Raw genomic sequence first — 110,190 nt, 5'->3', positions numbered from 1 at the left:
GATCTACCGCAGCACCGACAACGGCAACAGCTGGACCAAGATCTCCGACATCCAGGACACCCAGAACGGCTGGGGCATGCGCTGGGAACCGGAGCTGTACGAACTGCCCACCGCGATCGGCAACTACCCGGCCGGGACCATCATGGCCGCGGGTGCCTCCGTCCCCGCCGACCGATCCGCGATCAAGATCGACATGTACGCCAGCACCGACCACGGTGTGACCTGGAGCTTCGTCAGCAACATCGCCACCGGCGGCGAGGCGCAGAGCAGTAACGGCCACACTCCCGTATGGGAACCGTTCCTTCTGGTCTCCGGCAACAAGCTGATCGCCTACTACTCCGACCAGCGCGACCCCGCCCACGGTCAGAAAGTCGTACACCAGGTCACCACGGACGGCGTCAACTGGGGCCCGGTCGTCGACGACGCCGCGGTGCCCGAGTACAGCAGCCGCCCCGGCATGCCGACCGTCGCGAAACTCCCCAACGGCAAGTACGTCATGACGTACGAGTACGGCGGTGCGCCCGAGGGCGACTTCGCGGTGTACTACAAGATCTCCTCCGACCCGGAGGCGTTCGGGTCCGCCACCGCCATCCCGCTGAAGGCAACCGACGGGACCGTCCCCACCAGCTCGCCCTACATCACCTGGCTGCCCACCGGCGGCGCCAACGGCACCCTGGTGGTCAGCGCCCACAGCAGCGACGACCTGTTCCTGAACACGCAGAACGGAGCTGCCAACACCTGGACGCACATCGGCTCCCAGGTCCCCGGCGGATACAGCCGCGGAATGGTCCCGCTGCCGGACGGCCACAGCTTGCTGGTGCTCAGTGGCGGCCGGCTCACCAGCACCGGTCTCAACCCCGTCACCTACGGCACCATCGACCTGGGCGGTGGCATCTCCGACGGCGCCACCTACACCGTGTCCAACGCGGGCAGCAACCTGAAGCTCACCATCGTGGGCGGCACCACCACCAACGGCACCAACGCCACCCAGCAGAACGCCGACAACGCGAGCGACCAGAAGTGGCGGTTCGTCCAGCAGACGTCCGGCTACTTCAAGATCTTCAATGTGGCCAGTGGCAAGGTCCTGGGCGTCGCAAACCAGTCCACCGCCAACGGCGCCAATGTCCTGCAGTGGGACGACAACGGCACCCTCGACCACGAGTGGGCCGTCGCCCCCAGCCCAGCAGGTGGCTTCACCTTCCTCAACCGGCTCACCGGCAAGTACCTCGAGATCCCCAGCGCCTCCACCACCGTGGGCACCGCCGCCGGGCAGTGGGACAGCACCAGCTGCGCCTGCCAGCGCTGGAACCTCACCCAGACCGCCCTGCCCAACCTCTCCAGCGGCCAGTACTTCCTGGTCAACAAGAACAGCGGCAAGTACCTGGAGATCCCGGGCGCCTCCACCACCGTGGGCACGGCCACCGACCAGTGGCAGGTCTCCGCCTCCGCCTGCCAGCTGTGGACCTTCCAGTCCCAGAGCGGCGGGGCGTGGACCGTGAAGAACGTCAACAGCGGCCTGAACCTGGACATCAGCAACGCTTCGACTTCGCCAGGCGCGGCCCTCGTCCAGAACACGTCCTCCACCGCCAGCTCCCAGAAGTGGACCCTGACCGACGCGGGCGGCGGCTACTACAAACTCGTCAACGCGGGCAGTGGCCTGGTGGCCGGCGTCGCCCAGTCCTCCACGACGAACGGCGCATCCGTCATCCAGTGGAACAACGTCACCGTCGACGACCAACTCTGGAAGATCGTCCGGGTCAACTGACACGCTCGGAATCCTCCGCCCATCCCAGTGCGCCCGCCCCTTGCGGTGAGGGGCGGGCGCCCGTTGCTGAACCCCTTGCGGTCAGCCAACGCAAGCGGCTGCAGCCTGCTGTCGCCCGCCACTCCAGCAGAATGCATTTGTCAGTCGCCGTCACGACCCGAACCGCAATCTGAAACGAACGACGACTCACGTGCCGAGACGAGAGAACGAGCCAGCCCACCAGTCGACAGGCTCCTGCCACCGGAGGTCGGCACATCAAGGACCAACCACTAAGAACTCCTAACGAAATGATCTTCGAGGTGGTTTGATCATTCCGGGACTGTTGATCTGGGGGTGCGGGGTGGCTCGGCCGAAGCCGTGGGATGTCGACGATGAGCTGTGGGCTGTGCTCGAGATGCTGCTGCCCAAGATTGAGCGCAGGATTCGTCATCCAGGGCGGAAGCGGCATCCTGACCGTCTCGTGTTCCAGGGCATTCTGTTCGTGCTGAATACCGGGATCGCCTGGGAACATCTGCCGCAGGAACTTGGCTTCGGCTCGGGCATGACCTGCTGGCGCCGCCTCGCCGAATGGACCGAGGCCGGGGTGTGGCCCCGGCTGCACGAGGTCGTCCTGGCGAGGCTTCGCGCCGTGAACGCCCTGGACTTCTCCCGGGCAGCGGTCGACGGCTCCCACATCCGGGCGTTAAAAGGGGATCCAAGACAGGACGAAGCCCTGTCGACCGGGGCAGAACCGGCAGTAAACATCACCTGATCACCGATGCCACCGGCATCCCACTCGCTGCCACGCTGACCGGTGGCAATCGAAACGACGTCACTCAGCTGATCCCGCTCCTGCAAGCAGTTCCGCCCGTGCGCGGCAAGCGCGGCCGGCCCAGACGTCGCCCGGACGCAGTGCTCGCCGACCGCGGCTACGACCACGACAAATACCGCCGCCTCGTCTGGGACCTCGGCGTGAAGGCCGGTCATCGCCAGGCGCGGCACCGAGCACGGCTCCGGACTCGGGACCCAACGCTGGGTGGTGGAGCGCGCCTTTGCCCACCTGCACTGGTTCCGCCGCCTGCGGATCCGCTGGGAGATCCGCGACGACATCCATGAAGCCTTCCTCACCCTGGCCTGCGCGCTCATATGCTGGCGGCGGCTGACGGCAGTTCAGCGCCGCCACTCATAGGCGCCAGGGGAGGTCTCCACAACCTCCTGGGGCCAGGACGCTCGGACCTGCTGAAGCCGTTCGTAGTGCTCATCAACCCATCCATCGACCAGACGCACCGGGACACGGACCGATGTCCCCGATCCGGCCATGTCCTCCACCACAACCACGGCAACCCCGTCCTGACCGGACGATTCGAATCGGATCTCGGGATTGCGTCCGTCGTCCATCCAAGCGGCGTCCCGACCGGCGGCGAGCGCGCCCAAAACTTGTGACCAGCTGTCCAAATCGTCCGAGGCCAGGCACACCTCCAAGCGTCCGTGGGCGAACCCGCTCGTGACGACGATCTCCGCGTCGAGGAAGTCGTGCCAAGGCATTACCCCGGGCCTGTGGCGGCCCAGAACCTGAACCCCAAGACTGCTCTCCCCATCGGCCAGGCGAATGAGATCCACCTTGCTGCCCTCGGCCATCCCCGCTCCCCACGCTCACATCGACTGCCGTCATGATGCACGCGCATCAGCACTCGGCCCGTACGGGGGCATTGCATTAGGAGTTCTAAGGGCGGCTTCGACCTGTGCTCACCCGCCGACCACCAACGGCCTGACATTGGCGCGAAGAGAGCCGTGGCCCGCTTGGGGGTCTCCGACGTCTTGCGATGCACGGCACCAGACCACGCGACCTCATCGGGCGCTCATAGTGCAAGGACCCCGAAGGTTGTCGTTCGAGGGATGTCGTTCGGGGGTGTCCAGGACATCGATCCCGACAGATTCGCAGGTGTTCCCCTTTCACTCCAGCCGGAAATCCCTACTCCGCAAAGCCTGGCCTGCACTTGCCAAAGCGAATAGGCCGCGGTCGGCGCCTCAGCGACCATGCGCAGACTTCCCCATCTGCGACCTGATGCAGCAATGTGACAGGGGCATTGACAGCACCGCACACCCCGCCTGAGGATGTCGGCCACTCCCCTCCGCTTCTGGCATGGGAGGCTCCTCCCCGCCGATTGAAACGTATCAAAGGATGCGCCCGTGCCGCCTATCACCCCTCTCTCCCGAACAGCCAGAAGACGCCGAAGAGCCGATAGAACCCGAACTCCTCGTGCCCTCCTGCTGGTTGTGCTCACCGCGTGGTTCGCCCTCGTCGGCGGCGTGACCGGACAGTTGCCCCTGGCGAGCGCCGCCCAGGACGCACCTACGGCGCTGACTGTCAACCGTCTGACCACCCCCGTCGACGTGGCCCCCGGCTCCACCCCGCTGCTCGGCTGGCAGATCGGCGGCGACCGGCAGACCGCCTACCAGATCGAGATCGCCACGACCTCCGCTGTCCTGACCGAAACCCCTGACATATGGGACTCGGGCCAGATCACCTCCACAGCCGACAGCAACGTGTCCTACGGTGGCCCGGCCCTGACGGCCTCATCGCGCTATTACTGGCGTATCCGCACCTGGGACTCCCTGGGCGCGGCCTCCCCCTGGTCGGCGCCAGCCTCCTTCGGGACCGGGCCGGGCACCGCCTGGTCGGGGGCCACCCCGATCTGGAGCGGCGCCCCCACCGCGTGGAGTGACTACACGTTCCAGGGCAGCTTCGTCATCAACGCCAAGTACGCCAGCGTCACCTTCCGCGCGCAGAACACCAGCAACTACTACCTGTGGCAGTTCAAAGGCAACGGCGAGAACACCATCGCCCCCCAGATCCAGAAGAACGGCACCTTCACCGCCCTGAAGACCGCCCAGGCCCTCCCCTTCGCTCTCACCACCGGCTCCACCTACGACTTCAAGATCGTCGCCTCCGGATCGACCTTCACCACCTCCCTGAAGGCCCACTCCGACACCACCTGGACCCAGGTCGACACCACCACCGACGCCACCTTCGACTCAGGTGGCATCGGCTTCCGCACCGGAAGCACCGAGCAGGCCACCTTCGACGACATCACCGTCGCCGACCTCAACAACCGATCCCTGTACAGCAACGACTTCAGCGACGCCACCAACGCCGACTTCAGCTGCGGCACCATCACCAATGGCGCCCTGTCGCTCGGCACGAGCAAGAACTGCGGCACCGGGCTGCTGACGGTTCCGAGCTGGACCTTCCTGCGCGGCACCACCACGCCGGCCTCCGGCAAGAGCATCGCCTGGGCCCACCTGTACGCCACGGGCGCCTCGACCACCCCGGCACGGCAGTTCGTTTACAAGCTGTGGGTCAACGGAAGCTTCGTCGGCGTAGGCCCAACCCGCCCGGTCGGCTCCGAGGCCCGCTACGACGGTTACGACGTCACCTCCCTGCTCGACGCAGGCGCCGCCAATACCGTCGGGGCTCTCGCCTACACCACCAGCGACCAGCGCTTCCTTGCCGAACTGGTGATCCGCTACACCGACGGCACCACCAAGACCTTCGGCACCGGTTCCAACTGGAAGTCCCTGGACGGCACCCGCATCCTGCCGAACGTCGGCTCCATCGGCACCAGTTACTACACGGCGCCCAAGGAGAACTTCGACGCCCGCCGCTACCCGTTCGGCTTCGCCACGCCCGGCTTCGACGCCTCCTCCTGGTCCTCAGCGGTCACCAAGAGCGCCTTCAGCGACCTCCAGCCGGCGCCCACCGCGAAGGTCCGGCAGACGTTCAAGACGCCTGTCTCGGTCACCGAGTACTCACCCGGCAACTACTTCATCGACTACGGCCGCACCTGGATCGGCGGTCTGTCCCTGAATTTGAACGGCGCCTCCGGGCAGGCGGTCGACATCCGCTACGGCGAGATCACCTCCGGCACCAACACGGTCAAGTACCAGACCTCGGCCGGCAACACCTACCAGGACAAGTGGGTGCTGAAGTCCGGCAGCCAGCAGCTGGAAACCTGGGGTCTGCGCGTCTTCCGGTACGTCCAGGTCATCGGCGCGCCCACCGGGCTGACCGCGTCCGACCTCAAGGCCGAGGCGTACCTCTACCCGTACGACGAGTCGGCAGGTGCCTTCACCTCCTCCGACAGCACGCTCAACCAGGTCTGGGCGCTGTCCCGCGACACCATCGAGGCAACCAACCTGAACCTGTACGTCGACTCGTGGGAGCGCGAGCGCGACATCTACGAGGCCGACACCTATCTCCAACTCATGGGAAACCTCTACACGGGCGGCGACACGGCACTGGGCGACTACTCGCTGAACTTCTTGAAATCCAACCGCACCTGGCCCACCGAGTGGCCGATGTACGTCATCCTGGCCATGCACGACAGCTACGAGACGACCGGGAGCACCGCGCCGCTGTCCGCCGCGTACACCGCGCTGCAGGGCAAGCTGCCGGACGAGTGGTACGACTCCGCGACCGGCCTGATCCACAAGACCACCGGCAGCTCGGGTGCGAGCAGCTGCACCGACTGCGACATCGTCGACTGGCCCGCTTCCGAGCGCGACGGCTACGTCTTCACCTCCTACAACACCGTCATCAACGCTGTCGCCTACCGCTCCTACACAGACATGGCCGACATCGCCACCGCGCTGGGCAAGAGCTCGGACGCCGCCACGTACACGTCCAAGGCAAACGCCATTAAGGACGCGGTCAACTCGAGGATGTGGGACTCCACCAAGGGCGCCTACCGCGACGGGCTGAACAACGACGGCACAGTGATAAACCACTACGCCGTCCAGGCCAGCGCCTTCGCGACCGCCTTCGGTATCGCCGACTCCGCCCGCGCCTCGCAGGTCGCCTCGTACCTGGGCAGCCGCGGCATGGCGTGCAGCGTGTACTGCGCCCCGTTCGTCATCCAGGCTCTGTACGAGGGCAACCGGCCCGACATCGCCCACACCCTGCTGACGTCGACCGGTACGCGCAGCTGGATGAACATGATCAACGACGGGGCGGGTGCCACGATGGAGGCTTGGGACCTGTCGCTGAAATCCAACACCACTTACTCCCACCCGTGGGCGTCCGCTCCCGCCTTCACCATCCCCCAGAGCATGTTCGGCATCCGGCCCAGCACTCCCGGCTACCAGACCTTCCAGGTCAAACCTCAGCCGACATCGGTCGCCTGGGCGAACGTCACGGTTCCCACCGCGCACGGCACCATCGGCGTCGCTTACGACACAACCAGCGACGGCCGCGTCGACATCAGCGTGAACGTGCCGACCAACACGACCGCCTCGGTGTATCTGCCTGGTGGCACGGCAAGCACGACCAGCGTCTACATGGACGGCAACAGCGTCGCCGCCACCTACGACAACGGCTTCATGCACGTCGCCAACGTCCAGCCGGGCTGCCACGTCGTCACCACGACTTCCGACAGCACTCCCTACAACAACACCAAACTGACTGGCATCTGCTGAGAACCGGTCTTCCCGCACTGAGGCGTCCGGACCTTCCGAGCGCCTCAGTGCCAGTCCGGGGCCGCGGAAGAACGGTTTTCATCACAAGTGTCCTACTAGGACTCCGTTAGGTTGCTCTGCTTCTGGGGTTCTGGCTGGTGGTGGATGTTCTGGGCAGGGGGCGGTGGCAGGTGGTGCAGGTGCCGGTCCAGCAGTCAGCAGGTCCTGGATGGCGTCGAGGGTCTGGTAGAGGGTGAGTCCGCCGTATCGGCTTTTGGGGCCAGGCGCTGTTCGGTGAGGAACGCGTGGGCGGCGGTGACCAGGGTGACGTGGTGATGCCACCCGGTCCAGGAACGTCCCTCGAAGTGGTCCAGGCCGAGACCGTGCTTAAGTTCCCGGTAGTCGTACGGGAAGTGAGCTGCCCTGATACGGCGTTCAGCCCGGCGCCGGTCCCGGTCCTCACACTCGGCCATCTGCAACTCGGCGAGAAAACCCGCATAGGACAGGCCCTCGCGTTCGGCCCGGGCGATGGTGTCGGCGGCCTTGGCTTCGTCACGACGACCTGGGGAAACAGGGCGTTGATGACACGGGTCGGACTGTTCACTGCTGGCCGTTCAGGCGCCGGGACACGGCCGGGAACACGCTGGAGGTATGCACACCAAGGACGTCCAGGTGGGGCAGACGTCCCGCTGCGAGGTGCCGGTCGCGCTTCCCGTGCGGCGGTACCGGCCGACGACCATGGGCGACTCCTGGTGGCCGCTGAGCTGGCTGCGCGGCACGTACTTCCCGCTGGCCGTGGTCGACGTTGACACTGCCGCTCGAACCGCCCAGGGCCTGGTGATGGGCGCGAGCACCCGGGTCACGGTGGAGCTCACCGAGGACCGGGCGGAGGCGGCCCGCCTTCCGCCCGGCCACGGCTACCAGGTCTCCAGGATGCTGCTCGATGCCGACGGCGAGCCCGTCGAACTCCCGCGGGTCACCACACTCACCGTGCCGATCCGCTGGCTGCGCCCGGTGGAGAGACGCCTGTCTCCCCCAGCCACCACGACGCGGCGTTCCGGGGCTTCCACTGACCTATCCCAGATAACTATGGGCAGGGCGAGCTTCTGACCTGCGGTGCCTACGGTTGAGTGGACAGGTCGGCGGTCGGTTTTCCGCTCAACCGGAGGCAGCCGTGCATGAGGGATCTACTCACCCACACCAGCCCCACTACCAGCGAATCAGTCGGCATTGACCAACAAGGCGAAGGCTGTGGGCCTGGCGCTGGTGGAGGACGGTGACCCGACGCTCGTCGCGCCAGGCCACCGTTTCCTGTGGTCAAAGCTGGGTTTACAGGTAGTACCAGTCCACGGCCACGTCCTGGCCGCCGAGGCCGGTCGAGATGATGGACACGGTCATGACCGGGTTGCCCTTCGCCTTGCCACCGACGTAGTAGCACTTGATGTACTGGAAGCCGCGCTTGGGCGGGCAGCTGTGGTCCGAGCGATAGCTGACGCGTCGGCCGTTGATGTTTTGGTTTTCGGAGCCGGCGAGGAGATGCTCGCCGTCCCAGTACGAGTTGGATGCCGCGCCGTCGCAGGCGGTGAGTTTGGCCCCGGTCGAGGCGTCGCCGATCGGATTCGGCTGAGTGCCGTTGTACCAATGGGTGGAGGCGCAGTTCGCCAGCCGCTTCACCTGCGTCGCGCGCCAGCTGAAGTCGCCGGTGTACCTCGGGGTGGACGCCAGGGCTGTTCCGGCGGTGATGCCGAGCGCGAGCGCCACGGCGGTCAGCACCGTGCCGATGCGGGCCGCGGTCTTTGCTCTATGTGAGCGTCTGGAAATCGTTGGTGTCATGGTCCCGTCTTTCGCCCTTGGGGGAAGAGCTGATGGTCGAAAGGGACGATTTCGCGCTCGTGGAGCGTCCGCATGACGTGATCATGGATCTCCTGTTACGAACTGTCCGTTTTCTGGTCGACCCGGGTGTGAGGCGCATTCCCTCGGATCCCCAAGCGGGCGGTCGAGCGCACGCTGGGCCGGCTGATGTTCCACCGCCGCCTGGCCCGTGACTACGAGGCCCTTCCAGCGGCACTGTCACGTTGGCTGACCGGTGGGATGATCTTCGGATCGATCAGGCTGGGAGGGGTGGTCGTCCGTGGGGACTGCGTCGCTGTCGTACAAGGGTCACCGGTACCCGGTCGAGGTCATCTCCCACTGTGTGTGGCTGTACTTCCGCTTCCCGCTGTCGTTCCGCGAGGTCGAGGAGCTGATGCTCGAGCACGGGATCGTCGTCTCCTACGAGACGATCCGCCGCTGGTGCGCCAAGTTCGGGCAGACCTACGCAGGCGCACTGCGCCGCCGGCAGCCCCAGCCCGGGACAAGTGGCACCTGGACGAGGTCTTCATCAAGATCAACGGGCGGTTGCAGTACCTGTGGCGGGCCGCCGACCAGGACGGGCATGTCCTCGACATCCTCGTGCAGAACCGGCGGGACAAGGCCGCCGCCCGACGCTTCTTCCGCAGACTCCTCAAAAAGATTCGCACAGTGCCGCGGGTGATCGTCACCGACAAGCTCCGCTCCTATGGCGCAGCCCACCGGGAGGTCATGCCTTCCGTCGAGCACCGCTCCCACAAGGGCCTGAACAACCGGGCGGAGAACAGCCACCAGCCAACCAGGCAGCGCGAACGGGCGATGAAGGGCTTCCGCGGCACCGGCGCAGCCCAGCGGTTCCTGTCCGCCTTCAGCGGTATCTCACCCCACTTCCGGCCCCGCCGCCATCTGATGCCCGCACACGACTACCGAGCCGAGATGACCGTCCGCTTCGCAATCTGGGAGCAGATCACCGGCGTCGCCGGCCTCTCCACCACGGCCTGAGCACAGCCCGGAACCGGGCTCCACCACGCCGCAACACACCATCAGACACCTACCCACGCAACAACGTGACAGCGCCGGTGATCGACTTCGACGCGGCACTCCGGGATCCGGCCAACCCGGCGCAGTTGCTCCCCGCCTACGACAGCGGCGACCATCTGCACCCCAACAGTGCGGGCATGGAGGCCATCGCCAACGCGGTAAAACTCTCGCCGCTCACCTCCTGAGCGGTGCCGGACCGTGCGGTGCCCCTCGCCACCGGGCACCCACGGGCCCGCCGGTCACGCGCGACCGCGGCGAGCAGCTTCTTCACCTACGAGGTGGCTATTGCGGAGGCGGCGCTCACCGGTGTGCCGGGCTCCGAGAAGGGCTGACGGTCGGCGGTCCGCGGAAAGCCACCGTTCGGAGCCCTCCTCCCGCCGCACAGAGCCTCGTCCGCGACCTCGTCCCATCCCGGGCTGCACGGCTTCTTGACGCCCCTCACAAGTCGACCCTAGAGTCCCGGAGCAGAAATCATCACCCAGTGATGAGAACGTTTCGGATCGGTGTGGTTCATACCTGGCCCGGCTCGACCGCGGGCCGCGCGGGACCCATGCCGGTCGATCTTCGTACCGCTCCCGTCCGGCAAAAAAGGATCGGCGGACCCGTCCGGTGAGAAGTGGGAGCGCTCCCACTCGCCGGTGCCCGTGATCACACAGCCGCGCGCCCGCGCGTGCACATCGCACCTCGCTGTCGCGCCGGGCCACGACACACCAGGCACGACCGCACCGCCGCACCACCGCGAGCCATCCCCTCACGTCAGGCCGTTCGGTGTTCTCCCGCTCGGTGCCATCACCGGGTACGTCGTCGCACGTCCACGTGCGCCGTGCGGCCAACGGGCGAGCACTGCATGGCCGTTGAGAAGGAGACCATGCGTACAGCACTGAGAGCCGCTCTCGCGGCGCTGGCCCTGCTGGTGACCAGCGCCGGCCTGGCCGGTCCCGCGCAAGCGGGCGGGGCCCGACCGGAAGCCGACCAGGCCGCCCGCGCCCGCGCGGTCGCCGCCACCGACGCCGCGGGTCCGGCGATCAGCGTGGACGCCACCACCGGACGACATGCCATCGATCCGCACATCTACGGCATGAACTTCGCCGACGAGGCGCTGGCCCAGGAACTGCGCCTGCCACTCAGCCGCTGGGGCGGCAACGCCACGACGCGGTACAACTACAAACTCGACGCCTACAACGCGGGTTCCGACTGGTACTTCGAGAACCTGCACTACAACAACGACCCGGCGGCTCTGCCCGCCGGGTCCGAGGCCGACAAGTTCGTCGAACAGAACCGCAGGACCGGCACCGACTCGGTGCTCACCGTGCCGCTGATCGGCCGGACGGCGGCAGCCCGCAACGACGCCTGCGGCTTCAGCATCGCCAAGTACGGTCCCCAGCAGGGCAGCGACGCCCAGTGGCGGCCCGACTGCGGCAACGGCAAGAAGCCCGACGGCACCGACATCACCGGGAACAACCCGGCGGACACCAGCATCCCCATCGGCGCGGACTTCACCAAGGGCTGGGTGCAGTACCTTAACGGCGCCTACGGCAAGGCCGGCAACGGCGGAGTGCGCTTCTACAACCTCGACAACGAACCCGACCTATGGCATGCCACCCACCGGGACGTGCACCCGACCGGCGCGAGCTACGACGAATTACGGGACAGCACCTACGCCACAGGCGCCGCCATCAAGGACGCCGACGCCGGCGCGCAGACCCTCGGCCCGGTCGGCTGGGGCTTCAACTCCCTGATCTACTCGGGCCTCGACCAGGACGTCTGCAGCAAGCAGGGCGGCAACTGCTGGTCGGACCCGCCGGACCGGGCGGCGCACGGCGGTGTGCAGTTCGCCCCCTGGTACCTGCAGCAGATGAAGGCGTACGACCAGACTCACGGCCGCCGGATCCTGGACTACTTCGACGAGCACATCTACCCGCAGCAGACGGGGGTGGCGCTGGCCGGCGCAGGTGACTCCGCGACCCAGGCGCTGCGGCTGCGCTCCACCAGGCAGCTGTGGGACCCGTCCTACGTCGACGAGAGCTGGATCAACCAGCCCATCCAGTTCATCCCCCGGATGCGCTCGCTGGTCGGCCAGAACTACCCAGGTACCAAGCTGGCCGTCACCGAGTACAACTGGGGTGCGCTGGACCACATCAACGGCGCTCTGGCGCAGGCCGACGTCCTGGGCATCTTCGGACGCGAGGGCCTGGACCTGGCCACCTTGTGGTCACCGCCGAAGGCGACCGACCCCGGTGCCTACGCCTTCCGGATGTTCCTCAACTACGACGGCAGCGGCGGCACCTTCGGCGACACCGCCGTCCAGGCCGGCAGCGCCGACCAGGACACACTCTCGGTCTACGCTGCCGAGCGCAGCTCCGACCACGCGACGACGGTCATGGTGATCAACAAGACCACTGGCGACCTGACCGCACCGGTCTCCGTCACCGGCCGCACCGCCCTCCCCGCCACCGCGCAGGTTTACCGCTACGGCCAGACCGACCTGACCAAGGTTGAGCACGCCGCCGACCAGCCGCTGTCAGGCGGTGCCTTCACCGGGACCTTCCCTGCGTACTCGATCACCGAGTACGTCATCCCGGCCGGTTCGACCGCCGCCACGCCGCCTTCCGCCCCCGGCACCCCGGCGGCCTCCGCGGTCGGCACCGACCGGGCCACCCTGACCTGGGCCCCCTCGACCACCGAGTCCGCCCCGGTGGCGTCCTACGAGGTGTTCTCCGGCGACCCCGCCGGGTCCGCCCCGATCGCCACGGTGAACGCCCCGGCCACCACCGCCACGATCACCGGACTGAGCCCGGCCACCGCGTATACCTTCCGGGTCGTGGCCAAGGACACCGCCGGCCGCAGCTCGCCGGCGTCGGCCCCGGTGACGCTGACCACCGCGAGCGCGCCTACCACCGGCTGCACCGTCGGCTACAGCGTGAGCACCGACTGGGGCAGCGGCTTCACCGCAAACATCAAGATCACCAACCAGGGCGCTCCGGTCAACGGCTGGCAGCTCGGCTTCTCCTTCACCGGCAACCAGCAGATCACCCAGGGCTGGAACGGCACCTGGTCGCAGAACGCCGCGGCGGTCACCGTCAAGGACACCGGCTGGAACGCGGCCCTGCCCACCGGCGCCTCCACCACGATCGGCTTCAACGCCGCCTACAGCGGCGCCAACCCCGCACCGAAGAGCTTCACCCTCAACGGGAAAACCTGCGGAGTCGTATCCGGCACCGCGGCCCTGGGAGTAGCCCACCGCAGCCGGGCGTCCGCCCTGCCCGGCTGCTGCCGCCGGACGTCAGGCGGCGCTGAACTCGTGGACGGGCCGCCGCGCCATTCCACCCACTGCGGGGCGTCGAGAGTGGCCCCGGGGTCGGCGACGTCGGCGCCTTCGAGGAACACGACCAGGTCGTGGTCGCTGTAGGCGAGCCGAGGATCTCCTCCCGCGCCGCCGCTGTGCACGGTGCCCCTCCGGCCGCCCGAGATGGCCGGCCGGTGCACGACGATCGGCGCGCTGGTCACGCCTTCCAGCCTGCCCCGGCCCGTTTGCGGAGCGAGTCGGCCGTGGCGGTCAGGGTGTCCTGCGACAACGAATCTTGAGCGCGCGCCATCGAAGTCTGAGCGATCGCTCTTGAGGGCTCGTATGGCACCTCAGACGCGGGGCTGAGCGTCCAGGAACCGGTGGAGGGATGCCGCCATGCTCGCCACGAACGCGTCACGGGTCCGGTCGGAGACCAGGTCCAGGGACAGGTACGGGTTGAGGTCCTCCAGCTCTACGAGGAGCAGCTCGCCTTCCTGGGTGCGGCAGGCGTCCACGCGCTGGATGCCGTGGTCGAGGGTGTTCCAGTCGATGAAGCACCGGGCGAAGGCCAGGTCGGCGTCGGTGGGCTCGTAGGGCTCAAGGACCCAACGCCGCTCGGGATCGGGGGCGTGAAGGGCGTACTGGAAGGTGTCGTCGACGTAGTAGAAGGACACCTCGTAGCGGAAGTCGATGCGCGGCTGGACCAGGATGTCGCCGTAGACGAGGTCGCTCAGCTGCTCTCGAAGCACGAAGGCCAGGCCGATGGAGTCCGCGCCCGCTTTCGGCTTGACCGCGTACTGGCCGACCTCGGGCAGCAGGTGCAGGTCCTCGGGCCGGTCGATGGTGGGGATGACCGGGTATCCGGCGGCCGTCAGGTCCAGCAGGTACTGCTTGCCGGCCATGTCGCCCCGGCCGGACAGCGGGTTGTAGACCCGGATGCCACGGGCCACGGCCTGCTCCCGGAAGGCGTCGTACTCCTTCTGGTAGTGCAGCACGGGCCCGCTGTTGCGGACCACGACCACATCGAAGGCGTCCATCAGCGCGGCGGCATCCAGCGGGTGGCACAGGGCGATGTCGAAGCCCTCGCGCAGTCGGGAGGTCAGAAAGATGTCCTCGTCGCAGTAGCGTCGCCCCCGGGCCTGGTAGGCGAGGTCGGTCACGAACAGAACTCTGCGGCGCTCGGGCATCGTGCATCTCCTTATACGGTGCCCCAAACATACCTATCCCGCGGAACACGGCCTCGGGCAGCCGCGTGGTCGTGCGCTGTCAGCGCGCTCACCCCCTGACGCCCCTCGATGTCGTCTACCGCTCAGACTTCGGTGTCACCGACTCGCGCCCGGTCAGGGTTCCCCGTTGTCCTGTCCCAGATAGCTATGGGCAGGGCGATCCTCTGACCTGCGGTGCCTACGGTTGCGTGGGACAGGTCGGCGGTTGGTTTCCCGCTCAACCGTGGGCAGCCGTGCACGAGGGACCTACCCACCCCACACAGCCCCACTACCAGCGAATCAGTCAGCATTGACCCACCAACAAGGCGAAGGCCGTTGGCCTGGCGCTGGTGGAGGACGGTGACCCGACGCTCGTTGCGCAAGGATCTTGTCGTTCCTACCGTCCAGCCTCTCCAGCCAACCGCCGACCCACTGAAGGTACGGAAAACTCATCCTCGCGACGAAGTTCCTGTCGCAGGCGCAGACACGTCAGCGGTCGGCGGCGACGCATTGTGGACGCTCAGCGTGTCGGGGCCCGGGCCGCCAGTGCCTCCAGCAGGAGGTCCACCGCCTCCTCGAAGGAACTGTCCGCCATGCCGGGCAACGCGGGGCGGACTGCGGTGAGCGCCGGATACTCCACCGGGTCCAGGTCCTGGTAGACATTCGGCCACGCCCGGTGGTCGCCCTGGCGCTGCTGTAGCGGGAGCGCCTGGAACGCCGCGTCGGTGGCCGCGTGGCTGGGGACGGTGTCGATGAAGGCCAGGTAGAGCCGTGCGGCGGCGGCCGGCTCGAAGCCCGCGGACAGCAGCAGGCCGATCCCCGTCTCCACCGCCTGGATCTCGCTCTTGCGCCCGGTCACCCGGTGCGCCGCCATGGCCGCCGCCCGCGGATGGGCGAGGTACCCGGTGCGGACCCGCAGGGCCATCTCGCGCAACGAGGCCACCCAGTCGGCCCCGGGGACGAATCCCGCCATCGCGTCGCCGATGATCCGGTCCGCGATGGCGAGCACCAGGTCGTCGGTGCCGTGGACATAGCGGTAGAGAGCGGTCGGATCGCAGCCCAGCGCCGCGCCGAGCCGGCGCACACTCAGCGCTTCGGGACCGTGCTCGCCGATCAGCCGCAGGGCGGTCTCCACGATCAGGTCCTCGGACAGCAGGACCCCGGAGTGAGTGGGTCGCCGGCGTCGGCGCTCCTGCGGGACACGGGTGGACATGACCGGGTTCTTCTCTCCGGGTCGACCAGGCACGCCCAGTGAACGACCCCCGGCGCCTTACGTCAACAGCGTTGACCCAATGTGGATGTCAGCGGTTCCATCACCTCACCGCGCGGCTCTTCCCGTCTGCCGTCCCCGAGGAGCCCTCCATGTCGTCCGCACCGCCCCTGTCCTCCGCGCCGGGCTCGGCTCTGCGCCGTTCCCTCGGCGTCGTCGACGGCGTAGCCATCGCCGCGTCCAGCACCGCGGCCACCACCAGCATCGCCATCGGCATGGGCACGATCGCGACCATCGTGGGCCTGCAGGCCCCGGCACTTCTGCTCCTGGCTTTCCTGCCGGTCCTGGGCATCGCCATCGCCTACGCCCGCCTGAACCGCTCGGAACCGAACTGCGGCAACGGCTACGTCTGGGTCGGCAAGGCCCTCGGCCCCTGGCCCGGCTTCCTGACCGGCTGGGTCACCCTGGTCGGCTCGGTCATCTTCTGCGCCTACACCAGCGCGATCATGGGCTCGGTCGTGCTGATCTTCGCCAACAAGGCGGGCCTGCACAGCCACCGTGCGCGGCGGGCGGATCGCCGCCGTCGGCCACGACGAGGTGCACGAGCTGATCGGCCCGCGCACCGAGGTCGTCGACCTCGCCGGCAAACTGCTGCTGCCCGGCTTCCAGGACGCCCACGTTCACCCGCAGGGCGCGGGCCTCGAACTCGGCCTGTGCCACCTCGCCGACACAGCCGACCCGGCCGCATAACTGCGCAGGATCAAGGCATACGCCGGCCAGTACCCGGACGTCGAGTGGATCACCGGCGGCGGCTGGTCCCTGGAGGCGTTCCCCGGCGGCGCTCCCACCGCCGCGGCTCTCGATGCGATCGTCCCGGACCGGCCCGTCTTCCTGCCCAACCGCGACCACCACGGCGCCTGGGTCAACACCCGGGCCCCGGAGCGCGCGGGGATCGACGCCCGTACGCCCGACCCCACCGACGGCCGTATCGAGCGCGACGCCGACGGCAACCCGACCGGCATGCTCCAGGAGGGAGCCGTCCACCTCGTGGGAAGGCTCGTTCCGGATCCCACGCCGCAGCAGCAACTCGCCGCACTGCTCCGTGCCCAGACCGTCCTGCACTCCTATGGCGTCACCGCCTGGCAGGACGCCATCATCGGCGCGTACGCCACCATGACCGACCCGGAGCCCGCCTATATGGCCGCTGTCGACCGGGGCCTGCTCACCGCCCGTGTCGTCGGCGCTCTGTGGTGGGACCGCGAGCGCGGCGCCGAACAGATCCCCGAACTCATCGCCCGCCGCGAGGAGTTGAACCGGGACCGGTTCCGCGCCACCACCGTGAAGGTCATGCAGGACGGCATCGCGGAGAATTACACCGCCGCCCTGCTCGACCCCTATCTGACCGGTTGCGGCTGCTCCTCGGACAACAGCGGCATCAGCTTCGTCGAGCCGGGCGAGCTGAGGAAGTACGTCACCGAGCTGGACGCGTCCGGCTTCCAGGTCCACTTCCACGCGCTCGGCGACCGCGCGGTGCGCGAGGTGCTCGACGCCGTGGAGCCCGCCCGCGCGGCCAACGGGTGGCGCGACACACGGCACCACCTGGCGCACCTCCAGGTCGAGCACCCGCACGACATTCCGCGCTTCCGCGCACTCGGCGCGAGCACCAACCTGCAGATGTTGTGGGCCGCCCACGAACCGCAGATGGACGAACTGACCCTGCCCTTCCTAGGTGCGGAACGCGGCGCACGGCAGTACCCCTTCGGTGATCTGCTGCGCGCAGGCGCGACCCGGGCCGCCGGCAGCGACTGGCCGGTCAGCAGCCCCGACCCGCTCCAGGCCATCCATGTCGCCGTCAACCGGATCGCCCCCGGCGCGCCCGAGGACACCCCGGCCTTCCTCCCGGAACAGCGCCTCGACCTGGGCACCGCGCTCGCCGCGTACACGGCGGGCAGTGCCCATGTGAACCACCTCGACGACATCACCGGCAGCATCACCGTCGGCAAGTCGGCCGATCTCGTCGTCCTCGACCGTGACCCGTTCGCGGGTCCACCCGAGGAGATCGCCGCCACCCGCGTCCTTGAGACCTTCGTCGAAGGGCAGCGAGTCCACGCGGCCCAGGGCGCCTGAGTTGGCCATTGCTCTGCGCACGAGTGACCAGATGACCTCGACAGGGTTGAGGTCGGGTGCATACGGCGGGAGGCGGATGGGGGCGAGCCACTTGAGTTCCTCCTCGATCACCAGGAACTGGGCATCGGTGACGGTCGGAGAAGTTCGCAGGCCCTGCCGAGCGCAGGGCCTCCACCCCGCCCTCACGCCCGGCCCGCCGCCAGCGTTCCACCGACCGCACACTCACCCGCGATCCTTACGACCTGGTCCGCGATATAGGACCGGGGGCAGGACGGGTTTCTGGTGCGAACTGACAGCCTGGGCTCATGGACGATGCAGTAGACCTCGGCGAGTTCGTTGTGCGCCGCGGGAGTGAGCCAGAGTCGAGAGGCGGAACGGGCAGTTCAGTGGGCGGCGTGGGCCGCCACGGCATCCGCGATAGGGGTGTCGCCGCCGATGACCTCGACGGTCCGGCCGGTCAGCCGCGGTTCGTCGAGCAGCGCCAGCAGGACGGCGGCGGCATCGGCCCGGGAGATGGGGCCCGGACCCGCTCGGCGAGCGTGACCCGGCCGGTGCCGGGGGTGTCGTTGAGCAGACCGGGGCAGACGTTCGTCGCCCGGAGCGCGGACCGGGACCGCATCGCGTTCTCGGCCGGGAGCTTGGCCCGCAGATAGGTACGGAAGACCGGGTCGAGGCTCTCGTCGTCGACGGCCCGCAGATCGGCGCCCATGGCGGAGAGCAGCAGGTAGCGTCCGACTCTGGCGCTCTCGGCGGCGTCCGCCAGCAGGATCGCCGCGCCGCGGTCCACGCTGTCCTTACGGCCCACCGAACTCCCGGGAGCCGCCCCGGCGGCGAAAACCACCGCGTCGGCACCCGTCAGATGCCGGGCGACCTCGTCGCCGGAGGCCTTCTCCAGATCCACGAGCCGTGCCTGGGCCCCGGCCTCCTCCAACGCCTCGGCCTGGGCCGGGTTGCGGATGAGGCCGGTGACCGCATCGCCGCGCCGGGACAGCAGCTGCTCCAGGAGAAGGGCGATCTTGCCGTGCCCTCCGGCGAACAGAACCTTCATGATCAGGCCGGCAGGCGAGTGTCGAGGACGAAGTTGACCTCAATGAGCTGGCCCGGGAAGAACAGCGACGCGACGCCGATGGTGGAGCTGGTGGGGCGGTGGTCACCGAAGTAGGCCAGGTTCGCCGCGGCCATCGCCATATTGTGCCGCGGCAGGTCCACGATGAACTGGGTCTCGGAGACGACCTGGTTGCGGGTGGCGCCGTAGTGGGCGAGCACCTTCTCGAAGTTGGCGTAGGACTGCTTCAGCTGGGCGTCGAAGTCGCCCGGGTAGAGGAAGTTGCCCTGCTCGTCGTGCGAGAGCTGCCCGGAGACGTAGATCGTGTCGCCGACCTTGATGGCCTGGGCGAAACCGAACTCCTTCTCACCGGAGACGTCGTGACTGTAGGAATCGATGGCGGTCATGGTGCTCCTCCTTGCTGATGGTGCTGTGGTTGAGGTGCAGGTGTGAGCTCAGGCGGCCGCGAGGCGGGTGACGGCGTCCGTGACGGGGGTGTCACCGGAGGTGAGTTCGACGATCACGCGGCTGAGGGCAGGCGCGTGCAGGGCGGCGTCGAGGAACGCGGCGACGTCGTCGCGGTGCACGTCGCCGTACTCGACGGCGGGACCGGCGGTGACCCGGCCGGTGCCGGGGGTGTCCAGAAGGGTTCCGGGACGGACGATCAGCCAGTCCAGATCGGTGCGCGTCAGATAGACGTCGGCGGTTTTCTTGACCTTGATGTAGTGCTCGAAGCCCTCACTACGTGTCCCGTCGCGCAGCGCGTCGGGGAACACCGAGACGAGGACGAACCGCGCCGCCCCGGCCAGCGCGGCCGCATCGGCGGCCTTTTGAAGGCCACGGCCGTCGATGAGGGTCGTCTTGTCCTGACCGGTGCCGTGTGCGCCGGCCGAGAAGACCACGGCGTCATGGCCGCGCATCTTGCCGACCAGATCCTCGACCGAGTCGGCGATGAGATCACCGACCACCGGAGTCCCGCCGGCCGCCCGCACCGTCTCACCCTGAGCGGGCCCGCGGTGCATGCCGGTCACAAAGTCACCGCGTGCGGTGAGGAGTTGAGTAAGGCGGCGGCCGACTCCTCCGGCGGCGCCGATCTGGAACACCTTCATGAGCTCGTCCCGTCTTTCGCGTGTGGGGGTGGGTGGTACCGGCCGCCGGTCAGGCGGCGAACACCTGCGAGTCGTCGGCGAACGCCTTGAACTCCAGCGCGTTGCCGGCCGGGTCGAGGAGGAACATCGTCCACTGCTCGCCCTTCTGGCCCGCGAAACGCACGTACGGCTCGATGACGAACTCGGTGCCCGCCGCCCGCAGCCGCTCGGCAAACTCCTGGAAGGCCTCGACCGTCAGAACCAGACCGAAGTGCGGCACGGGTACGTCGTGGCCGTCGACCGGGTTGTGTATGCGCTGCGCGCGCTCCGGCGCGAGGTGCGTGACGAACTGATGGCCGTGCAGATTCCAATCCACCCACGTCTCCGCACTGCGGCCCTGCTCCAGGCCCAGGACGTCGCCGTAGAAGCGGCGCGCGGCAGCCAGGTCGTCGACCGGCACGGCCAGGTGGAATCGGGGGATCGGGGAGTCGAGAACGGTCAAGGCACTGCCTTCCTGCCGGGGAGCGGAGCGGCCCATGGGCGATCCTGCTCGACTTGTCCTAATGTTGACATCACGACAACGTCTGAATGTTAACATTAGGTCATTGGGGAGGAGGTGTAATTCGGGCATGAGTGATCAGGGCAAGGTGGCCCCGGCTCGCCGCCGGGGTCTGGCCGACGAGGTTGCGGACCGTATCCGCGAGGCCATCTTCAACGGGGCCTACGCCCCGGGCGAGCAGCTGCGCGAGGTGGAGCTGTCCGGCGAGATGGACGTCAGCCGCGGCCCGGTGCGCGAGGCGCTGCGGCTGCTCGAGCGCGAGGGCCTGGTGCACTGTGCGTGGCACCGGGGCACGACGGTGACGACGCTGTCCGCCGAGGACGTGGCTGAGCTCGACAGCCTGCGCGGCGCGCTGGAGGACCTCGCCGTCCGCCAGGTGATCGCCCAAGCCTCGGACGAGGACCTCGCGTCCATCGCGAAGACGGCCGACATGATGGAGCGGGCCGGCGATGCGCACGAGATGGTGCGCCTGGACATCGCCTTCCACGACGCGGTGTTCGCCGCCGCAGGGCACCAGCGCCTCGCCGACGCCTGGGACGGCATACGGTGCCAGGTCCACCTGTTCCTGCTGACCCGGATCAGCCGCAGCACCGCCGGCTACCTCGACCGCATCCCGCGCGAGCACCACGGACTCGTCACCGCACTGCGCGCCCGGGACACCAACACCGCCCTCGACCTCTTCGCAGCACACCGGCGCCACGCCGTCGACGTGGTCGCCGGCACCACCGCCTGAGTGTCGGCAAACGATCGAATGACGACAGGCACGGCAGGCGTCCAATGAACCCGGACTTTCCGGGGCCCGACAGCGGCGCCGATCCAATCGGCGCTGTCACGTTGTTGGGTGGGTAGGTGTCTAATGGCGCGTCGTGGTGTGGTGGAGCCCGGTTCCGGGCTGTGGTCAGGGGCTGGCGACGCCGGTGATCCGGTCCCAGATTGCGAAGCGGACGGTCATCTCGGCGCGGTAGTCGTGTGCGGACATCAGATGGCGGCAGGCCCGGAAGTGGGGTGAGATGCCGCTGAACGCGGACAGAAACCGCTGCGCTCCGCCCACCGAGCGGAAGCCTTTCATCGCCCGTTCGCGCTGCCTGGTTGGCTGGTGGCTGTTCTCCGCTCGGTTGTTCAGGTACTTCGACTGCCGGTGCTCGACGCAGGGCATGACCTCGCGGTGGGCCGCGCCGTAGGAGCGGAGCTTGTCGGTGACGATCACCCGCGCCACAACACCGGTCCTCTTCAAAAGTCTGCGGAAGAAGCGTCTGGCCGCGGCCTTGCCCCGGCGATCCTGCACCAGGATGTCCAGGACGTTGCCATCCTGGTCGACGGCCCGCCACAGATACTTCTGTTCCCCATTGATCTTGATGAAGACCTCGTCAAGGTGCCACTTGTCTCCGGGCTGGGGCTGTCGGCGGCGGAGCGCGTTGGCGTAGGTCTGCCCGAACTTGGCGCACCAGCGGCGGATCGTCTCGTAGGAGACGGCGATCCCGCGCTCGAGCATGAGCTCCTGGACCTCGCGGAACGACAGCGGGAAGCGGTGGTACAGCCACACACAGTGGGAGATGACCTCGACCGGGTACCGGTGCCCCTTGTACGACAGCGACGCACTCCCCACGGACGACCCCTCCCAGCCTGATCGACGCGAAGATCATCCCACCGGTCAGCCAACGTGACAGTGCCCGGCGAAAGGCTCTGCGGGGCTTCAGCCGGACGATCGTCCCCGCAGGCTATAGGTGAGGCCCGGGGACACTGTCCCCTCCACAACCCCTGGGCTGTCGGCATGTCCTATAGCCTCCCCGTGCCGAGATCATCGGGCTCGGTGCCGTGGTCGGCCGAGGGGACAGGGCTGCGTGTGGCAGCCCGGCTCGCACCGCCTCAGGAAGTGGAGAACGCCGTGCCCCAGTGGGTCGTCCTGAAAGCTGAAGGCGAGGCAGAAGTCTTCCGTGACACCGTCCACCGTGAACTCGAAGGAACCGAAGCTGAAGCGCTGGCCGCGATGCTGCGTATGGTCGATACCTTCGCAGAGGCCGTCTCCGAACGTGGGCGCCGACGCCAGAGGAGACAGGTCTTCCGGGTTTCCGAGCGCAGATATTTCGTGCGCGTCCACAACCGGATTTCCCGCAACGAGGAAGCCCACTTCACCCTCGCCGAACTCATAGCCGACAGTCATGACGATGACCTGACCGACGCTGTGGGCGGTTAGGACGCTTCTTCTGGATCACCTCGCTGACCAGACACGGACCCGCTACGAACAAGTTGCCACCATCTACCACGCCGCTCTCCACGCCGCGCCATCTTCATCTGGGTGCGGCGGCTGGTCCAGAGAGCGGCCCAGGGTGAGCAGGACGGCGCGGCGGCCCGGCAGCGCCGTGGTCTCGCCCCGCTCGCGCCGCAGTTCGCCGGCGTGGGAGATCCACAGCCGGTAAAGGCGGTCCCCCGTGGCGGGTTCGGCGGGGCGCCCGTCCCCATTGCTCCACGGTGAGGCCTGCGGCGCGGGCCTGCTCCCCCAGGCGGGGTGCGTGCCCTGCCGCGAGGCCTGTGTGAGGACCACCAGCGGTCCGCCTATGGCCAGGACGCGGAGATCTGACGATGCGGCAGTCTGCGGCCGGACGGCCGCCCGGCGCGCGGGTACGGACGACCCGTACGGCGTACCCGCGAGACACTGAGCCGCGTCGCCCAGCTCGCTGTTGCAGCGGTCCCGCTTCGGCAGGAAGCGCTACTGTGACGGCTCGTCTGATGCCCGCCGAATCTTGGAGCAGTCCCGATGAGCAGCGCCGCATTCCGTCTCGTCGTCACCGGCGGCGGGACGGGAGGACACACGTATCCCGCCCTCACCGCGGTGGGTACTTTGCGAGCGAGACTCGCGGCTGAGGGGCGGTCGCTTGACGCCCTGTGGATCGGGACGGCTGAGGGCCTGGAGGCGCGTGTGGCGCCGGCCGAGGGCATTCCGTTCGTCAGCGTCGTGACAGGCAAGATCCGCCGCTCCAAGAACCCGCTGAAACTCGTGTCCCCGGCGAACGTGCGGGACATGGCGCGGGTGCCTCTCGGTGTCCTCCAGGCGCGCAGGGCGATCGAGCAGTTCCAGCCGGACGTGGTGCTGGCGACAGGCGGCTATGTTGCGGTGCCGGCCGGGCTGGCGGCGCGGATGTGCCGCCGTCCGCTGGTGCTGCACGAGCAGACGGTGCGCCTTGGGCTGGCGAACCGGAAGCTGGCGTCGGCGGCTGCCCGGATCTGTGTGTCCTCGGAGTCGACGCTGGCGTTGCTGTCGGAGTCGGCACGGCAGATCGCTGTGGTGACGGGCAACCCGGTGCGGCCGGAGGTCCTGTCGGGGCACGCGGCTAAAGCGGTTGAGGCGTTGGGGCTGTGGGGCTTCGCCGGGCAGTTGCCGACGGTGTACGTCACGGGGGGTGCGCAGGGCTCGCAGCAGATCAACGAGCTGGTGGGCGAGGTGCTGCCGTGGCTGCTGCAACAGGCGAATGTGGTCCATCAGTGCGGCCCGGCTCATGTGGAGGGTCTGCGGGCACGGGCGGCCGGGCTGCCCGGCGAGCTGGCCGGACGGTACTACTTGGCCGGGTACGTCGGTGCGGAGCTGCCGGACGTGCTTGCGCTGGCCGATGTGGTGATCTCGCGCAGCGGTGCGGGGACGCTGGCGGAGCTGACGGCGCTGGGCAAGCCAGCGGTGTTCGTGCCGCTGGCGTCGGCGGCGGGCAACGAGCAGGCGCACAACGCGCGCCATTTGCAGGAGGCCGGGGCCGCGGTCGCGCTCGAAGGCGAGGTGACGGGGGCCCGGGTGCGGGACGCGTTGGGCCCGCTCCTGGCCGATGCCCACCTGCGGCAGGCGATGGCGGAGCGGGCCCGTGCGCAAGGCCGTCCGGACGCGGCCGACCGGCTCGTCGACGAGATCCTGGCCGCCGCCGCGTCCGGTTGAGCGGCGTCAGCCGATGTGCAGCGCCGTCCCCGCCGCGATGAGGACGGCGCACTCGTTGAACGTCTCTTGGTTCTGGCCCATCGGGTCGAGGACGTCCCGATCGCGCAGGTAGAGGGCGAGCTTGGACTGGTTGCTCTCGCCGCAGACATCGATGAGGTCATCGCGCACGTGGGTGTCCATCGCCACGATGGTGTCGGCCCAGTCCTGCGCTCCACCTGCGCAACGGAATATCTCACCGGCGTCGTAAGGGCCATGGCGCCCTGGCACCGCGACCCCAGAGTCGCCGACCTCTTCCACCACACCCACCAGGCCATCGCCCTCAGCACAACCGGGACGCCCTGAGCCCCCAATGCACGAACGGCGGCAGCCGCAAGCTCGCGCTACGGACGACGACGGCCCCGAACCGCGCCGCACCGGACCGCCTGACACAAACCCGGCGGCTGCTGGAGCGCCTTCAGCGGCGCGATAGGCGAATCACCGTCGACTGGCGGCCGTCACGACAGCCTCGACCTCCCGCCGACTGTGCTTCACTCACCTGTGCCGACGACTACACCGACACCAAGTTCACGGCCTGCGTCAACAATTGCCGCTGTCTCGCGGTCGTCGGCGCGCAGTGGGCCGACCTCAAGGTCTGCCTGCGTGAGATCGGCTTCCGCCGCAGCGCGTCAGGACCTCCGCCATCCGACAGTTCGTCCTCCAAACCCCGGCCCCCGTCATCACGAAACCTGCGCCGACGGCCGCTTCGTCGCCGTCGGGGCGATCGAACCGCAGTTCTGGGCCCAGATGCTGGCCGGACTGGGACTGACCACACAAGACCTGCCGCACCAGCACGACCGTGCTGCCTGGCCCGCCGTCAAGGATCGTCTGGCCGCGATCTTCGCCACCCGCACACGGGACGAGTGGGCCGCGGTCTTCGACGACACGGACGCCTGCGTGAGCCCCGTCCTCAGCCCGTTCGAGGCGCATCGGCACCCGCACAACGCCGCCCGAGCCGCCTTCACCGAGGTCGGCGGCCGGCTCCAGCCGTCCCCCGCCCCGAGCCTTCGCGCACCCCCGCCTCCGTAGCCTTCCCCTCGCCCCGGCCCGGTGAGCACACCGACACCGCGCTCGCGGACTGTGGCCTGACCACCGATGAGATCACCAACCTGAGAAAGGACGGCGCCCTGCGATGACCGTCATCGAGGTCTGGGCCCAGCACCCCACCCTGCGTTTCATCCAGCACGAGATGTTCGCCTCCCTGCGCCGCTGGACCGGCGCCGACGAGCTCACCGAGGAACTCCCCGTCGACCTCACCATCGCCATGATGGACGCGGGCGGCGTCGACGTCTCCCTGCTCAGCGCCTGGTACGGCCCGGAAGGCGCCCTCATCTCCAACGACGAGGTCGCCGCCTTCGTCACCCACGCCCCCGACCGCCTGGCCGGCATGGCCTCCGTCGACCTGCGCAAGCCATGGAAGCAGTACGCGAACTGCGCCGCTGTGTCCGCGAATCTGGCTTCAAGGCGCTGCGGGTCGTGCCGTGGCTGTGGGGATGGCCGCCGGACGACCGCCGCTACTACCCGCTGTACGCCGAGTGCGTCGAACTCGGCATCCCCTTCTGTACCCAGGTCGGCCACACCGGCCCGCTGCGGACCTCCGAGACCGGCCGCCCGATCCCGTACCTGGACACCGTCGCGCTCGACTTCCCCGAATTGACCATCGTCGCCGGGCACATCGGCTACCCATGGACGGAGGAAATGATCGCCGTGGCCCGCAAACACGAGAACGTGTACATCGACACCTCCGCCTACACCAGCAAGCGGATCCCGCCCGAGCTGATCTCCTACATGCGCAGCGCCCGCCACAAGGTCCTGTTCGGCACCAACTACCCCATGATCACAGCCGACAAGGCACTCGCCGACCTCGATCAACTCGCACTGGGTGACACAGCCAAGGACCTCTACCTCCACCGCCACGCCGAGCGGATCTTCGGCCTCGGCGGGACGGCCGAGAAGTGACCACGGCCGGCTACGCGCTGGAGACCGCCCAATGGCGCTGGCCTCACAGCCGTTCACCCGGCTCATCGGGGCACGCCTCACCGCCTACACGGAGTCCGACGTCGAGGTCACCATCGACATCACCGAGTGCCTGCACCGCAGCACGGATCGGTCCACGGAGGAGTCGTCGCCTACGCAGCGGACAACGCCCTCGCCTTCGCGGCCACCACCAAGTTGGGCAAGGGCATGGTCACGGCAGGGCTGAACATCAACTTCCTGCGTCCGGCACGCGGCAGCCTGGTCATCGCCCAGGCCACCGTGCTCCACGCCCACCGGCCGCCAAGCCGTCTGCCGGTTTCCGCCACGGAGCGAGTGCTGCGGATATGGCCCGGTCCAGGCCGGTCTTGCGGGCCGTTTCGACCAGCAGGACCGAACCGGCCTGCGAGACCACGGCCCCGCCGTCATCCCGGACAAGGTCACCGGCAGCCGATGGAGCGTCCCTGGCGCCGAAGCCGTCCTGACCCTCCGGGTCCTCATCAGCAACGGCGACTTCCCCCAGTACTGGACCTTCCACACGCGCAGAGAACGCGAACGTCTCTACCCCCGGGCCAACCAGCACAACTACGAACTCCTGGCCTGAGCATCAAGGCCTGTGGAGGGGAGCCGCACCGACCCAGCGGCGATAGGCGTCTACGTCGACGTTGCTGCCGCACACAATGGTGACTATGTGTCGGCCGGCGAAGCGGTCACGGTCTTCGAGGACCGCTGCGATGCCGAGCGCGGCCGAAGGTTCGACGACGAGGCCGGCGTGGTCGAGGAGCATCCGCATGGCGGTGATGATCGACGCCTCCTGGACCAGGACGGCGTCGTCAGCCACCAAGAGGAGGTCGTCCAAGACGGCCGGAATCGGGTACCGGCCGGCGACGCCGTCGGCGATGGTGTCGGTCGAGTCGGTGGTGATGACACGCCGCCTGCGCCACGAGTGTGTCAGCGCCGGTGCGCCCAGCGGCTGGACGCAGATCACCTCGACTTCGGGTGCCAGGTCCTTCACCACATGACCCACGCCGGTGGCCAGCGCCCCGCCTCCGAGAGCGATCAGGACGGTGTCGAACGACGGCGCTGTGTCCACCAGCTCCAGGCCGATGGTCGCCGCGCCCTCGCAGGTCTCGATGTCCAGGCTGTCTTCGAGCAGCCGGATGCCGTCGTACCGGGCGATGGCCGCCGCCCGCTCGCGAGCCATCTCGTGGTCGCCGTCCACCAGTTCCAGCCTGGCGTCCAAGGCGCGGATACGGTCAAGCTTGGCCACGGTCGCAAAGCGGGAAGCCACGACGGTCACGTCGAGCCCCCGGTCGCGACCGGACCAGGCGAGGGCCTGGCCAAGGTTGCCCGCGCTGGCGCACACCACGGCTCGCGAGCCATTGTCGGCAAGCAGGCTCGCGGCTATCTCCGTGCCGCGGGCCTTGAAGCTGCGGACTGGGTTCGCCGTTTCGAGCTTGATGCTCACCGTGCACCCGAGGTCGGGCTCCAGCGCCTCGCAGCGGTACAGCGGAGTGTCGAGAAAAATCGGGTCGATTACCTGGCGAGCTTCCTGGATCCGAGCAGTGTCGAGGCGCGTCTCCTGCATGACGCAGCAGCGTAGCGCCGTCGGTGTCGTCCTGGCCTGACCGGCAAGCTCACTTCAGAAGAGCCGCACCCGACTGACTTGGACTGACCGCAGGAAGGGGGACGACAGCTCCGCGCCGTGGGCGCCAAGGAGGTCCACGGAGTTGCGCCGTGAGGCTGCTATATCGCGTCAAGCGGTTCGCAGGAGATCCTCGTCGTCCGGCCTGAGCGTTCGAGAATCTTGAATGGCTGACGGCAGACGGATCAGCATGCGCGCTCTGGACGTACGTCCGTAGCGCGCATGGGGTGCGGAAGCTCAATGTGCGCCCTGCCGAGATGCCGTTCTCGGCATCCCGGCAGGGGAGTTGACACGCCGTCGGTGCTCAATTTATGTTCTGTCTGTGTAGCCGCTTGGCTGCATGTTTTCGGGGGGCGGGCTTCATCGCGCAAGCGATGGGAGCCGGGGAATTAACCCCAGGAGACATGCGGCGTAAAGCGGCTTGTTGTTTATCTGGGGCCCAGTTCCTCACGGGCCCGCCCTTCCCCGTACTGGGAAGGAGCGGCGGTGTCATCGCAGGTTGAGCCACCGGAAGAAAGTCCTGCTGAGCCGAGTAACGCCCTTGAGCCCCCGGCAGATCCCGATCACCGCAGAGTCGACTTGATCGCGCTCGTCTGCATACTGGCCGCCTGTACAGCTGTCTGCCTGTCAGTCGGTGTGGTGGCGCTTCAGGCAGTAATCGGCGCGGCCGGTATTTTGTTCGCCGCGTGGCGGACGCCGCCACGGGCCAGGCGGGAGCCACGATCAGCCTCGGCCCGACGGCGGCCGCCCCCTCCCCCGGAACGCCAAGTCGACACGCGGTGACCGCACCCTGCTCGCCGCCGCGGACGCCCTTGTGCACGGCGACGGCTTCCGCGTCGTCAGCCGGGTGACCGGGCGCCTCCGGTGCTGTCGGTGCGGATGAGGATGTCGGTGCCGTGGCGATGGGTATCGGGGATCTGGGTGAGCGCGGCGTCCAAGACCGTAATGTGGTCGCTCGCGGTGTTCGCGCCGGCGTTGCCCGGCCGCAGCAGCCGGCCAGGGCCTCGCCTGTGTTGTCCAGGAAGCACAGCAGCGGATGGAAGCCGAAGCCGTGTTTGTAAGTGGCGGCTGCCTGTTCCTTCTCGGAGTGGCAGGTGACGAGGGTGGCGTCGAGGTCCACGACCAGGCCAGGCAGGGCGCGTCCGCCCGCGCGGGAGACCGGTGGCGCGCATCGGGTCTCCGCGGCCTGCAGCCAGGCGGTCTCCCGGGCAGCGGCACGGGCCGTGCGCAGTGCCGCGAGTGCAGTGGTTTCGATGTCGGCCAGGACGCGCCAGGCGGTGGGGGTGGAGGCGACCGGGCCGCATACCTCGCGCTGGTCGCGCAGGAGGGCCAGGTCGGCGATTGCCTCGCCGCCCTCGGCGAGCATCACGCCCAGGTCGACCGCTACCCGGCCGGGATCGTCGGTGCCGCGCGGCCGCAACCGGTGCAGCGCGTTGGTGAAGGCGTCGGTCAGGCCCGTGGCGTCGGCGAGATCGGCCAGCAGGCGGGATCCGGCGTGGCTGACCACTCCGCGACCGTCGGCCGAGACGACAAGCTTGGGACGCGACCCGGTCGTGTGCACGCAGAGAGTGCCTTCCTGCTGTGATGACAGAGACCTTCGACAAGCCTCATCACCCCAGTTCAGAGGGCACTTCGCTTTCCGGGTCAAGATCGGGACACAGCAGCAAATGAAACGCGGGCTAGCTGCCCAGGAATCTCTCGACCACTGTCGCCAGAGCCTGTGGGCTCTCATCCGGGGCGAAGTGGCCGACGTCGTTGAAGATCTCGAGCTCAGCGTTCGGATACCACTGCAGCCAGGTGGACCGCATGGTGTCAGGGCCCATCGCCGGGTCGTTCGCACCAGCCACGACAAGCACCGGGGTCGGATTTCCCTCGAGCCGCTCGTGGATGTCGGAGCCGCGAGTCCAAGATTCGAGGTACGAGCGCAGAGCCGCCGACGAGGAGCGTTCCGAGCCGCTCACCCTGGCATCCAGCCACGCATCGTCGTGCCGACCGCCGGTGGTGACGTCAAAGATCGTCCTGCGGTTGCCGGAATCCTCCACGGCTCCGGCGAACAGCTCCCACATCTCCCCTTCGAGCGGGAACCCGGACGCGGGTACCGGCGAGATGCCGACGATCGAGCGGACCCGCGAGGGGGCGTCCAGCAACATCAGCTGGGCCGCCTTGCCCCCCATGGAGTGACCGATCACCGAGAAACTGTCCCAGCCCAGGTCGTCGGCCACGGCGAGAGCGTCCGCCGCGACCTCCTCCATCGTGTAAGCCCCAGGGGTGTCCATCGCCTCGCCGTACCCACGGCAGTCCACGAAGGCGTAACTGAACGCGCTCCCGTCCAGGTACCGCCGCAGATGGCCGAAACTCGACCTGTCGCTGAGCCAGTGGTGGAGTGCGAGGACCCGCTCCGGGCCGTTGCCCTGTACCTCACACGGAATTAGGTGCCCTGCTACATGACCTGTCACAATGCGGGTCTCCCCCTCTGGGCGGGGCCCGAAATCCCGTCGGCCTGCGGCTTCGCTCCAACGGCGTAGCAAAGCGAGCGGGCGACCGACGGCGTCGCAGGCCAGATGAATCTGGCCGGTCAGGCACCCCATCCCGGACATTCCGCACGGTCCCGTGAGGGCCGGCCACTCGGTCGTCCAGCCGCTTGCTGCCATGCAAACATCTCGCCGGTGTTGGCCAGGGAGCACACCAGCGGGTAGAACCCGAAACCGCCTTGTAGGTGGGTGCGGCACTCGTGCTGCCCCGGCGCACGATCTGCTGCAGCCGCTGCCCCTCCTGATCGGTCGGTCTGCGCACACGCACAGGCTCAGCCACCGCGCCTCCAGCGGTCGGAATGGACGTCACCACACATCCAACCGCCACGACCACCTGCCGCTTCCCGGGAGGTCGTGGATGCCGTCGGTGCTTGGGCTGTTGGAACAGCGTGAGCGGGGTGCTCGTCGGCGTGTGGATGAGCTGCGGGAGGAGGCCGGCCGCATCCAGGCGTGCCCGCGACCAGCTGCGAACACCCGATCGAGACTCCCGTTCGGCACACACTCCTCAAGATCGGAAGGACAACAACCACTTACGTGTCGGGATGCTCCGGCAGCGCGAGCCAGTCCGACCAAGAGATCTCGCGGCCGAGGAAGCGCGGCTGCTCGAACGGCCAGTCGGCGGCGATCCACTGCGGCACCAGCGCGTCGAGGGCTTGCTCGACCTTGCTGCCCACCAACTCGTCCACCACCCACCAGGAGATCTCGCCGTCCGCGCCGGCCCTCTCCGGTGGATCGATGTAGACGCAGCCGAGCAGAGCTCTCTCCGCCGCGTCGAACAGCGCGTAGTTGAAGGACTGGTGTGCGGCGATCTCCTTCTCGTGCCGCAACAGGTCGGCCTGGTCGGCCTCGTAGGTCATGGTGGCCGCGGGCCAGCCCCAGGCCGGGCCGAAGATGGTCCACAGCCGCTCGCGCGAACCCATCACAGCCGGATAGTCGAGCCGGGTGTCCGCTTCCCGGATCGGCCGCAGGTGATGACCACCGCTCGGCAGCGGTACCAGGACGGGGTGGACGAAGTCATCGGGAAGCCAGCTCATGGCGCCCGACCGTAGCAGCGCGCGGCCGTCCGCTCCCCTGGATTTTCCCCGTTTATCGCCAGGCATTGCTCTCATGCCGAGCAGGGCCCGCGATCAGCCGCTCGAGACTACGTTCGATCGACAGACTCCATGATCGGTATGGCAACGGCTTCTGAGCTTGGCGTTTATCCTCGCTGAGCTCGGTGCTCCTTGATCGATTCGGCGCGTTTGGCTGTCTTGCCGACGTCGTGGTGCCTGGCCCGGTGCTTGTTCTTTGAATCGGCAGGCCGTCCCGGCCCTGGCCGGGACGGTTTCGGTGCGGCTGCCGGACGGGCCGTGGTCACGCGGACGTTGCGAAACCCGCGCCGCACCCGGGCCGGGGTGAGGCGGCGGGGTTCGGTGCGGCGTTCCCAGGGGCGGCGAAGGTCCTCGGTGAGCGGGCGGGCGAGACGCAGCTGGGGATGGGCGGCGATGACGAGCCGGGTCCACAGGTCGGCGGTGTCCGCGTGGCGGATCTTCGGTGCGTCCAGCCGAGGGTCTGCTTCATCAGCCGGAAGGTGTGCTCCAGGTCGAAGCGGCGCAGGAACGACTGCCACCAGCGGTCGATGTCCGCGGGCGTGGCACAGTCTGACGAAGACCACAGCCAGACGGGTTTCGGGTCGCGGTCGCCCGGCAGGTGCTCGCCCTTCAGGCGGATCAACGTGCCGTGGAGAGTGGGCAGTTCCTCGTGGGCGTGCTCCAGCCAGGGGCCGCGGTGGGTAAGGCGCCGGTGCATCCGGTCCCAGGAGACCGCCTCGGCGGTGCCGTAGTGGGTGGTTGCGGTGGAGGTGCTGCGTCTTCCCCGGCTCCTTGCCACGCCGCCCTCCGACCCGTGGACCTTCACAAGTTCCTGGATCGCCTGTCAGGCATGGAGCTACTGTGCTGTTCGCCACGGCGGCCTTTCCTAGGCTGCAGTGGAGATGGCTCTGCCCGCCCACGTGGCGGTGGACGGGCAGATGTGTGAAGCGCTCAGTGAGAGCGTACCGAGGCGCCGCAACTGTCCCTGTGGCGGAGCACGGTGACGGGTGCGGCAGGTGCCGGCCACGCTTGGATGAGGTACCACTCAGTCACCTCATCAGGGGCGAGGTCGACTGCGGTATCTCGGCCGCGGGCGTGAATGCGCAGACGGTAGTCGCCAGGGCCGTCGAACGACAGGACGGGAAGCTCTTCGTCCAGGTCGTCCATCAGGCCGCGGACCATGAGATCGCCCGACGCGGAGTGTGCGGAGAGCTCCACGATCTCCTGCCAGTCGTCGTTGCCGGGTGCGGGGGCGGTTTCGTGGAATGTGACGGTGACGTCCACGTCGCCGGTGTGGATGCCGGTGTGGACGACGGTGACACCTTCGGTGACCTGAACGAGCCCGTTGTGCTCGTACTCCAGATCTGGGGCGGTGGGTCCCTCCTCGTCGCTGATGTTGAACTGGTGGTACTGCACCGGGACATGTCCGCTGCCCCGTTCGACCTCGTCGCTCATCCGCAGTCCTTAGTCGGGGTGCCGGCTATTTGATCCACGCCAGGATGGGGGTCCGCCCTACAGCAAGCCGAGCAGGGCGTTGTCCTCCCGCTGGTAACGACTTCGAGGTAGCCGGCGAGGACCTTGGAGTGCGGGGCCCATCCGCCCTGCTTGGCGATGACGACATGGTCGTGGCCCTTCAGCCGGGAGCCCGGGCAGCCGGGCCGAGTGCCGGGCCAGGGCCGCCCGGTCGGGGTCAGTGCGCGCCATAAGTTCGGCGGCCTTGGCCTCCTGCCGCGTGTACCCGCGCCGTTCAGCGCGTGCCTCCTCGCTCCGCGCCTCGCGCTCCTGCCCATCCTCCTCGCGCAGCTTCTTCGCTTCCGCCAGGACGCACCGGGGCGACGCCAGCAGGGGCTGGATGCTCACCTGCGGCGTGAGGAACTCTGCGGCGAATGCGCGTGAGAGCAGCAGGAACGACACCGGAACCGGAATCCTCAACGTCGTCTAACAGTGGGAGGACAACGCCCTGCTCGGCGGCGCCGGCCTGGCCGGAGGAGTATGACACCGCGACCCGGGGCGCGCTCGACCACATCGACCGCCAGGGGCCGCTCCGAGCCGGCCGCGCCCTGGTCTGCACGGCACGGCTGGCGCGGGCTCAACCGGTGTTCACCGACGTACTGGCGGCCACCGCCAGTCTCTACGCGTACCGCAACTGCGGCCGGTTCACCGGTGACACCCGCGCGGCGGTCAACCGGGCTGGCGCAGAGTTCCTGACCGTCCGCATGCTTCCAGTCGCGGACATGCATCTCGTGCCGGGTGAACGGTTCGACCAGGCAGCTACCCGAGACAGACGACACCCGTTCACAAGGCCTGGCCCCGGTCCAGCGCAAGCCCTACTAGGCTGACCTCCCGATGTCGTTCCTCCGCCGGCTCGGGGTGACCAGACGCGAACCGCCCCAGTCCTTACCGACGCTGACGCTCTCGGACGCGGCCAGCCCTGCCGTGGTCGCGGCTTCAGAGATACTGAGCGGACGTTCGCTTGATACAGCGCCTCCCACACGGCGTCGACGTCGCCATCGCCGGCTTGGCCACCTCCCGGAGGGACCTCAGTACTTGTGCTCATCGGCGTCGCTCCCGGGGCGTGTGGTCACCGGAGCGGCAGCCGGTGGTTCCACCGCCGCAATCGTGACTTCCCACTCAGCTGTCACCCTCCCCTGCTGGTCGACCGAGCGGTATCGCAAGCTTCCACCGCACCGCATGTGATTCAGCGAATGAAGGACTGGCTTTTGTCGAGCATGCTCCCGCGTTCGGTAGGACCATGCCCCGACCACCATGCCAGGGATGCTCACCAAGGCAACAGCCGCCAGCCACAACCACTCAGTGGTAGTCACACCACTCTTGTCCTCGACAGGAGCTGCCCTATCCGCCCCTGAGGCGTCCGGTCCGTAGGCGCTGTCTCAGACCCCGTGAACAACCTGATCGTCGAGGGCGGGTGGGAATCGGCGAAGTGACGTGCACGGCCAGGACCTCTTGGTAGCAACTGCGGTGTCGAAGCCCAGTCGCGCCAAGAGGTCCTGTCATGCCGTTGCACGCCCCTGCCGTCTCCGCTGTCGCCCCGAATGGGCAAGCTGACTGCCCGTGCCTGGCTTGCCGGTTCGGTCACGGCCGCCGTCATCCGGCCCGGTCCCGCCGCTACACCTCGGACACCACGGACGTGGAGTGGCAGGTCATCGCGGCGGTGCTGCCTTGGCCGGCATGGCTGGACGGCAACGGCGGGCGGCCGGAGGAGTACTGCCGCCGCAGAGAACCGCGGCCGGTGCGGGCGTGCGCGTTTTCGGATCGCTCACAGGTCAGCGGCTCCCCGCTCACTTGCGCTACGGAAACCGATCTGTTTTCCTGAGTGGAAACAGATCGGTTTCCGATCGACCAGCAACAAAGGAAGACATGACTACCACCTTCGATCATGGGGCGCCCGCCTCCGGGAAAACAGACTCGGGCCGCCGCGGCTCACACGCCGTGCGCTGGTTGGTGCTCGTCGTGCTGGGCGTGGCACAGCTCATGGTCACGCTCGATGCGACCGTCGTGAACATCGCGCTGCCCGAAGCCCAACATGACCTCGGCTTCAGTGACGGCAGCCGGCAGTGGGTCATCACGGGGTACGCCCTGGCGTTCGGCAGCCTGCTTCTGCTCGGAGGCCGGCTCGGTGACATGTTCGGCCGGCGTACGACCTTCGTGACCGGTCTGATCGGTTTCGCGGGCGCATCCGTCGTCGGCGGCGCGGCCACCAGCTTCGACATGCTCGTCGCGGCGCGTGTCGCCCAGGGCCTCTTCGCCGCGCTGCTCGCGCCCGCGGCGCTCTCACTGCTCAGCGTGACCTTCACCGAGCCGGCCGAAAGGCCGAAAGCCTTCGGCATCTTCAGTGCGTTGTCCGGTGCGGGCGCCGCGGTCGGACTCCTGCTCGGCGGCATGCTCACCGAATGGGCGTCGTGGCGCTGGGTGATGTACGTGAACGTCATTTTCGCGGGCGTCGCGCTGGTCGGCGCGTTGCTGTTGCTGGCCAAGCCCGTGGTCACCGAGCGACCCAAAATCGACATTCCTGGCACCGTCGTGGTGAGCGCCGCGCTGTTCGGCATCGTCTACGGGTTCGCGCACGTCGAATCCACCAGTTGGACCGACCCGGTCGCCCTCGGTTCCATGATCAGCGGCGTGGTGCTGCTCGCGGTATTCGCCTGGCTGGAGCTCAGGGTCGCGCATCCGCTGCTGCCGCTGCGAGTCGTGCTGGACCGTACCCGAGGCGGTTCGTTCCTGGCCGTGTTCGTCCTGGGGATGGGGATGTTCTCGATCTTCCTGTTCCTGACCTATTACCTGGAGGCCAGCATCGGCTACTCGCCGATCGAGGCCGGTCTGTCCTTCCTGCCGATGGTCGGCGGCATCGTTGCCTCGTCGACCACGGTGCCTTCCCTGCTGCTGCCCAAGGTCGGCCCGAAGGCCGTGGTCAGCGTCAGCTTCCTCGTCTCCGCATCCGGTATGGCCCTGCTCACCCAGCTCACGCTCAACAGCGCCTACGTTGCCAACATCATGCCGGGGATGATCCTGCTGGGCCTCGGTATCGGCGGGGTGATGACCACCGCGTTCCAGGGTGCCACCGCAGGCGTGCACCACGAGGACGCCGGCGTCGCCTCGGCGCTGATCAACACCAGCCAGCAGGTGGGTGGCTCGATCAGCACGGCGCTGCTGACCACCGTTGCCTCATCAGCCGCGACCGACTACCTGTCCTCGCACAAGTCGGGCACACTCACCGTGGCGCAGGCTGGGGTCGAGAGCTACACGGCAACCCTGGCCTGGGGCGCCGGGATCTTCGTGGTCGGTGCCGTGCTCGCGGCGTTCCTGTTGCCGAATGCGGCTCTGGCGCCGTCAGAGGGCGAGCCCGTGATCGCCCACTGAGCCTGAACCCACCGACGATAGGCGCTCGCCACGAGCGGACCGTGGGAAATGCCTGCGACCTGTGCTGATGGTGTCCACAAGGCGCAAATCAGCGTGGGAAGACAGGGCAATCTCCCACACGGTGCCCACTTTCTATGCGCGCGATCAGTGGCGGGCGCGGTCGGCCTCATGGGGATGGACGCTTCCTATCTGCCGCTGATGTGGCTGTACCAGGTCTGCGCCATTGCGGTCGCCAGGATCGGCGGGCTCACCCTCCTCGCCTTGTTCGGCACGCCCGCTGGTGGTCAGGTTGTTCTGTATCGCGATGGCGGCGCCGACGGCCGGTGCCACACCCCCTCAAGGTGCTGCCCGTCTGCTGCCGCTTGCTCGCAGAGTTCGAGCCGCTGCGGCAGGTCACAGGCGGATCCGCTCGATCCGACAACGGCGCCCAGTGGGCGAGGGCCTGGCCAGGGGCTGGGTGAGGATGGCCGTCGGCCTCATCGCGGCCGCACTCTCCGGGTTCGGGGCTGACGGGCGGCCGCGGGGCTGCACAGCGTCCCGCCCGGACGAAGCCTCAGACCTCCGCCCCGGCGTAGCGGAACTGTACTCACATGCCCGCCCGGCCTGGGGCGGCGCGAAGAGCGCCGGTAAAGCATCGTAAACCGATCGGTTTCCATTTCGCCCGCGTCGAGTTACCCTCGCGGTATGACCACCGTAGTGAAGCCAAGTACCAGAGAGCGGCTGCTGGAGGCGGCGGCCACGCTCACCTACCGAGACGGTGTCGGCATTGGCGTCGACATGCTGTGCAAGGCGGCGGGGGCGTCGAAGCGTTCCCTGTACCAGCTGTTCGAGAGCAAGGATGAACTGCTGGCGGCGAGTCTGGAGGAGCGCGCCTCTGCCTTCGTGGCCGGGCTCCTGCCGGCGGCGGATGACGGCCGTTCACCCCGCGAGCGGATCCTGCACGTCTTCGACCAGTTGGAGGAGCAGGCGAGTGCGCCCGACTTCCAAGGCTGTCGGTACCTGGCTGTTCAGATCGAGCTCAAGGACCAGAGCCACCCTGCGAGCCAGGTGGCCCACCGGATCAAGAAGAACCTGACAGCCTTCTTCCGTGCCGAGGCCGAACAGGGCGGGGCAAGCCGTCCCGACCTGCTGGCCCGTCAGCTCAGCCTGGTCTTCGACGGTGCCAGTGCCCGAGCGGGGATCGGAGCCGACAAGCTGACCGGGCTCGTCACGCCCACGGTGACCACCCTGCTCGATGCTGCAGGCATGCGCTGACGCATCCCGTTTTCGAGCAGGCGCCGTGACCGTGCGCTCCCCGGGCTGACGGCTCCCCGCCCCTGATCACCGGCAATCAGAGGGGAGCACGATGGCCGTAGGGGTGTTGACGAGCATGCCGCGTGCCAGAAGGCCGCCGTCTCGTCGACATCAGCACCAAACGGCGGGTGCACGGTTCCCCACAGCCTCATCCACCCGGCCCGGACCACTTCGCCGCATCACCCTGGGCCTCGGCGGCTGCTGCGGCGGCGTAGCCCTACACCTGCATCTGGAGCGTTTAGAGGTGCCGCAGCAGCCCTTAGCGCTGACCCTGTTGCTGCGGATGGCAACCTCAGCCTTGCGCGTGGAAACCGATCGGTTTACGATGGTGGAAACCGGTCGGTTCCTCAAGGGCTGGTGCGTGGTCACCCGCCTTCGGGCGGGCCCTGTCCGAATCACCTGTCCGCAGCAGTTCACACAAAGGGAAACTGACGAGATGCCCAGCCCAGAGCCACGTCCCACAATTCACATTCCGGGGACCACCAGCCACACCATCGCCCCGCGCGCAGGACACCGCAGCAACGAGGGAACGCTGCGCTACCTCAAGGCGGGCACCGGTGCTCCGGTGGTCCTGCTGCACACCGTGCGCACCCAGGCCGAGCACTTCCGCTCCCTCATCCCCCTGATCTCGGACCAGTACACCGTGTACGCCCTCGACCTGCCGGGGATGGGCTACTCCGAGATCGTGCCCGGTGCGTCGTACGACGAGCCGGCCATGCGCGCGGGCGTCAAGCGGCTCCTCACCGAACTCGACCTCCACGACGTGACCCTGGTCGGGGAGTCCATGGGGGCGGTGCTCGCTCTGACCACCGCAGCCGATCTGCCCGAGCGGGTACGGCGCGTCGTCGCGGTGAACACGTACGACTTCCCCGGCGGGATCGCCCGGTCCAGTCTCCTCGCCCGCGTGGTGGTCACCGGTGTTCTCACCCCCGGGGTAGGCCCGGTGATCGCCGGGGTGGAGCCCAAGCCGGCCCTTCGCAGGATCCTGCAGGGCGGACTGGGCGACAAGACCGCTTTGCGGGCAGACTACGTCGACGAGCTCCTCCAGGTGGGCAGCCGCCCCGGCTATCCGACCGTCGCCAGGGCCGTGTACCAGAGCCTGCCCAGTCTCATCGCCGCCCGCTCGCGCTACCCCGAGGTCAAGGCACCCGTCCACCTCGTCTACGGGGAGAACGACTGGTCCCGGCCCTCGGACCGGCAAGCCGACAAGGAACTGCTGCCCGCCGCCGATTTCACGCAGGTGCCGGGAGCGGGCCACTTCATCGCTCTGGAACGGCCCGGCATCCTCGCCGATCTGTTGAACGCGGCGGCGTGACCGCCGCCCGACATCCTGGCACGCAAAGGAACGGTGCATGACCGAAGCGCCTTCGAGATCATGGGGCAGTGGGTCGCATCGTCGGCGATAGTGGCTGATCAGCTCTGGTCTGATGCGCCTGGCGCCACCTGGACATCGCCCTCGAGCGGGCCCGTCGGCGCCCCGCTCGCAGCTCCCGGACGCGCTCGTCGGTGGGTTGCTCGGTCAGTTCAGGACCTCGGCGGTCTCGGCGGCGGCGTGGGTGACGGCGGCCCGGCGAAGTCGGGCGGCGTAGGCCCGCAGCCGGGTACCGATGTGCATGTGGGCGTCACTTGTGGGCGGAGTTCAAGTGCCAGACGACTGCCTTGTCCAGCTTCACCGAGCCGTTCTCGGCGAAGACCCGCAGTCCCTGGCTGGCGGGGTCGGGGAAGATCTGGTCGGTGATCACGGTCTCGCCGCTGCCGCCGAAGACCTCGACGGACGACCAGTCGACGAGGATCCGCAGCTTGACCTTGCCGTTCTTCGCTTTGAGAGGTGCGGTCCGGACTCCGGGGAAGGTGCTGTTGAAGGCGACGGCGCCGGAGTGGGTGCGGTCGACGTACAGCTCCTGTGTCGTGGTGTCGTAGCCGATGACGGTCTCCTCTCCCCCGGCGCCGGTGCGTACCTTCAGGCCGAACCGGTCGGCGTCCTGGAGGGAGAAGGTCGCCTCGATGTCGAGGGCCTTGCCCTGGGCCGCACTGCCGATCAGGGTCTTCGAGGTGCTCTTGACGGTGACGCCGGACGCCGTCGCCGGGCGCTTCTGCCGGAGGGACTCCAGGCCGTTCACCGGCTCACTGGTCAGCCGGACCCGGCCGTTGACGGTACGCAGCGCCATTTCCCGGGGAGCGCTCTGTGCGCCGCGCCAGGGGGATGTGGGGATGGTGCCGCTGTAGTCCCAGTTGTTCATCCAGCCGATCATGTACCGCTTGCCGCCCGGCGCGTTCTCCCAGGACACCGCCGCGTAGTAGTCGCTGCCGTAGTCGGCCCAGTCCGCGCGCTGTACCACGGACTTCGCGGCCGTGTCTGCGGCGGTGAACCGGTCGGCGAGGAGGTGGCCCCAGCCAGCGGTGTTCATGTCGACGATCTGGATCCGCGCCTGCTTGCCGGCGTAGGGGCGCATGTCGAAGGAGGCCCAGTCCAGGGTCTCGCTGTTGGAGCCGGTGGCGCTGCGGACGACCTGGCCGTCGACGATCAGGTTGACGGACGTCTCCTGGGAGACGGGCTGGGCCTGGGTGTCCGAGAACATGATGTGGTCGACGTTGAGGTGGCCCCAGCCCCCGCTGTTGTCGTCGACGATCTTGATCTGTGCCTTCTTGCCGGCGAGGTCCTTGACGTCCCAGGAGGCCCAGTTGAGCGCCTCACCGTCCTGTCCGGTGCTGCTGCGGACCACCTGGCCGTCGACCAGGAGTTCGACGGCGGTCGGGTTGTCCGAGCCGACCGGGTGGTTGCCGCCGCCGACCATAAAGTTGACGTAGCCCTTGTCGATGGTGAACTCGGGCGAGGTCAGCGTTCCGGTGGTGGAGTCGCCGTTCAGGTAGCTGTTGACCAGGCCGCTGCCCAGGAAGCCTGAGACCTCCTGCTGGTTGGGGAGGGTGCCGGTGGCCGGTGCGGTGCCGAAGGCGTCCCCGGTCGCCATCCAGCCGCCGTAGGTGCCGCCCTCGAAGTCCGCGAGGACCGTGCCGGCGGGCGGCGGGCCCTGCTCCATGACGGTGCCGTCCACGTGCGGGTGCCGACCTCCACCGACCTTGAAGTTCAGGTACTTGCTGTCGACGGTGAAGGAGGGCGAAGTCAGGGTGCCGGTGGTGGCGTCGCCCGAGTGGAAGCTGTTGGCGAGGCCCTTGCCGTCGAACCCGTCGACGGCGCCCTGGCCCTCCACCGCCCCGGCTGCCGGCGACTGTCCGAACGCGGTGCCCGTGGTCGTCCACGAACCGAAGTCGGTGCCCTCGAAGTCCTGCACCACCGTGCCGGTGGGCGGGGTGTAGGTGCCCTTGTCGTCGGCGGTGAACTTCTTGCCGTCGAAGTCGCCGACGAAGTACTGGGCGGCCGAACCGCCGGCGATGCCACCGGGGTTGATGTTGACAACCAGGACCCACTTGATCTTCTTCTTGTCCCCGTCGACCGCCAGGGGGAACAGGTCGGGGCACTCCCACACGCCGCCTGTCGCACCGGCCGGCCCGAAGTCGCTCAGCAGCTTCCAGTCCTTGAGGTTCTTGGAGGAGTAGAAGCGCACCTTGTGCTCGGCGGACATCGACACCGTCATGAGCCAGCTCTTCGTCGGCGCGTACCACTGGACCTTGGGATCGCGGAAGTCCTTGGAGCCGATGTCGATGACGGGATTGCCCTGGTACTTCGTCCAGGTACGGCCACGGTTGGTGCTGTAGGCGAGCGACTGCGCCTGGATGCCCGTGTCCTTGGCGAGGCTGGTGTAGATCGCCACCATGGGTGGGTTCTTCTTCGTGCCGAACCCGGTGGTGTTGTCCCGGTCGACGACCGCGCTGCCGGAGAACACCATTTCCTTGACGTCGTGCGACAGGGCGAGCGGCAGCTCCTTCCAGTGCACGAGGTCCGTGCTCACCGCGTGCCCCCAGGACATGTCGCCCCAGGAGTTGCCGTTGGGGTTGTACTGGTAGAAGAGGTGGTACTCACCCTGGTAGTACACGAGACCGTTGGGGTCGTTCATCCAGTTCTTCTCGGGAGTGAAGTGGAACTGGGGCCGGTAGGTCTCGGAGTACGGCGGGGTGTCTGCAGCCACGGCCTGAGGGTCCAGCGGGGCTGCGGACAGGGCACAGACAGTCGCAACCGCCGCGATGATCCGTGTGCGGGCATGCCGGGATACACGTCCATAGCTCATGAGGTCTCCTGTGCTGCGGCCGGCCGCGCAGCGAAGCCCTGCTGCCCGGCGCGGATGCGGCCGAAAAGTGACGCCCTTGCCCGCGTCGTCGTCCACGACACCGACAAAGGTGTCATCGTTGACTTGTGTCATCGATGACATCGAGTGGCACGATCATGGGGGCAATCCGGCCGACGCGTCAACGGTTCGGCTGTGACGTCCTACTGAGCGGCATGCTCGCCCGTCACGCGGCCGGCCTCGGAGAGCTGCGTCAACTGGCTCTGCCATGGTGGGTTGGGACCGGCGACCGAGCAGGTCAGGGCGGCGACGCGGGTGCCGAAGCGGCAGGTTTTCTCGACGTCGTCCAGGCGGAGTTCCGTCAGCCTGCCGCCCAGAAGCCCGCGAGCGCCGAGGTGGTGCAGCAGTCCGGCGGTGAAGGAGTCGCCTGTCCCGACCGTGTCGGCGACGCCCGTCGAGACGGCGGGCACCTGGACCCGTTCGCCGTCGAGCGAGGCCAGGGCGCCGTCGGCACCGCGCGTGATCACGACGAGCCGCGCCCCGGCCGCGTGCCAGATGTCGCACGCCTGCTCGCGCACTTTACGGATCCAAGGCTCTGCGCGGCGCTCGTGGACCGGCTGACGTTCGGCGGCAACATCATCGAGACCGGCACCGACTCCTACCGCCTCGCGGCCACCCGCGCCCGCGCCGAACAACAGGCCGCCGCGGTCGCCGCAGGCTGAAGAAGACGGCGCCGTCCTACGGCGCCGGGCGCGTCGACGCCCTTCTCCAGTCCTCGACTTACCGGGCAGAACCGACCGGTCAGGCGTCGAATCGCTTCAGCTGAACCTGATCTCCGCATCCTTCGAGAGTTGGTGGGGCCTGCCCTGCAACCTGCCCGGTCCGTCGACTCCGCTGATCTCCTCATCGACCTCCATCTACAGTGCAGAGGCAGCAGCTGGTGGGCACTCGCGTGCATGGTGGAAACGAGGTCGTCATTCCGATGCAGATAGCGGTCGAGCATCCCGATATGTCAGAAGACGCGCGCTTGGCCGCCTACAGCACAGTCTCCGATTCCCTCGCCCTGCGAAGTGATCGCCGACTGGGCGAGCTCGTGGACGCCGCCGTGCCGCTTGGCTCCGGTATCGGCGGGAGGTCTGCGCTGCTGGAAGTGGACGGGAAGCCGGTCTTCGTGAAGCGGGTGCCGCTCACGGATATGGAGCGGCTGCCGGAGCATGTACGGTCCACGGCCAACCCGTTCGGGATTCCCACCTTCTGCCAGTACGGCGTCGGTGGGGTGCCTGGTTTCGGGGCGTGGCGGAAACTCGCCGTTCACACCATGACGACGAACTGGGTGCTCGCTGGGCAGTACCAAGGGTCCCCGATGATGTACCACTTGCCGATGCCGGAGTCGCCGATCAGGCAGAGCGGCTGGCTCTTCTTGATCCACTCGCAGCTGGCCAGGGTGTGGACGGTGGCCGCGTCGATGTTCGGGTTGGCGTCGAAGTCGAAGGCCCGCAGGGACTTCTCCCGCGGGAAACCGGCTGCTTTGATGCGTCGTTCCGAGCGGCGGTGGCCGCGACGTCCGTCCTCGTCGCCGGCAGCGCTGCGGCCTTTTACACCAACACTGGCCACGCAGTGACACCGGTTCTCGCCTGGCCCGCTCCATCGACGCCGGCCCCCGGCACCGGCACCGCCCAGCACCCGCAGCCGATACGCCGCGAGCCCGGCACCTCGTCGCCACATCCCACGCCCCCGTCGCCGTCGTCCGGTCTCATTTTTTGAACCGTGCCGGTCACGGTCAAGAGCTGCGTCGGCTGCAAGGTCCACGGCAGGGACGCGGACGCCGGGAGCCGGATCTGCGCGGCCCCTTCGTGCACGTACCGAAGGGGACGCTGAAGCTGCCGGCCAGGCATTACCACTTCTTTACCAGCGCGACGACACCGTCGCCAGCTCCGGCCGCGTCCTCGACTACGCACGGGGACACGAATCCGGTCCCGGCCACACGTACACGGGCTGCAAGTACGTCATCCGGCGCAATTGGCTGGACGGTCGCGATCCGGCGATTCGAGCAGAGCCCGCCTCGGGCGAGGCATGGACACGGGGGTGCCATGAGAAACGTACGCAGGCTGCCGCTGCTGGTGGCGGTCGTGGTGGGGCTGGCGCTGCTCGCGGCCGTCGGCGTGGTGGTGAGCGCGTCCGTCGGTGGTTCGGACGGCGACTGTGCGGTACGGCTGGAGGTGAACTCCTCGACGGAGAAGGGCGATCTGCTCGCCGAACTGGCCAAGGAGTACAACGACTCCGGGCGTGAGCTCGCGGGCGGAGAGTGCGCCCGGGTGACGGTGTCGGAGACGAGTTCCGGCATCGCCAAGGATGCCCTGGCCCAGGGGTGGGACGAGCGGCGCGACGGCGCGCCCGAACCGCAGGTGTGGACGCCGTCCTCCTCGCTGTGGCTGACACTGCTCCAGCGCGACGCGACCGCCGCCGACCGCAAGCTGCTCACCGGCGAGAAGCCGCAGTCGCTCGCCACCAGCCCGCTGGCGATCGCCATGCCCCGGCCCATGGCGGAGGCACTCGGCTGGCCGAAGAAACGGATCGGCTGGAGGGACGTGCTGTCGCTGACGCAGAAGGGCTGGGCCTCGGTCGGCCGACCCGAGTGGGGCCGTTTCAGCCTGGGCAAGGACAACCCACACACGTCCACCTCGGGCCTGGCCGCGACCGTGGCAACCTTCTACGCCGCCACGGGCCGCTCCAGCGACCTGACCCTGGACGAAGTCAAGGACGCAAAGACCCGGCGGTTTGTGGCGGGGGTCGAGGCGGGCGTCCTGCACTACGCCTCCGACGCGACCGCGTACATGGCCAACCTCGCCGAAGCGGACGCCGACGGGCAGGCTCTGTCATACACCAGTGCCATCGCAGTACAGGAGCAGTTGATCTACCTGTACAACCAGGGCAGCCCCACTGGTGAGACCGACCGGATCGGCAAGGGGAAGAAGCCGAAGGTGCCTCTGGTGGCCGTGCACCCGGCCGACGGCACGCTGATGTTCGACCACCCCTACGTCGTGCTGCCCACGGCCTCCAAACAACAGCGGGCCGCTGCCGCCGACTTCCGCGACTTCCTGCTGCAAGACGCCCAGCAGCACCGCTTTCAGCAGACCGGATTCCGCGACCACGAGGGCAACGCCGGCAGCGAACTCGCCCGCTCTGTCAGCCTGTCCGAGCAGAGCAAGCGGAACCTGTCACTGATCGACCCGCCCGCGCCCAAGGTGCTGGCGGCGGTCCTGGACAGCTGGGACGAACTGCGCAAGAAGGCCCGGGTACTGCTCGTCATGGACGTCTCCGGGTCGATGAACCAGGCCGCGGGCGGCGGACAGAGCCGACTGGAGGCGGCCAAGAAGGCCGCCGCCGCCACGCTCGGCCTCTACCACCCCGACGACGAGGTCGGCCTGTGGGCGTTCTCCTCCGAGACCGACGACCACACCAAGCCGTACCAGCAGATCCTGTCGCCGGGCCCCATGCGAAACAACAAACAACGGCTCACCGATGCCATCAACGGGCTGCATGCCGAAGGCGGCACCGCCCTCTACGCCACCGTGCGCGCCGCCCAGCAGGCGATGTTGGCCAACCTGGACAGCAACCGCATCAACGCCGTCGTCGTATTGACCGACGGCAGGAACGAGTATCCGCCCGACAACGACCTCGACGGACTTCTGGGGAACCTCGACGCCGGCCGACTGGAGCGGTCCGTACGCGTCTTCACCGTTGCCTTCAGCGACCAGGCCGACTTCGGCACGCTCACGAAGATCGCCACTGCCACCAAGGCCACCTCCTACGACGCCCGCGACCCGGCGGTCATCGACAAGGTGATGGTCTCCGTCATCAGCAACTTCTGACTCGCCGGCACCGGAAGACGGGTTCGGACCCCATGGGCAGTGCAGACAGAGAGGACACGATGGGCAGCCGTCTCCTTCCCGCCGCCGCGGTCGCGCTGTTCGCCGTCGCGGGCAGCGCCACGGCCCTCCTCGCCGGCGCCACGACCGCCACCGCCCTGCCCGTCGGCGCGGGTGTCGGCGGCCTCGTGTGGGCGGCGCACGCCATCACCCACCGCCTCACCCGCCCCGCACCATCGGCATCCGCGAGGCCTGCGACCGGCCGGACGTACAGCCAGGACGCGGACCGGCCGACGGACGCACCCCCTGAACCTCCCGCCGACGCCGCCCGATGGCTGACCCGCGCGGCAGCGGCCGCCGACAGGCTGGAGCACCAGTGCCGACAGAGCCCCAGCGCCTCGCTCTGGCCCGCGCTGGCAACGGCCGCGACATCCGTACGGGCCGCAGCCGACCGGCTGACGGCAGCAGCCGAGGCGGTCCGCGTCATCGACACCAGCGGCGCACCCGCCGACCACCGCGTCCTGTACGGCGAGCAGGAGCGCCTGGAGGAAGAGGCCCTGGCCCTGCCCGACGGCCCGCTGCGGCGGGCCAAACAGGACGCCGCCCTCGCCACGGGCGAACGCGCCACGACCCTGAAGCGCCTGACCGAACTGCGCCAACTCCTCATCACCACCATGGAGGCCACCGCCCTGCGCCTGGAAGCCGCAGCGGAGCGCGGCGCCATGCTGCTGTCCCTCCAGGCCGCGACGGACGCCTCCGCCGTCCCGCCGGATCTGACCGCCCTCGACCACGAGCTCGATGCCGTACAGGCCGGACTCGACACACTCGACGAGATCACCCGCTCGCTGCACGGAACCGCCGACGAACGACCGGAGTGAAGAGGCGGCGCATGGTGGGAAGAAGACGCATCGTGGCCACGGTGCTCTTGCGTCTGATCGTCAAAGCGGTCGACGCGATGCGATGTGGTGCAGTTTGGAGGGCAAGGGTCGATTCGTGGCCGTGATGCTGTGGTCCCTGGTCGTCGTGCCTCTCGCGGTCCTCTTCCTCGCCTCCCACGACCAAGGATTTCGATGGGTGCTGATCGGCGCCTTTCTCGCGACTGCCTCGATCGTCACGGCCGTGGAGACCGCCGGTCCCTGGTACGGGTCGGCCGGACTGTGTGAGCCCCGCACCATGGTGCCCGGGCTCACCGCCGCCGCTCTGCTCATCACAGCTCCATGGTTGGCCCCTTGGGCCCTCCACGACCTGGCCGGGCAGCCGGCCCAGGCCCGCGTCATCGAGGCCGAGCCCGTCATCAACATGGAGGACGAGGACACCGGGCTCACCCGCTACCACCTCGCAGAGGCGGAGACCGAGCGTGGCCTCGGCTGGATACTGTTCGGCCCACGCATACGCGCGCACTCCGGTGCCGTCATCACCGTCTCGGTGGTCCCCGACGACTGGGCCCCGCCCATCGCCACCGAACGCCTGAACGACACCGCCGTGGAACACGGCATCACCGCCTTCGCGGCCCTCGCCACCATCCATCTCCCTGGCTGCGCCGTCACGGCGGCGACATGGCCCCGCGACCCGTGATGAGCGTCGCGGAGTCCCTGAGCACGGTGAGGACGTCCCGTCCCTGGACCGACCCCTCTGCGGCCAGCATCGCCTCGATGGTCTTCTCGGTGACCAGTGCCTCGGCGAAGTCCGGCCGCAGCGTTTCGACTTCGAGGGCGTATCGAGTGCGCCGACCGCGCCGGCCGCGCAGCGCGACCCGAATGGACGGGAAGGCGGTGTCCAGGTGCACGGCGCAGACGGTCACGTGGTGCTGCTGCCAGGCCGCCCGGAAGGGCGCGAAGGGTTCGGGCTCGAAGGCGTCGGCGATCGTGAATCGCACGCCTCCATGGGTGCCGGACATCACGACGAAGTGGTCGCGGAGTCCGGCCTGGGGCGGGCTGTCAAGACCTCCGCCGGGGTGGTGGACAACCGTTGCAGGGGCCCGGGCTTCCAGCGCCCGGCGAGAGCCGGCAGACGGTCTCGGAAGGCCCAGCCACGAGCACGCGCGAACGTGCCTCACTCGGCGACGGTGATCGCTTTGGCCGGGCGTCGCCGGAAGTCCGGCACGGCGTAGTAGACAGCGGTCAGAGCGCCGTACTCGGCCACGGCGACCAGCCAGTGCACCCATTGGACCGTCCAACCTGCGCAGAAGAGACCGACCGCTGCCAAGAAGTACGGCGAGAAGCACTGCAGAGGTGTCCCGCCTGCCCGATGCCGGGAGGTCCATACGGTGTCATCGCCCCCCGGGAGCCGGCCCGGGGCCGGTGCGCGGTTGAGGGACACGGCCGCCACCAGGTTGACCAGAACACGCTGACGCAGGTCGAATACGCCGAGCGCGCCGAGTCGGCCCGCGCCGAGCTCGCCTCCGCCCTCGGCAGCGCGCCGAGTCCGGAGGCGGAGGCGAAGGCCCGTGCGCTGCTGAAGCGCCTGGGCGGGGCGCGGCACGGTTCGCAGACGGCCGCGTAGTGGCGGCGATCGCAGTCGTTTTGGATCACACCACCGCCACCGCTCTGTACGACCCGAAGGACCCGTTCAACGAAGCGGTCGCCGCGTTCTACGTCCAAGTCTCCGGCGGACTTGGCAGCCTGTACGGGCCGGTGCTGTCCCTGACGGCCGGTGACGCCGAGCGGCCCGGCCTGCTGGGCTACATCCAGGGGCTGCGGTTCCAACTGACCTGCAGCCTCATATGCCTCCGCCGCCTACGAACCTCATCCTGAAACGCTCAGTTGGCTACGCTGAACCACCCCGGCCGCACCTCAATCAGAAGCGGTTGCAGCGACCGCACTGCGGACCGCAGGTCCTCATCCGTGACGTCAACAGTCTCCAGCAGGCTCAGCCCGTACCAGCGCAGACGCCAGAGGTCGAAGACTTCACTCCCGTCGACTGCGAAGTCCACATCGGCCTCAGCACCGTTGTCACTGACGAAGCGGCAGCCTGCCCCATGAACCGTGTACGAATAGGCGCCGATGTGACCACTCCAGCTGATCCGGCGCGAACGAACCAGGGAGGACATCTGCCAGTCGCTCAAGCGAAGGGATCGACACCCTCATGGCCTCGTCAATCGCCTTCAGAGCATGGACGTAACCGAGCACAAGGTCTCGTGCATCCCCAATCCGTTCCATGCAGCGTCATCCCCCTGAGCCCGTGGCTGAAGGGATTGTTCCATGGGCCGCCAGCGTCTCCGCAGGACGGCATTTTGAAACGATCAGCAAGGGGACAGCCACCCTAGGCACTGTCCGGCGGATCATGTGGCCGTGATGGCACCAAGTTAGTTCTCGCGGGCCGGACTGCGCACGGTTGCGAGGCGTTTCTGCCCCTCGGGCATGGGCAGGACCGCCAGTGCGGTGTCTGCAATGTTCCGCAGCTTCTCGGGGTCCAGGCCGGCCTTGCCTACCGCCTCGATACCGCGGACCACCGTCAACAGCAGTGCCGCCAACCGCTCCGGATCCGCAGCGCTATCGATGTCGCCGTGGCGCTGGGCGGCGCTGATCTCCGTCCGCAGCAGGGTCAGCAGTGCCGTCATGGTCTCGGCCGACCGTCCGGCGACCGTCGGATCGTGCTGGGCCAGTTCCGCCGCGCCCTTGGCCAACAGGCACCCGCGGCGCTCGGCGTCTGAGGCGGTGTTCTCCGCCATTAGGTGCACGTATCCCGACAGCCGGGCCAGGGCCTCTGCGTCCGGTCCACCTGCCAGCCGCTCTTCGGCCACCTCAACGACTGCGGTGCACCAGTCGCCAAACACACGGTGGAACAGCTTGCCCTTGTCGCCGAATGCGCCGTACAGGCTGCCCTTGCCCAGGCCGGTCGCCTGGGCGATGTCGTCCATCCGGGTTCCTGCATAGCCGGTCGCCCAGAACTGTTCCCGGGCCCGCTCCAGGACTTGGCGTTCGTCGAATGCGCGTGGTCGCGGCATGATCTCAGCCTAACCATTCTTGACTCGATCGTCCATTACCGCCTACGTTATGGACGATCCATTCCACAACTGAAGGGGTTCGACATGCCAGGCGTGCTGCAGGAGAAGGTGGCCGTGATCACCGGAGGGACCAGCGGGATCGGGCTGGCCATCGCCCACCGCTTCGTCCGGGAGGGCGCACGGGTCTTCGTGACCGGCCGGGACATCGCCCGCCTGGAAGCGGCAGTCAAGGAGATGGGCCCTGCGGCCACCGGCGTACGATCCGACGTCTCGGTCCTGGCCGACCTGGACGCGCTCTACGCGCGAGTCCGCGAGGAGGCCGGACGCATCGACGTGCTGGTGGCCAACGCGGGAATCGTCGCGGACGCCGCGCTCGGCGCCCACACCGAGGCGAACGTCGACCTGACACTCGCCGTCAACGTCAAGGGCCCACTATTCACCGTCCAGAAGGCGCTTCCGCTGCTGGCGGAGAACGCCTCCATCCTGGTCATCGGCTCAAGCAACAGCGTGCGCCCCCATGAGCATCTCGAGGTCTACAGCGCCTCGAAGGCAGCGTTGAGCAACCTCGTGCACAACTGGGCCCGGCAATCGCGAGAGCGTCGATTCCGGGTCAACGTCCTCAGCCCGGGACCCACGCGGACCCCTGCCCTGCTGCGCGCCGCGGGGCCGGACGTCGACCGGTTCGCCGAGGCCGTCGTGCCACTGGGGCGGCTGGCCGACGCCGAGGAAATCGCCGAGGCCGCCCTCTTCCTGGCTTCGGACGCATCATCGTTCGTCACCGGCGCCGAACTCTTCGCCGACGGCGGCTACACCCGGGCCTGAACGACGGCCGGTGGTGCGCATCCGGTTCCCTCGAAGCGACGGGGCGCACTCCCGGCCGCGCGTGTGCGTCGTACGAGGCCCAGCGCGCTCGAAGCAACGAGATCGTGGCCGCGGCCTCTTTGGATGACGTCGGCCGCCACCCCGCCTGCCGGTCCGGCAACGCCGACCTCCGCTGGGTGCTCATCCATCTCGTCGAGGAGACCGGACGGCACGCGGGGCGCGCGGGGCACGCGGGCATCATGAGGGAGCTGCTTGACGGGGCGAAGGGGGTACTACTAGGGACCGTTTCTCGGATCATGTCCGGAGCCAGATGGTGAGGGCTGCGAGGGTGACGGTGCCGAGGTAGATGTAGGCGCGTTTTTCGTAGCGGGTGGCGACGGCTCGGAAGCCCTTGAGGCGGTTGATGGCGCGTTCGACCGTGTTGCGTTTCTTGTAGCGCTCGCTGTCGAAGCCGGTGGGGCGGCCGCCTCGGGAGCCGCGGTTGCGCCGGTGCTTTTGCTGGTCGAGGCATTCGGGGATGGTGTGCGGGATTCCGCGTCGTCGCAGGTAGCGGCGGTTTCTGCGGGCGGTGTAGGCCTTGTCTGCCGGGACGTGGTCGGGCCGGGTGCGGGACCGTCCGACGCCGATGCGGGGGGGGTGAGGGCCTCTGGGTTCGGTGTGGATTGCGACATCTACAACCGGCACCCAGGAGGCCCTCGTTGTCCCACCGTAGTGCCCCGCTGACTCCGACCGGCAGGCTGCGTCTGGCCCGGTGCGTCGTGGACGACGGCTGGCCCCCGCGCCGAGCCGCGGAACGTTTCCAGGTCAGCCACACCACCGCCGCACGCCGGGCCGACCGCTACCGGCATCTGGGTGCCGCCGGCATGCTGCTTCGGCAGCACCTGGATTACGTACCAACCAGTCGGCATGATGACGATGATGGTGAGAGCACCCCCGCTCGGGCCCATGGCCTGCAGACCGACGGGCAGTCCGCTCCTGACTCTGCGCACCGGGATGGCCGTCGCCGAACCGCCGGAGACATTGGCGAGGGCGTTCCACTTGACCTGCTTCCAGTAAGGACGTCGCACACCCTCCACGTCGGTGTGGGGCTGGAAGGTTCCCCGCAGGGCCTGCGTCGCCGGGCGAGTACTGGTGGAACAGCCGGGTCGGCAGGGTGGCGTGGGAGACAGCTAGACCCGCGTCTACGGGCCGAACCCGCGCTGCATGAGCTGCCACTTCGCCTTCGCCACCTGCTTGACCGGGGTGGTCGGCGGGCAGGCGCAGGGAACGGCGCTGCACTTTGCAGCGATCCCTATGGAAGGCATCCGTCATGCTGCGCGGGAGGGCATCCACTACGACACCGGGTAGCTGCGCCCGGGACGCCGAAGTTCAGCCGGGTCCAGGCTGGTGTCGAGCCTCGTCTGCGACCTGCCTGCCAGATTCACGCGCCTGGTCCGTCACCTGCGCAGCCTGGTCACGGGCTTCGTCCTGAGTGGTGCGGGCAGCTTCCGCGGCGGTGTCCTTCACCTCCTGCGCTGCGCTCTGGGTGGCGTCCTTGGCGCCTTCCTTGAGGTTTTGCGCGGAATCGAGAGCGGCCTCCTTCACCGGCTCCAGCGCTTCGCCACCGCGCGCCATCAGGTCGGCGGCTTTCTCTTGCTCTACCTCAGACGCGGGCAACAACGATGACGCCAGCATGCCCGCGCCGAAGGCGATCAGGCCGGCAGCCAGCGGATTGCCCTGTGCCTGGCGCATCGCCTCGTCAGGAGCTTGCCGTATCGCTTCCCCCGCCTGGTCGGCCACGTCGCGCATTGTGCCGGCCGCTTGCTGGGTGCCTTCCTGCAGGGAACCGGCCGCCGTCTGGGCACTGCTCGTGACACCGTGGGCGGTGTCCGAAGCCGTTCCCATGACCCGCTCACGCATCCCCGAGACAGCGCCGCTCATCCGTCGAGCACGGCGGCGGACCACCCTTCGGGGGCTGGCCCGGTCTGCGAGCCGGTTCACGTCTGCAGACAGCCGGTCACGAGTGGCGTCGATGTCCGCCCTCATCCGGTCGGGTGACGTGCCCATTGCGCATTCTCCTTCATCGTCTCGAGTGTCTGCTCCGGTTTGGGGGCCACCGTGCGCATGCGTGTGCTGCCCCGCTGATACAGGACAGCTGCGATCGCGGCCCATACGACGGCGACGACAAGGGCCGCCCAACCCGCATCGATCACATTGGCCAGGCCGAGCACGGCGGCCAGCGACAGGAACAGGAGAACCATGTAGCCGGCGAACCCGGCGCCGCCGTACATGCCGGCAGCCTTGCCGGCCTTGGTCGCCTCCTGCCTGACCTCGGCCTTGGCCAGTTCCACCTCCTGACGGAACAATGTCTGGACGTCCGACGTCACGACGGACAGCAGCTCGCCCACCGAGCTGTCACCGACGTGCGACGCCTTCGAGCGGGACGGGACGAAGGACATCGCTCACACCTCCGGGCCCGGCCGGCCCGGTGCGTCACCCGGGGTCATGCCGAGGGACGGCGGAAACGCTGGCGGATCGGGCGGCAGCGCCGGCTCCTGCGCGGAGCCCGGCGAAGAAGTGGAAGGGAGCGCAGCGGATCTCGGCTCGTTCACCGCCGCCGCCGGCTCCGAGCTGACGGCCCCCTGCTGTTTCGTCCCGGAAGACGTGTCGGCCTTGGCCGCCACCTTCACCAGTCGCCCAACGGCGAACCCTGCCAGCAGGGCGCCGCCCAGAAAGGCTGCGGGACGGCGGCGGGCGAAGCCCTGCACATCGGAGAGGACGCCGTCGACTCCCTGCCTCTCCAGATAGTTGGCCGCCCGATGCCCGCTGTCGGCTGCCTGAGCCGCGAGGCCACGGGCAGGCGAGTCACTCTGCGCGTTCTCGGCCAGTCCCGCCAGGTCGTCCGCCCACTGGTGCAGCGCCCCGGCAGCCCGCCTGGTCTGGTCCTCGGCCTCGTCCATCGCGCGGTGGCGCAGGTCGTCGGCAACTATGCCAGCCTGCTGCCGCGCCTGCCCTGCCACGGCCTTGGTCTGGTCCACGGCGGTACCCGCAACCTGCCCCGCGGCCTGCTGGGCCTGATCGGCCGCCACCGACGCCTGTGCCCTGGCCGTCTCACCGGCCTGCTGCAATCTTGTGGTGTCCTGCACTGCCTCACTCATCAGCTCACTCCTCCTCGAGCGCCATACGGCTATTCGCCAGCTAGGTACACGAGTGACTGATTTGTCATTCTTTACACCCATACAGGTGGAATCGACGCTCACACATTCGGGCTCTGGCGACGATCACGTGATGTTCTCTGGCCGACGCGTCGCGGCGCACTTGTGGCGGAGTACAGCTCACGCCAGGGTGACGTGCATGTCGCCCTCGGCCAGGACGTTGAGGACCTCGGCGAACAGGTCGTAGGGCTGGCCGTCCGGTGTCAAGGTCTTGGACAGGTGCTCGCGTGCGGTGACGGCGTCTCGCCAGAGCAGGGTTGCGGGGGCGGTGTAGCCGAAGGTGCCGCCCAGGCAGTCGTCGAGGGCGTCCAGGCAGCCGCCAAAGTAGCCACCCGGTCCGTTCACCGCCTCGCCGAGCGCCAGGTAGAGGCCCGGTTCGTCGGTGATGTGCCGACCGTCGACTTCGTAGGCGTGACGAGCCGGCCGGTCACGGTGGGCGCGCCGGCAGGCCCGCTCCCGGACGAGATCGAGCCAGGCCCCGCGGCGCCGGGTGTCGAGGCAGGCCCAGCCGCCCAGGGTGTTCGGTGGCCCGGCGAGCCACCGTTCCCAGGTGGGCCGGGCGTATTCGGGGACGGGCGTGAAGAGCTTTCCTTCAAGCTCGAGGTCGATCAGGTCCGTCCCGTTGGAGGACGGGTGCCAGGCGGTGACTCTGGTCCACAGCAGTCGTTCCGTGAGGGGCTCTCCCTGGTCGTCCCGTATCTCGAGGGCGGCCTCCTCCAGATCCAGCGCCCGCCGGGTGCCCTTCAGCAATGCCGCCCTCAGCTGATCACTCGGGGCGAGACCTCTCAGGACGAGCGGAGGTGCCACCTGCTCGGGTGGCAGGACGCGGGCGAATTCCCGGCACGAGCCCAGCCACCGATGGCCGTCGTGCACCCGGACGGAGCCCCTGTGGCCCTCGGGCGGGCCTTCGTAGTCGTCCAGACCGGTGAGCAGCAGACTGTCTGTTCCGGGGAACTGCCCTGAGCTCTCCGCGTCCTCCAGCAGCCAAGGTTCGAGTCCCTCGTCGTCCGGCACCAGCCACACCCGGCTGCCTACCCAGTCCCGCACCTCGCCGTCTACCGGGACCCAGTCGAGCAGTTCGTACGTTCCACGCCGGGGTTCCCCGAACAGCCCCTCCGCCTCGACGCAGACTCCCCAGGCATGGCCATCCTCGGTCTCGGTCAGCGTGTACCGCGTGGGCCCGCGATGGTTCTGGTCCTCCTGCACAGAGGGAATCATGCCCGGATGTCCCGTCTCACCGAAGTTTGACGAGTCTCAGCGAAGTTTGACCGGCTGGGCGAGGTTGCGCACCCGGCACGCTCACACCCCGAGAATCCCTGCTCGTCGCCCCTGCAGTTCGGAGCGGACGAGTTCGAGGAGGCGCCCTGACCAGTTGCGGCCGCGTCCGGCATTGTCGCCCCAGAAGGACGAGTTCATGTCGTCGTAGATCAGGGTGGCATCGTCTGTGGCGAGCAGGACCTCGGCCAGCTCGGGGTGTTGGCCGTACTTGGCGCGCAGCAGATGTGCCATGACGGCGGTTCGGGCGTGTTCCCAGTCCTCGCGGCGGGGGGTCTCGGCTGCGAGCGTGCGCGCTGCGGTGGCGGTCTCCGCCGTGGCGATCGCATGCCGGGTTTCCAGGTCGGCGACCGACAGGGCCCAGTAGGCGTGGGCGACGGAGGGGTATGCGGTGCCTTCGAGGCTGATCGGGGCGGGGTAGTCGTGGCGCAGGGCGAGCTTGCCGGGATCGTCCACCGGCTGGGTCGGGAACGAGTGGTAGAGCTGGAGGGCCGGGGCGTGCGGTGTCGCCGGGCCGTCCGCGGGCACGCGGGTGGCCCTCTCGGTCCTCCAGTGGGCCCGTTCCTCGAAGTACGCGAGGGCGCTGTCGTAGTCCTTCTGCGTGACCGTTCCGTCGAACGGCAGGTAGGTCTGGCCGCCGGGCCCCGCCACCAGGATCCGCAGTGGCCGGTCCTTGCTGTCCATGTCGCCCAGCGCGTAGCGGCGCTGTGTCTCCGGGACTGCTAGGAACGCCTCGCGGGCCGCGGCCCGGTTCTCCTCGGTCCGGTCGGCGAGGAAGACGTCGACGGCGGCCAGGCAGCGGCCGGTCGAATCGGGTCGGCCATTCAGTTGGTCGATGGTGTCCCGGACTTCGGCGACCAGCAGTTCGGGCGTGATCCAGCTCTCCGGCTCGCTGAACTTCCAGTCCGCCAACTCGTGCGCGGAAGCGTCGCCGCCTTCGGGGAAGCTGGTGGCCACCCAGCCGGTGCGCAGCTTCTCCTCGAACTCCTCGACGGTGACCAGGCCCCAGCAGTCGATGAGCCCGTCGGCGTAGATGAAGAGGTCAGTGAGGAAGTAGTGGCCACCGTTGCGGATGAAGGCGTGGCGCCAGGTCCCGGGTATGCGGACGCCGTCCGCCGTGCGATGGGTGATCCGGTTGCCGATCATCCTGGGATTGTGCCGCAGCGACTACGGAGCGGGCCGTGATTTTCCTCCAGGTCGGCCTCCGATACCTCAAGGCGCCCAGACCCCGTCGGACGCTGAACCCAGCGGTCAAACTTCGGCGAGACAACCGTCGATCAGTCGAACTTCATTGCGACTGGCCACCGGAACAGGCTTTCGCGGCGAACCCCTTTCCTGTCCTTTGACACGCAAGTTAGTCCGGATCGGCATGCTGACCTGCGGCGACTACGTTGGATGGCAACCGTTCCGTCCCGACAGCTTGAGCGTGGCATGCTGGCGCAGTGCTCTTGAGTGATCGTGTAAGCAGTGTCGAACTCCGCCCGGTGCGCTATCAGTTCGCTGCGGTTCGAGGCGACTCCTACGACGATAACTGGCTGGTCATCGATGGCGCAGTGACAACTCCCGAGGGCAACTGGTCCTTCGTCGATCCATGTCTGCTGATCGATGAAGCTCGCCAGGTAGCCTCGTGGCTGCGCGCGGTGGCCGCAGGGACGGTGGCCGTGACCGAACCTGATGCCGAAGGCGAGTTGTCTCCGGACACATGGTTCATCGAACCGCTCCTGGCCTTCAGTCTCGCCGACCGAAGCGGGGACGGGGCCGCAGTGATTCGCATTCACCTGTCCTTGGAGGCAGCGCCTCCTTGGCAGCAAGGCGACGACGGGGCCGACATCTACCAGTACGTCGTGGGGCTGGAGATGGAAACAGCCGCGTTGCTCCACGCAGCTGACCAGTGGGATCTCGCCCTGCTGCCCTTCCCGTCCCGCTGACGACTGAGTTCGTTGTCAAGCGCCTCGATTGGCTGACGACGGACATTTCCCTGTGGCGGGTCACGATCTCGAAAGGTTGAACACCCGAGTTGGCCACAAGCGATCAAGTTCCCTCGGTTCTGGCGGATCACGTGACGTTCCCTGCCCTTGCACGCGTCGCGACCCACAGGACTCTGTGTGATCGGGGAGCATGATCGACGTGCTTAACGCAGAGTGTTGAGGATCTGTTTCCGCACCTGAGCGCAGTGGCCGTCGATCGGGTGGAGTCCGATGGTGTGTCCGCGACGTTGTCCGTACGGTCTTCCGCGCCGGCCGCAGCGTGTTCCGGCTGCGGCGCCCGGTCCGCGCGGGTTCACGGCCGCTACCGCCGTTCATTGGCGGACTCGCCGGTCGCCGGGCGCGGGGTGAAGGTCGTGGTGACGGTGCGCCGTTTCAAATGCGTCAACGACGCGTGCTGCCAGACGACGTTCAGCGAACAGGTCCCGGGCCTCACCTCGCCGTTCGCCAGGCGGACGCCGACGCTGACCAAGGCGCTGGTGTCGATCGCGCTGGCGCTGGCCGGCCGGCCGGATCCCGGATCGCCACCCGGTTGGGTATTCCGTGCGGCCGTGACCTGCTCATCAAGCTGATCCGCGCGCAGCCCGTGCCCGAGGTCCCGAAGGTGACCGTGCTCGGCGTCGACGACTTCGCGATCCGGCACCGTCACTCCTACAACACCATCCTGATCGACATGGAAACGCACCGGCCAATCGACGTGCTGCCGGACCGCGAAGCCCAGACGCTGGCCGATTGGCTGGCCGCGCATCCGGGCGTCGAGATCGTGTGCCGGGACCGGGGCGGCGCCTACGCTGAGGGCGTCCGGGCCGGCGCACCGGACGCTAGGCAAGTCGCAGATCGCTTCCATTTGTGGAAGAACCTGTGCGAGGCGGCGCAGAAGACGGTCGTGGCACACGACGGCTGCCTGCGTCAGGCAGCCCGTGCCGAGGCCGAAGTCCAGCCCGAGGAACACGCGCCCGCGCCGGAATTTCCCGGCCCGCCGAGCCGGAACTACCCGCTGGCCGACCGGACTCGACAACGCTACGCCGACGTGCGGGAACGCCTGGCCCGCGGCTTGTCCAGGCGGCGGTCGGCCGCGAGTTGAACCTCGACATCCAGACCGTGCGCCGCTTCGCCGACGCCTCCACCGTCGAGGAGCTGTTGGCCAAGGCCGAGCACCGGTCCAGTCGGCTGGACCCTTGGCGCGATGTGGTCAACCAGTACTGGAACGCCGGAGTGACCAATGCTCAGGAAATCACCACCGAACTGCGCGTCCTGGGGTTCACCGGCAGCGTCCAGATCGTCCGCCGCTACCTGAGGCCACTGCGTCCGCACGGCAACGGACTCAAACGCGGCCCCGGAAAGTCCGCGCCGACCGCACCGGCGATCCCCAAACCGCGCCAGGTCAGCCGCTGGATGCTCACCCATCCCGACCACCTCGACCAGGACGATGCGCTCGGGCTGAAAACCGCCGTGTCCAGCTGCGAGCGTCTGGAACGCCTGCACAGCCACATCCGCACGTTCGCCACCATCATGAAACAGCGACGTGGCGCCGACCTTCCCGCCTGGCTGGACACCGTGGACGCCGACGACCTCCCGGCACTACACACGCTCGCCGCCGGCTTGCGCCGCGACCTGGACGCCGTCATCAACGGGCTGACCCTGGAACACAACTCAGTTTCCCGTCGAGGGTGCCGTGACGCGCATCAAGGCCCTCAAACGCCAGTGCTACGGGCGAGCCAACTTCGACCTCCTCAGACTTCGGATACTGCTGACGCCTTGACCACGTCACGTGATCGTCGCCAGAGCCCACATTTGCCCAGGTGGAAGCCCACGTAATTCCCCGAGGCTGCCGCGAGCAGGCCGGAAAGGACACCTCGCGTCACTCCACGCCTCCTGCGGGAGCTGCTGCGCTGCTTCAACGACACGGCGTTGCCCCTGGAGGTCCGCGTCGCGGCTGCTCTCGTCCGCCGCCTCTACGCCCTCCCCCTGACCCGCATCGTCGAACTCACCGACGACCACATTCGCCGCGACCAGGGGCATACCTACCTGACGGTCAACCACCACCCCTTCGTGCTCCCGCCGAAGCTCGCCCGCCTCATCGACGATCAGCGGCAGTACAGCCCCCGGCACAGCAACGCGGCCGGATGCAGATACCTCTTGCCCGGTCACAGCCCTGGACGCCCGCGCAACCCCCTCGGCCTCGCCGACACCTTGACACACCACGGTCTTCCCGCCCGCGCTGCACGGAACACCGCCATGATGGACGCCCTGGTAGACCTGCCGCCCATGGTCATCGCCGACCTGCTCGGCATCCACCCCAAGACAGCCGAACGCTGGGCCACCCTCGCCGGCGGGAACTGGTCAGATTACTTGGCAGCGCGACGGGCCGCCCCGCAGGGCTAGGCAGTTGAGCAGGGCAGTGTTCCGAGTCTGCGCTATTGGGGGATGGTGAGCAGGATGCGGTCGTGGCCACCGCCGGCGTCGACCCGGTCGTGGGCCTTGGCGATGTCGTCCAGCGGGTGACGGTCGCCGACGGCGACGGTGAGGGCGCCGACGGCCGCGGCGGAGGTGAGGTCGCGGGCGGCCTGGCGCTTGGCCTCGGCGGGGAAGTCGTCGCTGCCGAGCAGCCGCAGGGTGACGTTGTTGAACAGCAGAGGCCAGAAGGGGATCTCGGTGCGGTCCGCGCGGGTGGCGTAGGCGGCGATGACGGCCCCCTGGGCGGCGACGGCGTTGTCGAGATCGGCGTTGTCGGACAGCGCGACCTCGATGATCCGGTCGACACCCCGCGGCGCGTACGAGCGGATGGCAGCGGCGGGCTCGCCAGTGTCCAGGGCGATGGCGTGGGCGACGGCCGGGTCGACGTGGTCGAGGTCCGCGGTGCGGCGGACGGTGGCGATCACGGTGGCGCCGGCCCAGTGGGCGAGCTGGGCGGCCAGGGAGCCGACGCCGCCGAGAACTCCGTGGACCAGGACCAGCTGGCCGTCGACCGGGCCGTCGGCGAAGACGGTGCGGTGGGCGGTGATGCCGGGGATGCCGAGGCTCGCGCCCAGCTCGTCACTGAGGTGGTCGGGCAGGGGGGCGGCCTGGTGGTCAGGTACGACGGTGTACTGGGCGGCGGTGCCGAAGGGGCGGTAGGACTGGGCGCCGTGTACCCAGACCCGTTGTCCGACGCGGTGGACGTCGGCTCCGGCGCCCACGGCGTCGATGACTCCGGCGCCGTCGCTGTGCGGGATCACCCGCGGGAAGGGCATGGAGGAGCCGAGCCAGCCGCGCCGTTTCTTGGTGTCGCCGGGGTTGACGCCCGAGACGGTGACGCGGACGCGGACCTCGCCGGGGCCGGGGACGGGATCAGGGAGTTCACCGACGTGCAGGACATCGGCGGCGGGGCCCTGGGCGTCGTACCAGGATGCACGCATGGGGGTACCTCCGTGGGCGGTCAGCTCGCGGGAGAGGCGAGCGCATGCGGATCGCTGTTGGTGCATGCGGTGTCGAATACGGGCGGTTCCTCCCCGAGGGTCTCGCGCAGCCAGGTCCGTTCGGCGCGGCTGGTGGCGCGGGCGGTGAGCAGCATGCCCCGCCGGTAGGGGTCGGCGATCTCCTCGGCACGCAGGGGCCGCTCGTTGTCGTAGAAGAAACTCGCCGGTTCTTCCAGGAACTCCAGCCGTCTGCGCAGCACCGTATGCTGTTCGGCCACGTCGGGCAGGTGGGAGAGGAATGCCAGGACGACGTAGAACCGGGTGAAGTCGGTGATCTCGTGGTCGGCGGGCTTGCGCAGGCGCTGAAGCATTTCGGCCCGTCCGGCCGTAGTCAGGCTGAGCAGGTACCGGGCCGCCCCCGCGGCCGGGTCGGCGCGCCGCTCGATCAAGCCCGCCCTGGTCAGGCGATTGATCGCCGGATACAGGCTGCCGTCACTGACCGGCCGCGTATAGCCGGTCAGCTGTGAGACGCGGCGGCGCAGCTCGTGTCCAGGCAGGGGTCCCTCGGCGAGGAAGCCGAGTATCGCGAGTTCCAGCATGAGTCCATCTTCGCACGTGAACATCGAATCGATGTGAACATCGATTCGATGTTACGCTCGCAGGTACCCGCCCAAACGTCTCTGGAGAGGCACAGCAAGATGCCATCGCAGTCCACCGAGTCAGTGATGAACCGTTTCGTCGAGTTCATCAACACGGGCAACGAGGATCTCGCCCGCGAGGTCATTTCTCCGGATGCGGTGTTCCACGCGCCAAGCCACCCGGAACCACTGCGGGGGCCCGATGGGTACATGGAAGTCATCGGGATGATGCGCAGCGCCTTCCCCGACGTCCAGTGGACGCTGGAGGAGACGGTCACCGAAGGCGACACCGTGGCCGCGCGGTTCACCATGCGGGGAACCCACGACGATGAATTCTTCGGGATCCCGGCGAGCGGCAACAAGATCTCGGTGCAGGCCATGAACTTCTACTACCTGGCCGACGGCCGGATCGTCGGCGAACGGGGCCAGCCCGATCTCCTCGGGGTGATGCAGCAGATCGGTGCCGTACCGGCGCCGTGAACCTCGTAGCGCCGGGTGAGCCTTCTGCCGCGCGGGCTTGAAAGAGCTGCTCAGCGCAGCCCTGCTGTCCGGGTACGGCGCGGCGCCGCCGTCGCGGATCGTGGTGGACCTCAGCGGCGTGACCTTCATGGACTCCAGCGGCATCAACGTCTTCGTCACCGCCCTCAAGGCCGTCAGCAGGAACGGGGAGTGGCTGCGCATCGCCGCCGCACAGAAACCCGTCCTGCACGTCCTGCGCCTGGTCGGCATCGACGCCCTCATCACCTGCCACCCCACCCTCGGGCAAGCCCTCAACCCCTGAGCCCTACTGCGGCTGGTCCGGGCCGTCTTCAGCGTCTTCCTGGCCCGAGTGCCGCTGCACGGACTCACCCAGCTCCCGGCCCACCGGCTCCGGCAGCGGCTGACCCAACGCCCAGCCGATCAACGCCTCGGCGACCGTGTGCAGTTTGATGTTGGTGTGCTGGGAGACCTCGCGCAGCACCTCGAACCCCGCGGCCGGCGGGATCCGGTGGACCGCGACGAGGACACCGATGGCCTGGTCGACCACCGCGTGAGAGCCCACCGCCTGCCGCAGCTGCGCATTCTCCTGCTCCAGGCAGGCCACCGTGGCGTCACGGGTGCTGCCGTCGGGCAGGTGCCGGGGTACGCGGGAGGAGGTCGTCATCACCAGGTCTCCATACAGGGGCGGACGTTTCCAGGACGCCTGCCCCCGACCGCCACCGCAAGACACCCCCTACGCGACACGAAAATCACATGAACCGGGGGGTGGAGTTCTTCACCGACCGCGGCCGGTGACGAAGTCGAGAGGCTGTCTCCCCAACTCCTCCCCCGCCGAGTCGCCCGCACCACCACCCTCACACCCGCTCCGTACCGCCAACAGCCGCGTTCGTGAAAGACGCCAAGACGCGTTTGCTGTTGATCAGCGCGGTCGCGGTTTCGGGATTCCTCGAGCAGCACGTTCCCGAGCCCCCCCGGAGCGAGAGAGGTCTACTCCTCGTAGTAATCGTGCCCGGACAAGGGGCGAGCAGCGCCTCGACGGCTCCTCGTGTCCCATACAGGGGCGAGGTATACGAACCCAGATTTTGTTGACTTCGCACCAGGTCCTGCGTTTGCGTGAGAATCCGTCGGCACTTGCTCGAGGAAAGACCGAGGTCGTCGTATGGACGCATCCCGCCTGGCTGTCTCCCAGCACACCACCACTCAGGGAGTGCACGTCCTGACGCCGCACGGCGAGATCGACCACAGCAGCGTGGCATTTGCGGGCTGGGCGTTCGACAGCGGCGCAGGCGATCGATGCGCGCCGTGCACGGTCGTCGACTTCGAGCACGTCACGTTCATGGACTCCAGCGGCATCCACTTCCTCCTCTACGCCCACCGTGCCGCACAGGAGAGCGACGGCTGGCTCCGCCTGGCAAACGTCCCCCCAGCCGTGCAGCGCCTACTGCACCTCGTCGGCCTCGATGAGCTGCTGCCGACGTATGCCACGCTCCAGGCCGCCCTCCCCGCCTGACACCTGACAAGTCATTGCGGCGTAAAATCGTTGTGGCGCGAAAGCAGAAGCGGGGCGGGCGGCCATCCGGACAGGGTGGCCGCCCACGCGCGCTGTCACAAGCTGAGGTAGAAGCGCACGGTCGTGCCGTCTTCGCCGGTGTGCACGCGCACCAGGTCGGCCACGTAGTGGACCAGCATCAGGCCCCGGCCGCCCAGCTGGCCGTGCTCCGGCGGGCGGCGGCCGGCCAGCGGATCGGTCAGCCGGCCCGCATCGCGGACCTCACACACCAGCTGCCCCTGCTCGGCCCAGATGGCGAGTGTCCCGCTGCCTCCGCCGTGGACCACACTGTTGGTCGTCAGCTCCGCGACCGCCAGCTCCACATCCATCAGCCGCTCCCCGGCCAGGCCCAGCCGCATCGCCTGAGCGAGAGCGAACCGGCGGACCGCCGGAAGGTCCTCACCACCGTAGGAGAAGGCCGCGGCGTCCGGTGCGGGCGCAAGCACCTGGTTGTACCGATCGACGACCGCCTGCCAGTCGTAGACGTCGCTGACCGACTCACGTCCCTCCCCGCTGATGACGGTCGGATGGGTGACCTTCGCATCAGCGATCACCTCCGGGTCCAGCCGCACCTCGTCGTAGGGGCACAGGATCGTCACCGCCCGCCCCTCGAACGCGACGTTGATCAGCGCCTCGTGCTGCGCGCACGCCGGGTACTCCACCGCGCTGCGCCCGGCCCAGATCGGCTCGCCGATGATCCGCACACGCCCCTTCGGGTGGGCGTCGGCGAATCCGCGCAGCACCTTGGGGATGATCCGCCCCGGGTTGCGGCCGGCCTCGGTCATGTCCAGGAACAGGATGCCCTCGACGTCCCCGCCCAGACCTGCCTTGACCAGCTCCAGATTGGGGCCGGGCACCGCCACGGCCATCGGCTCGCCGTTGGCCAAGCCCTCACGCAGGAAGGCCACCGTCTGCCGCGTGTACGCCTGCTCGGTGCGGTAGAAAAGGGCAGGGTGCACGAACGCCTCGTGGGTGGTCACCGTGCTCATCACAGAGCCACCTCGATCCGGTCCAGGCCCGGCCAGAACATCTCCAAAACCCGCGGCAGCTGCGGCGGGGGATTCTCGACCACAACCCTCCCGTCGGGCAGGTTCATGGCGGTGACCGCCAGCGCGGTTACCCCGGCCACGTCGACGAACGCCACATCCGACAGCTCCACGTACGACACGCCCGCGTGCCGCCGGGCCAGCTCGGACAGGGCCTGCTCCCAAGACGGGCGAGTGAGGACGCTGATCTCACCGCGGGCACGTATCCCGGAACGACCGGGCAACGGGCTCACCTCCAACGCGGTCCTCCCGGGCACCGCCGGGGCGGGTCCACCCACCACATGTGGGGCATCCACGCTCAGACTCCTTCACATCAAGCCGCCTGGCTTCCCGGCACGGGCAGAGGAAAAGCTCCTCGTGACGGGGAAGTGTATCCAGGCGGCAGACACGCCTGTCGATGAGAACCAGCAGCGCTCCGAGGGGAACGGACGCTGACGTCGGCCGCAACCGGCACCCTGGGTGTGAGCGTCACGGGTGAGGGGACGCGCGGTCAATCGTTTCCTTGAGCAACACCAAGAGCAGGCGCGCCAATCTGAGTGCCGACAAACTCGCCGCGCTCGCCGACCTCGGACTCCACTGGGCAACCCGAGGGGCGGCGAGTGGGCGGCGTAGAGGGTCGGTGTTGCTCCTTGGTGTGGGTGGGCCTGGAAGTTCTCGGCCGAGGGCACCTCCTGCCTATCCGAGGCCGCCACCGGTACCCGGGTGGCGCAGCAGGTGGTCGGGGCAGTCGCCTCTCGTCTTCATGCTCCTCGGAGGCCGCCTCCTCTGGTCTGGGCGGTCACGAAGAACGTGGAAGACCTCGGTGATCGGCTGGCAGATGTTCTTTTCCCTGCTCGTCCTGGACAGCCTGCACCGCCTCGGCCGCCACACGTCGACCGAGGCCGCGGAAGCCTACTACCAGCTCGGATTCGACATACCGATCATCTTGTGCGGTCACATCCTGCACCGCAGGGTGATCCGGAGTCAGGGCCTCGCCGCAGGCGCGGAGGTGCCCAGCAACGCCTGCGTGGCAGGGTGTTGCGGGGCGGTGAAGACGTCGGCCGTATGGCCGGACTCGACGATGCGGCCCCCCTCCAGGACGGTGACAGTGTCCGTGCGGTCGGCGATGAGGGGCAGGTCGTGGCTGATGAGGACGAGGGTCGTGCCGCGCCGCTCACGCAGGTCGGTGAGGAGGTCCATGATCGCGTGGCCTGTGTCGGGGTCCAGCGCGGAGGTGATCTCGTCGCAGATAAGCACCTCCGGCTCGGCGGCCAGTGCTCGCGCGATGGCTACGCGCTGGCGTTGTCCGCCGGACAGCTCGTGCGGATAGCGGGTGGCGTAGGCGGTCGGCAGACCGACCTGTTCCAGGAAGTCGTCCACTCGTTCGCTGACCTCCCTGGATGCACAGAGGTGGTGCAGCCGCAGCGGGCGGCCCACGGCGGCGCCGACGGTGTGGCTCGGGTTCAGCGCGCCGAGCGGGTTCTGCGTGACGAGTTGCAGTCCGCGCCTCTGTGCGCGGGTGCGTCCGCGCAGGCCGGTGCTGAGAGGCGTGCCGGACAGCTGGATCGTGCCGGAGGTGCTGCGCTGGAGTCCTACGACGGTGCGGACGAGCGTGGTCTTGCCGGAGCCGGAGACTCCGACGATGCCGGCCGCGGAGCCGGTGGTGACGGTGAGGCCGACGCCGGTGAGGGCGGGCGTTCCACGGAAGCTCACGTGCAGGTCCCGTACTTCGAGGGCGGGTGCACTCGTATCGGCCGTCGGGGGGACCGGGGCCCGTACAGCGGGCGCGAGCCTTGGTGGCGGCACGCGGATGCCGAGTTCCACGACCTCGTCGGTGAACCGCTCGACCACAGCGGGGTCGTGGCAGGAGAACAAGACGGCGAGTTGGTGTTCGCGGGCAAGATGCTGCAGCAATTGGCCGATCTCGTCGCGCAGTTCGGGATGGAGGCCGGCGGTCGGCTCGTCCAGGAGGAGGACGTCGGGACGGCGGGCCAGGGCGCGGGCGAGAGCGACGCGGCGCTGCTGTCCGCCGGAGAGGGTGCCGGGGCGGCGGGCGGCCAGGCGTCCGTCGTCGGGGAGTCGGACCTCGGCGAGGAGTGCTGCGACTGCCTCCGCGCTGCGGTCTGCGGCGAGTTCGCGGACGAGGCTGCGGACGCGCATACGGGGGTTGAGGCCGGAGCCTGGGTCCTGGCCGACGTAGGCGAGTCGAGTGCCGCGCAGGGCGCGCAGTTCCAGTTCGGAGAGGACGAAGACGTCGTGGCCGAGGACGTCGACCTTGCCGGCGGTGCGTGTCGTTCCGGTGGGCAGCAGGCCGGTCAGCGCGCGCAGCAGGGTCGTCTTGCCGGCGCCGGAAGGGCCGGTCAGGGCGACCAGTCGGCCGGAGCGCGCGGTCAGGGACGCGTCGCGCAGCAGGAGGCGGCCGTCCGGCGCGGTCACCGTCAGGCCGGTGACCTGGACGGCGGGTGTGTCGCTCGGTGGGTTCTCGGGCTTCGCGTACCGGTCGGGCGTGTGGCTCACAGGACGGTCACCGCCTTCCGGCCGGTCTGGGGGGCGAGGGAGGCGGCTGCGAGGTTGACGCTGAGGGCGAGGAGGGCGACGGCGATGCTGGGGGCGACCACGGGCCACGGGTTGAGGAGGATGCCCGGGGAGTTCTCGCGGATCATCAACGCCCAGTCGGCGGCCGGGGGTTGCGGGCCGACCTGGAGGAAGCCGGCCGTGGCGACGAGGTACACGGCGGCGACGAAGCGCAGCCCGAACAGGGCGAGCAGGGTGGCGCGCAGGTTGGGCAGGATCTCGCGGACGACGAGGTACCAGAGGCGTTCGCCGCCCGCTGCCGCCGCCTCGACGTACCCGGTCTCGGCGATGGGGGCCGCCGCACTGGCCGCGAGCCGGACCGCGTAGGGCACGCCGAGCACGACGGCGGCGGCGATGACGGCGAGGCGGCCGCCGCCGGGCCAGGACAGGGTGACGAGGAGGATGCCGAGGACGGCCGGGAGCAGCATCATCAGGTCGGCGGTGCGTTCCACGAGCCGTCCGACGAGTGGCCGTACGGCGCCGATCGTGCCGAGGATCGCGGCTGTGCCGGTGACCAGGGCCGCGACGAGCAGTGAGGACAGGACGAGGTCGCGTCCGCCGGCCAGCAGCCGGCTCAGCACGTCGCGGCCCAGTTGGTCGCCACCGAGCAGGGCGCCGTCCGCGCCGGGTTCCGCGTAGGGCGCGGTCACCGGGATGTCCACGGCGTGCGGGACGATCCAGGGGCCGATCAGGGCGAGGCCGGTCAGGAGGATTGCCGGCAGGACGCGCAGGGCGACCCTCGTGCGGGATGTCTTCGTCGTCGGCCTCCCCTCGCTGCGGGACGGCGTCGCGGTCGGCTCGGCGTCACGGCCGGACGTCGTCATCGTCGTCCTCCTGTCACCACGGTGCGTACCAGGTCGGCCAGGACCAGTACGCCGGTGATGACGGCGCCGGACAAGGCCGTGACGCCGGCGATGACGGGACTGTCCCGGTCGGTGACCGCCGAGGCGAGCACCGATCCGATGCCGGGGTAGTTGAAGATGGTTTCGACGACGACCGCGCCGCCGAGCAGCATGCCGGTGGAGGTGGCGAGGCCCGCGGTGATGGCGGGCAGGGCGCCGGGCAGTACGTGGTGGGTGAGGACGCGGTGGGGCGGCAGTCCGTCGAGTACGGCGGTCTCCACGTGCGGGGCGCGGGCCTCGTCGGCGAGGGCGGCGCGCACGATCACCGTGTTCCAGCCGACCTGGGGGATCGTCAGCGCGAGGGCGGGCAGCACGAGCATGTCCCAGGAGGCGGGGGTCCCGTCAGCGCTGGTGAGGGTCACCGCGGGCAGCCAGCCGGTCCACAGCGAGAGCACCAGGACCAGGGCGACGGCCACGACGAACTCCGGCAGGGCGAGAACGGCGGTCGCCGAGCCCGTCACAGCCCGGTCCAGGCGTCCGCCGGGCCTCAGGGCGGCCCAGCAGCCCAGGGCGAGGGACAGGATCGCGGTGAGCAGCAGGGCGACACCGCCCAGGAGCAGGGTGTTGGGGAAGGCGGCGGAGACCAGGTCGGTGACCTTCTCGCCGCGCGCGGAGATGCCGAGGTCGCCGGTGGGCAGGCCGGTCATCCAGTCCCAGAAGCGTTCCAGGACAGGGCGGTTGAGGCCCAGCAGCTCACGGCGCGCCGCGAGGTCGGCCGCGCTCTCACCGCGTTCGGAGGTCGCGTTGGCGGCGTCGCCCGGAAGCAGTTCGACGGCGACGAAGACCAGCGCGAGCAGGAGCGCCAGCAGAGCCGTCCGCTTCAGCAGCGCGCCGCCCGCCCGCGCCATGAAGAGGGCGAAGGCGCGGGCCGGCCGCTTTTCCGGGACGGGCAAAGAAGCGGCCGGTGCGACGGCGTCGGGGATCAACTGGCCAGCCATGCGCCTTCGAGCTGCACCCTTCCGTATCCAGGCAGCTTCGGCAGTCCGTGCACCTTGGCTCCGGCGAGGTCGATGCCGTCGGCCATGCCCCACAGGAGGTAGCCGGAGCTGTCGTACTCGATCTGCTGAAGCCGGCCCAGGAGTTGGGTGCGCTGAGCTGCGTCAACTGTGCCAATGGCCTTCTGGTACGCGCTGTCGAACTCCGTGGACTTCCAGCCGGCCTCGTTCTGGCCGCTGTCGGAGACCATGGTCTTGCTGGCGAAGAAGACCACGGAGTCGTTGGTGCCCCAGTAGGTCGTGTAGAGGTCGCCCTTGAGCCAGGTCTTGTCCCAGAAGACGGCCGACTCCTGCTTGACGACCTTCACCTTGACGCCGGCCTCGCGGACCTGGGTGGCGAAGAGGGTGGCCGACTCGGCAAGGCCGGCTATGTCCTCGGTGGTGAGCAGCTCGTAGGTCTTGGAGGTGTCGAACTTCGCCTCCTTCAGCAGCTCCCTGGCCTTGGCCAGGTCGCGGGCGCGCTGCGGGACGCTCTTGTCGTAGGCGGGGTCGCCTGTGCCGAGGATGTCGTTGGCGATGGTGCCGTAGCCGGACAGGACCTGCTTGACCATGGCCTCGCGGTCGACGGCGAGGCGCAGTGCCTCGCGCACCTTGGGGTCGGCGAAGGGGCCGTCGGCGGTCCGCATGACGATCGGCATCGCCATGTCGTTCGGGCGGCGCACGGTCCGGACGTCCTCGCGGGACTCGACGGTCCGGGCGGCGACGGCGCCGACGTTGGAGGCGAGGTCGATCTGCCCGGCCAGCAGGGCGTTGGACATGGCCTGCGGGCTCTCGAAGATCTTCACCTCGATGGCGTCGAGGTACACGTCACCGCCGTACCAGTCGTCGTTGCGGACCAGTCGGGCGTTGCCGGTGCGGAACCAGTCGAGCTTGAAGGGGCCGGTGCCGGGCGCCTTCGCGATGTCCTTGTCGGTGGTGCCGTCGGGGATGACGAAGGTGGTCAGGCGGGTGAGCAACGGCAGTTCGGCGTTGGCGTAGTCGGAGACCAGGACGACGGTGTCGGTGCCCTCGGCCGTGATGTTCTTCGCCTCGATGCCAGGCAGCCGGGAGGCGCCGGCGGGGGTGGCGCGCAGCCGCTTGAGGGAGTAGACGACATCCTTGGCGGTCACCGGGGATCCGTCGTGGAACTTCGCCCCCTGGGCGATCTTGAACTTCCAGGTCTTGAGGTCCTCGGAAGGGGTCCAGCTCGCGGCCAGCCGGGGTTCGGTGTTCGGCTTCGCACCGGGCACGGTGAGCGTGTCGTATACGAGGCTGATGATCAGATAGTCGCTCTCGTTGGCCTGGGAGCCGTGCGGGTCGCGGGTGATGGCAGCGGCCCGGCCCAGGGCGCCGACACGGAGGGTGCCGCCCTTGCGGGGCTTGGCGGCGCCGGTGGCGGACCCGGTCGGTTCGGCGTCATCGCCGCCGCAGGCGGCCAGCAGGACGGTCGCGCCGAAGGCGCCACCGGCCCACAGGAGTTGACGTCTACTCAGGTCCACTTCGTCCTCGATTTCGCACGTGGTTCGAATGCTTAGGTTTGCCTATCCTGATTTACAGCGATCGCACAAGAGGGCACGCAGTGTGATCCTGATCAGCTTAGGTAAGCCTTGCCTGCCTGTTGTGGTTTGGCTATGTTTCCGTTCGGTCAACACGGCCTCTTCCATCGAAAGAGGCCCACCGCCCGCCCCTCACCCGCACCGGAACGGACGGTTCACCCATGCCGACGGCAGCCACGCCTGTACGTCAGCTTCACCCCCAGGCCGTGACCGAACTGCTCACCACGGCCCGCGCCCTGCTCGACGCCTTCGACGGCGCCTCCACCCACCCGGGACTGCTCGCCCAAGTCCCCGATGCGGCAGCCAAGTTGAGCGACGGCATCCAACGCGCCTGCCGTCCCGTCGACACCACGGACGGACTGTTCGTGCTGCGCGGCCTCCCGGTCGACGACGAGGCGATCGGCCTCACCCCGGGCCACTGGTCGACCGCGGGGAACGCGGGCGCGCTGCACGACGTGGTCCTGCTCCTGCTCTCCACGGTGATGGGCACGCCGCTGGCCTGGGAGGGCCAGCAGGACGGCCGGTTCGTGCACAACATCGTCCCCTCGCCCGGACACGAGGCCGAACAGACCGGCGCCAGCAGCAGCGTGCTGCTCAGCCCGCACACCGAGGACGCCTTCCACCCCGGACGTGCCCATCTGCTGGTGCTCGGCTGCCTGCGCAATCCGGACGCCGTCGCCACCACGGCCGCCAGCATTTGCCAGGTCGAACTGGATCCACAGGACCAGGAGTTGCTCGCTCTGCCGGTACTGCCGATCCTGCCCGACGACGCCTACACCGAGGCGCGGGGCTACGACGGCACCCCGCCGCCCGTAGCGACGGTGTGGCAGTCGCCGGACGGGCCGACCCTGCGCTTCGACCCCGCCTACACACCTCTGGACGAGGCGTCCGAGGAACACCGCGCGGCCTACGGCAGGCTGGAGGCCGAGCTCTCCCGGGTCTCCGTGGCGGTGGCCCTGACGCCGGGAGACGTGCTGGTCGTCGACAACGACCTCGTCGTGCACGGACGGGTCCCCTTCAAGGCGCGCTACGACGGCACCGACCGCTGGCTGAAACGTTCCTCCGTGCGGGTGCCCGGCCGTCGTACCCGTCCGCAGGCCGAGCGGTTCGAGCACGGCTACGGCCAAGCGGCCGTCGAGGCGTTCGCATGACCCATATCGACGACACCGACACCGACTTCACGAAGACGGGGAGCACCATGGCGTCCGACGACACGACCCTGCGGATCCTCAGCACCAGCGACGTGGCCGGCATCGACATCACCCTGGCCGACGTCGTGTCCGTCGTCGAGCAGGCGTACCGCACCCTGGCCGACGGCAAGTCCGACAACCCGCGCAAGCTCACCGTCAAGCCGGAGGACGGCCACTCGGTGGCGTACGCGATGCTCGGCCGCGACGGCGAGCGGGGCGTGGTCGCGGTGAAGACGTCGTACAAGTACGGCCTGCACGACGACCGCGACAAGCAGCACTACTACACGACGCTGACCCTGTACGACGACGAGACCGGGCTGCCGGTCGCGATGCTGGACTGCGGCCGGGTCGGCGCGCTGCGCACCCCGGCGGTCTCGGCGCTGCTGGCCCGCGAACTGGCCGTGCCAGGCGCCCGCAACGCCCTGGTCGTCGGCACCGGCACACAGGGGCGTCTCGCGCTGCCGTTCCTGCTGACCACACTGCCGGACCTGGAGCGGCTGATGCTCTTCGGCACGCATCCGGACGGCATCCGGGCGGTGCGCGAGCAGCTGAACACATACTTCCCCGACCGCGACCTGGAGATCGTGACCGATCTGCGCGCGGCGGCCGGCGACGCGGACATCGTGCTCGCCACGGCGGGCCCCAACACCCCGGCGTCCGTGGACGCGGAGTGGCTCAAGCCTGCCGCCCTGTCCGTGCTCATCGGCTACGGCATCGGGCCCTCGACGCTGCACCGGGCCGACAGGGTGATCGCCACCAGCGCGGCACAGATGCGCGTCACGGGCGTCGACATGGCCGACGCGGATGGTCAACTGCGCGATGCGGACGCCGAGTTCCCCGAGGTGCTCGCAGGCCGCGCCGAGGGCCGTACGAACGCGGGGCAGCGGATCTTCGCCTACAACAGCGGGCTGGTCGTCACCGACATCGCGCTGGGCCACCGCTTCGCCCAACTGGCCCTGGCGCAGGGGCTGGGCGCGGCGGTGCCGCTGTGGAGGTGACGACGTCGCTCCCCTCGCACATGACGCCCGAGGTACGGGCCCTGCTCGCCGACCCATTGCTCGACGAGCTGAGTCACGGACTCGGTGGCCCCTATCACGTGCTGCTCCCCGAGCGTTTCGACGCGAACGCTGCGGCGTTCCGGAACGTGTTCGCCGAGGCGGATGCGGACGGCCGCGTGTACTACGCGAAGAAGGCCAACAAGGCCGCCGTCTACACCGAACGAGCTGCCGTGACCGGCCTGGGCGTGGACGTGGCGAGCCACGGGGAACTGCGCGAGGCCCTGTCGGCCGGGGTGCGCGGCGAGGACCTGGTGGTGACCGGTCCGGCCAAGGCGGACAGGCTGCTGCGGGTCGCCGTGCTCCAGGGCGCGTTGATCGCGGTGGACGCACTGGACGAACTGGACCGGCTGATCGTCCTGGCCGATGAACTCCGGCGTACGGCAAAGGTGTTGCTGCGCCGGCTGCCTCCGGAACAGCCGCACAGCCGCTTCGGTATGGACGACGGAGAGTTGGAGGCAGCCCTGCGGCGATGCGTCGACGGGCCCGTCGACGTTGAGGGATTCAGCTTCCATCTCTCCGGCTACGACGTCCGCCAACGCACCGACCTCGCCGCCGAGTTGGTCAGCCTGTGCACGCGCGCCCGGGCTCTCGGACTGCGCGCCGACCGGATCAGCATCGGCGGCGGCTTCGCCGTGGACTACGTGGCGGCGGACGACTGGCGGCGCTTCGAGGAGAGCCGACGCTCCGAGCACTTCCACGCGGGCAAGTCCTTCGGGGGCTTCTATCCGTACCACTCCCCCGTCGCGGGCGCCGACGCCCTGCGTACGATCCTGGCGGCCACCCCGACGGGCCAAGTCACCACGCTGGCCGAGCTGTTGCGTGCGGCCGGTGTCACCCTCCTCGTCGAACCGGGCCGGGCGCTGCTGGCCCAGGCCGGGTTCACGGTGTTCCGCGTGCAGGGCGTGAAGGAGCGTGGCGGGCACGCGATCCTGACCGTGGACGGCAGCAGCCTCAGCCTGTCGGAGCAGTGGTTCGACAGCGAGTTCCTGCCGGACCCGGTGCTCGTGCCGGCCGATTCCCGTCCGGTCGCCGACGCGAGGCCGTACCCGGCGTGCGTAGGGGCCGCGACCTGCCTGGAATCGGACATGCTGACCTGGCGCAAGATCCCCTTCCCAGTGCGGCCGGCCGTCGGTGACCTGCTCGTGTACCTCAACACGGCGGGCTATCAGATGGACTCCAACGAGTCGCCGTTCCACGACCTTCCGCTGCCCCCGAAGGTCGTCGTCGAGCTCTCGGGATCCCGTTTCCGCTGGCGCCTCGACGGCCCTCCCCACTGAAGGCACTGACGACCACGTGAAGACCACAGGAGCCCCCATGGACGACCCTCTGTACCGGCCGCCCATCGTGCGGCAGATCTCCGAACTCATCGGCGCCACACCGCTGTTCGAGCTGGCCCGTACGGAGAGCGACGCCCGGCTGCTGCTGAAGCTGGAGCAGTTCAACCCGACGGGCACGGCCAAGATACGGATGGCCCGGCAGATGGTCGTCGACGCCGAGGAACGCGGTCTGCTGCGCCCCGGCGGCCGGATCATCGAGTCGACCTCCGGCAACACCGGGCTCGGCCTCGCCGTCGTGGCCGCCGAGCGCGGCTACACCTTCACCGCCGTCGTCGACCACCACGCCGCCGTCGACAAGCTGCGCGCGATGAAGGCGCTCGGCGCGGAGCTGGTGTACGTCGCCGACGACGGGGACGAGGAACTGGCCACCGCCGCCCGCGAGGAGTTCGCGGAGAAGTTGGCCGCCGAGTCCGACAACGCCCACTTCACCGAGCAGCACAACAACATGGCGAACGGTGTGGGCTACCACCCGGTGGCCCGCGAACTCCACGCCGCGCTGGACGGCCGTATCGACATCCTCATCGGCGCGGTCGGCACCGGCGGCGGGCTGTTCGGGACCGGGGGCCCACTGCGGGAGACGGTGCCCGGGGTGCGGATCGTGGGTGTGGAGCCCAAGGGCTCGATCGCGTTCGGCCCGCCCGCGCACGACTACCACCAGTCGGGAACCGGCACGCCCGAGGGCGCGACGATCGGGGCGATGGTCGACTACTCGCTGCTGGACGAGGGCGTGAAGGTCGGCGACATCGAGGCGTTCGCCACCGCGCGGGCCGTCGCCCGGCGCACCGGACTGCTTCTGGGCGGCTCGGCGGGCGGGGTCGTGTACGAGGCTCTGACCCGGCTGTCCGCACTGCCGCCCGGCACGACTATGGTCGCGTTGATCAACGACGGCGGGGAGAAGTACATGGACACCGTCTTCGACGACGACTGGATGACCGCCCGCGCTCTCCTCTCCCCCCAAGTGGAGCGCGAAGTCGATGAGTTGCTGACCAAGCTCCGCCGACTCCCCACATCGCCGGACCCTTCGCAGGAACAGGACTGATGCAGCCCGCCCTCGCCCGCCTCCTCACCGACGGCCGTGCCCTCGCCACGCTCGCCGTGCCGCTCGCGCTCACTCAGCTCGCCCAGGTCGCGCTCACCACCACCGACACGATCATGATGGGCCTGCTCGGCACCGAGGCCCTGGCGGCCGGCGGCCTCGCCATGGTGATCTTCAACCAGTTGCGCACCATGGGCGTCGGCCTCGTCACGGCCGTCGGCAACCAGGTCGCCGCGGCGGACGCGCGAGCCGAGGCGCGGGGCACGGTGGCGGAGGGCGCCGAGGCGGAGGCCGCTCGCGAGGAGGTCCGGGACCTCGTCCGGGCGAGCCTGCTGCTGTCCACGCTCGCGGGTCTCGCGGGCGCGCTGCTGATGGTGCTGATCGGGCATGCCGTGGTGTTCCTCGGTCAGGACGCGGACGTGGTCGCCGCGGCGAAGCGGGTGCTGTACACGATGGCGCCCGGACTGGTGCCCTGCCTGTGGTTCCAGGCGATACGCCAGTTCACGGTCGGCATGCGCCGCCCCCAGGCCCTGCTGCGCATCACGATCGCCTCGATCGCCGTCAATGCGGGGCTCAACTGGGTTTTCATACAGGGAACCTGGGGCCTGCCGAAGCTGGGCCTGCCGGGTATCGGGATCGCGACGAGCTCGGTGTACGCACTGTCCTTCCTCGCCCTCTACCTCTCCGCCCGCCGCGATCCACGGCTGGCGCCGGTACTGTCGCTGAGCATCTGGAAGGCCCGCCCGGCCACCCTGCGCCGGCTGACTGCACTCGGTACGCCGATCGCCGCCACCTACGGTTCCGAGGCGGGCTTCTTCTCCGTCGTCGCCCTGCTGGTGGGCAGCTTCGGCACGGCCGCGCTGGCCGCGCACACCGCCGTGAACCAACTCGTCTACATCGTCTTCCAGATCGCCGTCGGCCTCTCCCACGCCGCATCCCTCGGCGTCAGCCGTGAACTCGCCCTCGGCAACACGGGAGCCGCCCAGCGGCTGAAGGCGACGGCCCTGGCCTGCGCCGCCGCGGTCATGGCGGTCGTGGCGGTCGTCTACGTCGCTCTCCCGGGCCTGGTGCTCGCACCGTTCTTCGAGGGCGAGAGCCGGACGGCCACCGACCTCGCCACGAACCTCCTGCTGATCGCCGCGGTGATGCAGTTCTTCGACTGCGCCCAGAACATCGGCGTCGGCCTGCTGCGCGGCCTCGACGACACCAAGGGTGGCTTCCGCGTCACCCTCGTCGGTTACTGGCTCGTCGGCCTGCCCTCCGCCGCCCTCCTCGGCTTCGCCACCGGCTGGGACACGGTCGGCATCTGGCTGGGCCTGCTCATCGGCCTCGCGACCACCGCGGCCCTCCTGCTGCGCCGCTTCAACCGGGGTGTCGGGCTCCTGCACGGGGTCCCGGCGGCCCGGCCCTGAGCCCCTGCGCCGCCGAAGGCCCACAAGAGGTCACTCCGGCCGTCTCGCCCAACGCGTCGCCGCGATCTGCATGATCCAAAACACGAGGGTGCTCTCGGGCAGCTTACTCATGTCCCACTCATGGCAGGGCGCCCGTCTCCGCGAAGGAGAAGGGCGCCCTGCCACAAGTGAGCCGGCCGCGGATGACGACCACGTGGCGTACGGCCGTGTTCGTAACGCGCATGCCTCCTCGCGAGCCGTTCAGGTCGTCTGCGGAGCGACGCGCGCAGGGTCCGCGACGTCCTTGCGGGTCACCATCAGGTACACCACCAGGCCGAGGATGACCGCCAGGAAGAGCCCGCTCGTGACGACGGTGCCGAACCCGAGGCCGCCGTCGCCGGTCGGCTGGGACAAGTAGTCGCCGATCGAGGCACCGAGCGGACGGGTCAGGATGTAGGCGATCCAGAAGCTCCACACCGCGTCCAGGCCCAGCGCGAAGTGCGCGACCGCCACGGCGGCGATGGCCAGAGCGAACAGGACCGCCGAGAGCCAATAGCCGAGGTCCATGCGCTCGGAGACGAGGTCGCCGGCGGCCGTACCGAGGGCGAAGGTGAACTGTACGGCCAGCCAGTAGTACGCCTCGCGGCTGGTGGTGTCGATGCTGTGGATGGAAAGCGTCCGTTCTCGCCGGTACCAGACGACGAACACGACGGCGAGAAGGACGCCGAACACCGCGGTGGTCGTCTCCAGCGGTACGCCCATGTTGTCGGTGAGGTTGTCGCTGATCAGCGTGCCGACGACGCTGATGAGGGCGACGGCGAGCCAGTACACGCCCGCGCGGTAGGCGGTCGTACGGAACTGCACGACCAGGACGACCGCGAGCAACGCGCTCATCAGGACCGACACGCCGGTCAGGCCCAACCCGGCCTTCTCGTTCAGCAGGTCGGCCGCGGTCTCGCCGACCGTCGTGCACAGCACCTTGATGATCCAGAAATAGGCGGTGACCTCGGGCACCTTGTTCCAGCGCAGACGATGGGAAGGGGGAGCGGAGGCACTCGTGCCCGGTTCGGCCTCGGGGGTCTCGGAGAGTTCGTAGGTCATGGGCAGGACGTTGCCAGCGGCTACCTGAACGCATCCTGACTGCCGCGCGGCTTTCCCGGCCCGCCGGGTCCGGCCTGATCACGATGGGCCCATGCACACCCGCGCCGCGTCCTGGCTGCGGCACCGGCTCGGCCGCGTCGTCGTCATGTCCTACGCCCTCGCTCTGTTCCTGCCCGGCCCCGGCCTGTGGCTGCGCCGACCCCATCCCTTACCGCTACCGCCGACGCACCTGACGCTGCACACCGCACCACTCCTGCTGTCCCTGGTCCTGTTCTCGGCCGGACTCCAGGTACCTGTCCACGCCCTGGGCCGCCTGCTGCGATGGCCGAAGGCCCCGCTCACCGGGCTCGTGCTGCACCTCGCGATCCCGCTGGCTGTCCTGCCGTTCGTCGCGTTCCTAAGTCGGGCGTTCACTCGGGCGCCGACTTCAAGGGAAAGACCCTCGGCGTCACCGACCTGGTTCGGGCACCGACACCCTCACCCAGTTCCTGGCCGCCGAGCAGGGCCTCAAGACCAGCCAGTTCCACCGGATCGGGGTCGGTGCGGGCTCCACCGCCATCGCCGCGCTGCAGAACGGCAAGGTCGACTGTGTGATGACGACGCAGCCGACGGTCGCCGCGATCCAGAAGAAGGGCGTCGGTACCTCCGCGATCGACCTGGCCACCACGTCCGGGGCGACGGCGGCGATGGGCGGCGCCTATCCCGCGGCCAGTGTGCTCGCGCGCACCGACTGGGTGAACTCGCACAAGGCCACGGTGCAGAAGGTCGGGGACGTAGCGGGCGTACTCCTCCAGGAGACGGCGGGTGAGAGCGGGCGCGATGACGGCGTCGCCGGAGGCCACCGCGCGGATCCCGGCGAGGAGCTCCTCCGGGCGCGCGTCCTTGAGGAGAAAGCCGCTGGCACCGGCCCGGATGGCGGCGTGGACGTACTCGTCGAGGTCGAACGTCGTGAGCACGAGGATCCTTGAGCGGCCGCCGGCGGCGACGATACGGCGGGTGGCCTCGATGCCGTCCATGCCCGGCATGCGGACGTCCATCAGGACGACGTCCGGGCGCAGTTCGGCGGCCTTGCGGACGGCCTCGGCGCCGTGGGCGGCCTCACCGACGACGTCGGTCTCGGGGACGGAATCCAGGAGGAGGTGGAAGCCGTAGCGTTGCAGCGGCTGGTCGTCCACGATGAGCACGGTGGTCATCGGTCACCACCGCTTTGGGGTGTGAGGTCGAGGACGGCCTCGACGCTCCATCCTCCGCCGCCCGTCGGCCCCGCGCTGACGGTGCCGCCGTACAAGGCCGCTCTCTCCCGCATGCCCACCAGGCCGTGTCCATCCTCGTTCGGCGGTCCGGACGATGCGACCGGGCCGCTGTCCTGGACCCGGACGGTCAGCCGGGCGTCCCGCTCGACGATCGCCAGACGCACCAGGGTGTCGGTGTCGGCGTGCTTCAGGGTGTTGGTGAGGGCTTCCTGGACGATGCGGTACACCGTCAGCTGCACCCCGCTGTCCAGGGCGTCCACGTCGCCGGAGGTCCGGTAGACGATCCCGAGGCCGGCGGCGCGCACCTTGGCGCACAGCGCTTCGATGTCCGCGATGCCGGGCTGCGGGCTGAGCTCGGGCCCGCCCGGGGAACCGTCCGCGGTCTCGCGCAGCACGCCGAGCACTCGCCGCAGCTCGCCGAGGGCCTGCCTGCCGGTGTCGCCGATGAGCTGCAGGGCCTCCTTGCCGCGTGCGGGTGCGATGTCCGTGGCGTAGGCGCCGGCGTCGGCGAGCGTGATGATGACGGACAGGTTGTGGCCGACGATGTCGTGCATCTCGCGGGCGACCCGGGTGCGTTCGGTGGCCGTGGCCAGCCTGCTGCGCTGGTCGCGCTCGATCTCCAGCCGGGCTGCCCGGTCTCGCAGTCCGGCGAGCTGGGCCCGGCGGATCCGTACCATCAGGCCGAGCGCGAGTGCCGCGGTCGCCGTGCTCAGCAGAAAGAACAGCGCGTCCCAGACGGACACGGCCGAGGACACGCGTACCGCGACCAGCGCCATGGCGCCCGCCATGGCCGCGCAGGCCCACGGCAGCTGCCGCAGCCACCCGTGCAGGGCCAGGCTGTACAGCGCGACGAAGAGGGCGACGTCCGCGCGCAGCGCCGCGCCCAGGGACCATTGGAGGACGAACACCGCCGTGATGGCGGCGAAGGCCACCGCGGGTTTGCGTCGCCGCCACAGCAGGGGCAGTACCAGGCCGGCCTGCAGCGCCAGCATTCCCGCGACGGGGAGCTCGGTGAAGGCGAGCCGGAACCTGCGCGGACCGTCGCCATCGCCGTCGTCCACACCGCCGTGGAACAGGTCGGGCAGGCAGAACATCAGGAAGACCAGGACGACGACGGCGGTGTCCAGCACCCAGGGATGTGCGCGGTCGGCGTGCCGCAACCGCTGGCCGCCCCGGGACAGGCGGGCGACCAGCGGTCCCATCCCGCTGAGTTCATCGGTGGTCACGGGTGTCACTCGTCCATGGTGCAGGCGTCAGGCGTCGGTGCGCGCGAGCCGGTACGCCGCGCCGCCCAGCGCCAGCGCCGTCCAGCACAGGAGGACCAGCAGTCCGGCGCCCGGCGACAGGGCCGTGGAGTCGTGGGTCAGCGCGAACATCGACTCCCCCGCGTTGGACGGAAGGTAGGGGCTGATGTCGTCCTGCCAGGAGCTCGGCAGCAGGGAGATCAGTCCCGGGATCAGCATCAGGGCAGCCACCAGCACCGAGATGCCGCCGGCCACCGACCGCAGCAGCGCGCCCAGGGCGGCGCCGATCACCCCGACCAGGCCGAGGTACAGCCCTGCGCCGAGCAGGCTGCGCAGGACACCCGCGTGGGAGAAGCTCATGTCCGCGGGCGTGCCCGAGACGATACCGCTCCCGATCAGGAAGGCGACGAACGCACCCAGCGTCCCCACCACCAGCGCGACCAGTCCGAACACGGCCGCCTTGGACCACAGCACGGGCAGCCGGCGGGGCACCGCCGCGAGCGTCGAGCGGATCATGCCGGTCGAGTACTCGCCCGCCGTGACCAGCACGCCGAGCACACCCAGGGCCAGCTGGGCGAAGTTCGTACCGAACAGGGACAGGCTCACGGTCGTCGAATTGGCGAAGTCCGAGTCCATGTTGCCGGAGTTGATCCCCGACTTGTAGCGGCTCGCGGCGATGAGGCCGAAGGCCACCAGGAACAGCAGGCCCAGGCCCAAGGTGATCCAGGTCGAGCGCAGGGACCACAGCTTGGCCCATTCGGAGGCGAGTACGCGCCGTCCGGTCACCCGGTAGACGGGGCGGGCAGGGGTGGTCCGGGGTTCCTCGACGGTTGCCGTGAGGGTGCTCATGCGGACCTCCCGAGGGTCTCGGTCGCGGTGGTGGTGCCGTGGTACTCCACGGCGCCCCTGGTCAGGTCCATGAACGCCTCCTCCAGCGACACGGTCCGCGCGCTCAGCTCGAACAGCGCGATTCCGTGCTCGGCGGCCTTGAGTCCGATCTCGCGGGCGGTCAGCCCGGTCACCTGGAGCTCCTCGGAGCCGATCCGGCCGGTCACGTCGACGCCCGGACCCGCCAGGACGTCCCGCAGCCGGGCCGGGTCCTGCGTCACGACGTTCACCGAGTCTCCGCCCGCCTCACGGATCAGGTCCGCCACGGTCGTGTCGGCCAGCAGCCGCCCGCGCCCCACGACGATCAGGTGGTCCGCGACCAGCGCCATCTCACTCATCAGGTGGGACGACACGAACACCGTCCGGCCCTCGTCGGCGAGCCCCTTGAGCAGGTTGCGGATCCAGAGCACGCCCTCCGGGTCGAGCCCGTTGACCGGCTCGTCCAGCATCACCGTCTGCGGATCGCCCAGCAGCGCCGCCGCGATGCCCAGCCGCTGGCCCATCCCGAGAGAGAAGGCACCGGCCCGCTTCTTCGCCACGCTGTCGAGTCCGGCGAGACCGATGACCTCGTCGACCCGGCGGCCCGGAATGCCGTGGGTCAGCGCGAGCGCCCTGAGGTGGTTGTACGCCGAGCGGCCCGGGTGGATCGACTTGGCCTCCAGGAGGGCACCGACCTCCTGGAGCGGGGCCTGGTGGCGGGCGTAGGGGTGGCCGTTCACGGTGACGGAGCCGCTCGTCGGTGCGTCGAGGCCGACGATCATGCGCATGGTCGTGGACTTGCCCGCGCCGTTGGGCCCCAGGAAGCCGGTCACCGTGCCCGGCTTCACGACGAAGTCCAGCCCGTCGACGGCCGTCTTGTCGCCGTACCTCTTGGTCAACTGCCGTGCGTCGATCATTCACGTTCTCCCTGTCGGGCTCCGGCGTCCTCACCTCCGACGCCTCACCCGCAACGCTAAGTGCCGGATCATCCCGATCCGGTGGTACCGGGAGGCTGAACAGCGCGCGGCGCGTAGTACCTCGGTACTACGCGCCTACCTGCGGCGCTTTCCGTGGTCGTCGGCTCCGCCGTGGTGGCAGCAGGCGTCCGCCCGCTGCGGAGGGCGCCCCGCCCACGCGGCGCCCGGCGCCCCGGCATCCGCCGCGCACTGGGCCCGCTCCGCGCTCTCGACCAGGCTCTCGCTGTCCGAGGCGGCGTTGGCCAGGCTGGCGCAGCACAGGGTGAGCAGGAGGGTGTCGGCTACGAAGGGCAGGGTGCGGCGCGTCGGCGGCGGGGCCAGCAGGGCCTGCACCCGCTGGGGCACCGCCCCGCCGGTCGCGGCCAGGGCGGAGGGGCGTGGCATGCCGGCAGAGGCGAGAGCCGCCCGACCGACGGCGCGGGCGACGACCGTCCGGCTGCCGATTCGGGCTGCGGCCTCCTGCCGCGTCCTGGCAGCCTGCGGCTTCGCGGGCGGTTGTCCGTGCCCGTCCTCACGTATCTCACCGACTTCTCTGTGCACCCGTTGTGGGTGGCCGACGGTGTCGACGTCCACCTCGCCGCACACACCGTGCCCGCCGCCCAGGCCCGGGCCGCCGGGGCGCGGGACGTACGGGTGTGCGGCCCGGTCGTGCATCCACGGTTCCGTCCCGGCAGCGCGCGGGAGCGCGACACGGCCCGGGCACGCTTCGGACTGCCCGAGAACGCCCCGCTGGCGCTGCTGGTCGCCGGCTCCTGGGGCGTCGGACCGGTCCGGCAGGTCGCCCTGGAGCTGCGCGACTGCGGCGCCGCCGTCCCCGTGGTCGTCTGCGGCCGCAACAAGGCGCTCGCCGAGCAGCTTCGCGCGGACGGCATCGAATACGCCTACGGCTGGGTCGACGACTTGCCCGCCCTGATGCACTCCGCCGACGTCCTGGTCCAGAACGCCGGAGGGCTCAGCTCCCTGGAAGCGTTCGCCACCGGTCTGCCTGTCGCGAGCTACCGGTGCATAGCGGGCCACGGGCTGACCAACGCCGCCGCTCTGGAGGAGGCCGGTGCGGCGGTCTGGATCCGCGACCCGGCCCGCCTCAAAGCCGTGCTGTGCGACCTGATCGACGGCCCGCTCGGACTGCGCCAACGCACGACCGGGCTCGCCCTCTTCGCCGCCGAGCCCGACGGCGGACCCGCCGCGGAGACAGCGCGCGTCCACCGAGCCGGGCTGCGGTCGCTGCCTCCCCGGTCCGCCGCGCGACGGCGCCGTCCGGCGGCACTCCGGCTCGTCGCCACCACCGCCGTGGCATGCGGGGTATGGGCGTGTGCCGTCGGCACGGGGATCGCCACCGCATACGACGGCCCAGGCGTGATCCACGCCATCGGGCACGGCCTCGACCTGGACGACCCCCGTCCGGCTCACGCCCCCCAAGGCCACCACTCGTGACCGCCGCCCGCCTGGTCCGCGCCGCCGCCCTGCCCGCCCTCGTCACCGCGCATGCAGCACCCGCCGTCTCCACCTTCGGTCCGCTGCGCAAGCGCGTCATGCCCCGCCTCTCCGCCCTCCCGGCGGCACGGGCGGTGATACGTACACGCGCAGGCCGGCCACCTGGTGCGGAGTCCAGGAGCGGGCGTAGCCGGGCGGGCTGCCGCCCGGTGCCACGAGAGTGGCGGCGGGCATGTGTCGGACGGTCCGCCGGATGCCGGCCGACGTTGTGTTGGCGTCGTGGCCACCGGTCGCCGCGGATGAGCAGCCCGCGTAGTAGGCGATCGGGACGTAGTCGTCTCCGGTGACCCGACAGGGCGGGCGTACGCCCAGTCGGTGCAGGCCGGCGGCGACGGCGGCCCACTCGCGGTGGGCGGCGGTGGTGCGCCGCACGGTGTGCTCCAGCACCGCGAACTGCACGGCCAGATGCGCGGCCAGAGCGAGGGTCAGCAGCGCCGCGGTCAGCGGCCGACGGATCCGTCCGGGTGCCCGGACCAGGTGCACCAGAAGTTCGGCGACCGGGACGGCGAGCAGCGCGTAGGCGGGCAGCAGGAAGCGGGGTGCCGCGTAGCCGATGAGGAAGAGGTAGGGGAAGGCCGCAGAGGCGGCGCAGGCCAGCGGTACCAGCGTGGCGACGGGCCGCCGGGCGCGGATCGCGACCACGGCCGCGAGGACGGCGAGCAGCGGCAGGACGTACCACCACAGGCTCTCCACGACAGGGGGCGCGGCACCGGTGCACGGGCGGCAGAGGGTACGTCCGCCCAGGGCGCGCAGTTGGTCCGCAACGGCGGTGTTCCAGCCGAGGCCGCCCTGGATGCGGGACGCGTCGGACAGACGTTGCGCCAGTCCGCTGTAGGAGACGTACGCCTCGATCACCCACTCGGCCGCCCCGGCGGCGAGGCCGCCGACGAGCGCCGCCAGCAGCGCGGGGCGCCGCCATCGCCGTACGCCCATCAGCAGGGCGAGCAGGGGCAGGGTCGCCCAGACCGCGTCCGTGGGGCGCATCCAGGCCATCAGGGCGGCGCTCAGGCCCACGCCCCACAGAGCCGCGCGGTCGAAGCGGTTCGCCTGGGCGCGCAGGAAGCAGCCCGTGCCGGCCAAGGCGCCGACGGCGACCCAGTAGTTGGGCATGGCCTGAGGGCCGTAGAACAGCGTCACCCACAAGGTGGCGAACAGGGCACCCGCGATCGCGAGCACCCGGGCAGGGAAGACACCCCGCCAGGCGCGGAGCGCGAGGAAGAGGGCGAGACCGGACAGTACCGCCAGGTAGATCCGCAGCAGTGCGGTGGACGCCGACCAAGCGGCGACCGGCGCCACCAGCAGCGGTACGCCGCGGGCGCGCGGAGCGCTGAAAAACGCGGCCGGGGCGTGGGAGGCGACCTGGCTGACGTAGACCGTCTCGTCCCAGCCGAGGCCCATCCCCGGTCTTACGAGAAGGAGCTGGGCCAGGGTGAAAGCGCCGGCCACGACCGCGAGCGCCACCTCGCCGCGGGATCGAGGAGCGAAGCGAGCGGCCGTCGGCGGGTCGGGCCTGCGCGGGCCGGTCGACGTTGCCGACGCGCTGTCCGTGGCCTGCGGGCCGTCTCTCATCATTCACCCCTTACTCCTACAGGCTGTAGGGTCCACGCCTGGGACAGCACCTCGAGACGACAGCACCTCGAGACCGTCATACCCCTACACGCTGTAAGGTCTCAGTCATGGCTGGCACAGGCCCGCGGGGCAGAGCCGAACGGCGTAACGCCGGTGAGCTGGAGAGCGAGGTGCTCGCGGCCCTGTGGGCGGCGGACCGGGCGATGACTCCGGCGGAGATTCAGGCCGAGATCGGTGGCGGTCTCGCCTACAACACCGTGCACACCATCCTCAGGCGCCTGTACGACAAGGGGCTCACCCTGCGGGACGCGGACGGACGGCGCGGCGCCTACCGGCCCGCGAAGAACGCCGCCGAGCTGACCGCCGAGGCCATGCACGAGGCCCTCGACCGGGGCCCGGACCCCATTGCCGCGCTCCAGCAGTTCGTCACCGGGCTGAGCCCGGAGGAGGAGCGCGCGCTGCGCGACCTGCTGGGGGGTGGCGAGCGATGAGGGTTTGGAGCGTTGCCGCTGGAGTGCATTCAAGGGCGTTTCGGTGAGCGGGAGTGAGTGTGGGTGGTCTGTGTCGTGTCGCGCGTCTCGGCCGTGGGGCGGGTTTCTGCGGGGAACGCGATCGCCTGCCGCATCCACCTCGATATTGGCCGGGACCGCTGGTACCTGACGGCCGCCTGGCAGATTCCGGTCTCACAGACCGTCCCGATGGACGCCGCGCTCGCGCACGGGGTGATCGGCGTCGATGTGAACGCCGATCACCTGGCCGCCTGGCGCCTCGACGCCCACGGCAACCCCACCGGCAGCCCGCGGCGCCTCTTCTACGACCTGACCGGCAGCGCCGAACACCGGGACGCCCAGGTCCGCCACGCCCTCACCGGCCTCCTGCACTGGGCCAGCGCCTGTGGGATGCGGGCGATCGCGGTGGAGGACCTGGACTTCGCCACCGAGAAGACCCGCGAGAAACCCGGCCGCCGCATACGCTTCCGCCGGCTGATCTCCGGCATGCCCACCGGCAAACTCCGCGCCCGACTGGCCTCGATGGCCGACCAGACAGGCATCGCCGTCATCGCCGTCGACCCTGCCTACACCAGCCGCTGGGGCGCCCAGCACTGGCAGAAACCCCTCACCACCACCACGCGCACCGCCACCCGCCACGATGCTGCCGCCGTGGCGATCGGAAGGTGCGACCAGGGACACCCGATCCGGCGACGGACGACACCGCCCCCTGCTCACCGGAGTGATGAGCAGAGGCATCGGACCGTCCAGGCCGGACCAGGTGTTCCTGGGCGTGAGGGAACCCGTCCCCGCATCCCCGGACCACGGATACGATCCGTGCCGCCCGGAGGCGGAGCGAACGCGGGCAACCAGAACGCCCAACACCGTCCGGGGCGTTCGGCCGAGCATGAGACTGGCAACTGACTCACTCCCGCTCAGTCCCTAGGAACGGTCGACGTCTACACACCCTGCTCCTCGCCGCTGTCGGCCGCCGGGTCGGCCGCCGGGTGGCACCGGCGCTCGCCACCCGCGTCCTGGCCGGGGCCGCCGTCGTGAGCGCGGCGGCGAGGTCCCTGCTCCTGCTGGCCGCCGCCCTCGTCGGCGCTGCTCCCCCGGTGGTCGCGGATGCCCGCGAGGACGGCCGCCCGCTTCCCGAGCCGGTCCCGGAGGCCGTCGCGTTGACCGCCTGCGCACTGCTCCTCTTCCTGGCCCACCGGTTCCTCAGAGCCGCCCGAGCCGAGTACCTCACCCGCCGGGGCCTGAGGCTGCTGTGCGAGGGGCAGCCGCCGGACACCGAACTGATCGTGGCCGCCTCCCCCGTCGCCGAGGCGTTCGCCATCCCGGGAAGCGCGGGCTCACCGGGCCGAATCCTGGTCACCAGCACGATGCTCGGCGCTCTCTCGCCCGAGGAGCGCCGCGTCCTGCTCGCCCACGACCGGGCCCACCTGACCCACCGCCACGCACGGCTGTGCACCGCCGCGACGCTGGCCGGCGCGGTCAACCCGTTCCTCACCCCGGTCCGGCACGCGGTCGTCTTCCTCGTGGAACGCTGGGCCGACGAGCGAGCGGCCGCGGTGGTCGGCGACCGCGGCTGCGCTGCCCTGGCTCTCGCGCGGGCAACACTCACGGCCGGACGCCGGGAGCCGTCCCGCGGACTCGGTTTCACCGACCGCGCGGTCACCCGCCGAATCGCCGCTCTCCAGATCGCGCCGCCGCCACGGCTGTGGCTGCCGGCGGCGCCCGTTCCGGCTCTCGGCGCCCTCACCGCGCTGGGTGCCGCCGATGCCACCGGCGACCTGTTCCGGCTGCTGGAGCCGATCCTCGCCCGAGGGTGATCACTCGGCGGACAGAGTGATCCTCGTGGTCGAACACCGCTCCGAGGCGGTCATGGACCCTCCTCGCCCTGGGCGACCTCGACCTCGTGGTGGAAGTCGACGACGCCGGCTGTTCCGGCGGCGACGGACAGGACCGTGCAGGCCACGAGGAGGAACGCGGTACGGCGGGTGGTGCGCGAGCGCTTCTCGGAGGGTGCGAGGAGGGCGGCGACGCGTTGCGGCACCGGGCCGGTCGTCGCCGCAGGTGCGAAGTCCGGGCGGGTGGAGTCAGAGGCGTTTCCGGCGAGGGCGGCGCGGGCGATGGCCGTGGCGATCAGGCGCCGGTCTCCGGTGACCTCGGCGGCGGCCTCGTCGGCGGCCCGCTCGGCGGCGAGACTGATCGTGGCGCGGGTGGTGCGGAGAGCGGGGTGGCAGTGGGCGGCGAGTTCGGCGGCGGCCAGGAAGTAGTGGTGGCCGGCCTGGTTGTGGGCGCGCTCGTGGGCGAAGAGGGCCTCACGCTCGGCGGGTCCCAGGCTGCGCAGCATCGCGGTGGTGACGACGATGCGGTGGGGCCGTCCGGGCAGGGCGTACGCGTCCGGATCGGGCGAATCGATCACGCAGAGGTCACCGGCGGCGGGGCGGCGGTCGGCCTGCATGCGGGCGGTCCGGAAGGCGCGGGTCTGCCGGAAGGCCGAGCGCGCAAGGGTCCAGACGCTGACGGTGAGCACTCCGGTGGCCGCCATGGCGGCAGGGAGGACGAGGTAGTCCGAGGGGGTTCGCAGGGGGTGGATGAGTTCGCCGAGGGCGGCGAAGGCGGGGAGTTTGAGCAGTCCGGTCAGGACCAGGGCGCCGAGGGCGGCGACGCAGACTCCCGCCAGTGCCAGGGCCGAGGCGGTGAGGACCCACAGCGCGGTGGCGGGGGCCAGGCGGTCTAGCGTTCGGCGGGCGAGCGTCGGCGCGAGGAAGGGCAGAACCAGCGGTAGGAGCAGCAGAGCGGTCATCACTCGTCACCCTCCAGGAGCCGGCGCAGGTGCTGTTCGTCGCCGGGGTTGAGCTGGGCGACGAAGCGGGCCAGGACCGTCTCCCGATCGGTGTCCCGGTCGAGTTCGGTGTGCATGCGCCGGGCGGTCAGGCCGGGAGCGTCCTGCACGGGGAAGTAGGCATAGCCACGCCCCTCCCGCTCACGGCTGACGACGCCCTTCTCGTGTAGACGCGTCAGTATCGTCGCCACCGTCGTCCGGGCCAGGCCGGAACCGAGTTCGGTCTGCACCCGCCCTGGCGTGAGCGGGGCCCCGGCGGCCCACAGCGCGGCCATGACGGCGGCTTCGAGCTCGCCGGCCGGCCGCCTCTCGTCCCTCGCGTCGGTCATGGGAACGTTCCTCATTCCGCCATCGTCTACAGTTCAGTAGACCGTCTACAGGATTGTAGTCAGTCGTCGGATGCCGCCCTGCAACCGTTGCGCCGCATCCGGCAGTCCGGAAGAACAATGAAGGGGCTCCCGACGATGACCACAGCCATGCACCTATCGTCGCAGCTCGCCGTCAATGTGCTGGACGCCCGGTCGCTGCTGTCCGCCTTCGGCGTGCTGGGCGTGGGCGTGGTGCTGTTCGCCGAGACCGGGCTGCTGATCGGCTTCTTCCTGCCGGGCGACTCGCTGCTGTTCACGGCCGGTCTGCTGTGCACGGGCGCCGACGACCGCGGCCTGAAGCTGTCGCTCGCCCCGCTTCTGATCGCCGCGGCGGTGGGCGCGCTGGCGGGCGCACAGTGCGGATATCTCCTGGGCCGAAGAGCGGGCGGTACCCTGCTCGCCCGCAGCCGCTCGGCCCGGCTGCACGAGGGGGCGAAACGCGCGGAGGAGCTGCTGGAGCGCTACGGACACGCGAAGGCGATCGTCCTGGCCCGTTTCGTTCCGGTGGTGCGCACGGTCCTGAACCCGATGGCGGGCGCCCTGGGGGTGCCGGTTCGGACGTTCACCGTCTGGCAGGTGACCGGCGGGCTGGTGTGGAGCCTGGGTCTCACTCTGGCGGGATACGCGCTGGGCTCCTCCGTGCCGAACGTGGACCGGTATCTGCTGCCGATCGTCGCGGTGATCGTGGCCCTGTCGCTGATCCCGGTCGCCTCCGAGGTGTACCGCTCGCACCGGGCCGCGAAGGCGAAGGAGGCCCGCGGATGATCCTCGCTCTCAATGGCTCGTCGGTCGACGGCTCCGCCTACACCGACGTGGTGAACCTCGCCCGGCACGCTCCCGCGTGGCTGGACGACACGGTTTCGGCGTGGTCGACGTACGGGCTCGCCCTGTTCGCGCTGCTCATGGCCGTCGGCTGGTGGCGCGCCCGGCGACTGGGTGCCACCGCGTCGGTGACCGCGCTCGCCATGCCGTTCGTCGTGGTCGTGGCTTACGGGGCGGATGCGGTGCTGAAGCTGCTGGTGCGCGAGGACCGGCCCTGCCGGAGCCTGCGGGTGGCCACGCTGGAGGCGTGTCCGGCGCCCGGCGACTGGTCCTTCCCCAGCAACCACGCGGCCATCGCCGCCGCGGCGGCCGTCGCCCTGCTGTTCGTCTCCCGCCGGCTCGGCGCGGTGGCCGCGGTGGCCGCCTGCGCGATGGCGGTCTCGCGGGTCTGGGTCGGGGCGCACTACCCCCACGACGTGCTGGCAGGGGTCGTGGTGGGCGCTCTGGCTGCTCTGCTCGCCATGTCGGCACTGCGCAGGCGTGCGGAGGCCGCAGCCCTGCGGCTGGCGGGCACCCGCCTGCGGCCGCTGCTGGTGGTGTCGTGAAGCGCGGTGAGGTCGCCGAACTGGCCGGCAGCTGCGGCCTCGGCGCGTGGACGGCGTTCGGGGTGCTGACCATGGTCGTGGTGGGCCACGACGGCATACCGCTGTTCGCGGACGCCGACTTCCTCTCGTGGTCCGTCGGCCACCGGCCCGACGTGGCGGTGGCCTTCGCCCGCGGGCTGACCGGCACCGGGACCGGTGTGTTCCCGTTCGCGCTGGCAGTGCTGGCCGGGGTCATCGCGGGGCGCACCCGCCGGCAGCGCGTGCTGGCCGTCGCGGTCTGTCTGGGCTGCCTCGGGGCGGGCCAGGCGCTGCGCTACACGGTGATGACGCTCGTCGCCCGGCCGCGACCACCCCTGGCGGACTGGGCGACGCATGCCTCGGGATGGGCGTTCCCGTCCGGTCACGCCACCACTGCGGCCCTCACCGCGGGGCTGCTGATCATCGCCGTCCGCGTGCGCGGCCCACGCGGCCGGACCCCGCTCACCCTGGTCATCGGCGGCTGGGGCGCGTCGGTCGGACTGACCCGCGTCTACCTCGGAGTGCACTGGTTCACCGACGTCGTCGGCGGCTGGCTGTTCGCCCTCGGCTGGCTGGGCCTGTGCCTGTGCGCCGTGGCCCACTGGCTCCCCGATCGATGGACCCCCGGCACGACGGACACGGACACGGCGCGCAGGACGGCAGGACCGATGGGCAGCACAGCGGGCGGCCGGACGGACACGGCGCCGGAACAGACGGACCTGGCACGAGAGCAGAGGGAGGACCATGCGCCGGACGATCCTGGTCGTCGAGGACGATCACGCCCTGCGTGACGTGCTGATGCGCGGACTGCGCGACGAGGACTTCGACCCCGTGCCCGCGCCGGACGGCGCCACCGCCCTGCGGCTGGCCACCCCCGACATCTCCGCCGCCGTACTCGACATCGGGCTTCCCGACGCCGACGGACGGGACGTGTGCCAGGCGATGCGCGCGAACGGATTCCTCTCCCCTGTCATCTTCCTGACCGCCCATCACCGCCTGCCCGACCGGCTGTCCGGGTTCTCGGCCGGCGGCGACGACTACCTGCCCAAGCCGTTCCACCTCGCCGAACTCGCGGCCCGCCTGCGCGCAGCCCTCAAACGGGCCGCGCCGCCGCCTGCCGCCACAACAGGAGACCTGGCGCTGGACGCCGTCCGGCACGTGGTCAGTGTCCGAGGCACCCGAGTCGACCTGACACCGACCGAGTTCCGTCTCCTGGCCGCTCTCATGGCGGCTTCCGGCGACATCGTGCGCCGCCGCGAGCTGGTCCGGGCGGCCTGGCCCGAGGGCGCCCAAGTCCACGACAACACCCTCGACCAGTACCTGACCCGACTGCGCCGCAAGCTGCGCGAGGCGGGCAGCGACCGGACGATCGGCACGGCCCGCGGGGTCGGCCACCGCCTGTCATGAGCGGCACCCGCCACCGACCACGGTCCGGCGTGACCGCCTTCCTCCACCGTCTGGCGCCCCGCACACTGCGCGGCCGGCTCTCACTCGTGGCCCTCACCACGGCCGCGCTGCTGATGCTGGTCCTCACCGTCGCCTTCAACGTCGTCGCCCAGCACCGCCTCCAGCACCAGGCGGACGACGAACTGCGCACCCGTGCCGCCGCCGTCGCGACGACCGTCGACACCAGCGGCACGACGGTACGCGTCCTGGAGACCTCCAACGACGAGCTCCTCGACACCAACGTCTGGATCTACGCCGGCCGACGCCTGCTGGAAGAGCCGCCGAACGCCGACCCCCTGACCCGGGTCGCCGACGCACTCGCGGGGCGCGGCGGGCGGCGGTGCATCACCGCCGACGTCCATGGCCCCCTCCGGCTGTGCTCGCAGCCGGTGTCCGGAAAGGAGAGCGAGGCCACGGTGGTCACGGCGCTCGACCTCTCCCCCTACCGGAGTTCGGCCGACACGCTGCTCCTGGGATCACTCGCCCTGGACGTCGTGATGCTCGCCTGCACCTACGCCCTGACCCGGCTGGCGGTAGGACGCGCGCTGCGCCCGGTCCGCACGATGACCGACCAGGCCACCAAGTGGAGCGCCGTCACCTCCGAAGAGCGCTTCGGCAGCAGGCGGCATCCGGCCGAACTCGCCCGCCTCGGTACGTCGCTGGACGCCATACTGGACCGCATCCGCACCCTTCTGCGCCACGAGCGGCAGCTCACCGGTGAACTCTCGCACGAGCTGCGTACGCCCCTGAGCCGCATCATCGCCGAACTCGACTGGTGGCAGACCCACCCCCGCACCGCCGACCAGACCCGCGCCACCCACAAGGTCGTCGCGGACGCCGCCGAGTCCATGCGCACCATCTGCGACACCCTCCTGGACGACGCCCGCGGCGGGACACTCACCGCGCCGGGCACCGCTGAGGTGTTGCCCGCGCTACGACGACTCACCGAACTGCTGGACGTGCCGGCTCACTTGACAGTCACCGCCGACGGCCCACCTCTGGTGGCCGGAATCCCGGCCGCCCTCCTCGAACGCATCGTCAGCCCGCTCCTCACCAACGCCTGCCGCTACGCCCACTCCGAGGCTGCCGTCCACGCCTACCGCGCACCCGACGGCGTACGCGTCGAGGTCATCGACGACGGGCCCGGCGTACCGCGCCCGTTCGCCTCACGGCTCTTCGAGCCCGGTCAACGTGCGGACCCCGGCGACGGACACCACGGTGCGGGCCTCGGGCTGCCGCTGGCTCGACGCCTCGCACGCAGCGCCGGCGGCGAGGTGACGTACGACCCCGGGCACACGCCCGGGGCACGATTCGTCGTCAGCCTGCCTGCCGGGTGACATCAGCCCCGCTCGGCGGCACACGCGCATCACTGCACGACGTCGTGCCGGATGTCCTTGCGAGAGGCGGCCAGGTAGCCGACGAAGCCGAGGATTGCCACCGTCCAGGACAGCGTGACCGGCCCCAGGCCCAGGCCGAGTCCGCCCCGGCCGTGGCCGACGGCCATCCAGTCGGCGACGGAGGCGCCGAGCGGGCGGGTGATGACGTACGCGCCCCAGAACGCGGCCACCGAGTTCAGGCTCCCCCACCGGTGAGCGACGGCCGGAACGGTGATCGCGGCGGCGTACAGGACGGCGGAACCCAGGTAGCCGAGGCCGATCGTGGCGGTGAGATCCCCAGCGGCGGTACCCAGCGCGAACGTGGCCAGAACGGCCGCCCAGTAGAAAGTCTCGCGTCGCCGGGTGTGGATGCTGTGGATCGACAGGGTGCCCTCGCTGCGGTACCAGAGGGCGAAGACTGCGGTCAGCGCGGCCATGAAGAACGGGGTTGAGAGCGTGTACGGCACACCGACGCCGACATGCAGGACGTCGGCGGCCATCGTCCCGAAAACGCTGACCATGACGATCGCCGTCCAGTAGACCCATGCCACGTACCGCCGGACGGCGAACTGGACCGCCAGGGCGGCCACCAAGGCGATGCTGCCGACACCGACCGCGGGGATCGGGCCGAGCAGGTGGGCGAGCCAGTCGGAGGCCGTCTCGCCCATGCCGGTCGTGAGTACCTTGATGATCCAGAAGTAGACGGTCACCTCTGGCACCTTGCTCGCCGCGTGACGGATGTGGCCCGCGGGCCGGTTATGAGTGAGGTGATCAGTCGACATGGCAGGCACGATGACATGAGGCCCGGCCTTCGCCCCAGACCCCTTTGCCAGAGTTTTGGCGCTTCTGGTGCTCGCGTTGCCCGAGGCTCGTCCGATCCTGAACACAACCTGAACACAAGGGCCGACGAGCTGGCCAGCGACGCGCGACCGGTGATATCGGCAATCTGCCGACGTTGCATTGCGGCCGCCAAGCAACAGCCAACCGATGGCTGTCCGAACGTTCAACGGGCGAATCCGGTAGCTCACCTACGAGTGCCACCTCTTCTGCCGGCAGCATTTCGAGCGCCCGGATGCGGCCGCCTGCCAGACGCACGACGCCCGGTCTGCTCCCTCTGCCTGAGCACCGACAGGATCGGCGACCACGTGCCGCCGGCGGCGGCCCCCTGCCGCCTCATCAGGGTGCGGCGAAACCGAAGGGCTCCCGCAAGTCACGTCCTTGCGGGAGCCCCTCGCTCTGCCTCCTGCAGTGAAGGTTGAGAAGACGATCACGAGCAGGAGGTCTGTGCAGACGCGGTCACAACGTCATGGCACTGCAAGCTTTCACGGAGCGAGCAGCAGGCTGTCGCCGCGCTCCTTGGCGGCGGCGTGGCGCCTGGTCACGTCCTGCCAGTTGACGACGCCCCACATGGCCTCGATCAAGTCGACCTTCTGGTTCTTGTACTGCAGGTAGAAGGCGTGCTCCCCGTCGAAGACCAGGATCGAGGCGGAGCCCTGGCCGACGTTGCACTGTTGGTCGTAGACCTGCTCGACAATGAGCCGACCGCTCAGCGGCTCGTAGGCCAGGACGCCCCAGCCGGAGCCCTGGGTGGTGGCCGCGGCCTTGGTCAGCTGCGCTTTGAAGCCCGCGAACGACCCGAAGGACTCGGCGATCGCGTCCGCGAGCTCGCCCACGCCGTCCTTCTCCAGCGGCTCGCCACCGCCGTCACCGGTCACGTTGTGCCAGTAGATGAAGTGCAGTCTGTGCCCGGAGAGTGCCACTGGTGTGCAGTTGCACTGCTAACAGCAAAGATGTCGTTCGCCGATCAGGCGTTGGTCCCAGGACCGCGGCCGCGTCGCACGACGCGGGCTGCGCTGTGCCCGACCCGCTACGGCATCACCGGGGAGCCGCACCACCACACCGTGTGCCAGGAGTGCGGCCACGTCACAGCCCGGGCGAGCGTGCACCCGGCGGACGGCGCATGCCGGATCGGGGAACTGACCGGGCTGCGGCCGGACACACCGAGATCACCGCTGGTCTGTGGCAGGCGCGCTCGGTGCGACACCTGGGTCATGGGCCGGGCGGGTGATCAGGCGCGGACGACGACAGCGAGTCGCCGACGTCGTGCCGCGAAAGGCTGTGTCAGCAGGCCACGCTGTGTCGACTCCGCCAAGCCCACTAACGCAGCTGCGCGTTCCGATGCTGGTCGCCCGCCTGCTCCAAGGCGGCTTCGTAGGCGTGCAGGGCGGTGATGACTGTGGCGCGTTCCGCGGGGTCGAGACCGCGCATGACGCATTCCCAGGCAGAGGCGCTGCCAGAAAGCCATTCGCCGATCGGTGCGGCGTAGGCGGGGGCGATGGCGATGATGCGGCGGCGGCGGTCGGCGGGATCGGCGTTGCGCTGCAGGACGCCCGGCCGTGACAGCTCGCTGACCATGAGGCTGACGGTCGTCGGGGCCACCTCCAGCCGAGCAGCCAGCTCGTTGATGCTGGTGGGGCCGTCGTACTCCAGGTGGGCCAGCAGCGCAAGGTGTCGCGGTGCCAGGTCAAGACCCTTGAGCGCCGGAGGTATGGGCAGACGCTTGGCGCGGCCCACGAGCCGTGGCATGAGCAACAGCAGGGTGCGGACGGCCTCATTGACGGCTGGACCGTCCGATTCCGTGGACATCAGCAACCTCTTCCGGATACCTTTAAAAACAAAGGCTTTGGATTCAAAGGGAACGAGGTCCACTATGCCGCATCTGACCGTCCACCTTCCAGAGACCCCACCGTGTTTCCGCGTCGGCTTCATCGGGCTGGCGCGGTGGCGGAATCGTTTCGCGAGGGAAGAACGCGTCGTAGATCCTCAGGCTTCGGTGGAAGGCGACGAACTTGTGGGTGGAGAAATGGTCCTCAACCCAATCGGGCCGTCACACAGTCCCGCAGCGGACGCCGACGACACCCGTGCAGCGCGTCCACACACGGCCCCGTCTGATCCACCCCCGTCGGCACCCGATAAGTGAGCAATGGCAGTTACGTACGGGCGCGGCGTTCAACCGATTCGTGTGCCTTCTGGGCTCGTGAATGCAGCTGTGGCGGGGCTTGTGGGAGCGCTGAGGGGCCCAACGCTGGGTGCAGTAGGCGCGTGGGGACTGGTTGCCTTCCAGGACGCGAAATCAGGCAGATCGACAGGCGGCAGCACAGCAACAGCAGCGGCTGAGGCAAGTCAGGCGGGCGACGTACGGCGAGTTCCTTTTGCGCGATCCTGCCTGTTGAAGGGTGCACAGCTCCGTATGGGGTTGTGGCAGTGCGCTCTCCACCGTCCAGACGCATGAGCTGTCTTGGTCCAGAGCTGCGCCATCCTGCCAGCCGTAGCGAGGAGGCTGCCGTCGGGGGAGACCGCCACCGCGTTGACCGAATTCTGGGCGGTGAGTGGTTCGCCGACCGGGTGGCCAGTCTGGGTATCTCACAGCCGCACAGTCTTGTCAGCTTGTTCTTTAACCTCCGCCTCTACTCTGACGCTCCCCCTTAATGGGATGATCATGACGAGCTGATCCGACACACTGGTCCGATGCGGCACGATGATGAACAGCCTTTGTCCGGTGGCAACGTCAGTGATGGTGTCGTTCGCGTCGGGGACACCGTTCGCCGTCCGGCCGGACCATGGACTCCCGCTGTGCATGCCCTGCTTGCCCACCTGCACGAGGTGGGATTCGGCGCGGCACCTCGCCCACTCGGCATCGACGATCAGGGGCGTGAGGTCCTGACCTTCATGACGGGAGATGTGGTCTGGCCCGACCGGTTCTCGCTGATGGAACCCGCTCGACAACTGGCTCGCGTGGCACGGCTGATCCGGGACTTCCACGACGCCGTGCAGGACTTCACGCCGCCGTCCGATGCGCGGTGGCAGACGCTGATCCCCGCTGAGGGCAGTGACATCATCGCCCATAACGACCTGGCCCCCTGGAACCTCGTGGTCGCAGACGAGGTGCGGTGGGCCTTCATCGACTGGGACGCTGCAGGTCCCGGCTCGCGCCTGTGGGATGTCGCATACGCGATTCACGGGTTCATCCCGCTGTCCGCGCATCCAGACTGGCAGAGTCCGGACGCGGCGGACCGACTGCGAGTCTTCGCCGACGCCTACGGTCTCGCTGAGCCCGAACGTCGTCGGGTGGTCCCTCTACTGGGGCGCCGTACGCGTTCCATGCACGACTTCCTGCGCGACCAGGCAGCCCAAGGAGCCCAGCCCTGGGCAAGGCTGTGGGCTGAGGGCCACGGCGACGCCTGGCGAAACGACGCCGAATACATCGAGCAACGCGAAGACCAGTGGATGCAGGCCCTGCTCGCTAGCTGAGGCAGCAGTGCCCGTGCCTGGCTCCCGGCCTCGAACGACATCTCGAACTGGATCACTCACCTGGGCATTCGCCGGACATTGAAGCGGCCTTCGCTTAATCATGTGCTCCGACCAAGGTGCACCGATCGAGACGAAGGCCGTGAGGGTGAGTCTGCTGCCTGATGCCGGACACGCCGACACGACCCGTTGCTGGTGCTCGCGGTGGTACGCCGGCCCGATGCGCCAGGCGCCCAGACCCACGAGAACCAACCCGAACACGACGCCGGCGACCCACCATGAACTGCCGTTGTCTCGCCAGCGCATTCCGCAAGTGGAACAGCGAAAGGCGGAACCGTACAGGTGGCAGCGGATCCGCTCTTCCAGGCTCGCCGTCGCACTGCGGACCTGGAGCCCGCCGAGCGGCCCTCCCTCGACCAGGGGCACCGTAGGGCGCGGCCAGGGCAACGACTGAACGTCCACCGCCTGCGGAGCAGGCGGCCCGATCGGCCTGCCAGCTGCTGCAGCCCTTCGCGTGCCCGCAGCAGATCCTGCCTCAGGGCGGCTTCGGCGCCCGCTACGCCGGGGGACACGTGCCCGAGCGGGCTAATTTTTGGGTTAGCGGAATCGGGTTCTGACGTGAAGGTTCAGGGGCATGGCATCTGAGGAAGAGCTGTTCGCGTCCGTCGACGCCCTGTTGAACGAGGAGCCGCACCCGCCGCCGGCGGAGCGGGCCCGGCTGCGTGAGGCCGCCGGCATCACCCAGGCCCGCCTCGCCACCGCGCTGAAGACCACGACCCAGTCGGTGAAGAACTGGGAGAACGGCCGCAGCGAGCCGAAGTCGCCGCGCCCGGACGCCTACCAGCGGCTGCTGAACGGATGGGCGGCGAAGTATCCAGCCCCCGGTGCGGCCTCGGTCTCCGGTGCGGCTTCGGCTGCCGCGACGGCCCCGGCGGCGCCCGCCGGACCCGCTGCGTCTGCGGGGAGCCGCGTCCCAGCCGCTCAAGAAGTCGGCCAGGGCGCGGCGTTGGTGTTCCTCGCGGGCAATCTGTTCGGCGAGGATGTCGCGATCGACGTACGGGGCAACGGCGGCGAGGAACAGGCGCTGGAATTCGTCGGGTTTGCGCAGCCTTCCGGCCGCGCTTGAGGGCGAACCGGCCGCCGGACGGGTCCGGCGAACGTTCATGTCACCAGTACGGGTTCACCATTTGCCCCGAGACCCTGCAGGTCCCGTTGTTGCAGATCTCGACCGCGATGGCGTAGATGCCCCGGACGTCCTCAAAGCTCAGGCCGTTGAAGGACGCGTAGCCGCCGTGGCAGCCTTTCGTGTTGACATGCCAGGAACCGTAGTTGGTGTAACTGGTGCCGCCGCCGCCGAATCCGTATTCGCGGATTCGGATCTTCGGGTTGTGGTTGTCGCAGGCCGTGTCGTTGACCGACAGGGCCACGTCGGCGTAGGTCTTGCCCGGCCCGTAATAGGTGATCGTTCCGCTTCCGCACGCGCCGGTGAAGCAGACGTCCCTGCGGTCGCTCGCCGCGAGCGCGGACTCTGCTGCCGCGTTCGCCGTACTGGTCAGTCCGAGGAGCGCGAGTGCTGCGATCCCGGACGCGAGCACGGCTCGTCTACGTGCAATCTTCATGGATTCCCCCTGGTCACGTGGGCTTTGCGGGTATCCCCGCTTCTTGGCGCAACCCTGCCAAGTCCGGGGCTGAGCGTCGTCAATCAAGGGGTGTAATCCGGGGTAAACCCTGGTGGTAGTGGCGAGGGCGTGGGGTGTACCTCAATGTCACGAACTCCCCCTCTTCCACGGCAGGCTGTGATCACGCTACCTGGGCAGCTCCACAGGGCGACCAGGCGGCCAGCTTCGAGAAGAGCTGTCGTCAAGACTTGTGGATCAGTGATCAGAACCAGTTGATCGTGTCCTTGAGGAGGCGGGCGGGCTTCGCCCTCTTTGTCGCGTTCGCTCGCCAGGCTTCCTCGGCTTGAACGCTGGCGGTTGTGACTCCAGCCTGGCCGGCCGGGTTCTCCGCTGGTATCAGACGGCGGTTGGCGATGAGCATCCCGACACGGATGAGCGTGACGCCCAGGCGGCGGGCGGCTTCTGGCTGGGACAACCAGGCAGCGTCCTCGACGGTGCGGTTGTTTCGCGCCCACGACCTCCCGGGTCGGCGGCTACGTGCATCACACCGCCGCCTTCGGCCGCTCGACCAGGAGGCCGCGTTCGAAGCGGGCTCCGGCGCGGACGAGGGCGACGAGGTGGGGTGCGTTCACGGTTCGCCACCGCTGCTGGGCTGACTCGACGCGTTTGAAGAACATGGCCAAGGCGGCGGCCGGACTGCCGGCGCCCCGGGTGACCTTGGTCCGAGGGTGACAGCCGCGAGGCGTGGGCAGTGCGCAGGGAACCCGTGGCGCCGGAGACGGCCGTGCTTTCCAGGACAGTTCGCGCTTGAGGATCTTCCCGGTGGCGGTCATGGGCAGGGCGTCGACGAACTCGACGATGCGCGGGTATTTGTAGCCTGCGAATTGCTCTTTTCCCCAGGCCGTCAGCTCGGCCTCAGTCGTACCGTCGCCGGCCTTCTTGACGACGACGGCCTTGATCTCTTCCCCGTCGACGACGAAGTAGAAGCCGTCCATGTCCTTGCGAGCCAGATCTCCGGCGGAACCATCCTTGGTTGATGGCCTCCGAGGTGGCCTCGGGGCGCTTGTAATAGCCCTTCATGATGTTGTAGCCCTTGATCGCGATCTCCCCGACCGCGCCGGGGTCGTCTTACACGTCCGACCAGTCATCGTTTCGCGGTCGACCTGGTGCAGACGGCCGCGCGTCACGACCAGTTCGGCAGCGCGGAGTGCGGCGATGCTCCGGAGCGGATCGGCGTCGACCATGAGGAGGTCCGCGTCGAGCCCGGGAGCGAGGCGGCCGGTGTGTTCCCGCAGGCCGGCCGCGCCCGCCGTCTCGTTCGCGCGGTGCCAGGATCCGCTCCCGAAGGAACCCCAGATGTTCGAACAGTTCCAGGCTCCCGGCGGAATCATCGAACGGAGCGTCGGGGATGCCCGCGTCGGTGCCCGCGACCAGTGGCACCCCCTGCGCGTCGAGCCACCGGACACTCTCGATGAGCCGGTCGACGATGGCCTGACCGTACTTGGCGGCGTAGTTGCGTCGCCAGTTCGCACCGATGGCCGCGCACACCTGCATGCCCTGCCGGGCCATCTTCCCGGCGGTCTCGACCGGCTCGTCGAAACCCGGCCGCGCCCAGGTGCAGTGCTCGACGTTTCCACTCCCGCGGCCACCGCCATCATGATGCCCGCCGTGCCATGAGCGTGAGCGGCCACAGCTCGCCGCCGTGCCGGGCCTCGTCGATCGCGGCGGCGAGTTCCGCCTCGGTGAACTGGGACTCCCACATGGCGAAACCACCCGGGGTCAGGTGGCCTCCGGTGCCCACAACCGCTTGACCACGTGGTCTTGGCCCCAGCCGCACAGCCCGTGTCGAGGATTCCGGGTCAAGGCCCGTGGGGTGCGGTCAGGGCTTTGTGGGTCGACTCCAGGATCTTCTCCGACAGTTCGGTGCCCGCCGTGGCCCGGGCAAGCAGGATGGCGCCGAGCAGAGTGGCCACCATGGCAAGGCCGTCGTGGGTGTCGGTGGACAGCCATGCGGCGAATTCCTGGACTCCGGCTGCGTAGGTTTCGCGTACCTCCCCGGCTGTGGGCTGGCGAGCCATGTCCCCTGCGAATCCGGCGGTGGGGCAACCGGTGCCGGGCTGGTCACGGTGCTCGGCCGACAGATAGAAGTCGACGAGGGCGCCGCGCGCGGTGTCGTGATCGCCGTGGGTCGTCGGTGCAACACCTCGGCCGCCTCGATCCCGCTCGCGATGGAGCGGCACCTGGCGACCGGCGAGGCGAAGAGCGGCGACACCGCGCTCGTCATCGGTAGCCACCGACCCCCAGGATGGACCGAGGGCGACGTCACCCAGCTTCTGCCGCTGCTCGACAAGATCCCGGCCGTCGCGGGCCGGGTCGGCAGACCGCGCCGGCGGTCGGACGCGCTGCTGGCCGACCGCGGCTACGACCACGACAAATACCGGCGCCTGCTCTGGCAACGAGGCATCCGTCCCGTGATCGCGAAGCGAGGCCAGCCACACGGCACTGGCCTGGGCACCTTCCGCTACGTCGTCGAGCTGCACGATCGCCTGGCTCCACGGCTTCCGCCGCCTGCGCATCCGCTGGGAACGACGCGACGACATCCACGAAGCATTCCTCGGGCTCGCCGTCTGCCTGATCACCCACCGCCACATCCAACGGCTTTGTTATGGACAGTAAGTGACCTCACATAAGGCCCTATGGTGCTTCTCTCGCGAAGCGGGCGCTTCGTGGGCTGGGCCGCTGTCCGACGGTGGCGGGCCTTCTCCGGCTCGCTGCCGCCGTCACGGTCCGGACGCTACCGAAGGGTGGATTCAAGCAGCAGTTCGCTCAGGTCCGCCGGCATGGTGATCATGCAGTCGTGCCCTGTCGGCAGTTCCCGTATCCGTGCTGGGGAGCCGTTGGGCTGTGTCGCGGGGACGGGCCGCCGCACGATGCCTTCCGGCTCTGCGCCGACGCAGTGGATGTGCGTGCGCGGAATGGAGTCCACGGCAGGGTTGTCGAGCCGGACCGGTTGCCGCAGGCAGCCCACTGGCTGGTCGGAGAGCGTCGCGCGTAGCCATGCGACGTCCGCCGGGTCCGTGACTCCGAACAGACCGAGGGGCGGAGGCATCTCGGGCAGCGGCGGGATGCGCCAGCCGTTGTCGGACTTGGCGGCCAGGTCGATCAGGTTCTGGGTCATGGGCTGCACGTCGACGGCAGTCTCGCCGTGCTCCGGGACCATCGCGTCGAGGTACACCAGGTGCGCGATTCGTTCTGGTACCTCGTTGGCCACGGTCGAGACGACCAGCCCCGCGTAGCTGTGTCCCACGAGCACCACCTCGGTCAGGTTCTCCTCGTGGATCAGCTTGACGACGTCCGCGACGTGTGTGTCGAGCCCCACCTCGGGACCGAGCAGATGTGCTTTGTCGCCGTAGCCGGTCAGTGAGGGCGCGAACACGCGGTGTCCGGCCGATTCCAGCAGCGGGACCACCCGCTCCCAGCACCGGCCACTGTGCCAGGCGCCGTGTACCGGCAGAAAAGTTGACATAAGGGGAATTATTTCCTCTTCGGGGTGTGGAGGCGCGCGAGCATTACGGTTCCTGTTTGTGCCTCGGTACTCTTCAGGAACCGAAATCATCGTGCTGCACCTGCCGCACCCGATCAATAGGGCACATTTCGGTGCCCCGGTTCTCTGGAGGTAACCATGAGCGGCACAGTGGGCGGCGAGTCGCGGCCGACACGGCCGGAGGACCCGTGCCAGGCCCGTGAAGTGCTCGGCATCGTCGGCGACAAGTGGTCGCTGCTCATCGTGCGTAACCTGAGCCAGGGGCCGCGCCGCTTCACCGAACTCAAGCGGGCCGTCGACGGGATCAGCCAGCGTATGCTCACCGTCACCCTGCGCGGCCTGGAACGCAACGGGATCCTTACACGGACCGTCCGCAACGTCATGCCGCCGCACGTCAGTTACGAACTCACTCCGATGGGCAGGACCCTCCGTGAAGCCACCGCACCCCTGTTGGAGTGGAGCATCACGCACCTGACGCACATCGACGCCGCCCGCGCCGTGTACGACGCCCGCCCCGACACCCCGCCCGCCTGACCTCCGCCCGGCTGTACTCACCCATCGGCAGGAACCGCTCGATGAGCTTCCCTGGTGATCGGTGAACTGTCGCCATGTCACACCCTGCGCTCTATCGCGACAAGCGTCACCAAGGCAGCGACCGGCCGCCGCCTCGTGGTCCGCAACGGCCATCACCGCGAGCGGACGGTGACCACCGCCGCCGGGGCGGTACCGGCGATGCTCCTACGGTCGGCCGATGCCGCTCTTCAGATCTTCAGATCTTCAGAACAAGGTGTCCTGCTCCGGCTCATCATGGAGCAGCGATGCGACCTCCTCGCCTCTCCACTTCGCCTCCAGGTAGCGGCGCCAGCCCGTCGGCGGGGGCCAGGGGATCCCCCACTCTGCAAGTTGCTTCCTACTCCATCCGCCGTTGGATGACTGTGCGGCGGCTACCTCGTCCGGGGAGGGCACATAGTCGACCATGAAGTGATCATGGCTCCCGCAACCGGTGTTTTCAACACAGGCTGTTGGACTGAAGCACTCGCCGGGCCGCAGCCTGACGATGCCGCTCACCCCCGGCGCCGATCCAGCCGAGGGATGGCTGCTGGTATGGGCCACCCGTCCAGCCGGGCACGACTTCGGCACCGTCGAGAAGAGCTCCCGCGGCTACCTGCGCGTCAAGAAGCACCAACTCGGCCTGCCGCGGGGCGTCGTCTTCCTCTACGACGAAGCGACGCGTGAACTCGCCGGGGCTTTCTACGACGGGCACATCGGCCCGCTCGACGCAGCCCTGACCGCCACGGTGCGGGCCTTGCGCCCCGCGACGGATCTGCGAACGCTGCATCGAGCAGATCATCGCCGTCAGCACGGCCGCAGGGATCCTGTACACCGCCTGGCACCAGGCGAACAGCCGCACATCCCCGCCCGAACAGGGCGTCTCCCGTACGGGAGACGAGCGGCAGGATTCCTCCTGAAACGGGGCGGGACACTGCCTCCGCGGACGTTCGCGGCATTCTGCCCCCGGAGGGGAAGGCGGCGCTCGGCTGAGTGGGGAGGAGCCGGCGAGGCGGGGCGGGGCTTGGAATCGGCAAACCACGGGTCCGCGTCAGCGCGCCCGCGGTCCTGCACCTTCCGACCCGCCGCCCGTCAGCCGGTACCTCGCTGCGGCCAGAGCGCGGTCACGCGGCCGGCAGCAGGGGGCCCTGGCCAGGACAAACGCGGGCCTGGAAGGCCGGAGGCCACTGCCCCGGCATCGACTCGGGACGCCGCCGTTCGTCCGAGGCTTCAGGGCGCTGTCATGTGCCGGACCGCAGCTGTCGCCGCAGCCGGTTCAGTGCCTCACGTACCCGAACGGGGACCTGTACCGGCAGATGACAAAGCTGAGCGAGCGGCAGTTCGACGTCCTCATTCTGCGCGACGCTCTCGGCTTCGACACCAAGGAGACCGCCCTGATCATGGGCATCCAGGAAGCCACCGTCCGCTCCACCCGCCGCACCGCCGAGCACCGCCTGGCCGCCGTCATGGGTTTCCAGTTCGACGAAAGCGCCGACAGCCCCGACACCGACTCCACGGACGACACCGACAAGGAGCGACCGACCCATGACCCGCGCCCCGCGCAGCATCGACGAGGCCCTACGCCGTGCCCGCGTCTTCCAAGGCGAATACACCACCGCCGAGCTGGCCAGCGCCTGGCACCACCTCGCCAGCAACCTGCACGAGCCGCGCTGGGTGCAGTTCCTCAGCACCGCACCATCCGGCGCCCGAGCTCACCAGCTCCCCGGCGCCCTGCACGAACAGGCCGCCCACGACCTGCGCACCCTGTGCCGCGGCGCCGTCCACCACCACGGCGCCGCCCGCCACACCACCGACTTCGACACCGTCCGCGACCCCGACGGCGCCCTCACCTTCGCCTGCCTGCTCTACCTCGCCGACCAGGAAAAAGGAGCCCAGTTCTGGTGGCACTACGCCGCGGGCGCCGACAGCACCACCGCCGCCCTGAGCCTGTACCTGCGCCACCTGCGTCAGGGCGACATGCACGACGCCCAGCACTGGGCCGGCCAGATCCACCGCCTGAACCTCCTGGACTGGAGCTGTTACACACCAGTGCCCCACCACGCCGACACCAGCCCCCACCCCTCCCCCGGCCCCAGCGTCGGCTACGCCCTCCCCCGCTCGGGCCCCGCCGTCTCCGAAGACGCGGTCAAGGACGCCATCGACGAACTCCAAGCCCCCCAACAGCGGACTCCTGGGGCCTGTCCCCCAGCCCATCCCTGCCTCGCCGACCACTGGGATGAACTCGTCACGACATGAGCCCGCCAGTAGGGCCCGCCAGCCGGTGCCAACCTCCATCTGACTGCTGATCAGCCGGAATGGCGGCGAGCGGAAGTCGCGGTTGCTGACGAAGGGTGTGGTGATGTTCCCCGTCGGCCAACGCGCTCCAGACCTTTCCGCGTACTGCTGCGCCTCCATCGCCCGGTGGTGGAAGGTGATGCAGGAAGATCGCGGCCGTATGGAGACCACCTGTGCCCAGAGGCATGACCGTAGGCTCGACCCACTACCCCACCAAGGAAGCCGTCGACGTCACCTGGATCAACCAGGCCGCGCGCGAGGTCCAGGACGGCGAGACCGCGGATGCCATCCCCATTGGCTGCCCGACCGGCGACCACGAGCAGTGCGTGTTCGGCCTCACCGCGGGCGGTGTGATCAATGGGACGGCAGTGTCCGCGTGCCGGATGGCCTCGCAGCAGGCCGCCGGGGCCGTGGGTTCCCGCTGAGGCGTTTCTCCACCTGAACTCCGGCTCCGCCCTAGTTGTTGCGGGTCAGGACGTTGGTGACGGCGCATAGTGGTGGGCAAGATTGGTGGCGAGGTCGCGGAGGTGAGCCCTGGCTTCGGTGGGGCCGTGCACAGTGATGGCGCTCCCGAACGGCAGTAGTGCTCGCACGTCCTCCAGATGCAGGAAGCGGATCGTTACCTTGCGGCCGGTGGCGGATTCTTCATGGTCGTCCGGGACGAGTCGTAGGCCAAAGATCCGTTGCGCTCGCTCGATCTGGGTCTGGTCGATGGTGGCGCTGACCTCTATCGCGTGGTTGTGCTCCCACTGATCAATGAGCGCTGCGGCGACGGTGGCCAGGGTCTGGCTCTCGCGGATCCGTCGTGGCTGGTCGACTTCTTTCCACGTCGTGATCCGTTCGAGTCGGTACATCCGTGGCACTCGGGCACAGTCGGCGACGAGGTACCAGATGCCGGCCTTGGCGAACAGCCCGTAGGGATCCACGACCAGGTCGCGTGGGCATGACTCGCGTGGGCTGTCGTACTCGATCCGTAGCCGGCGACCTCGCCGCACTGCGCCGATCAGCGAAGCCGGAGTCGTGCCGGAAGCTCGTGCCTGACGCCAGGGACGGCTGTCCACGTGCACTACGTCGGTGAGCGGCAAGAGCTCATGACCTCGACGTGGCTGTGTAGCGACGATCTTGGAGAGCGCGCGCCGGCTTTCGACCGATGCGTTGAGCTCTCCAAGTTGCTTCTCGTCCAGCCCGGTGAGCGACAGATGATCACGCTCGCCCGGCGTGAGTCGCGTGAGGTCGAGCCCGGACCCGGGCAGCATGGTCACGCCTCCGAGGCGGCCCCGGTGTGCGGTCACCGGCAGACCGGCGTCGCGGAGCCAGTTCAGGTCTCGGGTGATGGTTCGAAGGGACACTCCGAGCGCCGAGGCAAGTTCCTGTGTGGTCACGGCATCCCTCGATTCAAGGAGCAGGATCAGGGAGAAGAAACGGTCTGGGGTCACACACCAATTTTTTCAGGAATTGCGACACGATGCGGCGCATATCCCGGTCAGGCTGGTGGATGCGTACCTACGACCTGTGAGAAGGAACAACCATGACCACATCCGTCGTGTCCATCGTCTACGTGAACGACGCTCCCGCCGCAGCTCGTTTCTACGGCGACCTCCTCGGCATGAGCCCCTCGTTCGAGACTTCGGGATACATCACCTTCGACCTCGGGCCAGGCGCTGACCTCGCTCTGTGGTCTGGCCAGTTCGAGGATCTGTCACCGGAAGTCCCCCGCACCAGTGAGGTTTGCCTGGCCATCGACGGTGGACCCGACGAGCTCAACGCGACCTTCAAGCAGTGGAATTCCAAGGGGGTCACGATTCTGCGCGAGCCTCATGACGCGGGGTTCGGGCTGACCTTCCTCGCAGCCGATCCTGACGGGAACCGTATCCGCGTCGCACCGCAGGACTGAAAGGCCGCAATGCGGCAGGCGCGCACGATAGGTGTCGCGCCTGCCGTCGTCTGACTTCGAGAGGACGACGAGTGCCCCACGCCAACACCTCGGCCCCACCGACGGCGTCCTGATCATCGACGACACCGGATTCGTCAAGAAAGCGCGGCCTGCTTGCGGCACAGCCGGCAGATTCGGTCCCCGTCCAGTACCGCGGTGTGGCCGCACACCGTGCAGGCGCCGGCGAACCGCAGGTGTGACTGACCGTTTCAGCGACGGGGTCCGCCGCCTGTGGCGCTCAGCGGGCGGCGCGCGGGTCATAGGCGGATGACGATCAGGGCAATGTCGTCGCGGGCGCCGCTGCTGACGCCGAGGTGCGCGAGGAGGGCGTCGGCGAGGCGTTCGGGAGGGTGGTGGGCATGGCGGGCGAGCGCATCGGTGAGGCGTTGCAAGCCGGCGTCGATGTCCTCGCCGCGGCGTTCGACGAGACCGTCGGTGTAGAGCACGAGAGTGTCGCCGGGGGTGTAGGGCAGGCCGGCCTGGATGCGGGGGACGTGTTTGGGGCGGGCCCCCAGCGGAGGGTCCGTGGCCTGGTCGAGAAGGTCGCAGGTGCCGTCTTGATGGAGCAGGACGGGGGGCGGGTGGCCGGCGCTGCTGTACACGATGCGGCGAGTGCGGGGGTCGATGACAGCCTGGACGACGGTGGTGGCCAGTGCATCCTCCACGTAGCGTGCATACAGGCCCAGGACGTCCAAGGCTCTCGCGGGCCATTCGACGGCCAGGACGGCCGCGGACAGCGCGCTGCGGAGCATGCCCATGACGGCGGCGGCCTCCAGGCCGTGACCGACGACGTCGCCGACCGCGACAGCGAATCTGTTCTCGGCCAGGTCGACCACCTCATACCAGTCGCCGCACACGTTCAATGACCCGGCGGCGGGCAGGTAGCGCACCGCGGTGTCCTGGTGCCGGGCCAAATGGGGCGAGTGAAGCATGGCCTCCTGCAAGGTGACGGCGACCCGGCGTTCCCGGGCGTGGGCTTGGTGCAGTTCTTCGTTCACTCGCTTGAGCTCTCGTCCGCGCGCATACAGTTCGACCTCCATCGCCTCCACGTCGCTGAGCGCACGGCCTTCTCGCGGGCGAGGGTGGGAGAGGATGAACGAGGTCACGTCCTCCCCCCGGTGGATGATCCACTCCACCTCCCCATCAGGTCCGAGCACCGGGGTGTTGATCGCGGACCACCACCGCTCCTCGAACATGCCGGGCGGGTCGGCCACGGGAATGTCGTACTTCATCGGCGCCATCGTGTCCGGCTCCCTCGAGCGCAGGACCTGGTGCAGGGAGGCGTGCAGATTCCGCACCCCGTCAGCATCCGGGTCCGCCGGATTGTCGGGGAAGGCATCGAAGAGGTACCGCCCGAGCAGATCCTCCCGAGCGCGGCCGGTCACCCGGCAAGCCGCCTCATTGACGTCAGCGAGCACCAGATCCGGGCCCAGCACCATACAGGGGCTGGGCGTGACCGCGAACAGCGCCTGGTAGTCGATCATCGGCCTCGCCGCCCGGTGCGGCCGTGCATCCTCAGCAGGGCTGTTTTCGTCCCTCACCCTTACGTTCTACCGTTCGCCGGCGTCCTCGGCACCTGGGTACATCGCCTGCCTTCGGCTCGAGGGACCGCAAAGACGCTGACGCAGCCGCGCTGAAGGGTTGTCCGCCACTCTGCGATCAGCTCGCCGGCTCAAGCGCTCCTTACCTTGTTGGCGGGTTGATTCCGGTCCTTCGTACGATCGGGAGACCCAGGGGCCTGGGTGTGGCTGAAAGCGCTCATGCCGTACGTGTTGGCGAAGTTCCGGCGCGAGAAGCCGGAGAACGTCCGCCGCTACTTCAAGCCTTCCCCGGAGGTGATCGCCGAGCTCACCAGCCTGCTCGCCCCAGAGACGCCCGCGCTGAAACGTCGCCGCCCAGCAGAGGGGGGCCGTTCGTGCGAAGGGGTTCGTGTCCAGGACGCGTGGCTGCTCGCTGGCCGCCCGGGGAGCGATGATCCATGCGGCCCCTGATGAGGGGAAAGGGGGTCAGCCTTCGCGGCTGGGGAGCATGGCCAGGGCCGGGAGTGTAAGACGTTCGGTGTAACTCCCGATCGTGGAAGATGCATCTCGATGACCTGTGAGAACGTGTCCGAGTCCGGGATTGTCGAGCCCACGGCAGTTGTGTCGGCGTGAGCGGCACAGTGATCGGCGTGGGCCATGACCCGGCGATGTTGTCCGCGGCTCGCCGACCCACCAGCGACCTGCCGACAGTTCAGATCCGCGAAGCAGATGCTCACGGTCCTGCCCGTCGAACCCGGCACGGTGGACCGGGCCAAGATCGACCGGGACCTCATGCATGTCGCCGAGCCGGCGTGCGCGCTGGCACAACTACACCTGGCGACCGGCCAGGAGCGCGGATCGCTCTGGCGGAGCCGGACCGGAGCCGCCCTGACGGTCGATGCGGAAGACCCCGACATCGCTCTCGCAGGGACCTTTCTTCGCTTCCTTCACACTCATCACCGTGATCTGCTCCCGCAGACAAGGGAGAATCGGCATGACCCGCACGCAGAAGTTACTGACACGATCGCCCTGGTGCTCGGTGTCACGGCCGCGAGCCGGCACTGGCCGATAACTCCATGCCCGCGCCTGCGCTGACCGGCGCGGCGACCGGGGCCGCGCCGGCCCGGGTAGGCGCGCTCACGGGCGTCGGCGTGGTCGGTGACGTCGACGAGAACAGTTCGCTGAGGCCGGGACAGCAGGTGGCCACGATGATGGGCGGCATGGGCCGCTCCTACGACGGCACGTACGCCCAGTACGTGACCGTCCCCGCGGCGCAGGTCATCCCGTTCGAGACCGGGCTCCGTGGGAGGTCGTCGGTGCGCTGCCGGAGATGTTCCAGACCGCCTACGGATCGCTGACCACCCGCCTGGACCTCAAGGCCGGGCAGAAGCTGCTGATCCGCGGCGGCACCTCTACGGTCGGGCTGAGCGCGGCCACGATCGCCAAGGGCCTCGGAGCCACCGTGCTCTCCACCACCCGCAGCCGGACCGGGCCGGGGAATTGCGGGCCGCGGGCGTCGACCATTCCCTCGTCGACAGCGGCACGATCGCCGACCAGGTGCGCGAGCTGATTCCGGAGGGTGTCGACGCCGTACTGGAGCTGGTGGGCTGCTCGGTCCTCGCCGACACCCTCCGCACCGTTCGCCGGCACGGCACTGTCTGCTTCAC

General features: G+C 69.1%; 99 protein-coding genes and 30 pseudogenes (1 of these 129 only partly in view). 66 read left to right on the top strand and 63 right to left on the bottom strand.

Features of this window, described 5'->3' with window-relative positions; all coding sequences use genetic code 11:
* Both ACIPFH_RS40895 and ACIPFH_RS40890 read left to right on the top strand, forming a co-directional pair.
* A protein-coding gene (locus tag ACIPFH_RS40895; RefSeq protein ID WP_401834767.1) for an RICIN domain-containing protein crosses the window boundary here: on the top strand, positions 1-1,765 show its 3' portion. It extends 290 nt beyond the left edge of the window; the window shows 1,765 of its 2,055 coding nt (coding positions 291-2,055); the start codon falls outside the window, past its left edge; its stop codon occupies positions 1,763-1,765.
* 340 nt (positions 1,766-2,105) lie between these two features.
* Positions 2,106-2,933, top strand: a pseudogene (locus ACIPFH_RS40890) (IS5 family transposase).
* Here the strand turns inward: ACIPFH_RS40890 and ACIPFH_RS40885 are convergent.
* Positions 2,915-3,382, bottom strand: a complete 468-nt coding sequence (locus ACIPFH_RS40885; protein WP_401834765.1) for a DUF5959 family protein — start codon at positions 3,380-3,382, stop codon at positions 2,915-2,917. The pseudogene ACIPFH_RS40890 and the gene ACIPFH_RS40885 overlap by 19 nt on opposite strands.
* 639 nt (positions 3,383-4,021) lie before the next feature.
* Here ACIPFH_RS40885 and ACIPFH_RS40880 point away from each other — a divergent pair.
* Positions 4,022-7,219 (top strand): family 78 glycoside hydrolase catalytic domain, encoded by a 3,198-nt coding sequence (locus tag ACIPFH_RS40880; protein WP_401834762.1) that lies wholly within the window; start codon positions 4,022-4,024, stop codon positions 7,217-7,219.
* Positions 7,220-7,413: 194 nt separating this feature from the next.
* On the opposite strand, the pseudogene ACIPFH_RS40875 reads toward ACIPFH_RS40880, so the two are convergent.
* Positions 7,414-7,602, bottom strand: a pseudogene (locus ACIPFH_RS40875) (IS701 family transposase); the annotation flags it as partial.
* A 247-nt stretch (positions 7,603-7,849) separates the two neighbouring features.
* On the opposite strand from ACIPFH_RS40875, the gene ACIPFH_RS40870 reads away from it, so the two are divergent.
* On the top strand, positions 7,850-8,308 hold the full coding sequence (locus ACIPFH_RS40870) for a hypothetical protein (RefSeq protein WP_401834759.1): 459 nt from the start codon (positions 7,850-7,852) through the stop codon (positions 8,306-8,308).
* A 219-nt stretch (positions 8,309-8,527) separates the two neighbouring features.
* Here ACIPFH_RS40870 and ACIPFH_RS40865 read toward each other — a convergent pair whose 3' ends face one another.
* On the bottom strand, positions 8,528-9,031 hold the full coding sequence (locus ACIPFH_RS40865) for a hypothetical protein (RefSeq protein ID WP_401834757.1): 504 nt from the start codon (positions 9,029-9,031) through the stop codon (positions 8,528-8,530).
* A gap of 298 nt (positions 9,032-9,329) precedes the next feature.
* Between ACIPFH_RS40865 and ACIPFH_RS40860 the strand changes: the two are divergent.
* From ACIPFH_RS40860 to ACIPFH_RS40845, 4 genes and pseudogenes are all read left to right on the top strand, one after another.
* Positions 9,330-10,048: pseudogene (locus ACIPFH_RS40860) on the top strand (IS6 family transposase).
* A 65-nt stretch (positions 10,049-10,113) separates the two neighbouring features.
* Positions 10,114-10,272 (top strand): hypothetical protein, encoded by a 159-nt coding sequence (locus ACIPFH_RS40855; RefSeq protein ID WP_401834755.1) that lies wholly within the window; start codon positions 10,114-10,116, stop codon positions 10,270-10,272.
* Between the two features lie 3 nt (positions 10,273-10,275).
* Positions 10,276-10,419 carry a hypothetical protein gene (locus tag ACIPFH_RS40850; protein WP_401834754.1) on the top strand — a complete coding sequence of 48 codons (144 nt, stop codon included), beginning with the start codon at positions 10,276-10,278 and terminating at the stop codon, positions 10,417-10,419.
* A 536-nt stretch (positions 10,420-10,955) separates the two neighbouring features.
* A complete protein-coding gene (locus ACIPFH_RS40845; protein ID WP_401834751.1) occupies positions 10,956-13,496 on the top strand; it encodes a glycoside hydrolase family 44 protein in 2,541 nt (846 codons plus the stop codon).
* A 227-nt stretch (positions 13,497-13,723) separates the two neighbouring features.
* Here ACIPFH_RS40845 and ACIPFH_RS40840 read toward each other — a convergent pair whose 3' ends face one another.
* The 3 genes from ACIPFH_RS40840 to ACIPFH_RS40830 form a co-directional block, all read right to left on the bottom strand.
* Positions 13,724-14,560 carry a hypothetical protein gene (locus tag ACIPFH_RS40840; protein ID WP_401834748.1) on the bottom strand — a complete coding sequence of 279 codons (837 nt, stop codon included), beginning with the start codon at positions 14,558-14,560 and terminating at the stop codon, positions 13,724-13,726.
* A gap of 538 nt (positions 14,561-15,098) precedes the next feature.
* Positions 15,099-15,791 carry a TetR/AcrR family transcriptional regulator gene (locus tag ACIPFH_RS40835; protein ID WP_401834745.1) on the bottom strand — a complete coding sequence of 231 codons (693 nt, stop codon included), beginning with the start codon at positions 15,789-15,791 and terminating at the stop codon, positions 15,099-15,101.
* 100 nt (positions 15,792-15,891) lie between these two features.
* Entirely contained in the window at positions 15,892-16,071 is a 180-nt protein-coding gene (locus ACIPFH_RS40830; RefSeq protein ID WP_401834742.1) for a hypothetical protein, read from the bottom strand.
* On the opposite strand from ACIPFH_RS40830, the pseudogene ACIPFH_RS40825 reads away from it, so the two are divergent.
* Positions 15,983-16,342 (top strand): annotated as a pseudogene (locus ACIPFH_RS40825) (amino acid transporter); the annotation flags it as partial. The gene ACIPFH_RS40830 and the pseudogene ACIPFH_RS40825 sit on opposite strands and share 89 nt — an antisense overlap.
* Positions 16,332-17,915, top strand: a pseudogene (locus tag ACIPFH_RS40820) (amidohydrolase); the annotation flags it as partial. The pseudogenes ACIPFH_RS40825 and ACIPFH_RS40820, both read left to right, overlap by 11 nt.
* A 33-nt stretch (positions 17,916-17,948) precedes the next feature.
* Here ACIPFH_RS40820 and ACIPFH_RS40815 read toward each other — a convergent pair.
* From ACIPFH_RS40815 to ACIPFH_RS40795, 5 genes and pseudogenes are all read right to left on the bottom strand, one after another.
* Positions 17,949-18,026 (bottom strand): annotated as a pseudogene (locus ACIPFH_RS40815) (hypothetical protein); the annotation flags it as partial.
* A gap of 272 nt (positions 18,027-18,298) precedes the next feature.
* Positions 18,299-18,963 (bottom strand): annotated as a pseudogene (locus ACIPFH_RS40810) (NAD(P)H-binding protein).
* A gap of 2 nt (positions 18,964-18,965) precedes the next feature.
* Entirely contained in the window at positions 18,966-19,367 is a 402-nt protein-coding gene (locus ACIPFH_RS40805) for a RidA family protein (protein WP_401834740.1), read from the bottom strand.
* Positions 19,368-19,415: 48 nt separating this feature from the next.
* A complete protein-coding gene (locus ACIPFH_RS40800; RefSeq protein ID WP_401834738.1) occupies positions 19,416-20,069 on the bottom strand; it encodes an NAD(P)H-binding protein in 654 nt (217 codons plus the stop codon).
* 49 nt (positions 20,070-20,118) lie between these two features.
* Complete coding sequence (locus ACIPFH_RS40795) at positions 20,119-20,550, bottom strand: VOC family protein (protein WP_401834736.1); 432 nt, start codon at positions 20,548-20,550, stop codon at positions 20,119-20,121.
* Between the two features lie 127 nt (positions 20,551-20,677).
* Between ACIPFH_RS40795 and ACIPFH_RS40790 the strand changes: the two genes are divergently transcribed.
* A complete protein-coding gene (locus ACIPFH_RS40790; RefSeq protein ID WP_401834733.1) occupies positions 20,678-21,340 on the top strand; it encodes a GntR family transcriptional regulator in 663 nt (220 codons plus the stop codon).
* 165 nt (positions 21,341-21,505) lie between these two features.
* Here ACIPFH_RS40790 and ACIPFH_RS40785 read toward each other — a convergent pair whose 3' ends face one another.
* Positions 21,506-22,213 (bottom strand): IS6 family transposase, encoded by a 708-nt coding sequence (locus ACIPFH_RS40785; protein WP_401834730.1) that lies wholly within the window; start codon positions 22,211-22,213, stop codon positions 21,506-21,508.
* Between the two features lie 237 nt (positions 22,214-22,450).
* On the opposite strand from ACIPFH_RS40785, the gene ACIPFH_RS40780 reads away from it, so the two are divergent.
* Together ACIPFH_RS40780 and ACIPFH_RS40775 are read left to right on the top strand one after the other, a co-directional pair.
* On the top strand, positions 22,451-22,801 hold the full coding sequence (locus ACIPFH_RS40780) for a hypothetical protein (RefSeq protein ID WP_401834727.1): 351 nt from the start codon (positions 22,451-22,453) through the stop codon (positions 22,799-22,801).
* A 561-nt stretch (positions 22,802-23,362) separates the two neighbouring features.
* Positions 23,363-24,526: a UDP-N-acetylglucosamine--N-acetylmuramyl-(pentapeptide) pyrophosphoryl-undecaprenol N-acetylglucosamine transferase gene (locus tag ACIPFH_RS40775; RefSeq protein ID WP_401834725.1), complete on the top strand. Its 1,164-nt coding sequence runs from the start codon at positions 23,363-23,365 to the stop codon at positions 24,524-24,526.
* A 6-nt stretch (positions 24,527-24,532) separates the two neighbouring features.
* Here the strand turns inward: ACIPFH_RS40775 and ACIPFH_RS40770 are convergent, their stop codons facing one another.
* Positions 24,533-24,706 (bottom strand): hypothetical protein, encoded by a 174-nt coding sequence (locus ACIPFH_RS40770; RefSeq protein WP_401834723.1) that lies wholly within the window; start codon positions 24,704-24,706, stop codon positions 24,533-24,535.
* 459 nt (positions 24,707-25,165) lie between these two features.
* On the opposite strand from ACIPFH_RS40770, the gene ACIPFH_RS40765 reads away from it, so the two are divergent.
* From ACIPFH_RS40765 to ACIPFH_RS40755, 3 genes and pseudogenes are all read left to right on the top strand, one after another.
* Positions 25,166-25,591: a CoA transferase gene (locus ACIPFH_RS40765; protein WP_401834721.1), complete on the top strand. Its 426-nt coding sequence runs from the start codon at positions 25,166-25,168 to the stop codon at positions 25,589-25,591.
* Positions 25,592-25,975: 384 nt separating this feature from the next.
* Positions 25,976-26,521 carry an amidohydrolase family protein gene (locus ACIPFH_RS40760; RefSeq protein WP_401834719.1) on the top strand — a complete coding sequence of 182 codons (546 nt, stop codon included), beginning with the start codon at positions 25,976-25,978 and terminating at the stop codon, positions 26,519-26,521.
* Positions 26,522-26,647: 126 nt separating this feature from the next.
* Positions 26,648-26,821 (top strand): annotated as a pseudogene (locus tag ACIPFH_RS40755) (hotdog domain-containing protein); the annotation flags it as partial.
* 322 nt (positions 26,822-27,143) lie between these two features.
* Here ACIPFH_RS40755 and ACIPFH_RS40750 read toward each other — a convergent pair.
* The 7 genes and pseudogenes from ACIPFH_RS40750 to ACIPFH_RS40720 form a co-directional block, all read right to left on the bottom strand.
* Positions 27,144-28,124: a threonine/serine dehydratase gene (locus tag ACIPFH_RS40750; RefSeq protein WP_401834717.1), complete on the bottom strand. Its 981-nt coding sequence runs from the start codon at positions 28,122-28,124 to the stop codon at positions 27,144-27,146.
* A 911-nt stretch (positions 28,125-29,035) separates the two neighbouring features.
* Positions 29,036-29,772, bottom strand: a pseudogene (locus ACIPFH_RS40745) (transposase); the annotation flags it as partial.
* Between the two features lie 88 nt (positions 29,773-29,860).
* Positions 29,861-30,769 (bottom strand): alpha/beta fold hydrolase, encoded by a 909-nt coding sequence (locus ACIPFH_RS40740; RefSeq protein ID WP_401834715.1) that lies wholly within the window; start codon positions 30,767-30,769, stop codon positions 29,861-29,863.
* Positions 30,770-31,242: 473 nt separating this feature from the next.
* Entirely contained in the window at positions 31,243-31,746 is a 504-nt protein-coding gene (locus tag ACIPFH_RS40735; RefSeq protein WP_401834714.1) for a GNAT family N-acetyltransferase, read from the bottom strand.
* Between the two features lie 164 nt (positions 31,747-31,910).
* A pseudogene (locus ACIPFH_RS40730) lies at positions 31,911-32,557 on the bottom strand (transposase); the annotation flags it as partial.
* Between the two features lie 176 nt (positions 32,558-32,733).
* Complete coding sequence (locus tag ACIPFH_RS40725) at positions 32,734-33,237, bottom strand: hypothetical protein (RefSeq protein WP_401834711.1); 504 nt, start codon at positions 33,235-33,237, stop codon at positions 32,734-32,736.
* 875 nt (positions 33,238-34,112) lie between these two features.
* Positions 34,113-34,247 (bottom strand): annotated as a pseudogene (locus ACIPFH_RS40720) (DUF3052 family protein); the annotation flags it as partial.
* Positions 34,248-35,160: 913 nt separating this feature from the next.
* Between ACIPFH_RS40720 and ACIPFH_RS40715 the strand changes: the two are divergent.
* The 3 genes from ACIPFH_RS40715 to ACIPFH_RS40705 all read left to right on the top strand — a co-directional run bounded on the left by ACIPFH_RS40715 (position 35,161) and on the right by ACIPFH_RS40705 (position 39,268).
* The gene (locus tag ACIPFH_RS40715) at positions 35,161-36,660 is read left to right on the top strand and encodes an MFS transporter (RefSeq protein WP_401834709.1); all 1,500 of its coding nucleotides are present in this window, start codon (positions 35,161-35,163) and stop codon (positions 36,658-36,660) included.
* Between the two features lie 684 nt (positions 36,661-37,344).
* Positions 37,345-37,914, top strand: a complete 570-nt coding sequence (locus ACIPFH_RS40710) for a TetR/AcrR family transcriptional regulator (RefSeq protein WP_401834708.1) — start codon at positions 37,345-37,347, stop codon at positions 37,912-37,914.
* A 475-nt stretch (positions 37,915-38,389) separates the two neighbouring features.
* Positions 38,390-39,268 carry an alpha/beta fold hydrolase gene (locus tag ACIPFH_RS40705; protein ID WP_401834705.1) on the top strand — a complete coding sequence of 293 codons (879 nt, stop codon included), beginning with the start codon at positions 38,390-38,392 and terminating at the stop codon, positions 39,266-39,268.
* A gap of 307 nt (positions 39,269-39,575) precedes the next feature.
* On the opposite strand, the gene ACIPFH_RS40700 is transcribed toward ACIPFH_RS40705, so the two are convergent.
* Both ACIPFH_RS40700 and ACIPFH_RS40695 read right to left on the bottom strand, forming a co-directional pair.
* Positions 39,576-42,137: a GH32 C-terminal domain-containing protein gene (locus ACIPFH_RS40700; RefSeq protein WP_401834703.1), complete on the bottom strand. Its 2,562-nt coding sequence runs from the start codon at positions 42,135-42,137 to the stop codon at positions 39,576-39,578.
* Positions 42,138-42,337: 200 nt separating this feature from the next.
* Positions 42,338-42,706: pseudogene (locus tag ACIPFH_RS40695) on the bottom strand (PfkB family carbohydrate kinase); the annotation flags it as partial.
* A 6-nt stretch (positions 42,707-42,712) separates the two neighbouring features.
* Here ACIPFH_RS40695 and ACIPFH_RS40690 point away from each other — a divergent pair.
* Positions 42,713-42,856, top strand: a pseudogene (locus ACIPFH_RS40690) (AAA family ATPase); the annotation flags it as partial.
* Between the two features lie 287 nt (positions 42,857-43,143).
* Positions 43,144-43,524, top strand: a pseudogene (locus tag ACIPFH_RS40685) (protein kinase family protein); the annotation flags it as partial.
* Here ACIPFH_RS40685 and ACIPFH_RS40680 read toward each other — a convergent pair.
* Positions 43,497-43,694 (bottom strand): annotated as a pseudogene (locus ACIPFH_RS40680) (ATP-binding protein); the annotation flags it as partial. The pseudogenes ACIPFH_RS40685 and ACIPFH_RS40680 overlap by 28 nt on opposite strands.
* A gap of 530 nt (positions 43,695-44,224) precedes the next feature.
* Between ACIPFH_RS40680 and ACIPFH_RS40675 the strand changes: the two are divergent.
* From ACIPFH_RS40675 to ACIPFH_RS40665, 3 genes are all read left to right on the top strand, one after another.
* Entirely contained in the window at positions 44,225-46,006 is a 1,782-nt protein-coding gene (locus tag ACIPFH_RS40675) for a substrate-binding domain-containing protein (protein WP_401834701.1), read from the top strand.
* Between the two features lie 59 nt (positions 46,007-46,065).
* Positions 46,066-46,881, top strand: a complete 816-nt coding sequence (locus ACIPFH_RS40670) for a hypothetical protein (protein ID WP_401834698.1) — start codon at positions 46,066-46,068, stop codon at positions 46,879-46,881.
* A 115-nt stretch (positions 46,882-46,996) separates the two neighbouring features.
* Positions 46,997-47,578, top strand: coding sequence for a hypothetical protein (locus ACIPFH_RS40665; protein ID WP_401834696.1), 582 nt, complete (start codon positions 46,997-46,999; stop codon positions 47,576-47,578).
* Here the strand turns inward: ACIPFH_RS40665 and ACIPFH_RS40660 are convergent.
* Positions 47,547-47,879 (bottom strand): hypothetical protein, encoded by a 333-nt coding sequence (locus ACIPFH_RS40660; protein ID WP_401834693.1) that lies wholly within the window; start codon positions 47,877-47,879, stop codon positions 47,547-47,549. The genes ACIPFH_RS40665 and ACIPFH_RS40660 overlap by 32 nt on opposite strands.
* A gap of 371 nt (positions 47,880-48,250) precedes the next feature.
* Here ACIPFH_RS40660 and ACIPFH_RS40655 point away from each other — a divergent pair, with 371 nt between their 5' ends.
* Together ACIPFH_RS40655 and ACIPFH_RS40650 are read left to right on the top strand one after the other, a co-directional pair.
* Positions 48,251-48,505, top strand: coding sequence for a hypothetical protein (locus ACIPFH_RS40655; protein ID WP_401834690.1), 255 nt, complete (start codon positions 48,251-48,253; stop codon positions 48,503-48,505).
* A gap of 20 nt (positions 48,506-48,525) precedes the next feature.
* A complete protein-coding gene (locus tag ACIPFH_RS40650) occupies positions 48,526-48,756 on the top strand; it encodes a hypothetical protein (RefSeq protein WP_401834688.1) in 231 nt (76 codons plus the stop codon).
* Between the two features lie 5 nt (positions 48,757-48,761).
* On the opposite strand, the gene ACIPFH_RS40645 is transcribed toward ACIPFH_RS40650, so the two are convergent.
* Both ACIPFH_RS40645 and ACIPFH_RS40640 read right to left on the bottom strand, forming a co-directional pair.
* On the bottom strand, positions 48,762-49,067 hold the full coding sequence (locus ACIPFH_RS40645; RefSeq protein ID WP_401834687.1) for a DUF6896 domain-containing protein: 306 nt from the start codon (positions 49,065-49,067) through the stop codon (positions 48,762-48,764).
* 240 nt (positions 49,068-49,307) lie between these two features.
* Complete coding sequence (locus tag ACIPFH_RS40640) at positions 49,308-49,949, bottom strand: TetR/AcrR family transcriptional regulator (protein WP_401834686.1); 642 nt, start codon at positions 49,947-49,949, stop codon at positions 49,308-49,310.
* Positions 49,950-50,033: 84 nt separating this feature from the next.
* On the opposite strand from ACIPFH_RS40640, the gene ACIPFH_RS40635 reads away from it, so the two are divergent.
* Positions 50,034-50,771 carry an SDR family NAD(P)-dependent oxidoreductase gene (locus tag ACIPFH_RS40635; protein WP_401834683.1) on the top strand — a complete coding sequence of 246 codons (738 nt, stop codon included), beginning with the start codon at positions 50,034-50,036 and terminating at the stop codon, positions 50,769-50,771.
* On the top strand, positions 50,714-51,088 hold the full coding sequence (locus tag ACIPFH_RS40630) for a DUF664 domain-containing protein (protein WP_401834828.1): 375 nt from the start codon (positions 50,714-50,716) through the stop codon (positions 51,086-51,088). Before ACIPFH_RS40635 ends, ACIPFH_RS40630 begins: the two co-directional genes overlap by 58 nt.
* Here the strand turns inward: ACIPFH_RS40630 and ACIPFH_RS40625 are convergent.
* A pseudogene (locus ACIPFH_RS40625) lies at positions 51,066-51,404 on the bottom strand (transposase); the annotation flags it as partial. The gene ACIPFH_RS40630 and the pseudogene ACIPFH_RS40625 overlap by 23 nt on opposite strands.
* A gap of 65 nt (positions 51,405-51,469) precedes the next feature.
* On the opposite strand from ACIPFH_RS40625, the pseudogene ACIPFH_RS40620 reads away from it, so the two are divergent.
* Positions 51,470-51,637: pseudogene (locus ACIPFH_RS40620) on the top strand (helix-turn-helix domain-containing protein); the annotation flags it as partial.
* 502 nt (positions 51,638-52,139) lie between these two features.
* Here ACIPFH_RS40620 and ACIPFH_RS40615 read toward each other — a convergent pair.
* The 5 genes from ACIPFH_RS40615 to ACIPFH_RS40595 all read right to left on the bottom strand — a co-directional run bounded on the left by ACIPFH_RS40615 (position 52,140) and on the right by ACIPFH_RS40595 (position 56,386).
* Positions 52,140-52,817: a DUF3618 domain-containing protein gene (locus tag ACIPFH_RS40615; RefSeq protein WP_401834680.1), complete on the bottom strand. Its 678-nt coding sequence runs from the start codon at positions 52,815-52,817 to the stop codon at positions 52,140-52,142.
* Entirely contained in the window at positions 52,793-53,209 is a 417-nt protein-coding gene (locus ACIPFH_RS40610) for a phage holin family protein (RefSeq protein WP_401834677.1), read from the bottom strand. The genes ACIPFH_RS40615 and ACIPFH_RS40610 overlap by 25 nt, the downstream gene beginning before the upstream one ends.
* 3 nt (positions 53,210-53,212) lie before the next feature.
* A complete protein-coding gene (locus tag ACIPFH_RS40605) occupies positions 53,213-53,908 on the bottom strand; it encodes a hypothetical protein (RefSeq protein ID WP_401834674.1) in 696 nt (231 codons plus the stop codon).
* A gap of 177 nt (positions 53,909-54,085) precedes the next feature.
* Complete coding sequence (locus ACIPFH_RS40600; RefSeq protein WP_401834672.1) at positions 54,086-55,183, bottom strand: barstar family protein; 1,098 nt, start codon at positions 55,181-55,183, stop codon at positions 54,086-54,088.
* Between the two features lie 81 nt (positions 55,184-55,264).
* The gene (locus tag ACIPFH_RS40595) at positions 55,265-56,386 is read right to left on the bottom strand and encodes an NADAR family protein (protein ID WP_401834670.1); all 1,122 of its coding nucleotides are present in this window, start codon (positions 56,384-56,386) and stop codon (positions 55,265-55,267) included.
* A gap of 296 nt (positions 56,387-56,682) precedes the next feature.
* On the opposite strand from ACIPFH_RS40595, the gene ACIPFH_RS40590 reads away from it, so the two are divergent.
* The 5 genes from ACIPFH_RS40590 to ACIPFH_RS40570 all read left to right on the top strand — a co-directional run bounded on the left by ACIPFH_RS40590 (position 56,683) and on the right by ACIPFH_RS40570 (position 59,610).
* Positions 56,683-57,168, top strand: coding sequence for a hypothetical protein (locus tag ACIPFH_RS40590; protein ID WP_401834667.1), 486 nt, complete (start codon positions 56,683-56,685; stop codon positions 57,166-57,168).
* A gap of 245 nt (positions 57,169-57,413) precedes the next feature.
* Positions 57,414-57,797: a transposase family protein gene (locus ACIPFH_RS40585; protein ID WP_401834664.1), complete on the top strand. Its 384-nt coding sequence runs from the start codon at positions 57,414-57,416 to the stop codon at positions 57,795-57,797.
* Positions 57,758-58,309 carry a transposase gene (locus tag ACIPFH_RS40580; RefSeq protein WP_401834661.1) on the top strand — a complete coding sequence of 184 codons (552 nt, stop codon included), beginning with the start codon at positions 57,758-57,760 and terminating at the stop codon, positions 58,307-58,309. Before ACIPFH_RS40585 ends, ACIPFH_RS40580 begins: the two co-directional genes overlap by 40 nt.
* Positions 58,306-59,043 carry a hypothetical protein gene (locus ACIPFH_RS40575; RefSeq protein WP_401834658.1) on the top strand — a complete coding sequence of 246 codons (738 nt, stop codon included), beginning with the start codon at positions 58,306-58,308 and terminating at the stop codon, positions 59,041-59,043. The genes ACIPFH_RS40580 and ACIPFH_RS40575 overlap by 4 nt, the downstream gene beginning before the upstream one ends.
* 93 nt (positions 59,044-59,136) lie before the next feature.
* Positions 59,137-59,610: a hypothetical protein gene (locus tag ACIPFH_RS40570; protein ID WP_401834656.1), complete on the top strand. Its 474-nt coding sequence runs from the start codon at positions 59,137-59,139 to the stop codon at positions 59,608-59,610.
* Positions 59,611-59,642: 32 nt separating this feature from the next.
* Here ACIPFH_RS40570 and ACIPFH_RS40565 read toward each other — a convergent pair whose 3' ends face one another.
* Positions 59,643-60,623, bottom strand: coding sequence for an NADPH:quinone reductase (locus ACIPFH_RS40565; RefSeq protein WP_401834653.1), 981 nt, complete (start codon positions 60,621-60,623; stop codon positions 59,643-59,645).
* A gap of 20 nt (positions 60,624-60,643) precedes the next feature.
* Complete coding sequence (locus tag ACIPFH_RS40560) at positions 60,644-61,222, bottom strand: PadR family transcriptional regulator (RefSeq protein ID WP_401834650.1); 579 nt, start codon at positions 61,220-61,222, stop codon at positions 60,644-60,646.
* Positions 61,223-61,348: 126 nt separating this feature from the next.
* Between ACIPFH_RS40560 and ACIPFH_RS40555 the strand changes: the two genes are divergently transcribed.
* Positions 61,349-61,741 (top strand): ester cyclase, encoded by a 393-nt coding sequence (locus tag ACIPFH_RS40555; RefSeq protein WP_401834647.1) that lies wholly within the window; start codon positions 61,349-61,351, stop codon positions 61,739-61,741.
* Positions 61,742-61,778: 37 nt separating this feature from the next.
* A complete protein-coding gene (locus ACIPFH_RS40550; protein WP_401834645.1) occupies positions 61,779-62,042 on the top strand; it encodes an STAS domain-containing protein in 264 nt (87 codons plus the stop codon).
* 3 nt (positions 62,043-62,045) lie between these two features.
* On the opposite strand, the gene ACIPFH_RS40545 is transcribed toward ACIPFH_RS40550, so the two are convergent.
* Entirely contained in the window at positions 62,046-62,405 is a 360-nt protein-coding gene (locus ACIPFH_RS40545) for an ANTAR domain-containing protein (protein ID WP_401834642.1), read from the bottom strand.
* Between the two features lie 495 nt (positions 62,406-62,900).
* On the opposite strand from ACIPFH_RS40545, the gene ACIPFH_RS40540 reads away from it, so the two are divergent.
* The gene (locus tag ACIPFH_RS40540) at positions 62,901-63,251 is read left to right on the top strand and encodes an STAS domain-containing protein (protein WP_401834639.1); all 351 of its coding nucleotides are present in this window, start codon (positions 62,901-62,903) and stop codon (positions 63,249-63,251) included.
* A 95-nt stretch (positions 63,252-63,346) separates the two neighbouring features.
* On the opposite strand, the gene ACIPFH_RS40535 is transcribed toward ACIPFH_RS40540, so the two are convergent.
* The 6 genes from ACIPFH_RS40535 to ACIPFH_RS40510 all read right to left on the bottom strand — a co-directional run bounded on the left by ACIPFH_RS40535 (position 63,347) and on the right by ACIPFH_RS40510 (position 70,264).
* Complete coding sequence (locus ACIPFH_RS40535; RefSeq protein WP_401834636.1) at positions 63,347-64,279, bottom strand: anti-sigma factor RsbA family regulatory protein; 933 nt, start codon at positions 64,277-64,279, stop codon at positions 63,347-63,349.
* Entirely contained in the window at positions 64,279-64,632 is a 354-nt protein-coding gene (locus tag ACIPFH_RS40530) for an STAS domain-containing protein (RefSeq protein ID WP_401834634.1), read from the bottom strand. The genes ACIPFH_RS40535 and ACIPFH_RS40530 overlap by 1 nt, the downstream gene beginning before the upstream one ends.
* 667 nt (positions 64,633-65,299) lie before the next feature.
* The gene (locus ACIPFH_RS40525) at positions 65,300-66,832 is read right to left on the bottom strand and encodes an ABC transporter ATP-binding protein (protein ID WP_401834632.1); all 1,533 of its coding nucleotides are present in this window, start codon (positions 66,830-66,832) and stop codon (positions 65,300-65,302) included.
* Positions 66,829-67,713 carry an ABC transporter permease gene (locus tag ACIPFH_RS40520; RefSeq protein ID WP_401834631.1) on the bottom strand — a complete coding sequence of 295 codons (885 nt, stop codon included), beginning with the start codon at positions 67,711-67,713 and terminating at the stop codon, positions 66,829-66,831. The genes ACIPFH_RS40525 and ACIPFH_RS40520 overlap by 4 nt, the downstream gene beginning before the upstream one ends.
* Complete coding sequence (locus ACIPFH_RS40515; RefSeq protein ID WP_401834629.1) at positions 67,710-68,729, bottom strand: ABC transporter permease; 1,020 nt, start codon at positions 68,727-68,729, stop codon at positions 67,710-67,712. The genes ACIPFH_RS40520 and ACIPFH_RS40515 overlap by 4 nt, the downstream gene beginning before the upstream one ends.
* Entirely contained in the window at positions 68,714-70,264 is a 1,551-nt protein-coding gene (locus ACIPFH_RS40510) for an ABC transporter substrate-binding protein (protein WP_401834627.1), read from the bottom strand. The genes ACIPFH_RS40515 and ACIPFH_RS40510 overlap by 16 nt, the downstream gene beginning before the upstream one ends.
* Positions 70,265-70,527: 263 nt before the next feature.
* On the opposite strand from ACIPFH_RS40510, the gene ACIPFH_RS40505 reads away from it, so the two are divergent.
* The 5 genes from ACIPFH_RS40505 to ACIPFH_RS40485 are packed head-to-tail and all read left to right on the top strand — an operon-like array spanning position 70,528 to position 76,354.
* A complete protein-coding gene (locus ACIPFH_RS40505; RefSeq protein ID WP_401834625.1) occupies positions 70,528-71,472 on the top strand; it encodes a TauD/TfdA family dioxygenase in 945 nt (314 codons plus the stop codon).
* Positions 71,469-72,509, top strand: coding sequence for an ornithine cyclodeaminase family protein (locus ACIPFH_RS40500; protein WP_401834622.1), 1,041 nt, complete (start codon positions 71,469-71,471; stop codon positions 72,507-72,509). Before ACIPFH_RS40505 ends, ACIPFH_RS40500 begins: the two co-directional genes overlap by 4 nt.
* The gene (locus ACIPFH_RS40495) at positions 72,506-73,846 is read left to right on the top strand and encodes a Y4yA family PLP-dependent enzyme (protein ID WP_401834621.1); all 1,341 of its coding nucleotides are present in this window, start codon (positions 72,506-72,508) and stop codon (positions 73,844-73,846) included. Before ACIPFH_RS40500 ends, ACIPFH_RS40495 begins: the two co-directional genes overlap by 4 nt.
* A gap of 37 nt (positions 73,847-73,883) precedes the next feature.
* A complete protein-coding gene (locus ACIPFH_RS40490; protein ID WP_401834618.1) occupies positions 73,884-74,945 on the top strand; it encodes a cysteine synthase family protein in 1,062 nt (353 codons plus the stop codon).
* A complete protein-coding gene (locus tag ACIPFH_RS40485) occupies positions 74,945-76,354 on the top strand; it encodes an MATE family efflux transporter (protein WP_401834617.1) in 1,410 nt (469 codons plus the stop codon). The genes ACIPFH_RS40490 and ACIPFH_RS40485 overlap by 1 nt, the downstream gene beginning before the upstream one ends.
* 240 nt (positions 76,355-76,594) lie before the next feature.
* On the opposite strand, the gene ACIPFH_RS40480 is transcribed toward ACIPFH_RS40485, so the two are convergent.
* Entirely contained in the window at positions 76,595-77,434 is an 840-nt protein-coding gene (locus ACIPFH_RS40480) for a hypothetical protein (protein ID WP_401834615.1), read from the bottom strand.
* Positions 77,435-77,525: 91 nt separating this feature from the next.
* Between ACIPFH_RS40480 and ACIPFH_RS40475 the strand changes: the two are divergent.
* Positions 77,526-77,828 (top strand): annotated as a pseudogene (locus tag ACIPFH_RS40475) (sodium-dependent transporter); the annotation flags it as partial.
* Between the two features lie 94 nt (positions 77,829-77,922).
* A pseudogene (locus ACIPFH_RS40470) lies at positions 77,923-78,141 on the top strand (ABC transporter substrate-binding protein); the annotation flags it as partial.
* A gap of 60 nt (positions 78,142-78,201) precedes the next feature.
* Here ACIPFH_RS40470 and ACIPFH_RS40465 read toward each other — a convergent pair.
* From ACIPFH_RS40465 to ACIPFH_RS40445, 5 genes and pseudogenes are all read right to left on the bottom strand, one after another.
* Positions 78,202-78,627, bottom strand: a pseudogene (locus ACIPFH_RS40465) (response regulator transcription factor); the annotation flags it as partial.
* Positions 78,624-79,913 carry a sensor histidine kinase gene (locus tag ACIPFH_RS40460; protein WP_401834614.1) on the bottom strand — a complete coding sequence of 430 codons (1,290 nt, stop codon included), beginning with the start codon at positions 79,911-79,913 and terminating at the stop codon, positions 78,624-78,626. The pseudogene ACIPFH_RS40465 and the gene ACIPFH_RS40460, both read right to left, overlap by 4 nt.
* Positions 79,914-79,940: 27 nt before the next feature.
* Positions 79,941-80,780, bottom strand: coding sequence for an ABC transporter permease (locus ACIPFH_RS40455; protein ID WP_401834612.1), 840 nt, complete (start codon positions 80,778-80,780; stop codon positions 79,941-79,943).
* Positions 80,777-81,715 (bottom strand): ATP-binding cassette domain-containing protein, encoded by a 939-nt coding sequence (locus ACIPFH_RS40450; protein ID WP_401834610.1) that lies wholly within the window; start codon positions 81,713-81,715, stop codon positions 80,777-80,779. Before ACIPFH_RS40450 ends, ACIPFH_RS40455 begins: the two co-directional genes overlap by 4 nt.
* A gap of 135 nt (positions 81,716-81,850) precedes the next feature.
* Positions 81,851-82,159 carry a hypothetical protein gene (locus ACIPFH_RS40445; protein WP_401834607.1) on the bottom strand — a complete coding sequence of 103 codons (309 nt, stop codon included), beginning with the start codon at positions 82,157-82,159 and terminating at the stop codon, positions 81,851-81,853.
* A 117-nt stretch (positions 82,160-82,276) separates the two neighbouring features.
* Here ACIPFH_RS40445 and ACIPFH_RS40440 point away from each other — a divergent pair, with 117 nt between their 5' ends.
* Positions 82,277-83,209 carry a glycosyltransferase gene (locus ACIPFH_RS40440; protein ID WP_401834605.1) on the top strand — a complete coding sequence of 311 codons (933 nt, stop codon included), beginning with the start codon at positions 82,277-82,279 and terminating at the stop codon, positions 83,207-83,209.
* A 96-nt stretch (positions 83,210-83,305) separates the two neighbouring features.
* Here the strand turns inward: ACIPFH_RS40440 and ACIPFH_RS40435 are convergent, their stop codons facing one another.
* Positions 83,306-84,841, bottom strand: coding sequence for a hypothetical protein (locus tag ACIPFH_RS40435; RefSeq protein ID WP_401834602.1), 1,536 nt, complete (start codon positions 84,839-84,841; stop codon positions 83,306-83,308).
* A 104-nt stretch (positions 84,842-84,945) separates the two neighbouring features.
* On the opposite strand from ACIPFH_RS40435, the gene ACIPFH_RS40430 reads away from it, so the two are divergent.
* The 3 genes and pseudogenes from ACIPFH_RS40430 (at position 84,946) to ACIPFH_RS40420 (ending at position 87,161) form a co-directional block, all read left to right on the top strand.
* Positions 84,946-85,329 carry a BlaI/MecI/CopY family transcriptional regulator gene (locus tag ACIPFH_RS40430; protein WP_401834601.1) on the top strand — a complete coding sequence of 128 codons (384 nt, stop codon included), beginning with the start codon at positions 84,946-84,948 and terminating at the stop codon, positions 85,327-85,329.
* Between the two features lie 99 nt (positions 85,330-85,428).
* Positions 85,429-86,272, top strand: a pseudogene (locus ACIPFH_RS40425) (IS200/IS605 family accessory protein TnpB-related protein); the annotation flags it as partial.
* Between the two features lie 61 nt (positions 86,273-86,333).
* On the top strand, positions 86,334-87,161 hold the full coding sequence (locus ACIPFH_RS40420) for a M48 family metalloprotease (protein WP_401834598.1): 828 nt from the start codon (positions 86,334-86,336) through the stop codon (positions 87,159-87,161).
* Between the two features lie 50 nt (positions 87,162-87,211).
* Here the strand turns inward: ACIPFH_RS40420 and ACIPFH_RS40415 are convergent, their stop codons facing one another.
* Both ACIPFH_RS40415 and ACIPFH_RS40410 read right to left on the bottom strand, forming a co-directional pair.
* Positions 87,212-88,141, bottom strand: a complete 930-nt coding sequence (locus ACIPFH_RS40415) for a M48 family metalloprotease (RefSeq protein ID WP_401834595.1) — start codon at positions 88,139-88,141, stop codon at positions 87,212-87,214.
* Positions 88,141-88,509: a BlaI/MecI/CopY family transcriptional regulator gene (locus ACIPFH_RS40410; protein ID WP_401834594.1), complete on the bottom strand. Its 369-nt coding sequence runs from the start codon at positions 88,507-88,509 to the stop codon at positions 88,141-88,143. The genes ACIPFH_RS40415 and ACIPFH_RS40410 overlap by 1 nt, the downstream gene beginning before the upstream one ends.
* 135 nt (positions 88,510-88,644) lie before the next feature.
* Here ACIPFH_RS40410 and ACIPFH_RS40405 point away from each other — a divergent pair, with 135 nt between their 5' ends.
* Genes ACIPFH_RS40405 through ACIPFH_RS40385 form a run of 5 tightly spaced genes read left to right on the top strand, consistent with a single transcriptional unit; the run spans position 88,645 to position 92,716 of the window.
* On the top strand, positions 88,645-89,313 hold the full coding sequence (locus tag ACIPFH_RS40405) for a DedA family protein (RefSeq protein WP_401834592.1): 669 nt from the start codon (positions 88,645-88,647) through the stop codon (positions 89,311-89,313).
* Positions 89,310-89,915, top strand: coding sequence for a phosphatase PAP2 family protein (locus tag ACIPFH_RS40400; protein WP_401834590.1), 606 nt, complete (start codon positions 89,310-89,312; stop codon positions 89,913-89,915). The genes ACIPFH_RS40405 and ACIPFH_RS40400 overlap by 4 nt, the downstream gene beginning before the upstream one ends.
* Positions 89,912-90,724 carry a phosphatase PAP2 family protein gene (locus ACIPFH_RS40395; protein WP_401834588.1) on the top strand — a complete coding sequence of 271 codons (813 nt, stop codon included), beginning with the start codon at positions 89,912-89,914 and terminating at the stop codon, positions 90,722-90,724. Before ACIPFH_RS40400 ends, ACIPFH_RS40395 begins: the two co-directional genes overlap by 4 nt.
* Positions 90,678-91,340: a response regulator transcription factor gene (locus ACIPFH_RS40390; RefSeq protein ID WP_401834587.1), complete on the top strand. Its 663-nt coding sequence runs from the start codon at positions 90,678-90,680 to the stop codon at positions 91,338-91,340. Before ACIPFH_RS40395 ends, ACIPFH_RS40390 begins: the two co-directional genes overlap by 47 nt.
* Positions 91,337-92,716, top strand: coding sequence for a sensor histidine kinase (locus ACIPFH_RS40385; protein ID WP_401834584.1), 1,380 nt, complete (start codon positions 91,337-91,339; stop codon positions 92,714-92,716). Before ACIPFH_RS40390 ends, ACIPFH_RS40385 begins: the two co-directional genes overlap by 4 nt.
* A 29-nt stretch (positions 92,717-92,745) precedes the next feature.
* Here the strand turns inward: ACIPFH_RS40385 and ACIPFH_RS40380 are convergent, their stop codons facing one another.
* The 3 genes and pseudogenes from ACIPFH_RS40380 to ACIPFH_RS40370 all read right to left on the bottom strand — a co-directional run bounded on the left by ACIPFH_RS40380 (position 92,746) and on the right by ACIPFH_RS40370 (position 95,401).
* A complete protein-coding gene (locus tag ACIPFH_RS40380) occupies positions 92,746-93,537 on the bottom strand; it encodes a hypothetical protein (RefSeq protein ID WP_401834583.1) in 792 nt (263 codons plus the stop codon).
* A 540-nt stretch (positions 93,538-94,077) separates the two neighbouring features.
* A pseudogene (locus tag ACIPFH_RS40375) lies at positions 94,078-94,509 on the bottom strand (superoxide dismutase); the annotation flags it as partial.
* A gap of 403 nt (positions 94,510-94,912) precedes the next feature.
* Positions 94,913-95,401, bottom strand: a complete 489-nt coding sequence (locus ACIPFH_RS40370) for a MarR family winged helix-turn-helix transcriptional regulator (RefSeq protein WP_401834825.1) — start codon at positions 95,399-95,401, stop codon at positions 94,913-94,915.
* 882 nt (positions 95,402-96,283) lie between these two features.
* Here ACIPFH_RS40370 and ACIPFH_RS40365 point away from each other — a divergent pair.
* Positions 96,284-97,066, top strand: a complete 783-nt coding sequence (locus tag ACIPFH_RS40365) for a phosphotransferase enzyme family protein (RefSeq protein WP_401834581.1) — start codon at positions 96,284-96,286, stop codon at positions 97,064-97,066.
* 631 nt (positions 97,067-97,697) lie between these two features.
* Positions 97,698-98,045, top strand: a pseudogene (locus ACIPFH_RS40360) (helix-turn-helix domain-containing protein); the annotation flags it as partial.
* 184 nt (positions 98,046-98,229) lie between these two features.
* Here ACIPFH_RS40360 and ACIPFH_RS40355 read toward each other — a convergent pair.
* From ACIPFH_RS40355 to ACIPFH_RS40340, 4 genes and pseudogenes are all read right to left on the bottom strand, one after another.
* Entirely contained in the window at positions 98,230-98,682 is a 453-nt protein-coding gene (locus ACIPFH_RS40355) for a hypothetical protein (protein ID WP_401834579.1), read from the bottom strand.
* A 262-nt stretch (positions 98,683-98,944) separates the two neighbouring features.
* Positions 98,945-99,157, bottom strand: coding sequence for a DNA-binding protein (locus ACIPFH_RS40350; RefSeq protein ID WP_401834577.1), 213 nt, complete (start codon positions 99,155-99,157; stop codon positions 98,945-98,947).
* A 67-nt stretch (positions 99,158-99,224) separates the two neighbouring features.
* Positions 99,225-99,407 (bottom strand): annotated as a pseudogene (locus tag ACIPFH_RS40345) (IS256 family transposase); the annotation flags it as partial.
* A gap of 150 nt (positions 99,408-99,557) precedes the next feature.
* Positions 99,558-99,677: pseudogene (locus ACIPFH_RS40340) on the bottom strand (hypothetical protein); the annotation flags it as partial.
* A 361-nt stretch (positions 99,678-100,038) separates the two neighbouring features.
* Here ACIPFH_RS40340 and ACIPFH_RS40335 point away from each other — a divergent pair.
* Positions 100,039-100,359 (top strand): hypothetical protein, encoded by a 321-nt coding sequence (locus ACIPFH_RS40335; protein ID WP_401834574.1) that lies wholly within the window; start codon positions 100,039-100,041, stop codon positions 100,357-100,359.
* Positions 100,360-100,541: 182 nt separating this feature from the next.
* Here ACIPFH_RS40335 and ACIPFH_RS40330 read toward each other — a convergent pair whose 3' ends face one another.
* A complete protein-coding gene (locus tag ACIPFH_RS40330; protein WP_401834572.1) occupies positions 100,542-100,760 on the bottom strand; it encodes a hypothetical protein in 219 nt (72 codons plus the stop codon).
* A gap of 120 nt (positions 100,761-100,880) precedes the next feature.
* On the opposite strand from ACIPFH_RS40330, the pseudogene ACIPFH_RS40325 reads away from it, so the two are divergent.
* Both ACIPFH_RS40325 and ACIPFH_RS40320 read left to right on the top strand, forming a co-directional pair.
* Positions 100,881-100,970, top strand: a pseudogene (locus ACIPFH_RS40325) (3-oxoacyl-[acyl-carrier-protein] synthase III C-terminal domain-containing protein); the annotation flags it as partial.
* 30 nt (positions 100,971-101,000) lie between these two features.
* A pseudogene (locus ACIPFH_RS40320) lies at positions 101,001-101,358 on the top strand (transposase); the annotation flags it as partial.
* Between the two features lie 118 nt (positions 101,359-101,476).
* Here ACIPFH_RS40320 and ACIPFH_RS40315 read toward each other — a convergent pair.
* The gene (locus tag ACIPFH_RS40315; protein ID WP_401834570.1) at positions 101,477-102,208 is read right to left on the bottom strand and encodes an alpha/beta fold hydrolase; all 732 of its coding nucleotides are present in this window, start codon (positions 102,206-102,208) and stop codon (positions 101,477-101,479) included.
* A 156-nt stretch (positions 102,209-102,364) separates the two neighbouring features.
* Here ACIPFH_RS40315 and ACIPFH_RS40310 point away from each other — a divergent pair, with 156 nt between their 5' ends.
* Entirely contained in the window at positions 102,365-102,760 is a 396-nt protein-coding gene (locus tag ACIPFH_RS40310; protein WP_401834567.1) for a winged helix-turn-helix transcriptional regulator, read from the top strand.
* Between the two features lie 243 nt (positions 102,761-103,003).
* On the opposite strand, the gene ACIPFH_RS40305 is transcribed toward ACIPFH_RS40310, so the two are convergent.
* Positions 103,004-103,204 (bottom strand): hypothetical protein, encoded by a 201-nt coding sequence (locus ACIPFH_RS40305; RefSeq protein WP_401834566.1) that lies wholly within the window; start codon positions 103,202-103,204, stop codon positions 103,004-103,006.
* 31 nt (positions 103,205-103,235) lie between these two features.
* The gene (locus ACIPFH_RS40300; RefSeq protein WP_401834564.1) at positions 103,236-103,589 is read right to left on the bottom strand and encodes a hypothetical protein; all 354 of its coding nucleotides are present in this window, start codon (positions 103,587-103,589) and stop codon (positions 103,236-103,238) included.
* Between the two features lie 502 nt (positions 103,590-104,091).
* Here ACIPFH_RS40300 and ACIPFH_RS40295 point away from each other — a divergent pair.
* The 3 genes and pseudogenes from ACIPFH_RS40295 to ACIPFH_RS40285 all read left to right on the top strand — a co-directional run.
* A pseudogene (locus ACIPFH_RS40295) lies at positions 104,092-104,151 on the top strand (hypothetical protein); the annotation flags it as partial.
* A gap of 169 nt (positions 104,152-104,320) precedes the next feature.
* Positions 104,321-105,031, top strand: a complete 711-nt coding sequence (locus tag ACIPFH_RS40290; RefSeq protein WP_401834562.1) for a hypothetical protein — start codon at positions 104,321-104,323, stop codon at positions 105,029-105,031.
* A 224-nt stretch (positions 105,032-105,255) separates the two neighbouring features.
* On the top strand, positions 105,256-105,495 hold the full coding sequence (locus ACIPFH_RS40285; protein WP_401834560.1) for a hypothetical protein: 240 nt from the start codon (positions 105,256-105,258) through the stop codon (positions 105,493-105,495).
* Positions 105,496-105,540: 45 nt separating this feature from the next.
* Here ACIPFH_RS40285 and ACIPFH_RS40280 read toward each other — a convergent pair whose 3' ends face one another.
* On the bottom strand, positions 105,541-106,506 hold the full coding sequence (locus tag ACIPFH_RS40280) for a helix-turn-helix transcriptional regulator (protein WP_401834559.1): 966 nt from the start codon (positions 106,504-106,506) through the stop codon (positions 105,541-105,543).
* Positions 106,507-106,598: 92 nt separating this feature from the next.
* On the opposite strand from ACIPFH_RS40280, the gene ACIPFH_RS40275 reads away from it, so the two are divergent.
* Complete coding sequence (locus ACIPFH_RS40275) at positions 106,599-106,964, top strand: VOC family protein (protein WP_401834557.1); 366 nt, start codon at positions 106,599-106,601, stop codon at positions 106,962-106,964.
* 296 nt (positions 106,965-107,260) lie between these two features.
* On the opposite strand, the gene ACIPFH_RS40270 is transcribed toward ACIPFH_RS40275, so the two are convergent.
* Entirely contained in the window at positions 107,261-108,487 is a 1,227-nt protein-coding gene (locus ACIPFH_RS40270) for a PP2C family protein-serine/threonine phosphatase (protein ID WP_401834555.1), read from the bottom strand.
* A gap of 285 nt (positions 108,488-108,772) precedes the next feature.
* Here ACIPFH_RS40270 and ACIPFH_RS40265 point away from each other — a divergent pair.
* The 3 genes and pseudogenes from ACIPFH_RS40265 to ACIPFH_RS40255 all read left to right on the top strand — a co-directional run.
* Positions 108,773-108,871: pseudogene (locus ACIPFH_RS40265) on the top strand (site-specific integrase); the annotation flags it as partial.
* Between the two features lie 381 nt (positions 108,872-109,252).
* The gene (locus ACIPFH_RS40260) at positions 109,253-109,618 is read left to right on the top strand and encodes a hypothetical protein (RefSeq protein WP_401834553.1); all 366 of its coding nucleotides are present in this window, start codon (positions 109,253-109,255) and stop codon (positions 109,616-109,618) included.
* A gap of 29 nt (positions 109,619-109,647) precedes the next feature.
* Positions 109,648-110,190: pseudogene (locus tag ACIPFH_RS40255) on the top strand (zinc-binding dehydrogenase); the annotation flags it as partial.

The organism is Streptomyces sp. NPDC088157 (assembly GCF_044741545.1).
Lineage (GTDB): Bacteria > Actinomycetota > Actinomycetes > Streptomycetales > Streptomycetaceae > Streptomyces.
Note: the sequence above shows the minus strand (reverse complement) of the source record. Positions and strands in the feature narration are given on the sequence as shown.

Coding starts and splice junctions, on each gene's coding strand:
- ACIPFH_RS40885 (WP_401834765.1), bottom strand. CDS start 3,382: ATGGCCGAGGGCAGCAAGGTGGATCTCATTCGCCTGGCCGATGGGGAG.
- ACIPFH_RS40870 (WP_401834759.1), top strand. CDS start 7,850: ATGCACACCAAGGACGTCCAGGTGGGGCAGACGTCCCGCTGCGAGGTG.
- ACIPFH_RS40865 (WP_401834757.1), bottom strand. CDS start 9,031: ATGACACCAACGATTTCCAGACGCTCACATAGAGCAAAGACCGCGGCC.
- ACIPFH_RS40845 (WP_401834751.1), top strand. CDS start 10,956: ATGCGTACAGCACTGAGAGCCGCTCTCGCGGCGCTGGCCCTGCTGGTG.
- ACIPFH_RS40840 (WP_401834748.1), bottom strand. CDS start 14,560: ATGCCCGAGCGCCGCAGAGTTCTGTTCGTGACCGACCTCGCCTACCAG.
- ACIPFH_RS40835 (WP_401834745.1), bottom strand. CDS start 15,791: ATGTCCACCCGTGTCCCGCAGGAGCGCCGACGCCGGCGACCCACTCAC.
- ACIPFH_RS40805 (WP_401834740.1), bottom strand. CDS start 19,367: ATGACCGCCATCGATTCCTACAGTCACGACGTCTCCGGTGAGAAGGAG.
- ACIPFH_RS40800 (WP_401834738.1), bottom strand. CDS start 20,069: ATGAAGGTGTTCCAGATCGGCGCCGCCGGAGGAGTCGGCCGCCGCCTT.
- ACIPFH_RS40790 (WP_401834733.1), top strand. CDS start 20,678: ATGAGTGATCAGGGCAAGGTGGCCCCGGCTCGCCGCCGGGGTCTGGCC.
- ACIPFH_RS40775 (WP_401834725.1), top strand. CDS start 23,363: ATGAGCAGCGCCGCATTCCGTCTCGTCGTCACCGGCGGCGGGACGGGA.
- ACIPFH_RS40770 (WP_401834723.1), bottom strand. CDS start 24,706: ATGGACACCCACGTGCGCGATGACCTCATCGATGTCTGCGGCGAGAGC.
- ACIPFH_RS40760 (WP_401834719.1), top strand. CDS start 25,976: ATGGAAGCAGTACGCGAACTGCGCCGCTGTGTCCGCGAATCTGGCTTC.
- ACIPFH_RS40750 (WP_401834717.1), bottom strand. CDS start 28,124: ATGCAGGAGACGCGCCTCGACACTGCTCGGATCCAGGAAGCTCGCCAG.
- ACIPFH_RS40740 (WP_401834715.1), bottom strand. CDS start 30,769: ATGGGGTGCCTGACCGGCCAGATTCATCTGGCCTGCGACGCCGTCGGT.
- ACIPFH_RS40735 (WP_401834714.1), bottom strand. CDS start 31,746: ATGAGCTGGCTTCCCGATGACTTCGTCCACCCCGTCCTGGTACCGCTG.
- ACIPFH_RS40725 (WP_401834711.1), bottom strand. CDS start 33,237: ATGAGCGACGAGGTCGAACGGGGCAGCGGACATGTCCCGGTGCAGTAC.
- ACIPFH_RS40715 (WP_401834709.1), top strand. CDS start 35,161: ATGACTACCACCTTCGATCATGGGGCGCCCGCCTCCGGGAAAACAGAC.
- ACIPFH_RS40710 (WP_401834708.1), top strand. CDS start 37,345: ATGACCACCGTAGTGAAGCCAAGTACCAGAGAGCGGCTGCTGGAGGCG.
- ACIPFH_RS40705 (WP_401834705.1), top strand. CDS start 38,390: ATGCCCAGCCCAGAGCCACGTCCCACAATTCACATTCCGGGGACCACC.
- ACIPFH_RS40700 (WP_401834703.1), bottom strand. CDS start 42,137: ATGAGCTATGGACGTGTATCCCGGCATGCCCGCACACGGATCATCGCG.
- ACIPFH_RS40675 (WP_401834701.1), top strand. CDS start 44,225: ATGAGAAACGTACGCAGGCTGCCGCTGCTGGTGGCGGTCGTGGTGGGG.
- ACIPFH_RS40670 (WP_401834698.1), top strand. CDS start 46,066: ATGGGCAGCCGTCTCCTTCCCGCCGCCGCGGTCGCGCTGTTCGCCGTC.
- ACIPFH_RS40655 (WP_401834690.1), top strand. CDS start 48,251: ATGCCGGGAGGTCCATACGGTGTCATCGCCCCCCGGGAGCCGGCCCGG.
- ACIPFH_RS40640 (WP_401834686.1), bottom strand. CDS start 49,949: ATGCCGCGACCACGCGCATTCGACGAACGCCAAGTCCTGGAGCGGGCC.
- ACIPFH_RS40635 (WP_401834683.1), top strand. CDS start 50,034: ATGCCAGGCGTGCTGCAGGAGAAGGTGGCCGTGATCACCGGAGGGACC.
- ACIPFH_RS40615 (WP_401834680.1), bottom strand. CDS start 52,817: ATGGGCACGTCACCCGACCGGATGAGGGCGGACATCGACGCCACTCGT.
- ACIPFH_RS40610 (WP_401834677.1), bottom strand. CDS start 53,209: ATGTCCTTCGTCCCGTCCCGCTCGAAGGCGTCGCACGTCGGTGACAGC.
- ACIPFH_RS40605 (WP_401834674.1), bottom strand. CDS start 53,908: ATGAGTGAGGCAGTGCAGGACACCACAAGATTGCAGCAGGCCGGTGAG.
- ACIPFH_RS40600 (WP_401834672.1), bottom strand. CDS start 55,183: ATGATTCCCTCTGTGCAGGAGGACCAGAACCATCGCGGGCCCACGCGG.
- ACIPFH_RS40595 (WP_401834670.1), bottom strand. CDS start 56,386: ATGATCGGCAACCGGATCACCCATCGCACGGCGGACGGCGTCCGCATA.
- ACIPFH_RS40565 (WP_401834653.1), bottom strand. CDS start 60,623: ATGCGTGCATCCTGGTACGACGCCCAGGGCCCCGCCGCCGATGTCCTG.
- ACIPFH_RS40560 (WP_401834650.1), bottom strand. CDS start 61,222: ATGCTGGAACTCGCGATACTCGGCTTCCTCGCCGAGGGACCCCTGCCT.
- ACIPFH_RS40555 (WP_401834647.1), top strand. CDS start 61,349: ATGAACCGTTTCGTCGAGTTCATCAACACGGGCAACGAGGATCTCGCC.
- ACIPFH_RS40545 (WP_401834642.1), bottom strand. CDS start 62,405: ATGACGACCTCCTCCCGCGTACCCCGGCACCTGCCCGACGGCAGCACC.
- ACIPFH_RS40540 (WP_401834639.1), top strand. CDS start 62,901: ATGGACGCATCCCGCCTGGCTGTCTCCCAGCACACCACCACTCAGGGA.
- ACIPFH_RS40535 (WP_401834636.1), bottom strand. CDS start 64,279: ATGAGCACGGTGACCACCCACGAGGCGTTCGTGCACCCTGCCCTTTTC.
- ACIPFH_RS40520 (WP_401834631.1), bottom strand. CDS start 67,713: ATGACGACGTCCGGCCGTGACGCCGAGCCGACCGCGACGCCGTCCCGC.
- ACIPFH_RS40515 (WP_401834629.1), bottom strand. CDS start 68,729: ATGGCTGGCCAGTTGATCCCCGACGCCGTCGCACCGGCCGCTTCTTTG.
- ACIPFH_RS40500 (WP_401834622.1), top strand. CDS start 71,469: ATGACCCATATCGACGACACCGACACCGACTTCACGAAGACGGGGAGC.
- ACIPFH_RS40490 (WP_401834618.1), top strand. CDS start 73,884: ATGGACGACCCTCTGTACCGGCCGCCCATCGTGCGGCAGATCTCCGAA.
- ACIPFH_RS40485 (WP_401834617.1), top strand. CDS start 74,945: ATGCAGCCCGCCCTCGCCCGCCTCCTCACCGACGGCCGTGCCCTCGCC.
- ACIPFH_RS40480 (WP_401834615.1), bottom strand. CDS start 77,434: ATGACCTACGAACTCTCCGAGACCCCCGAGGCCGAACCGGGCACGAGT.
- ACIPFH_RS40455 (WP_401834612.1), bottom strand. CDS start 80,780: ATGAGCACCCTCACGGCAACCGTCGAGGAACCCCGGACCACCCCTGCC.
- ACIPFH_RS40450 (WP_401834610.1), bottom strand. CDS start 81,715: ATGATCGACGCACGGCAGTTGACCAAGAGGTACGGCGACAAGACGGCC.
- ACIPFH_RS40445 (WP_401834607.1), bottom strand. CDS start 82,159: ATGCCACGCCCCTCCGCCCTGGCCGCGACCGGCGGGGCGGTGCCCCAG.
- ACIPFH_RS40435 (WP_401834602.1), bottom strand. CDS start 84,841: ATGATGAGAGACGGCCCGCAGGCCACGGACAGCGCGTCGGCAACGTCG.
- ACIPFH_RS40430 (WP_401834601.1), top strand. CDS start 84,946: ATGGCTGGCACAGGCCCGCGGGGCAGAGCCGAACGGCGTAACGCCGGT.
- ACIPFH_RS40415 (WP_401834595.1), bottom strand. CDS start 88,141: ATGACCGCTCTGCTGCTCCTACCGCTGGTTCTGCCCTTCCTCGCGCCG.
- ACIPFH_RS40410 (WP_401834594.1), bottom strand. CDS start 88,509: ATGACCGACGCGAGGGACGAGAGGCGGCCGGCCGGCGAGCTCGAAGCC.
- ACIPFH_RS40405 (WP_401834592.1), top strand. CDS start 88,645: ATGACCACAGCCATGCACCTATCGTCGCAGCTCGCCGTCAATGTGCTG.
- ACIPFH_RS40400 (WP_401834590.1), top strand. CDS start 89,310: ATGATCCTCGCTCTCAATGGCTCGTCGGTCGACGGCTCCGCCTACACC.
- ACIPFH_RS40390 (WP_401834587.1), top strand. CDS start 90,678: ATGCGCCGGACGATCCTGGTCGTCGAGGACGATCACGCCCTGCGTGAC.
- ACIPFH_RS40385 (WP_401834584.1), top strand. CDS start 91,337: ATGAGCGGCACCCGCCACCGACCACGGTCCGGCGTGACCGCCTTCCTC.
- ACIPFH_RS40380 (WP_401834583.1), bottom strand. CDS start 93,537: ATGTCGACTGATCACCTCACTCATAACCGGCCCGCGGGCCACATCCGT.
- ACIPFH_RS40370 (WP_401834825.1), bottom strand. CDS start 95,401: ATGTCCACGGAATCGGACGGTCCAGCCGTCAATGAGGCCGTCCGCACC.
- ACIPFH_RS40365 (WP_401834581.1), top strand. CDS start 96,284: ATGCGGCACGATGATGAACAGCCTTTGTCCGGTGGCAACGTCAGTGAT.
- ACIPFH_RS40355 (WP_401834579.1), bottom strand. CDS start 98,682: ATGAAGATTGCACGTAGACGAGCCGTGCTCGCGTCCGGGATCGCAGCA.
- ACIPFH_RS40335 (WP_401834574.1), top strand. CDS start 100,039: ATGTTCGAACAGTTCCAGGCTCCCGGCGGAATCATCGAACGGAGCGTC.
- ACIPFH_RS40330 (WP_401834572.1), bottom strand. CDS start 100,760: ATGGCTCGCCAGCCCACAGCCGGGGAGGTACGCGAAACCTACGCAGCC.
- ACIPFH_RS40315 (WP_401834570.1), bottom strand. CDS start 102,208: ATGTCAACTTTTCTGCCGGTACACGGCGCCTGGCACAGTGGCCGGTGC.
- ACIPFH_RS40310 (WP_401834567.1), top strand. CDS start 102,365: ATGAGCGGCACAGTGGGCGGCGAGTCGCGGCCGACACGGCCGGAGGAC.
- ACIPFH_RS40305 (WP_401834566.1), bottom strand. CDS start 103,204: ATGGTCGACTATGTGCCCTCCCCGGACGAGGTAGCCGCCGCACAGTCA.
- ACIPFH_RS40290 (WP_401834562.1), top strand. CDS start 104,321: ATGACCCGCGCCCCGCGCAGCATCGACGAGGCCCTACGCCGTGCCCGC.
- ACIPFH_RS40285 (WP_401834560.1), top strand. CDS start 105,256: ATGACCGTAGGCTCGACCCACTACCCCACCAAGGAAGCCGTCGACGTC.
- ACIPFH_RS40275 (WP_401834557.1), top strand. CDS start 106,599: ATGACCACATCCGTCGTGTCCATCGTCTACGTGAACGACGCTCCCGCC.
- ACIPFH_RS40270 (WP_401834555.1), bottom strand. CDS start 108,487: ATGATCGACTACCAGGCGCTGTTCGCGGTCACGCCCAGCCCCTGTATG.
- ACIPFH_RS40260 (WP_401834553.1), top strand. CDS start 109,253: ATGCTCACGGTCCTGCCCGTCGAACCCGGCACGGTGGACCGGGCCAAG.